The following is a 114,235-nucleotide window of genomic DNA, read 5'->3' as shown; positions in this document are numbered from 1 at the left end:
GCCGTACCGCCACTTCGACCGCGGAACCCAGCTGCCGAAGGATGTCGGACGACTGCCCCTGCTGGCGACGCCCAATCCCGGCCCGACCGACCCGTCGACGAAGACGGCGGTGCGGGTGGTCGCCGGCCTGCCCGCCGACTTGCGCACCAAGATCGCCACCATCCGGGCCGATTCCCCGGTCGACCTGAACTTTGTGCTACACAACGGCAGCACCGTCGTCTGGGGCGATGCGACGCGTCCGGAGGACAAGGCGATCGCCTGGCGGGCGATCGCGACCCGGAAGGGAACCCTCTACAACGTGTCGAGCCCTGATTTCCCGTCGTACCGCTGATCCGACGCCGGGCGGCCGAGGGATCGGACCCGGGCGTTGTCCCTGAACAGGCGTTGTGCGTGTGACAGGAGTGAAATGACGAGAAACTTGGCGACACGCCGCGTCGATGCTGGCCCGGCCCGTGGAGAGTGCCTAGCGTGACCCAGTGAAAGATCAGTACTTGACATAACTCTAAATCTATGGTTCAGGTTTAGAGTTTTCCGAGGAGGGCGAAGCGTCATGACGCCACCGCACAACTACCTGGCCGTGATCAAAGTCGTCGGCATCGGCGGTGGCGGCGTCAATGCCGTCAACCGGATGATCGAACAGGGACTCAAGGGCGTCGAGTTCATCGCCATCAACACCGACGCCCAGGCGTTGCTGATGAGCGATGCCGACGTCAAGCTCGACGTCGGGCGCGACTCGACCCGGGGGTTGGGGGCCGGCGCCGACCCCGAGGTGGGTCGCCGCGCCACCGAGGACAACCGGGACGACATCGAGGAGCTCCTCAAGGGCGCCGACATGGTGTTCGTCACCGCCGGCGAGGGTGGCGGCACCGGCACCGGAGGCGCACCGGTGGTCGCCTCCATCGCCCGCAAGCTCGGCGCCCTCACCGTCGGCGTGGTCACGCGTCCGTTCGCCTTCGAGGGCAAGCGGCGCAGCGGACAGGCCGACGCCGGCATCACCGCCCTGCGGGAGTCCTGCGACACCCTCATCGTCATCCCGAACGACCGACTGCTCCAACTGGGCGACGCGAACGTGAGCCTCATGGACGCGTTCCGCAGCGCCGATGAGGTGCTGCTCAACGGCGTGCAGGGGATCACCGACCTGATCACCACCCCCGGATTGATCAACGTCGACTTCGCCGACGTCAAGGGTGTGATGAGTGATGCGGGCAGCGCGCTCATGGGCATCGGTTCGGCGCGCGGTGAGGACCGCGCCAAGAAGGCCGCCGAGCTGGCCATCAACTCGCCCCTCCTGGAGGCGTCGATGGAAGGGGCGCGCGGCGTCCTCATCTCCATCGCCGGCGGTTCGGATCTGGGACTGTTCGAGATCCACAACGCGGCGACCCAGGTACAGGAGGCCGCCCACGAAGAGGCCAACATCATCTTCGGCACGGTGATCGACGACAACCTTGGCGACGAGGTGCGCGTCACGGTGATCGCGGCCGGGTTCGACGGCGGTGCCCCGCGGCGCCGGACCGAGACCCCGGCGGTCGGTCATACCGGTGTCGCGGCCGGGCAGGCGGGCAAGGTCAACGCCACCGCCGCCGGCGAGTCGATCTTCAGCGGCGGCCTCGATGCCGAGCCCGCGGTGGTGCAGCGGAACGAGGAGCCGCGGCCCAACCCGGTCCGCCTCGACGACGACGATGTCGACGTCCCCGACTTCATGAAGTGATGACCGTCCGACGTGTGGTGACGACTCGCGCCGGTGGGGTCTCGGCGGCGCCGTACGACTCGTTCAATCTGGGCGATCACGTCGGCGACGACCCGAAAGCGGTCGCGGCCAACCGGGCGCGGCTGGCGCGGGGGATCGGCCTGCCCGACGAGCGGGTGGTCTGGATGCAACAGATCCACAGCCCGACCGTCACCGTGGTCGACGGTCCGCAGGCGGGCCCGGTCCCCGCGGCCGACGGTATCGTCACCGCCGTCGAGGGCCTGGCGCTGGCGGTACTCACCGCCGACTGCGTGCCGGTGCTGCTCAGCGATGACGACGCCGGGGTGATCGCGGCGGTGCACGCGGGCCGGGTCGGGGCGCGCGACGGCATCGTCACCGAGGCGCTGCGGGTGATGGCCGGGTTGGGGGCGGATCCGGCGCGGATCAGCGCGCTGCTGGGCCCGGCGGCCTCGGGGCACTTTTATGAGGTTCCCCAGGAGATGGCCGACGACGTCGAGGCGCATCTGCCGGGCAGCCGGTGTCGGACCGACGCCGGAACGCCGGGGTTGGATTTGAGGGCCGGGATCGCGCGGCAGCTGGCTGAGGCCGGCGTCACCTCCGTCGCGGTCGATCCGCGGTGCACCATCGCCGATGAGCAACTGTTCAGCCACCGCCGCGGGGCCCCGACCGGGCGCTTGGCGTCGGTGATCTGGCGGGAGGGCCGCTGATGCAATTGCTCGCGTGTCGCGCCGCGGTCCGGTGGTGCCAGGGGGCTACCGTAAGCAACAACGGTAAATCACTTTGGTCACATAAGAAACAGAAGCCACAAGCGCAACTCGAATCGATTACTGACCAGAATTAAGTACGACAGAGCCGACCAACGGAGAGGCCCGACATGACCACGATGCAGAAGTTCAAGGCGTACTTCGGCATGGTTCCCCCGAGCGAGTACGAGGACGACTACCTCGACGAGGGGACCGGGTCGGTTCGCCGTGTCCGCGATCGCGGCGGCTACGACGACTACTACGGCCAGGACTCCTACCGCGACGCCGACTACGGCGACCCGTACGGCGGCGATGCGTATGGCGAGGATGCCTACGGTGACGATCGGCGCGGCGGCCGGCATTCGGGTCGGTACGGCGCGGAGGCCGAGCCGCGGCGCGAACGGGTCCGGGCGTCGAGCCGATACGACGAGGACGAGCGGGACTTCGCGGCCGTCGGGAACGGCGGCTACGTCTATACCGGGTCGTCGCGTGCCGAGGGCCGGGGCGCTGCCCGCCTCGAGCCGCTGCAGCGCTCGGCCGGCGCCACCCTGCGCGCGGTCGGTGCGGCCGCCGGGCTGCCGGGCGACGCCGACGGGGTGACCGCCGACGGCCAGAAGATCACCACGCTGCGCCCGACGAGCTACAGCGAGGCGCGCACGATTGGCGAGCGGTTCCGCAACGGCAACCCGGTGATCATGGACCTGGTCGACATGAGCAACGCCGACGCCAAGCGACTCGTGGACTTCGCCGCCGGGCTGGCGTTCGCGCTGCGCGGCTCCTTCGACAAGGTCGCCACCAAGGTGTTCTTGCTGGCACCGGCCGATATCGACGTGTCCCCGGAAGACCGCCGGCGCATTGTCGAGACCGGCTTCTACAGTCATTCGTGATCCTCGGTCCCACCCCCCGAGGGTGGCGCGGGATCGGATTTGCGGCAGAGTGGTGACGTGACCGTTTTTCTCACTGTTGTGGCCGCGCTGCTGTGGCTCTACTGGCTCCTCCTGTTGGCGCGGCTCATCCTCGAACTGGTGCAGTCCTTCGCCCGCGATTGGCGTCCGAAGGGCGTCGTCGTCGTGATCGTGGAGACGGTCTTCACGCTCACGGATCCGCCGATCAAGCTCCTCCGCCGTGTCATCCCGCCCATCAATCTGGGATCCGTTCGGCTGGATCTGTCGCTCATGATCGCCTTGATCGTGGTCATCATCGCCCAACAGATCGTTACTTCGCTTGCCGCGAACTGACCGGGGAATTCTGCAGGTAGACGGCTCGGGCGACTATGGTGGGGTAGTGGACCAAGGTCATTGTTAGGCCGCCGTTGTGTCTCGAGACCGTCTCGAGCTGATGCGACCAGTGGTGTAGTTGTGACAGGATTATGCGCTAGTGGCAAAACTGCTTGTTTGTTGATGGAGCGTCGAAAGGGACGTCGAGCAGCGCAGCCACAGCAACGGCCGAAGCGAGATTCGCTTCTGCCACGGACGTAAGGGGAACAAGCCATGCGGCTGACACCGGCTGATGTGCACAATGTCGCGTTCAGCAAACCGCCCATCGGTAAGCGCGGCTACAACGAAGACGAAGTCGACCAGTTCCTCGACTTCGTCGAAGCGGAACTCGCCCGCCTGATCAACGAGAACAACGAATTGTCGGCGCGGGTCGAGGAACTCGAGTCCGAGCTCGCCCATGCCCGCGCCGCCGGCCCGGTCGCCGCGGCCCCCGTGCCGACCCCGGTGCCTGCTCCGGTACCCGCACCCGCCCCGACGACGGCCTTCGCCGCGCCGGAACCGCCGCGGCCCCAGGTTAACGACGACGAGGCGAACTCCCGTGCCGCGCGCGTCCTGGCGCTGGCGCAGGACACCGCCGATCGACTCACCGCGACCGCCCGTACGGAGTCGGAGACGGTTCTCGCCGATGCCCGCAACCGGGCCGACGCCATCGTGGCCGACGCCCAGGCCAAGGCCGACAATGTCCTGGTCGACGCGCGCCAGCGCTCGGAGGCGATCCTGGCCGACGCGCAGACCCGCGCCGAGGCGCAGTTGCGCCAAGCCGCGGAACGCTCCGAGGCCATGGAGGCCGACGCGCAGCGCAAGCACAGCGAGTTCCAGGCGGTGTTCAGTCAGCAGCGCACCCTGCTGGAGGGACGGATCGAGCAGCTCAAGACCTACGAGCGCGAGTACCGAACCCGACTCAAGACCTACCTCGAATCGCAGCTGGAGGAACTGGACCAGCGCGGCAGTGCGGCCCCGGTCGACGGTGGTCGCGAGGCCATCGCCGATTCGGGCGGCTATCCCGGGAACGACTAGGGCTCATCGCCCGATAGGGGGTGCGGACCATGCTTGGAGCCGCCATCGTGGCCGCGATTGCGGCCTTCGGACTGCTGGTCGCCGGATTGGTGACCGGCCAGGTGTGGCTGGCCATCGCCTGTGTCGTCGCCGCGGCGATCGGCTTGGTCCTGCTCCTGGTGGACATCCGCCGGGCCGCGCGCCGCAACCCCGTCGAGGAAGCAGCCCCGACCGGCGCCTTCCTCGGGGAGGACGTCGCCGAGTTCGTCGCCCGCCGAGAGGAGCGCCGCGAAACCGGGGCCTTCGCCGCCGTCGCGGGAACCGGTGCCGTCTCGGGGACGGCCGGCGCCCTGGGCGGATTCCGCGAACCCGAGCCCGATTTCACCGGGCCGCTGCGTCTCGGCTCGCTGGCGGCATCCGGCGAATCCGACCAGCCCGCTGTTTCGCGACCCGCGTATCCGCCGGTATCGCGGCACGCCGCCCAACAGGCCGCCGAGCAATCGGCCCAACCGGGTACCCCCCAACCGGCCCAACCCGGTCAAGCCACCCAACGCCCAGCACCCCAACCCCAAGCCACGCAGCCCACCAACGCCCCGGAACAGCAACCCGCATCCCGGCCGGCTTTCACCTTGCCCACCGTCTCCTCGGCACCCGCGCCGACGCCGCGCCCCGTGCCGGCACCCCAACCCCCGGCACCCCAGCCCGCCCAGCAGCAACCGGCCGCCCCGCAGCCGGGAGCACCCGCCGGGGGACGCCGCCGGGTCGGGGACCTGCACGACTACGTGGCCTCGACCGGGTCCATCCCGCGGGTCGAGGCCAGCGGCGCGATCCCCACGGTCGTCTCCGAGCCGGCGGCGATTCGATGGGAGTCGTCGATTCCGCCATCGGGGCGCGCCCTGGTGTCCGATCAGTCCCGCGAGGCGATGCGCCACGTCAACGACCTTCCGCCGGTTCCCCCGGCACCGCGTCGGCCGCGCCGCGAGGAGCAGCCGCGCGAGCGGCCCATCGATCCGCTGGACCCCAATTGGCGTCCACCGCTGGACTGACTAGACTGTCGATTGCGTTGATCCGGCCATCACCGGGGAGCACTCGGAAGAACGGGACCGGGCCGCACGGCCTCGGACCCCAGTAGAACCGAGCGGGGCGGGCCCGTCACAGCCCGTGTTCGAGTGGCGCTCATCCACCCCGGTCGGGGTGGGCGGGCGCAAGCGGGGTGGTACCGCGACGTCCGGCTGAAGAAGTCGGCGGCGTCCCCGTGCCGATTGACACCGCACGGTCCCCGTGCTGGTTGACACCGCACGGAGGAACCACGTGGCCACGCCCGACCGCCCCTATCCTGTCGTTGACCTGACCGGTGGCACGCCGCGTGCCCCGAAGTTCCCCGACATCGAGGAAACGGTCCTCGACTACTGGGACTCCGATGCCACCTTTGCCGCCTCGATCGAGAACCGGGCCGATGCGCCCGAGTTCGTCTTCTACGACGGCCCGCCGTTCGCCAACGGCCTGCCGCACTACGGGCACCTGCTGACCGGATACGTCAAGGATGTGATCCCGCGGTTCCAGACGATGCTGGGCAAGCGCGTCGAGCGGCGGTTCGGCTGGGACACCCACGGCCTGCCCGCCGAACTGGAGGCCGAGCGCCAACTCGGGATCACCGACAAGTCGCAGATCGAGGAGATGGGCGTTGACAAGTTCAACGAGTACTGCCGCGACTCGGTGCTGCGCTACACCGGCGAATGGCGCACCTACGTCCAGCGGCAGGCGCGCTGGGTCGACTTCGACAACGACTACAAGACGCTCGACCTCGACTTCATGGAGTCGGTTATGTGGGCGTTCAAGTCGCTTCACGACAAGGGGCTGATCTACCAGGGCTACCGGGTGCTGCCGTACAGCTGGTACGAGCAGACGCCGCTGAGCAACCAGGAGGCCAAGCTCGACGACGCCTACCGGATGCGCCAGGACCCGGCACTGACGGTGACGATGCCGCTGCACGCGGACCCCGGCGCGCCGCTGGCGGAGTTGAACGGCGTCAACGCGCTCATCTGGACCACGACCCCGTGGACCCTGCCGTCGAACCTGGCCATCGCGGTGCACCCCGACACCGAGTATTCCCACGTGCGGACCGCCGACGGTGCCGAGTACCTGTTGGCGTCGGCGCTGCTCGGTTCCTATGCGCGCGAACTGGGGGAGGCCGAGGTCATCGGCACCCACCGGGGAGCCGACCTCGCGGGCCTGGGGTACACCCCGCCGTTCCAGTACTTCCGCGGGCATCCCAATTCCCACCGCATCCTGGTGGCCGACTATGTCACCACCGACTCCGGCACCGGCATCGTGCACCTCGCCCCGGCCTTCGGTGAGGAGGACATGGACGTCGCCACCGCCAACGGGATCGAGGTCGTGCAACCGCTCGACCCGGGCGGCCGCTTCACCGACCTGGTGCCCGACTACCAGGGCCAGATGGTGTTCGACGCCAATCCGGCCATCATCGCCGACCTCAAGACCGCGGGCCGGGTCCTGCGGCACGAGACCATCGAGCACTCCTACCCGCACTCCTGGCGGTCGGGCCAACCGTTGATCTACATGGCGGTGCCGTCGTGGTTCGTCGACGTCACGGCGATCAAACCCCGCATGCTCGAACTCAACCAGGAGATCACCTGGTCACCGGCCCACCTGCGCGACGGACAGTTCGGGAAGTGGCTCGAGGGGGCCAAGGACTGGAACATCAGCCGCAACCGCTACTGGGGTGCGCCGATCCCGGTCTGGGTGTCCGACGACCCGGCCCATCCGCGGATCGACGTCTACGGGAGCCTCGACGAGCTCGAGCGGGACTTCGGGGTGCGGCCCACCGACCTGCACCGCCCGGGTATCGACGAGTTGGTCCGGCCCAACCCCGACGACCCGACCGGCACCTCGATGATGCGCCGCGTCCCCGAGGTGCTCGACTGCTGGTTTGAATCCGGCTCGATGCCGTATGCGCAGGTGCACTACCCGTTCGAGAACCGCGACTGGTTCGACGGTGACGCCGCCACCGGCGAGATCGCCCACAACCCCGGCGATTTCATCGTCGAGTACAACGGGCAGACGCGCGGCTGGTTCTACAACCTGCATGTGCTGGCCACGGCGCTGTTCGACCGCCCGGCCTTCCGCAACGTAGCCGCCCACGGCATCGTGCTGGGCAACGACGGCCAGAAGATGAGCAAGTCCAAGCGCAACTACCCCGACGTCAACGAGGTCTTCGACCGCGACGGCTCCGACGCCATGCGCTGGTTCCTGATGGCCTCGCCGATCCTGCGCGGCGGCAACCTCGTCGTCACCGAGCAGGGGATCCGCGAAGGCGTGCGCCAGGCGCTGTTGCCGCTGTGGAACGCCTACAGCTTCCTGCAGCTCTATGCCGAGCGCCGGGCCACGTGGCGGACCGACTCCGACAACCTGCTCGACCGCTACATCCTGGCGAAGCTTTCGCTGACCCGCGACGAGATCACCACCGCGCTGGAGACCTTCGACATTTCCGGGGCCTGCGACTCGTTCCGCGAGTTCTGCGAGTCGCTGACCAACTGGTACGTCCGCCGGTCCCGGTCGCGCTTCTGGTCCGGACAGGATGAGGATGCGGATGCGTTCGACACGCTTTACACCGTCCTCGAGGTCGCGTGCCGGTTGGCCGCACCGCTCCTGCCGCTGACGACCGAGGCCGTCTGGCGGGGCCTGACCGGCGGCCGCTCGGTCCACCTGACCGATTGGCCTCGCGCCGACGAGCTGCCGGCCGACGAGGACCTCGTCGCTGCGATGGACGACGTGCGCGCGGTGTGCTCGGTGACCTCGAGTGTGCGCAAGGCCAACAAGCTGCGGGTGCGCCTGCCGCTGCCGGCGCTGACGATCGCCTCGCCGACGGCCGAGCGGTTGTCGCCGTACACCGACCTCATCGCCGACGAGATGAACGTGAAATCGGTTGCCCTGCACACGGATCCGGCCGAGTTCGGCACCAGCGAGATCGTGGTCAACGCGCGCGCTGCCGGGCCGCGGCTGGGCAAGGACGTGCAGCGGGTGATCAAGGCGGTCAAGGCCGGCGACTGGCAGGTGTCCACCGGTGCCGACGGCACCGAGGTCGTCGTCGCCGACGGCATCGAGCTGCGCGACGGGGAGTACACCCGCAAGCTGGTGGCCACCGCGCCGGATTCGACCGCAGAACTCCCCGGCGGCACCGGGTTGGTGGTGCTCGACACCACCGTCACCCCGGAACTCGAAGCCGAGGGGTGGGCGAAGGACCGCGTCCGCGAGTTGCAGGAGGCGCGCCGCGACCTCGACCTGGACATCACCGACCGGATCGACGTGCGGTTCGTCGTGCCGGCCGCACTCGCCGACCGCGCCCGCGAGCACGCCGGCCTCATCGCCGGCGAGGTGTTGGCGACCGCCTTCACCGTCGACCCGGACGGGGCGCCGGGTGCGGTGGAGCTCGGCGACGGGGTGAGCGCGGACATCCGCAAGGCCTGAGGTGGCCGACCCGCCCGCACCCGGACGCCGATGGGTGCTCCATGTCGACATGGATGCGTTCTTCGCCTCCGTGGAACAGCTGACGCGGCCGACCCTGCGGGGGCGCCCGGTCCTGGTCGGCGGGCGCGGCGGGCGCGGCGTCGTCGCCGGGGCGAGCTACGAGGCCCGGGCCTACGGCGCGCGGTCGGCGATGCCGATGCACCAGGCCAAGCGGCTGGTCGGCGCCCCGGCGGTGGTGGTCCCGCCCCGCGGCGCGGTCTACCGGGCGGCCAGTCAGCGCGTGTTCGACGCCGTGCGCACGGTCATCCCGGTCATCGAGATGCTGTCCTTCGACGAGGCCTTCGGCGAGCCGGCCGACCTGGTGGGGGCGTCGGCGGATACCGCCCGCGCCTTTGCCGAGGACTTGCGGTCCCTGATCCGGGCCCGCACCGGGTTGACCGCGTCGGTCGGCCTGGGCAGCGGCAAGCAGATCGCGAAGATCGCCTCCGGGGCGGCCAAGCCCGACGGGGTGCTGGTGATCGACCCGGCGATCGAGATCGGGTATCTGCACGCACTGCCGGTGCGCAAGCTGTGGGGGATCGGCCCGGTCTCGGGTGAACGTCTCGCCCGGCTGGGGATCGAGACGATCGGCGATTTCGCCGCCCTGGCACCGACGGAGGTGACCTCGGTGTTGGGCGCGAAGGTCGGGCTGGCGCTGCACGAACTCGCCCGCGGCATCGACAACCGGCCGGTGCACGAGCGCGCCGAGGCCAAACAGATCAGTTCGGAGTCGACGATGGCGGTCGACATCGTCGCGCTCGGACCGCTGCGCGAGGAGATCACCCGGGCCGCGGCCGACGCGCACCGCCGGTTGTCCGCCGACGGGCGCCTGGCGCGCACTGTCGTGCTGAAGCTCAAGCGCGCCGACATGTCGGTGCTCACCCGGTCGGCGACGCTCCCGGTGGGGACGACCGACCTGGGCGACCTCACCGCGGCGGCCCAGCGGTTGGCCCTCGATCCGCTGGACATCGGGCCCGTCCGGCTTGTCGGGGTGGGCTATTCCGGGCTGACCGACGCCGAGCAGTTCACACTCTTCGACAGTCCCGTCGAGCAGGCGGCGGCACCGCCTGCCGCACCCGACCTGGAACGCGACGATTTCGACACGGCCTTCGGCGTCGACGAGGATCCCGGTCCGACCACCGGTGCCGATGTGTGGCACGACGAGTACGGGCACGGCTGGGTCCAAGGCACCGGGCACGGCGTGGTCACGGTTCGTTTCGAGACGCGGGTCAGCGGACCCGGCGTGGCGCGCACCTTCCCGCTGCCCGAGCCGGCGCTGCGGGCGGCCGATCCGCTGAATTCGCTGGCGTGGGACGACTGAGATGGGCGACGATGCTCCGATGATCATCCGGCCGGAGGAACCGCGCGATGTGCCCGCGATCGACGCCGTGCACCGCAGCGCGTTCGGCGGACCCGACGGCAGCCCCGACGGCGGCAACGAGGGAGACGGCGAGCCGGGCGAGGTCGGCCTGGTCCACCGGCTGCGAGACGACCGACTCCTCGTCGTGTCGCTGGTCGCCGAGCCGCCAGACGGTGCGGTCGTCGGCCACGTCTGCCTGTCCCGGGGCGATCTTGCCGGAACGCGCGCGTCGGGACTGGGACCACTCGGCGTGCGGCCCGACGTCCAGCGAACCGGCGTGGGCAGCGCACTCATGCACGCGGCGCTGGCGGCCGCGCAGGCCGCGGGTGAGGCGGTCGTGCTTCTCTTGGGCGACCCGGCCTACTACGCCCGCTTCGGCTTCGGGCCGGCGGCGAGCCTCGGGATCTCGCCCGATGTGGCGCAGTGGGCGGGTCCGCACTTCCAGGCGCATCGCCTCGGCGACGGCACCGTGCCGGCGGGCGTCTTCCGCTACGCCGAGCCGTTCTATTCCCTCTAGGCGTCTCTATTCCCTCTAGGCGTCGCCGGCTAGGTGTACTTCCCCGACACGTTGTGAACATCTGAGGTAAGACGAAGACCTCCGGGCAGGATGTGGGTTACCACAACCACCATCTAGCCACGGAGGTCTTCGTGACTCACGCTAACGCACCTTTGACGCCGGAGGGGCGTCGACGTCTTGCTTCACTCGTGGTGGACCAGGGCTGGTCACTGCGGCGCGCTGCCGAACGGTTCCAGTGTTCACCGGCCACAGCCAAGCGGTGGGCCGACCGCTACCGCGCCGGCCAGGTGCTGACCGACCGCAGTTCCCGACCCGCCCGTTCACCGGCCCGGCTGCCCCGCCGCACCGAGCGCCGGATCATCAAACTGCGGTACACGCGCCGGTGGGGCCCGCATCGGATCGCCTATCACCTGGGTATCCCGCGTTCGACGGTCGGCCGGGTCCTCGACCGCTATCAGATGCCGCTGCTGGCCAATATCGACCAGGCCACCGGACTGCCGGTACGCAGACCGAAACCGAAACGGTACGAGGTCGGCCGGCCCGGCCAGCTCGTGCACGTCGACATCAAGAAACAAGGCCGAATCCCCGACGGCGGCGGCTGGCGTGTGCATGGTCGCGGATCGGCCGCCGACCGTACCGCCGGTGTGGCCCGCGACCGGGCAGCACGCTCGGGAGCACCGGGCTCGCGTGGTTACCGCTACCTGCACCACGCCGTCGATGACCACTCCCGGGTGGCGTACTCGGAGATCCTTGATGACGAACGCAAGGAGACCGCGGCCGGCTTCTGGCGGCGGGCGAACGCGTTCTTCGCCGAGCACGGTGTGAGGGTGACCGCAGTGATGACCGACAACGGCGCCTGCTACCGCTCAACGATGTTCGCCCAAGCACTGGCCGACGCCGGGATCAAACACAAGAAGACCAAGCCCTACCGGCCACAGACGAACGGGAAGGTCGAACGCTTCAACCGGACCCTGGCCGCCGAATGGGCCTACGCGAAACCCTATGCCAGCGAAGCCGAACGAGAAGCCGCCTACACCGCATGGCTCCACCACTACAATCACCACCGACCCCACACCGGGATCGGCGGCCAAGTCCCCTCAGCCCGCGTTCACAACCTCACGGGGAAGTACAGCTAGGTGGCGCTCGGGGGACCGGAACGGGAGAAGAAGTCGACGATCTCGTCTCGGGTGGCGCCGGCGGTCCGTAGGGCGATCAGGGCCATGCGCGCCTGCGGTGCGCGCAGCCAGGCGGACATGATCGCACCCGCGGCGACCAGATCGACCGCGCCACCGCCCCCGCCGTAGCGGGCCGCGACCTCGCCGTAGGGGACACGGGTGCTGACGACTACGACGACGCCCTGCTGCACCGCCAGCGACACCTGGGCGGTGATGTCGGGATGGGTGTTGCCCGACCCCGTCGCCGCCAGGACGATTCCGGCGGCGTGCTGGGCGACGGCGGCCGCGATCGTCCCGGGACTCACCCCGGGGTAGAGCGCGATCGTGTCGACCCGGGCGGTCCGGCCGGCGGGCACCGGGAGGTCGATGAGTGGGCGCCCGAGGTCGCCGCGGACCACGTCGTAGGCGCGCAGCGCCTCGGTATTGACCTTGAACAGTCCGCGGATCGGCTGCGGGTCGCCGCCGACGACGACCTGCACCCCGGCGCCGATCGACGCGGGATCGAGGGCGCAGGCGATGGCGGCGACGATGTTGGCCGGACCGTCGGCGTCGGGCCGGTCGCTGGGCAGTTGGGCACCGGTGAACACCACCGGTCGCCGGTCGTGGGCGTAGAGGTCGACGAGGTAGGCGGTCTCCTCCATGGTGTCTGTGCCGTGGGTCACCACGACGCCGGCCACCTCCGGGTCGGCCAGCGCCCCGACGACGGCGGTCGCGATGATGAACTGGTCGCCGGTGCGCAGCGCGGAGGAGTCCCTGGTCATCAGGTCGATGGTGGTGATCTCCGGTCTGGTACCCCCGCCGACCTGGTCCGATGCCGCCCGGGCGAGGTCTACCAGCTCACCGGAGTGCAGCACGGGCACGGCCCCGCCCGCGGTCTGGTGGGAGGCGACGGTGCCGCCGGTGGTGATGAGCGCGATCCGTTTCGACGCCATGGCTACCAGCGTGTGGGAACCAAGCGGCGGGGTCAAGCGTTGACGGCGTGTTGACTTTCGCGATGAGTGGATTCGTGAGTCGCGTCGACTAGCCTCATTGAAGGCTTTGGCATAGTGGTGTGCGGTCCGTGCGCCGACAGAGAAGGAAGTGAAACGTGAGATTCCCGAAGATTGTCGCCGGAATGCTGGCTGCGGGTCTGGCGCTGTCGGTCACCGCCTGTGGCGGCGGTGGCGACGACGACGGCCTGCCGCCGATGTCACCGGTGAGTAGCGAGACCACCACTACCACCACCACCGAGTCGAATGCCGCGGGCAAGTACGACATCAGTGGCGTGACCAACCCGAAGAAGCGTCCCACGGTCAAGACGCTGAACCAGATGCTGGACATGGCGCTGGACCCGAGCGTGCCGAACACGGAGAAGACCAAGCTCGTCGAGGGGTCGGAGAAGGATCCGGACGTCTTCGACAAGCTCGTCCAGGCGCGCAAGGAGAACCCGGACGCCACCTACAAGATCTTCCCGCCGGTCATCCCGGCCGGCCCGAAGAAGGCGACGGTCAAGGTCCAGCTCAAGATCGGCGACAACCCGCCGGTCAAGGCCGAGGCCGGGATCGTCTTCGTCAACGGCCGGTGGAAGCTGGCGAAGAACACCGTCTGCCCGCTGCTGAGCGGCAACAACGTCAAGACGCCGATGTGCCCCGCGACGGCGACCAGCACCAAGCCGCGACCCAAGCCGGCCGGCTGACGGTCCGCGACCACCACAACGGCAACCCGCTATCGGCTCCACTCGAGCTGGTAGCGGGTTTGCTGTAGCAGGGGCCGGGTGGCGTCACCGCCGACCAGTTCCCGGGCCCCGCGCAGGTCGAGCGATCCGCCGATCGGCAGCGCCCGGCGCAGATCGATCCGCGCGGTGCCCTTGCCGAGCGAGGTGTAGCGCGCGATCTGCAGCGCCTTACCCGTGCCGGGAACGGTGTAGACCGATCCGGTGGGCGTCTCGTCGACGGACACGTCGAGGTCGATGACGTCGCCGTCGCGCTTGCGCAGGGTCGCCGTGACGGTCTGGCGCAGCGTCGTCGCCCCCAGCAGGGTCCGCGTCACCCGCCACCGGGCACCGGCGCCCACCGGCTCGGCGGGCAGGGCCACCAGATTCTGCAGCGCGGTGGCCAGGGTGTTCTCCACCACCGCCCGGGCGGTGGTCGGCGCCCCCTCGTTCGGCCACAGCCGCAGCGACGCCGGGACCTGCGAGTCGCGCAGCGTCAGACCGCCGCGCGAACCCGCATCGGCGGCCAATTGCCCGGACAATTCCGGATCGGTGGCCGAGAGGGAGTCGAAGCGCAGCGCCACGTCAGCGTCGTCGGTGCAATGGCGGCGGACGGTGAGGCCGATGGTGATCGCCTGGTCCTCCCGGGACCGGTCGCCCTCGGCGGCCGCGACCCGCGTCAGCACCGTCGTCGTCGCGGACAGGCGGACCTGCTGGGCCGCCGACCGATCCGGCGCCGCGCGCAGCGGCCGGTACGGCGCGGTGCCCGCAGTGATCAACTCGACGGTCGGCTCGGCCAATGGGATGGGACGGACCGACGGGTCGGCGGTCGTCGCCGCGGTCGAGCACGGCCCGTCGTCGGCCGGCCCGTCGTGGCCGCCGCAGGCGACCAGGGCGGCGGCCACCGCGCCGACGAGGGGGATCAGCGCGGCGGCGCGGGGCGGGAACAACGCGGCGCGAGGCGGGAACAACGCGGCGCGGGGCGCGATCGGATTCGGCACGGGCCCCAGCGTATCGGGCGGCGGGGGCCACACCAGTACCCTGGTCGACGTGCAAAAGCGATACGCGACGACCGGCGCGGTACTCGGCGTCGCAGCGGCGGTGTGGGTCTGCGACGTGCTGACCAAGACATGGGCGGTGGCGACGTTGGAAGGCCGCGACCCGGTCTACCTCATCGGCGACTGGGCCCGGTTGTTGGTGCTGCGCAACAGCGGCGCCGCCTTCTCGATGGCCACCGGCTACACCTGGGTACTCACCCTGGTGGCGCTGGGCGTGGTGATCGCGATCGTCCGGTTGTCCTCGCGGCTGCGCTCGGGATGGTGGACGCTCGGGCTGGGTTTGGTGCTGGGCGGGGCGCTGGGCAACCTGACCGACCGGCTGTTCCGCGCGCCGGGCGCGCTGCACGGGCATGTCGTCGACTTCATCGCCATCGGCTGGTGGCCGGTGTTCAACGTCGCCGATTCCGCGGTGGTGTGCGGGGCGGTGCTCCTGGTCATCCTCACCGTCCTCGGGTTCGACTACGACGGCGGCCGCAGTGGCTGGGCCGCGGGCCGTGCGAAGCGCGACGCAGTGGTCGACGAGGCCGGGCTCGACGAGACGGGGGTCGACGAGGCCGGTGACCCGCATGCGTGAATCGCGGACGATGCCGGTGCCCGACGGGGTGGCCCAGATGCGGGTCGACGCCGGGGTGGCGCGCATCCTGGGGATATCGCGGACGGTGGCCGCCGAACTCGCCGCGGCCGGTGACATCACCGTTGACGGGGTGGTGGTCGGCAAGTCCGACAAGCTTCCGGCGGGGGCGATGCTCGACGTGCTGCTGCCGGAGCCGGCGCGCCCGCTGAGCGTCGAACCGACGCCGGTGACGGACCTGACGGTGGTGTACCACGACTCCGACATCATCGTCGTGGACAAGCCGCCGGGGGTCGCGGCCCACCCGTCGCAGGGTTGGACCGGGCCCACGGTCGTCGGTGCGTTGGCCGCCGCCGGATTCCGGATCTCGACCTCGGGGGCGCACGAGCGCCAGGGGGTCGTCCAGCGCCTCGACGTCGGGACCTCGGGGCTGATGGTGGTCGCCGTCTCCGAACACGCGTACACCCTGCTGAAGCGGGCATTCAAGAACCGCGAGGTCGGCAAGCGCTACCACGCGCTGGTCCAGGGGCACGTGGACCCGCCGTCGGGGACGATCGACGCACCGATCGGGCGGCACCCGGGTAGCGACTGGCGGTTCGCGGTGACCGCGCACGGGAAGCCGTCGGTCACCCATTACGACACGCTGGAGATGTTCGCCGCCGCCTCCTTGCTCGACGTCGCCCTGGAGACCGGTCGCACGCACCAGATCCGGGTCCATTTCTCGGCGCTGCACCACCCGTGCTGCGGCGACCCGACCTACGGCGCCGATCCGGTGCTTGCGGCGCGACTCGGCCTGGACCGGCAATGGCTGCACGCCCGGGAGCTGACCTTCGCGCATCCCGCCGACGGCCGCGAGGTGCGGTTCTTCAGCGACTATCCGGCGGATCTGCGGCATGCGCTCGACGTCCTGCGCGATGTGTGAACCCCGCGCCGTCCAGTCACGGCTGTCTCACGCGTCACGACCTGGCGTGGGCACCGGTGTCAATGCCGCCCGGTGTCGGACCCTCGTCCTAAAGTGGACGCCGTGACCGACTCCGGATCCTTCGTCCACCTGCACAACCACACCGAGTACTCGATGCTCGACGGTGCGGCGAAGGTCGGCCCGCTGTTCGCCGAGGCCAAGCGCCTGGGGATGGATGCGATCGGGATGACCGACCACGGCAACATGTTCGGCGCCAGCGAGTTCTACAACGTCGCGGTCCGCAACGAGATCAAGCCGATCATCGGGATCGAGGCCTATATCGCGCCCGAGTCGCGCTTCTCCACCAAGCGCGTCCAGTGGGGGACCCGGGACCAGCGTTCCGACGACGTGGCCGGCAGCGGCGCCTACACCCACATGACGATGGTGGCGGCGAACGCGACCGGGCTGCGCAACCTGTTCAAGCTGTCGTCGCTGGCCTCGATCGAGGGGCAGCTGGGCAAGTGGGCCCGCATGGACGCCGATCTCATCGCCGAGTACTCGGCGGGCATCATCGCCACGACGGGGTGTCCGTCGGGCGAGGTGCAGACCCGGCTGCGCCTCGGGCAGGAGCGCGAGGCGCTGGAGGCCGCCGCCAAGTGGCGCGACATCTTCGGCCCGGACAACTTCTACCTGGAGTTGATGGAGCACGGCATCGAGATCGAGAGCCGGGTGCGCGCCGGACTCCTCGACATCGGGCGACAGCTCGGGATCAAGCCGCTGGCCACCAACGACTGCCACTACGTCACCCAGGCCGACGCCGGCGCGCACGAGGCACTGCTGTGCGTGCAGACCGGTAAGACGCTCTCGGATCCGACCCGGTTCAAGTTCGACGGCGACGGCTACTTCCTGAAGTCGGCCCGCGAGATGCGCGAACTGTGGGATTCGCAGGTGCCCGGGGCCTGTGACTCCACCCTGGAGATCGCCGAGCGGGTCGAGTCGTACGCCGACGTGTTCACCCACCGCGACCGGATGCCGGTGTTCCCGGTGCCGGAGGGCGAGAGCGAGGCGACCTTCCTGCGCAAGGAGGTCCTCACCGGGCTCTCGCAGCGGCGGTTCCCCGGCGGCGACGTGCCCACCGAGTACCTCGAGCGGGCCAACCACGAACTCGACGTCATCATCCAAATGGGTTTCCCCGCCTACTTCCTGGTGGTCGGCGACCTCATCGCCCACGCCCACGAGGTGGGGATCCGCGTGGGCCCGGGCCGTGGATCGGCGGCGGGATCGATCGTGGCGTGGGCCCTGGGCATCACCAACATCGACCCGCTGCCGTACGGCCTGCTGTTCGAGCGGTTCCTCAACCCCGAGCGCGTGTCGATGCCCGATATCGATATCGACTTCGACGATCGGCGCCGCGGTGAAATGGTGCGGTACGCGTCGGACAAGTGGGGCGAGGACAAGGTCGCCCAGGTCATCACGTTCGGCACCATTAAGACCAAGGCGGCGCTCAAGGACTCCGCGCGCGTCCAGTTCGGCCAGCCCGGGTTCGCCATCGCCGACCGGATCACCAAGGCGCTGCCGCCGCCGATCATGGCCAAGGACATCTCGGTGTCGGGAATCACCGACCCCGACCACGAGCGGTTCGGCGAGGCCGCCGAGGTGCGCGCACTCATCGAGACCGACCCCGACGTCAAGAAGATCTACGAGACGGCGCTGGGCCTGGAAGGGCTGATCCGCAACGCGGGCGTGCACGCCTGTGCCGTCATCATGTCGAAGGATCCGCTCACCGACGCCATCCCGGTGTGGAAGCGGGCCCAGGACGGCGCCATCATCACCGGCTGGGACTACCCGTCGTGCGAGGCCATCGGCCTGCTGAAGATGGACTTCCTCGGTCTGCGCAACCTGACGGTCATCAACGACGCCTTGGAGAACATCAAGCTCAACCGGGGCATCGACCTGGACATGGACTCCCTGCCGCTCGACGACCCGGCCACGTTCGACCTGCTGTCCCGCGGACAGACCCTCGGCGTGTTCCAGCTCGACGGCGGGCCGATGCGCGACCTGCTGCGCCGTCTGCGCCCCACGGTTTTCGAGGACATCATCGCCGTCGGCGCCCTCTACCGGCCCGGGCCGATGGGTATGAACGCCCACAACGACTACGCCGACCGCAAGAACGCCCGCCAGGACGTCAAGCCCATCCACCCCGAGCTCGAGGAACCGTTGCGGGAGATCCTCGCGGAGACCTTCGGCCTGATCGTCTACCAAGAGCAGATCATGCAGATCGCCCAGAAGGTGGCCGGGTACACGATGGGTCAGGCCGACAACCTGCGCCGCGCCATGGGTAAGAAGAAGAAGGAAGTCCTCGACGAGGCCTACGACGGATTCGCCGCGGGGATGACCGGCAACGGGTTCTCCTCGGCCGCGATCAAGGCCCTGTGGGACACCGTGCTGCCGTTCGCCGGCTACGCGTTCAACAAGTCGCATGCCGCCGCCTACGGCCTCGTGTCCTATTGGACGGCCTACCTCAAGGCGAACTACCCCGCGGAATACATGGCCGGCCTGCTCACCTCGGTCGGCGACGACAAGGACAAGTCGGCGATCTACCTCGCCGACTGCCGCAAGCTCGGGATCACCGTCCTGCCGCCCGACGTCAACGAGTCACAGCCGAACTTCGCCGCGGTCGGCACCGATATCCGATTCGGGCTGGCGGCGATCCGCAACGTCGGCGCCGGGGTGGTCGACTCGATCATCGCCTCGCGCACGGCAAAGGGGAAGTTCACCAACTTCTCCGACTACCTGGCGAAGATCGACGTCGGTGCCTGCAACAAGAAGGTCACCGAGTCGCTGGTCAAAGCCGGGGCCTTCGACTCGCTCGACCATCCTCGCAAGGGGCTGTTCCTCGTGCACGCCGACGCGGTCGACTCGGTGCTGGGCACCAAGAAGGCCGAGGCGATGGGCCAGTTCGACCTGTTCGGGGATCTCGGCGGCGACGACTCGGCCGCCGAGGTGTTCGCGGTCAAGGTGCCCGACGAAGAGTGGGAGTCCAAGCACAAGCTCGCGCTGGAACGCGAGATGCTCGGGCTGTACGTCTCCGGCCACCCGCTGGCCGGCGTCGAACACGCCATCGCCGCGGAGACCGACACGTCGATCACCAGCCTGCTCGAGGGCGAGGTGGCCGACGGCGCGCAAATCACCATCGGCGGCATCATCTCCAGCGTCAACCGCCGTGTGAACAAGAAGGGCGAGTCGTGGGCCGCGGTCACGATCGAGGACCTCGTCGGTGGGGTGGAGGTCTACTTCTTCCCGCGGGCGTACTCGGCCTTCGGCATGGACATCGCCCAGGACAACATCGTGCTGGTGCGCGCCCAGGTCCGCCGCCGCGACGACGGGCTGATGATCGCGGCCAACGACCTGGCCGTGCCCGACCTGTCCGCGGTGGGTGCCGCCAAGCCGGTGGCCCTCACGATCAGTGCCCGGCTGTGCACCCCCGACCGGGTCACCGACCTCAAACAGGTCCTCAGCCGGCATCCGGGGCCGTCGGACGTCCACGTCACCCTCGTCAGCGAGAACCGGTCCACGGTGCTGCGCCTCAACGAGTCGCTGCGGGTCACCCCGTCGTCGGCCTTGATGGGCGATCTCAAGGCACTGCTGGGACCCTCGTGTCTCGGGGCGTGAGACGATGGGCGTCGTGACCGACGCCCCCGCCGACCAGCCCGCCGACCAGCCGACCACCGCCCCGGAGGGGCCGGTGCTGCCCACGGTCGCCGATATCGCCGCGGCCGCCGAGCGGATCGACGGCGCGGCGATCGTCACGCCGCTGGAGTACTGTCCGCGGCTGTCTGCCCGGTATGGCGTGCAGGTGTACCTCAAGCGCGAGGACCTCCAACCGGTCCGCTCGTACAAGATCCGGGGCGCCTACAACGTGATGGCTCAGTTGAGCCGGGCCGACCTGTCGCGCGGGGTGGTCGCCGCCAGCGCCGGCAACCACGCCCAGGGGGTGGCCTTCGCATGCCGCACCATGGGCGTGCGCGGGCGCATCTACGTCCCCACCACCACGCCCAAGCAGAAGTGCGACCGCATCGAGTGGCACGGCGGCGACTTCGTCGAACTGGTCCGGGCCGGCGACACCTACGACGCGGCGGCGGCGGCCGCCCGCGAGGATGTCGCCTCCTCCGGCGCGGTGTGGATCCACGCGTTCGACGATCCGCGCACGGCCGCGGGCCAGGGCACGATCGCCCGCGAGATCATCGACCAGATGGGGGCCGCGCCGGACCTGATGGTCGTTCCGGTCGGCGGTGGCGGGTGCCTCACCGGCGTCCTGACCTACCTGCGCGCCACCGACCCGTCAACCCGCATCCTGGGCGTCGAGCCGAGCGGCGCGCCGTGCCTGGCCGCAGCCCTGCTGGCCGGGGAGCCGGTCACCCTTCCCGAAATCGATTCCTTCGTCGACGGCGCCGCGGTGCGGCGGACCGGTGCGATGGTGCACGCGGCCATCGCCGCCACCTCGCCGACGGTCGTCGCCCACCCGGACCTCGAGGCGTACCGCGGATTGACCGGTGATCGGGAGCGCGTCGTCGGCCACGACGCCCCACTGGCCGCCGGCGAGGTGCGGATCACCCAGGTCGACGAGGGCGCCATCTGCTCGACGATGCTGGAGCTCTACCAGAACGAGGGGCTCATCGCCGAGCCCGCCGGGGCGTTGGCCGCCACCGCGCTGGCGGACCTGGACTTCGCCGGTTCCGGGCTGACCGAGTCGTCGACGGTCGTCGTGTTGGTGTCGGGCGGGAACAACGACGTCTCTCGCTACGGCGAGATCATCGAGCGGTCACTGGTCCACCGCGGCCTCAAGCATTACTTCCTCGTCGACTTCCCCCAAGAACCGGGCGCGCTGCGCCGATTCCTCGACGAGGTCCTCGGCCCCGACGACGACATCACCCTGTTCGAGTACGTGAAGCGCAACAACCGGGAAATCGGGGCGGCCCTCGTCGGCGTCGAGCTCGGCGCCCCCGAGGGGCTCGGACCGCTGGTCGAGCGGATGGCGAAGTCGCGTCTGCGCTGCCAGCGGCTCGATCCGGACTCGCCGGAGTACCGCTATTTGACGTGACCGAAACCTGACACGGGGTGGTCATGTGACCCAAATCGCAATGTCGGTGACCGGTCACGGTATATTACTCACGAGTCGTGGGGCATCCCGAGCTTGACGGGGTGAAATCGGCCGACAGCTGCACCGGGGAGATGGGTGCGCAACGGACCAGCGAAGGCAGGGGAGTGGTCACAAGTACTCCGGAAACGGGAGCGGCGCCCAAACCAGCGCGTGCCTCGTCGGTGCGGAAGTGGTGGGACGGGCACATCGTTGCCTCGTTCGACACCTTCGGTCGCCAACTGGGCATGTTCGTCGAGGTCTTCCGCACCCTGTTCACCGACATCGCCAAACGCCAGTTCCCGTTCGGGGAGTTCATCCGCCAGTGCGCCTTCATGGCCAGCACCTCGGTGATCCCCACCCTGCTCGTCGCCATTCCGATCGGCGTGATCGTGTCGATCCAGGTGTCCAACATCGCCGGCCAGATCGGCGCGAATGCCTTCTCCGGCGCCGCGACCGGCCTCGGCGTGATCCGCCAGGGCGCCCCACTGGTCACCGCGCTGATCATGGCGGGTGCGATCGGCTCGGCCATCGCCGCCGACCTCGGTTCGCGCACCATCCGCGACGAGATCGACGCGATGAAGGTGATGGGCGTCAACCCGATCCAGCGCCTCATCTCGCCGCGGCTGCTCGCCACGATGGTGGTGAGCTTCCTGCTCTGCGGGTTCGTCTGCTTCGTCGGCTTCATCACCGGATACGTGTTCAACGTCTATATGCAAGGGGGGACGCCGGGTTCCTACACCGGCACCTTTGCCTCGTTCGCGGGACCGGCCGACCTCTGGTTCTCGCTGATCAAAGCGGTGATCTTCGGTGCGATCGTGGCGATCGTCGCGTGTGACCGCGGGTTGACCACCAGCGGTGGTCCGGCCGGCGTGGCGAACTCGGTGAACGCCGCAGTCGTCAACTCGGTGATCCTGCTGTTCACCGTCAACGTCGCGCTGACCCAGATCTTCGCGCTCATCATCCCGGCGAAGGTGGTGTGACGTGACCGCATCCCGGTATACCCCGCCGGCCCTTCGGCCGGTCGAGATCGCCAAGGGCGCCTACCGCGGCCCGCGCGACGTGTTGGCCCGAATGGGCCACCAACTCACCTTCCTGCTCAAGTCCCTCGGGGCGGTGCCGCTGACGTTCAAGCACTACTCCAAAGAGGTGTGGCGGCTCCTCGCCGACATCGCCTGGGGCAACGGCGCGATCGTCGTCGGCGGCGGCACCGTCGGCGTCATGATCATCCTGGGCATCATGGGCGGCGCCACCGTCGGTATCGAGGGCTACACGGCCCTGCACCTGCTGGGCATGGACCCGGTGGTCGGCGCCATCTCCTCGTTCGCGACGACCCGCGAGATCGCACCGCTGCTCGCGGCGACGGCATTCACCGCCCAGGCCGGTTGCCGGTTCACCGCGCAGTTGGGTTCGATGCGGATCAGTGAGGAGATCGACGCACTCGAGTCGATCGCGATCCGCCCGATGCCCTACCTGGTCACCACCCGAATGCTCGCCGCGGTCCTGTCGATCGTGCCGCTGTACGCGGTGGCCCTGTCGGCCAACTACCTCGCCGCACAGATGATGTTCCGCGTGCAGAGCGGCCAGGGCGACGGCACCTACCTGTACTACTTCCAGCAGTTCCTGCTGTCCGGGGACATGGTGAAGTCGTTCCTCAAGGTCGTGGTGTTCGTGCTGCTGACGACCTTCATCCAGTGCTATTACGGGTACTTCGCCAGCGGCGGTCCCGAAGGCGTCGGGGTGGCGGCCGGACACGCCATCCGGCTGGCGATCATCGTCATCGTGTTCGCGAACCTGATCATGACCCTGGTGTTCTGGGGCACGTCGGCCGGCATCAGGATTTCGGGGTAGACCATGCCATTCATCGACACTTCCGGGCGCAACCCCTCCCTGACGAGCTATGTCCTGCGCGGCGTGGCCTTCCTGGTGGCACTCGCGCTCATCTTCACCGTGCTGGGCCTGCGCTACACGGGCTTCTTCGACCGGACGGTCGCGGTCACGGCCAAGCTCCGCGACGTCGGCGACGGTCTGATCAACGCCGCGGATGTCCGGTACAACGGGCTCATCGTCGGCCAGGTCAGTTCGGTCGACGTCGCGGACGCGGGTACCGACGCCGAGGCGCGCCTCGTGCGCATCGACCTCGACCCCCAGCAGGCCAACGGCGTGCCGGGCAACGTCACCGCGCGGACCGTGCCGTCCAACCTGTTCGGCGTCAACTCCGTCGAGCTGATCCCGCCGCCGAGTGGGACCGCCCCGACCAAGATGGTCGCCGGGACGCAGATCATGGCCGACACCAGCAAGGCCACCCTCGCCCTGCAGGACGCGCAGAACCAGTTGCGCGACATCATGCGCGCGGTTCCGCCGGAGCAGTTGTCGGCGGTGCTGGGCACAATCGCCGACGCGATGCGCGGCGGCGGTACCACCTTCGCGATGTTCTCCGAATCCCTGCGCGAGTACTTCGAGCAGCTCAACGCGATGTTCCCGGCCGGCGCACCGCCCGGATTCGACGACTTCAACGCGACCGTGACCGGCCTGTCCCGGTCGGCGCCGCAACTCTTCGACGCCCTCGGCAAGAGCGTGGTCCCCGCCGCGACGATCGCGGAGAACCAGCGCAACATCGCCGCACTGCTCTCCGCCGCCCAGGGCGTGACCGACGAGGCGCAGGCCCTGTTCGCCGCGAACGGCGACACCGGCAAGCACCTGGTCCACGACCTGAGCCGCGTCGTGGGTGCAGCAGTCCTCGAACCCCGGGCGCTGCCCGAAGCGATCGTCGCGCTGAACCGCCTGGCGGCACGGGTGCAGACGGTGTTCACCGGCGTCAACGGCCACGCACGGTTGAACCTGGGAATCAGCTTCGGCGCGTTCATGCTGTACACGCGGCAGAACTGCCCGGTCTACAACGGTGGCAAGTACGGCCAGCTGCGCGGCCCGGGGTGTGTCGGACCGGGGACCGGGACCGGCCCCACCAGTTCCGGCCCGCTGTTGGTCTATCCGCCGAGCATGCGCCGCATGGCGGCGGGTGCGGTGTCGACGGGTGCCGACGTGGGAACGCTGACCCGGATGCTGGGCCGCGCCCCGTCGCCCGCAGAGATCCTGATGCTGGGGCCGCTCGTCGCCTCCACCCGCGTCAAGCCGGATCGCAAGCCGGCCCAACGCACCCCCGCGCAGCGCAAGGCGCCCCACCAGGCACCGGGCCGGAACCAGCCTGACTCCCAGAACCGATCGGAAGGAGGACGATGAGCATCCGCAAGCCGCTGATCGGCTTCTCCCTGTTCGCGATCGTCGCGCTGTTGTTGACCTACACGATTTGGTCGACCCTGATGCGCACCGGTCCACGACACACCCACACCTACACCGCGGTATTCAACGACGCCTCGGGGTTGGCCGACGGTGACGACGTCCGCATGGCCGGCGTCCGCGTCGGCCGCGTCGGTGCGGTCGAGTTGGAGAACGGCAAGGCGCGGGTGGACTTCACCGTCGACACCTCCCAGCAGGTTTACACGGCCACCAAGGCCGCGATCCGCTACCAGAACCTGATCGGTCAGCGATACATCCAGTTGAGTCTCGTCGACGGTGCGCCCCGCACACCGCTGGACAAGGGGTCGCGGCTGCAGCAGCCGTCGGAGGACTCCTTCGACGTGACGCGGTTGCTGGCCGGCTTCCAACCGCTGTTCGACACGCTGACCTCCGAGCAGATCAACGGACTGTCCGAGGGGTTGATCGCGGTCTTCCAGGGTGACAAGGTCTCGCTGACCACCACCGTGGCGCAGATCAGCACCCTCGCCAACGACATGGCCAACCGCGACCAGGTGATCGGTTCGATCGTCACCCACCTGTCCGGGGTGTTGCGCGACCTCGCCCGGCAGGGCAGCCAGATGAGCGACTTGGTGAAGGGGACCGGCGACCTCGTGGCGAGCCTCAACGGCAACTCCGCGGCGTTCGGCCGCGTGGTCGACGAAGTCGGGCGCACCGCCGCCGGCTTCGGCGCCATCCTCGGTCAGACGCAGAGTTCGCTGGACAGCGCGGGCCGTGACGCCACCCGGGCCACGAACCGCCTGATCAAGATCGGCGCCAAACTCGACCGCGCTGCCGTCGAGGTCCCGGTCTTCCTCGGCCACTTCCCGATGGTCATTGGACAGGGCGCCCACCTCAACATCTACGCCTGCGATCTCGACGTCTCCTTCGGCGATGTCCTGCTCCCCCCGGGGATCATGAACAAGATCGGTGGCACGGCTCACTCGGAGGCATGCCGATGAACGTGAAATCCATGTACCGGGAGAAGCCGCAGCTGGTGACCGGGGTGATCGGCGCGCTGGTCCTGGTGCTGATCCTGGTGGCCGTGTTCGTGTTGGCCGGTGCCAACATCGGCAAGCGGGGCTTCGACGCCGATTTCGCCCAGGCGGGCGGCATCCGGCCCGGCGACAAGGTCCGGGTCGCCGGCATCGACGTCGGCGAGGTGACCGGTACCAAACTGGCGCGCGACCACGTCAAGGTGTCGATGAAGATCGACCGCAAGGTCGACGTCCGGTCCAACGGCACCGCCGAGATCAAGATGTCCACGCTGCTGGGCCAGCGCTATGTCGACGTCGTCCTCGGCGATGCGCCGGACAAGCTCGAGGACAACCGGTTCGGCATCGCCAACACCCGGGTGCCCTACGACTTGCAGAAGACGATTGAGGCCGGCACGCCGATTCTCGCCGGTATCAACCCGAACGACCTGACGAACAGTCTGACCCAGTTGAACCGGCAGCTCGCCGGCACGCCGGCGCTGGCCCGACCCGCCATCGACGGCCTCGCCCGCATGTCGGAGGTGATCACCAGCCGCAAGGACCAGCTGAACCAGCTGATCAAGGACACCAAGACGGTGACCGCGGTGGTCGACGACAGCCAGGTCCAGCTCGCGATGATCATCGGACAGGGGCAGCAGTTGGCGACCAAGATCTCGACGCGTGAGGCACTGGTCACCAGGCTGCTCGACGGCTTGGCCGCACTCACCCGCCACGCACAGGCGATCGGGGCCCAGAACGCCGGGCAGTTCGCGCCGATGCTCGCCAACATTCAGACCATCTCGCAGGGCCTGGAGAAGAACCGCGCCAACCTCCGCAAGCTGTTGGAGATCCTGCCGATCACGGCGAGGGCGACGGTGAACATCATGGCCGACGGGCCGTATGCGAACGGTTACCTGCCGTGGGGGCTGTTCCCCGACAACTGGCTGTGCACGGCCCGGGTGGTGGACGGATGCTGACCGCGATGGGCGGGCGCGGCTCGACGCGACTGGCGCGGATCACCGCGGGGACGGCCGTGGCCGTGGCCGCGGTGGTGGGCACCTCGTCGTGCTCGATGCTGCCGAATTCGGTGAACAACGCGCTGGGGCGCTCCATCGAGATCACCGCGTACTTCGACAGCGTGGCCGGCCTGTACCGGGGCAACGACGTGGCGGTGCTGGGCATGCCGGTCGGGCGGATCACCGACATCTCGCCGGAGGGCCGTCGGGTGAAGGTCCGCTTCACCGTCGACAAGTCGGTGCCGATCCCGAAGGACGCCACGGCGGCCATCGTCAACACCTCGATCGTCACCACGCGCCACATCGAGCTGTCCCCGGTGTACGCCGAGGGCGACAAGCTGACCAACGGCGACACCGTCGCGCACACGAAGGCGCCGGTGGAGATCGCCGATCTGTTCGACTCGGTCGACAAGCTGATGCATTCGCTGGCCGGCGACAGCAAGGGCAAGGGGCCGCTGGCGGACTTCCTCGGACTGGCCGACGGGATCACCGATCAGAACGGTCAGCGCTTCGCCGAAGCGGTGACCAAGATGAGCCAGGCCGGAAAGCTCGCCGCCGACAACGGCGACACCCTGGTCGAGGTCATCAAGATGATCAACGACCTGACCTCGAAGCTGGTTGCGAACTACCCGAAGATGCGCTCCTTCTCGTCGGCGGTGACCGACGTGGCCGCGACGCTGGACCGGCAATCCCCGGGATTGCTCGCCGCGATGAGCGACCTCAACGTGATGCTGCGCAACACGACCGAGTTCCTCGCCAACAACTCCGGCACCATCGGGGTGTCGACCGCGAAGCTGGCCGCGCTGGCAGAGAACCTCGGTGACTACTCCCGGCAGGTGGTCGAGGCCATCGACCTGGGTCCGCTGCTGTTCCAGAACCTGTCGAATTCGGTGTCGGAAGAGCAGGGGGCGTGGCGCGCCGGGGTTTTTCTGGACAAGTCGCTGCTGGAGACGCAGATGTTGAACCGGTTCTGCGAATCGATCAACCTGCAGAAGAACGGCTGCCGCACCGGACAGTTGAAGGATTTCGGACCGGATATGGGCATCTTCTCGGCAATCCTGCAAAAGCTCGGGGGTGGGCGCTGATGGCAACCCGCAGACGCACACGCGCGGCGCTGATCGTCGGTGTCACCGCCATGCTGACGCTGTCCGGGTGCAGCAAGCTCCCCGGTCTGACGGTCGAGCAGATCCCGCTCCCGGTTCCCGGCGGCATCGGTGATTCCATCACCGTGCGCACCTCGTTCGACAACGCGCTGAACCTGCCGTCCCGGGCGAAGGTGAAGCTGCGCGGCACCGACGTGGGCGTGGTGGAGAAGATCGAGGCCAAGGACTACCGGGCGGTGGTGACGATGGCCGTGAGCAAGGCCGCCAACATCCCGGTCGGCACCGGCGCCGAATTGCGCCAGGCCACACCGCTGGGCGACGTGTTCGTCGCATTGCAGCCGCCGACTGACGGCAGCGGGGGAGCGCCGGTCGCCGACGGCGGCGACCTGACCGGTCCGACCGGCGCCGCCGCGACGGTGGAGGACCTGCTGGTCACCGCGGCCGCCGCCGTCGACGGCGGGTCGCTGGGCTCGCTGCAGACCATCATCACCGAATTGTCCGCGGCAGTCGGCACCACGCCGGCCGACCACAACGACCTGGTGGGCGTGATCCGCGGCTTCACCACCGCGATCACCCGGTTGAACTCGACGGCCGATCAGGTCGACAAGTCGATGCTGCTGACCAGCAGCCTCACCGCGAAGATCGCGAACGGCCGTCCGCAGTTGCAGGCCGCGATCGCCAAACTGCCGGCGGCGGTCAATGCCGTCAACAGCCAGATGTCGATGATCCTGGCGACGATGGAGAAGACCCACAAGGTCACCGCCGCCACGACCGACTTCCTCAACACCAACCAGCAGAACGCCATCGACCTGGTGAGTTCGCTGTCGGTGGCGCTGGCGGGGCTGAACGAGGCGACCAACACCCTCGGGCCGCTCGTGGACAACCTGCACCTGCTGTTGCCGAAGTGGGCCAAGTCGACCAAGACCTCGGCGGCCTCGGTCGCCACCCGCGTCTACTACCTGACGCCGGGCACGGGATTCGACGCGGCGTCGCGGTTCCCCGAGCTGAAGGACCTGGACATGGGCTCCAAGGCGCTGCAGCAGACGCTGACCCGCCTGCTCGCCATGCTCACCGGGACGAAGGGGTGCTGCGGATGATCGCCTGGGGTAAGAAGCACTCGGTTCTCGTCGGCAACGTCGCGTTGGTGCTCGTCATGCTGGTCGGTCTCGCGTACCTGAGCTTCGGTTCGCTGGGTTGGCGGCCGTTCAACGACACTTACTCGTTGACGATCGCCTTCAAGAACTCCGGCGGAATCCAGACCACCTCCGACGTCAACCTGCGCGGTGCCCGCATCGGTGCCATCGAGAACATCCAGGTCCACCCCGACGACGTCGAGGTGAAGGTCCGCATCGACGGCAGGGTGAAGATCAACCGGAACACGCTGGTGCGCGCCAGTGGGCTGTCTGCGGTCGGCGAGCAGTTCGTCGACTTCCGGCCGCCGACCTCCGAGGGGCCGTACCTGCGCAACGGCGATCGCATCGACAGCCGTCAGACGTCCTACGCGGTGCCGTTCCCGAAGATGCTGGAGACGACGCTCGACGTGGTCAAGCAGATCGACCCGAAGCGCCTCGCCTCGACCGTGGAGCAACTCGACATCGCGTTGGGCCGCGGGCGCGACGGCAACGACCTGCGGGTCCTGCTCGACTCGGCCGGCACGATCTTCGCCGACCTCTACAAGGTGTTGCCGCAGACGCAGAACCTGATCGGCAACATCGGCGAGATCCTTAACACGACCAGCGGGATCCAGCCGGACCTGCAGCGGTTGGTGTCGGGTGGCAGCTCGATCATCAACTCCGCGATGGCCGCGGACAAGGAGTTGCGGACCCTGCTGGGCAACGGTGCGAACCAGGTCAGCAGCCTGACCGGCTCGCTCAACGAGATCCGCGACCCGGTCACCGAGGTCCTCAAGCAGTTCCGCGAGGTGGCCCGCCAGGGTTCGCTGCGCGCGCCGGCGATCGCCGCCCTGCTGCCGGCCATCCGCGATGCGAGTGGCAAGTCGATGGCGATGTTCCACCACGGCGCGTGGTGGACCATGGGCTCGCTGTTCCCGCGCCCGTCGTGCACCTACCCGGTGACGCCGACCCGGCCGACGAAGATCCAGGAACTGACGATCCCGTTGAACCTGTACTGTGTCACCGAGAATCCGGATCTGCAGATCCGCGGCTCTGCCAATGCGCCGCGTCCCCCCGGGGACGACACGGCCGGTCCGCCGCCGAATTTCGATCCGAACGCGCGAACCGTGCCGCTCGACCGCTAGGTCTCGCGGTTGTTCGACGACTTGAAGAAGGATGAATGGCGAAGTCTGCCCAGCCCGATGATGACCGTGACGACGAGGTCACCGAGTCGGATGATCTGTCGACGGTGAAGCGCAAGGCGCGCACGGAGCCGCCTTCCCTGGCGAAGAAGTCCGCGCCGGCCCGGGATACCTCGGGCGACGGTGACTCCGGCGCTGGTGGCCCGGTGTCGGAGGACTCCGACGGTGGCAGCGATGCGGAAGACTCCTCCGGTGCCGTCAAGGCGGCCGCCCGCGCGTCCGACGGCGGAAAGACCTTCTCGGTCACCGTCAATGCCGCGAGCCTGCGCAAGGCGGCGTTGGCGCTCGGAGCCGTGGTCGTCGTGGCCGCCCTGGCGTTCTGCGGGTGGCAGTGGCATTCGGCGAATCAGAAGCTGCGGGCCTTCGACGAGGTGAAGGCCGCGGCCAGCCGCTTCATCGTGACGAGCATCGAATACACCAGCTCGGACAAGGTCGACCAGGCCAAGGACGCCCAAGGGCCGCTCGTCACCGGGAAGATGCGCGACGAACTGAGCCAGGACCGATCCGAGGCGACCAAGGCGATGCGGTCCGAGGGCATCAAGGCCACCGCAAAGGTCGACTCCGCGGCCGTGGAGAGCATCAGCGGTGACGAGGCCACGACGCTGATGATCGTGACCGCGACCGGCACGTCGAACCTCTCGCCGACTCCGCAGAAGCGCACGGTGGCGCTTCGCCTGCACTTGAGGCGCGAAGACGGCAAGTGGCTGGTCTCGGAGTCCAAGGGCGTCGGCGACTTCAGTCCCACCGGCGTGAATCCCCAGCCCGGCACTCCGGGCGCCCCCGCGCCGGCACCCGCGCCGAACTAGCGGCTCGTCAGCGGCGCTCGAGAACCGCGAAAGCCTGGCCGTCGAGCAAGGCGTCGACCGCCGCCTCGCCGGTGAATCGGCGGTGGGCGAGACGGTCGTGCCACGTCCCCGGTGGAAGCGGGAGGCTGGTGCTCTGCTGGAGCTGCTCGGTGAAGCTGTAGGTGAAGCGCGCGCATACGACGATGACGCGCGGGTCGGCGTCGGCCGACGGCCCTCGCCCGAAGGCCAGTATCCGTTCGACCCCGTCGCGCTGCGCGGTCAGCGGGAAATAGGCCGACCCGGGGCCGAAGGCATCGGGGTGGCGCCGCCGAACCGACAGGGCATGGATGATGGCCCGGGCCTTGGGGTGGTTGAGGCTCTGCTCGTAGTCGACGGGCCGGCGGTTGTCCGGGTCGGTCAGCGAGTCGGTCCACCACTGGGTGCCCTGGTAGATGTCGCCGACGCCCGGGCACAACAGACTGACCACCTTGTGCGCGGTGGCGTCGTCGCGCCACGCGTCGAAGGTCAGGTCGACCAGCTCGACGAGGGGGGAGCTGACGTCGGGGCCGGTGACGGTGTCGACCCACTCGGTCAACCGCGCTTCGAAGGCCGCGTCCGGGTCCGACCACGACGAGTCCTGTCCGGACTCGCGGACCGCTTTGACCGCGTAGCCGCGCATCCGTTCGCGCCACTGCTCGTCGGGGGCGACGGCACCCTCGTCGTCGACCGGCCAGGCGCCAAAGATGTTCTGCAGCACGAACATGCCGATCACGGGTTCGGGGAACGGGGCCGACCGGGTGATCTGTGCGACGGCCAGCGCCCAGCGCTGGGGCACCTGCGACAGCATGCTGATTCGGCGGCGCACGTCCTCGCTGCGCTTGGTGTCGTGCGTCGTCACGGCGGTCAGCGCCAGGGGGTGGCGCGCGGCCCGCTCGGCATTGGCGGCATGGAACCGCGTCAGGCTCGGTAGTCCGAGCCACGCCTGGCAGCCCAACTCGTTGAGCGAGACCAGCCGCGGATTCCGGTAGAACAAGGTGTTCTCCACGGCGGTGGTGTACACCGAGGCGCAGAGTTGGCCCAGTTGGGCGGCGGCCGCCGGGGTGGCCTCGAAAGCGTCGAGGACCAATGGAATCGACTCGCGCATAAGCGGATTGCCGTCGGCGACCACATCGCCGATCTCGCGGATCAGTCCGGACTCGAGGTGGTGGTCGGGGCGGGTGACGGGCATCAGTGCGATCATCTCGGCGGTGGCGTCGCACAGCTCGGCGATGGCCGGCGCGTCCTCGCCGATCGCGGCGGAGAGGGTCACCGCCATCCTGGCGTGCTCGGCCGAATAGTGGCGGGCCAACGCATCGCGCTTGAGCTTCTGCTGCTCCAGCAGGGTCCAGGTGGCGTCGCCGTTGATGCCGGTGGTCATCTCCGACAATTCGGACAGCTCGCGCAGGCCGGCGTGCGAGGTGAAGGACATGCCGAGAACCGCCAGCTGCTCGTAGCCGGTGGTCCCGTCGCAGGCGAAGTCGGGGCTGAGCCGTTCGAGCGGGGCGAGCATCTTCTCGACGTAGACGAGGCGGTCGGGGCCGAGGTCGGTGCGCAGCCGTCGCAGGTAGTCGGCGGGATAGGCGATGCCGTCCAGGTTGTCCACGCGCACCCCGTCGACCAGGTCGTCGGCGACGAGGTCGCGCAACCAGCCGTGGGTGGCGTCGTACACCTCGGCGACGTCGAGCCGCAGCGCCGCGAGGTCGGTGACATCGGTGAAGCGGCGGTACCCGTAGCGCCCGCTCGCGTGGGGGACCAGGCGGTAGTGCTGCCGGTCGGCGACCTCGGCGGCGGTGGCGCCGGGCCCGGCGGTGCCGTCCGCGGTGGGAAAGACGCGGTCGTGGTAGACGAGGTTGCCGTCGTCGTCGAGGCGCACCGCCTCGATGCCGTCCGCACCGAGCACCGGTAGCTCGATGATCCCGTCGGGGGTGGGGAGCAGGTCGAACCAGGAGGCGTAGGGGGAGTCGAGTCCGTGGCGCAGAATGTCGGCCCACCACGGATTCGAGGCCGGGTCGGCGATGCCGACGTGGTGCGGGACGATGTCGAGGATCAGACCGAGGCCGCGCCTGGCCGCCGACGCGCGGAGCCGGGCGAATTCGTCGAAGCCGCCGAGTTCGGGGTTGATCCGGGCGGGCGGGGCCCAGTCGTATCCGTGCGTCGATCCCGGCATGGCGGCGAGGATCGGCGAGAGGTACAGATGGCTCACGCCGAGGGCCACGATGGGCTTGAGCACGCGACGCAGCTCGGCGAAGCCGAAGTCAGGGCTCAGTTGGACGCGGTAGGTCGCAACGGGCGCAACGTTTTTCGCCACAATGCCAACCTTACCGGTCAGGTTCGACGGATCCAGTCGATCTGTTCGCCGAGCTGGCGGCCGAGTTCGTCGACGAGGCTGCGGACGTAGGTCGCCGACAGGTGGTGGTAGTCCTTGTAAACCACGATGTTGCCCACGATCGCCGGGCAGATCACCGGCTCACAGACCCCGGCGGTCATGTCGATCCGGTGGAACAGCGGGTGGGCCTGCGCGAAGGGGATCGACGGGTCGTCGGGCATGAGGGCCGAGGCCCGCACGGTGCCGCAGCTGATGGCGTCGCCGCCCTGCGACAGGCATTGCGGCGTGACGAAACCCTCGCCGTGGCGGTCCCGCGGCCACGGGGTGTCGCGCATGCCGATCACCGGGATGCCGGCATCCATGAAAGCGGTGAAGATCGGCTTGTACGCGTCGGGCATCCAGTCGCCCGGCTGGCGGTCGCGGGGCCGCGTCGACGTCGTCATGACGGCGTCGGGGCGGTCGGCGATGATCGCCTTCACCACGCGCTGGCCCCAGTCGTAGCACTCCGGGTACGGGTTGTCGGTACCGGACTTCTTCGGGACGCGCTCGGTCGTCAGTGCGCAGCCCATCTTGAGGTAGGTCTTGACCTTGAAGCCGTACTGCTTGCCGAGGATGTTCATCGCGGTGATCCACATCTCGGCATGCGACCCGCCGGCCAGCGCGATGGTGCGCTTGGCCTTCTTGTCGCCGTAGACGCCGACGTGGATCTCGTTGTCGAGGAAGTTCGACATGAATCCGTCGGTGCTCGTCTCGGGGAAGTCGAATTCCGCGACATTCGGCGCGGGACGCGGCGGCCGATCGGGCACCGGCCAGCCGTTCAGCAGGGCGCGCGCACCGGGGTAGTCGTGCGGATCCAGGGTGGTGGTGTCGACCTTCTGCGACATGACGTGCCAGGTCCAGACGCGGTTGCCCACGCCGATGCCGACGACACCGAGGATCAGCAACACGGTGAGCACGCTGCCGTAGGACAGCGACAAGCGGCGGCGATTGCTCTCGCGTCGATCGTGGTGGGCGGTGACCTCGACCACTTCGTCGGGTTTGCGCCACAGCGGTACCGGTCGCCGGGAGTGGCGGACCGGGTCTTCGATGAAGCGTTTGCACAGCCAGGCCAGCAGGACCGAGACGGTCAGGATCGCCGTTCCCTCCACGATGCTGGCGTGGTTCTTGTCGCGCCACGCGAGGTAGAAGATCAGCAGCGGCCAGTGGATCAGGTACAGGGAGTAGGCGATATTGCCCAGCCAGATCCCCTGCGGCGTGGCGAGGACCCGCGACACGATCGGCTGCGGCGCAACCGTCCCGTCGGGCCGCGGGCGTGAGAGGGCGGTGGCCCCGACCCAGATCAGTGCGACGGTGGAACCGACGGGGACCAGGGCGAGCGGTCCCGGATACTCCTTGACGCCGTCGATCCACCAGCCGCAGGAAAGGATCAGGCCCAGCGCCGCCAGCCCCACGATGTTGCGGATCCAGTTCGGCACCCGGGTGCGCGGCATCCACACCGCGAGCAGGCCGCCGGCCAGCGGCTCCCACAGGCGGGAAAAGGTGTCGTAGTAGTTGAACGGCTGGTCGACGCCGTGGCGCATCCACGCCCAGTAGAAGGACAGGGCGGCGAGGCCCAGGACCATCACGCCGACGATGGCGCGGATGCTGCGCTCGGTGCCCAGCCGGGCCAACGGCTTGGCGGCGAGCTTGAGCAGCGCGGCGACGATCAGCGCGAGGATCAGCATGCCGAGGAAGAACTGCCCCTGCATCGACATCGACCAGATGTGCTGGAGCGGGCTGTTGGTGGCGCTGGCGGCCAGGTAGTCCTGCGAGTTCTTGGCGAGGAACCAGTTTTGGTAATACAGCGCGGACGCCACGATCTCGCGGCCGATTTCGATCCACCGCGCCTGGGGGATGGCGTTGGTGGTGACGGTGAGGATCGCGACGCCGATGAGCATCGTGTACAGCGCGGGCAGGAGGCGCTTGAGGAGCCGTTTGAGCCGCGGCCACGGGTTGATCGTGTCGCGGTAGCCGATGATCGGGGATTGGGCGGCGATGGCGTGCCGCAGCAGCGACCCGATGAAGAAGTAACCGGAGAGCGTGAGGAAGACGTCGACGCCGCCGGATACACGGCCGAACCACACGTGGAAGCAGGCCACCAACAGAATCGCGACGCCGCGCAGACCGTCGAGGTCCCAGCGGTATGCCGGGGCGGCTTTACTGTCGGCGACCGGGGCGGACGGGCTGCCGCTGATTGTCTTGCCGGGGTCGACCACGATGTGGGAATTTACCACGGGCAACCTGAGAGAAGACTCAGGCCAGAGCGCTTGCCGGGGCGTTTCGTCGGGGTTGTGCCGATACGTCGGACCGGGACCCCGCGGCGGCCTGCCGGGCGCCGGCGAGCACGATCGCCAGGGCGTCGGCGAACTCCTCGTCGTAGTCCCTCGTCGTCGGGTTGGTCACCCCCAACCGCGTCATCTGCCGTCGGGTCTGTTCCTCGATGGTCAGGCCGATGACGAGCTGGGCGATCGCCGTCACCAAGCCGCGCCGCTCGCGCTCGGGCAGGTCGGCGGCGCGCGCCGCCGCGGTGAGGTGGTCCAGCACCGCCATCGACGACAGGCCGCTCGACCAGCTCGACGAGACGAGTTCGGCGCTGTCGGGGACGGCGCACAGGCAGGCGCGCATGGATCGGGCCAGGGCCTCGATCCGCTCATCCCAGGGAAGGTCGGCGTCCGGTGGGACGACGCCGGCCAGGATGTCGTCGCCGAGCGCGGCGAGCAGCGTCTGCTTGTCCGGGTAGTGCCAGTAGAGGGCGTTGGGGGAAACGCCCAGCTCGGTGGCGAGGCGGCGCATCGACAGGTCGGCGAGGCTGTGCTGGGCCAAGATGGCGCGCGCGGCCGCCAGTACGTCGCTCCGGTTGATCGCCACGGGTTCACCGTAGCGGGTGCCCGTTATCCCGGTCACACCGGCCCTGTACGGTGTACAGGACGCGTCACCAGCGGACGAACGATTCAGCGCAGAACGACAACCGACCGGTCGAGGAGGATCGAGCCCATGGCCTCACCCATCGCCCCGTCCTTGGCGCAGATCGACGCCGACCACGTGTGGCACCCGTACGGCGCGCTGCCCGCGGCGGTTCCCTCGCTGCTGGTGCACTCCGCCGACGGCGTGTACTTGGAGACCGAGGCCGGGCGCCTGGTCGACGGGATGAGTTCCTGGTGGGCGGCGATCCACGGTTACCGCCACCCGGTTCTCGACCGTGCCGCCACCGAGCAACTCGGCGCGATGAGCCACGTCATGTTCGGCGGCCTGACCCATCGGCCGGCGGTCGACCTCGCCGCACGGCTCGTCGAGATCACCCCGCCGGGATTGGAGAAGGTGTTCTTCTCCGACTCCGGTTCGGTCTCCATCGAGGTCGCCGTCAAGATGGCGCTGCAGTACTGGCGCGGGCGCGGCGCACCGGAGCGGACCCGCCTGCTCACCTGGCGCGGCGGCTACCACGGGGACACCTTCACCCCGATGAGCGTCTGCGACCCCGAGGGCGGCATGCACGCGATGTGGACCGACGTGCTGGCCCACCAGGTCTTCGTCGACGCGCCGCCGGCGCAGTTCGACGAGGAGTACGCCCGCACCCTGCGCGGGGCCATCGCCGAGCACGCCCACGAGCTCGCCGCGGTCATCGTCGAACCGGTCGTGCAGGGCGCCGGCGGGATGCGGTTCCACGACCCGCGCTACCTGACCGTGTTGCGGGAGGCCTGCGACGCGGCCGACGTCCTGCTCGTCTTCGACGAGATCGCCACCGGGTTCGGCCGGACCGGCGAGTTGTTCGCCGCGGACCATGCCGGTGTGGCACCGGACATCATGTGTCTCGGCAAAGCGCTGACCGGCGGGTACCTCACCCTTGCCGCAACGCTGTGCACCCCGACGATCGCCGAGACGATCAGCGCCGGGGAGGCCGGCGGGCTTGCGCACGGCCCCACCTTCATGGCCAATCCGCTGGCCTGCGCCGTGGCGCTGGCGTCGACCAACCTGCTCCTCGACGGGCCCTGGCGCGAGCGGGTCGCCGCGATCGGCGCCGGGTTGCGCGCCGGGTTGGCGCCCCTGGCCGGCCTCGACAGGGTCCGCGACGTGCGGGTGTTCGGTGCGATCGGCGTGGTCCAGCTCGACGCCCCGGTCGACATGGCCGCCGCGACCGAGGCCGCCATCGCGGCCGGTGTCTGGCTGCGCCCGTTCCGCGATTTGGTCTACACGATGCCGCCCTACATCAGCACCGACGACGACGTCGCGACGATCTGCCGCGGTATCGGGGCGGTGGTCCGGGCATGAGCGCACTCGACTGGCTCGAGACCGCCGCGGCCGAACGCGAGCGCGCCGGATTGCACCGCGATCCGATCGTTCGCCGCCCCGACGCCGACCTGCTGAACCTCGCCTCCAACGACTATCTGGGCCTGTCGGCCGATCCGCGGGTCGTCGACGGCGCCCGGGCCGCCTTGACGGCCTTCGGGGCGGGATCGACCGCGTCGCGCCTGGTCGTCGGCACGACGAGTCTGCACATCGATTTCGAGGATGACCTCGCCGACTTCACCGGCTTCGCCGCCGGACTGTGCTTCTCGTCGGGCTATTTGGCCAACGTCGGGGCGATCAGCTCGCTCGTGGGCCGGGGCGACCTCATCGTCAGCGACGCCGGCGCCCACGCGTCGCTGATCGACGGATGTCGGTTGTCGCGCGCCGAGGTGGTCGTCGTCGACCGGGGCGACGTCGCCGCGGTGGACGCGGCGCTGGCGGGGGCCGCGGGCCGGCGCGCGCTGGTCGTCACCGACTCGGTCTACAGCATCGACGGCGAGGTCGCGCCGGTCGCCGAGTTGTACGCGGTGGCGCGGGCGCGGGGGGCGGCCCTGCTCGTCGACGAGGCGCACGCCCTCGGGGTGCGCGGCCCCGGCGGCGCCGGGGTGATCGCCGAGGCCGGGCTGTCCGGGGCGCCGGACCTCGTCATGACCACGGTGATGTCCAAATCGCTGGGCACCCAGGGCGGCGTGGTGCTGGGCAGCCGGTCGTTGCGCACCCATCTCATCGATACGGCTCGGCCCTTCATCTTCGACACCGGCCTGAACCCGGCGGCGGTGGGCGGCGCCCACGCGGCGCTGCGCATCCTGCGCCACGACCCCGGCCTGCCCGACCGGGTCCGGGCCAACGCGGCGATGATCGCGCGCGAGTGCGGCGGCGAGGAGCCGCGCGCGGCGGTGGTCTCCCTCATCGTCGGCGATCCGCATCGCGCGGTGGACTGGGCCGCCCGCTGCCGCGCCGACGGCGTACTCGTCGGCTGCTTCCGCCCCCCGTCGGTTCCCGCCGGGACGTCGCGGCTGCGCATCACCGCGCGGGCCGACCTCGACGAGTCGGCGATCGAGCGGGTCGCCGCCGTCGTCAACCGCCACCGCCAGGAGGTGACCGCATGATCCTCGCCGTGACCGGGACCTCCACCGACGTCGGGAAGACGGTGGCCACCGCCGCCCTCGTCGCCCGGGCGCGATCCCGCGGCGCGCAGCGCATCGCCGTGGTCAAACCGGCCCAGACCGGTATTGCCCCGACCGAGCCGGGCGACCTCGCCCATGTCCAACGGCTGGCCGGACCGGTCACCGTCGTGGAATGCGCCCGCTATCCCGAACCGCTTGCGCCCGACGTCGCCGCGGCCCGCGCCGGCCTCGCGCCGCTGAGCCGGGACCGGGTGGCCGCCGCGATTGCCGAGGCGGCCGCCGCCCACGACGTGACCATCGTCGAGGGCGCCGGCGGAGTCCTGGTGCGGCTCGCCGCGCACGGCGGCGACGCCGGACCGCTGACGATCCTCGACGTCGCCGCCGATGCGGGCGCGCCGATCGTCGTGGTCTGCTCGCCCGCGCTGGGCGCGCTCAACCACGCCGAACTGACCGTCGCCGCGATCCGGGCCCGCGGGTTGACCCCCGCCGGACTGGTCGTCGGGTCGTGGCCCGTCGTGCCGGATCTGGCGATGCGCTGCAACGCCGACGACTTGCCGCGCGTCACCGGGGTGCCGCTGATCGGTACGCTGCCCGAAGGCGTCGGCGCGATGACCCGCGACCGGTTCGTTGAATCCGCCCCCGGGTGGTTCGACCCGAACTGGTCGCCCACCCCTCCCACCGACCGATCCGGCGGACAATCCCGCCGGCCACACGAAGGAGTCCGATCGTGACCTCAGCGTCCACCACCACCGAAGCAGTCGACACGGGGGCGGCCGACATTCTGGCCATCGCCCGCGAGCAGGTCCTCGAGGGCGGCCAGGGGCTGTCGCAGGACCAGGTGCTGACCGTCCTGCAGCTGCCCGACGAGCGGCTCGAAGAGCTGCTGGCCCTCGCCCACGACGTGCGGATGCGCTGGTGCGGGCCGGAGGTCGAGGTCGAGGGCATCATCTCGCTGAAGACCGGCGGCTGCCCCGAGGACTGCCACTTCTGCTCGCAGTCGGGCTTGTTCGCGTCGCCGGTGCGCAGTGCGTGGATCGACATCCCGTCGCTGGTGGAGGCGGCCAAGCAGACCGCCAAGACCGGTGCCACCGAGTTCTGCATCGTCGCGGCCGTGCGCGGTCCGGACAAGCGCCTGATGAGCCAGGTCGCGGCCGGCATCGAGGCCATCCGCAACGAGGTGGACATCCAGATCGCCTGCAGCCTCGGCATGCTCACGCAGGAGCAGGTCGACGAGCTCGCCGCGATGGGCGTGCACCGCTACAACCACAACCTGGAGACCGCCCGCTCACACTTTCCCAACGTCGTCACCACCCACTCGTGGGAGGAGCGCTGGGGCACCCTGCGCATGGTGCGCGACGCCGGTATGGAGGTCTGCTGCGGCGGCATCCTCGGGATGGGCGAGAGCCTCGAGCAGCGTGCCGAGTTCGCCGCGAACCTGGCCGAGCTGGAACCCGACGAGGTGCCGCTGAACTTCCTCAACCCACGTCCGGGGACGCCGTTCGGCGATCTCGAGGTGCTCCCGGCGAGCGAGGCCCTCAAGGCCGTCGCCGCCTTCCGTCTGGCCTTGCCGCGCACCATCCTGCGGTTCGCCGGCGGCCGCGAGATCACCCTGGGCGATCTCGGCGCCCAGCAGGGCATCCTGGGCGGCATCAACGCCGTCATCGTCGGCAACTACCTGACCACGCTGGGACGTCCGGCCGAGGCCGACCTGGACCTGCTGGACAACCTGTCGATGCCGATCAAAGCGCTCAACGACACGCTCTGACCCGGTGACAGCAGACATTCCGGGGCCGTTGACCGCCCCGCACCGATTTGGGGTGTACACCGGAATCGAGACCGAGCTCCAGGACGACGCCGCGATCCCGACGACCGCCCGTCTGGGTCTGGAGCCGCCGCGCTACTGCGGGCAGTGTGGGCGCCGTATGGTCGTTCAGGTGCGCCCGGACGGCTGGTGGGCGCGCTGCTCGCGACACGGCGAGGTGGATTCGACGGAACTGGAGCAGCGATGAGTGAACCGGTGATGCTCGCCCCCGGGCCCGACGGGCTGCCGGTGGTGCGGGGCGGGCGGGCGACCGGTTGGCGGGCGAATGTCCTCGTTCCCGCGCAGCTGATCGTGTTCCTCGTCGGCGTCGTCGTGGTGAGTCTGATCGGTGCGGTGGTGTGGGCCTACACGGCGCCGATGCCGACCGGGATCGTCATCCGGCCGGGCACGGGCAGTGTCCCGTCGGAGCAGTTGAGCCGCTACTTCGACGGAATCGGCTGGTTTTGCCTGGGCCTGCTGGTGATCGGCGTCGTCGCCGGGCTGGCGTTCTGGTGGGTGGCCCGCTCGTGGCGCGGGCCGATCGGGGCGATCGCCCTGCTGGCGACGACGGTGGTGGCCTCCGGGCTCGCCATCGAAGTGGCGCAGAGCGCGCTGCGGATCCGCCTGCCCGACCCGACCACGCTGCCGCAGGGGACGACCTTCGCCCATGGGCCGAAACTGTGGATGGCCGCGCCGGCCGAGGGTGCCGTCGGCGCGCCGGGCATCCTGCTCATCCTGATGCCGGTGATGGCGCTGCTGGTGTACCTGTTCCACGTGCTGCTGGCCTCCGATCCGGCCCTGGGGGCCGACGCCGCGGTCCCCGGCGAGCTCGTCGTCGAGGGTGGTTCGGAGTCGGTGTAGCCGACCCCGCCCGACAGGTCACATCGGGGGACGCAGCGTGGCGAACTCGTCGGTCACGCGCAGCGAGGACTCGGTGAAGCGGTACAGCGCCGGCGGGCGTCCGCCGCCGCGGGTGCGCCGGACGCCGCCGGTGGCGGTGATCACCGCGCGCCGCGAGAGGATGCGCAACAGGTTCGTGGTGTCCACCGGATAGCCCAGTGCGGCGCCGTAGATCTCCGACAACTCGGACATCGGGAACTCGTCGGGGGCCAGGGCGAACGCGATGTTCGTATAGGAGAGTTTGCCGGCGAGGCGGTGGCGGGCCGCGGCGACGATGGCGGCGTGGTCGGCGACCAGCGGGGGAGCGGCGTTGACGTCGTGCCACCGGGCGCGGTGCGCCCGCGTCTGCGGCCGGACCAGGGCGAGGTAGGTCGAGGCCACGGTGCGGGGTCCCGGTACCCGGTGCGGGGCGGAGAACACCTCCAACTGCTCGATGTGCGCCACCTCGGTGACCCCGGCCCGGTCGCGCAGTCCGGTCAGGGCGGTGTCGGCCAGCTCGGCGTCGCCGGTGATCGGCCCGCCTGGCAATGCCCACACCTCGTCGTCGGCGGTCGGTACCAGCAGCACCTGCAGGTGGGGCGCCGCGCCGGGGTCGCCGCTGCCGACTCGCAGTGCGGCCGCGCGGACCTCGAGGCGCACGGCGGCGGGCGAGTCGTCGGGGGAGGTCACGAGCCGATCATAGGGGGCGCCCGCGCGGAGCCCGGCGTGGCGCGCGGGAATGGTCGGCCGACGGTGGGTGTTACGATCAACGAGGTTTTCGACTTGGAGTCGAAAACACCTGAATCGCCCAGCCCGGTGGCGAAGGAGGACAGTCACATGAGCATTACCGCAGACTTCACGAGCACCCTCACGTGGACCGAGGGTCCCGAGGGGTACACCGGAGTCGAGCCCACCCAGGAGTGGGCCGACGAGGTGCACCGCCTGGCCAAGGCGCGCAACGCCACGATCTTGGCCCACAACTACCAGCTGCCGTCGATCCAGGACATCGCCCATCACACCGGCGACTCGCTGGCCCTCTCGCGGATCGCGGCCGAAGCCGACGCCGACGAGATCATCTTCTGCGGCGTCCACTTCATGGCCGAGACCGCGAAGATCCTCAGCCCGGACAAGCGGGTCATGATCCCCGACGCCCGGGCCGGGTGCTCGCTGGCCGACTCGATCACCGCCGAGGACCTGCGGGCGTGGAAGGCCGAGTTCCCCGACGCGGTGGTCGTCTCCTACGTCAACACCACCGCCGAGGTGAAGGGACTCACCGACATCTGCTGTACGTCGAGCAACGCCGTCGACGTCGTCGCGTCGATCGACCCCGACCGCGACGTGCTGTTCCTGCCCGACCAGTTCCTCGGTGCGCACGTCAAGCGCGAGACCGGCCGCGACAACATCCACATCTGGGCCGGGGAATGCCACGTGCACGCCGGCATCAACGGCGACGAACTCGCCGACCAGGCGTCGGCGCACCCGGATGCCGACCTGTTCATCCACCCGGAGTGCGGCTGTGCGACCTCGGCCCTCTACCTGGCCGGTGAGGGTGCCGTGCCGGAGGAGAAGGTGAAGATCCTGTCCACCGGCGGCATGCTCGACGCCGCCCGGGAGACCAAGGCCTCCCAGGTACTCGTCGCCACCGAGATCGGCATGCTGCACCAGTTGCGGCGCGCGGCTCCCGACGTCGACTTCCAGCCGGTCAACGGCCGGGCGTCGTGCCCCTACATGAAGATGATCACCCCGGCCGCGCTGCTGCGCTGCCTGGTCACGGGCAGCGACGAGGTCGACGTCGAGCCGGCCGTCGCCGAGCGGGCGCGCGCGAGCGTGGAGAAGATGATCTCGATCGGCAACCCCGGCTCGGGCGAATGACCGGATCGGCCGACCTCGTCACCGACGAGGTGCGGGCGCTCATCGCGCTCGCGCTCGACGAGGACCTGCGCTACGGGCCCGACATCACCACGATGGCGACGGTGCCGGCCGACGCGGTCGCCGACGCGGCCATCGTCAGCCGGGCCCACGGCGTCGTGGCCGGCGTGCCGGTGGCACGGGCGGTGTTCGACGCGGTGATCGGCGCCGGGCGCTACGAGGTTGCCACCGAGTTGGCCGACGGGACCCGGGTCGCCCCCGGGGACACGGTGCTGGCGCTGCGCGCCCCGACGCGCGAGCTGTTGACCGCCGAGCGCACCGCGTTGAACCTGCTGTGCCACCTGTCCGGCATCGCCACCGCCACCGCCGCATGGGTGGACGCGGTCGACGGGACCAAGGCCGAGATTCGGGACTCGCGCAAGACGCTGCCGGGCCTGCGGTCGTTGCAGAAGGCGGCGGTCCGCGCCGGCGGGGGAGTCAACCACCGGATGGGCCTGGGCGACGAGGCGCTCATCAAGGACAACCACGTCGCCGCCGTCGGATCGGTGGCCGCCGCGCTGCAGGCGGTGCGCGCGACCGCACCCGATATCCCCGTGGAGGTCGAGGTCGACTCGCTCGACCAGCTCGACGAGGTGCTGGCCCTGGCGCCGAGCCTGGTCCTGCTCGACAACTTCCCCCTGTGGGCCACCCAGATGGCGGTCTCGCGCCGCGATGCCCGCTCGCCGTCGACGAAACTCGAAAGCTCGGGCGGCCTGACCCTCGAGGTCGCCGCGGACTACGCGAAGACCGGTGTCGACTACCTCGCGGTGGGGGCGCTGACCCATTCGGTCGCCGTGCTCGACCTCGGCTTGGACATGTAGCGGCGAAGACGTGCGCGGGTCGGGGAGTCCGGCCGGGATAACCCGGCCTGGGGAATTCGGCCTGGGGAATTCGGCCTGGGGAATTCGGCTCGGTCGCCGGGGCGGGCGCGTACGTTGGCGGACATGACCGACTATGTGACTCAGAACCCGACCACCGGCGTCGTCGAGCAAACCTTCGACACCATGAGCGACGCCGACGTCCAGGACGTCCTGGCCCGGTCGTCGGAGGCCTATCAGCAGTGGCGGCGCAGTTCCGTCGATGACCGCGTGGCGATGCTGCGCGCGACGGCGCAGGCCTACCGCGACCGTGCCGACGAGCTCGCGGCATTGGTGAGCAAGGAGATGGGCAAGCCGTTGGCCCAGGCCAAGGGGGAGCTCGCGCTCACCGCGATGATCTACGACTGGTATGCCGAGCACGGTCCGGTACTCCTGGAAACCGAGCAACTCGATCCGCAGGGCGCGGCCGAGTCGACGGTGACCCGGGAGCCGATCGGGCCGATCCTCGGGATCATGCCGTGGAACTTCCCGTACTACCAGGTGGCCCGCTTCGCGGCGCCGAACCTGCTGCTGGGCAACACCATCATCCTCAAGCATGCGCCGATCTGTGCCGCGAGTTCCGCGGTGATGGCCGAGATCGCCCACGCCGCCGGGGTGCCGGCCGACGCCTACCTCAACGTCTACGCGAGCAACGAGCAGGCGGCCGACATGATCGGGGACCGTCGGGTGCAGGGCGTGTCGTTGACCGGCAGCGGCCGGGCCGGGGCCGCGGTGGCGCAGACCGCCGCCCGGCATCTGAAGAAGTCGGTCCTCGAATTGGGCGGCTCGGATGCCTTCATCCTGCTCGACAGCCCCGACGTCGGCGCCGCTGCCGCCGGTGCGGCCGCTGGCCGGATGATGAACTGCGGCCAGGCGTGCAACTCGCCGAAGCGGTTCATCGTGCACGAGGAGGTCTACGACGACTTCGTGGCGAATCTGACCGCGGCGGTGTCCGCGATGGCGGTCGGCGATCCCGCCGATCCCGCCACCCGGGTAGGTCCGCTGTCGTCGATCGCCGCGCGCGACCACGTCGTCGAGCAGGTCGCCGATGCCGTCGCGGCGGGGGCGGTGCTGCACACCGGCGGCCAGGCGCTCGACGGTCCGGGCGCGTTCATGGCGCCGGCGGTGCTGACCGGGGTCACCCCGGAGATGGCGGCCTACCGCGAGGAGATCTTCGGTCCGGTGGCAGTGGTGTACTCCTTCGCCGACGTCGACGAGGCGGTTCAGCTGGCCAACGACGTCGACTACGGCCTGTCCGGGTCGGTGTGGAGCAGCGATGTCGTGAAGGCCGGTGAGGTCGCCGACCGTCTCGATGTCGGGATGGCGATGATCAACGAGCACGGCACGTCGCTGCCCGGTCTGCCGTTCGGGGGTGTGAAGGCCTCCGGTTATGGCCGGGAGCTGGGTCCGTGGGGCCTGGGCGAGTTCGCGAACGTCCGCCTGCGCCGGGTCGCGAAGAGTTCCTAGCTCCCGCCCTCCGCCGACTGGGCCCTCATTTCCGTCGACTGGGCCCTCATTCCTGCCGAGTGGGCCCTCATTCCTGCCGAGTGGGCCCTCATTCCTGCCGAGTGGGCCCTCATTCCTGCCGAGTGGGCCCTCATTCCTGCCGAGTGGGCCCTCATTCCTGCCGACTGGGCCCTCATTCCTGCCGACTGGGCCCGAGGGCTTGTCGCCACACAAGTTCCTCGGGCGCCCAGGAAGCGGGCGGAGGGCCCAGTCGATGAAAAGTAGGGCCCAGTCGGCGAAAAGTAGGGCCCAGTCGGCGAAAAGTAGGGCCCAGTCGGCGGAAGGAGGGCCCAGTCGGCGGTGGCGCGGGTCACATCGGGGTGACACCCGGGCGGACGTGGCGAAAACCGTTTCCGTCGACCGCATATCCTGATAGGAGCCCATCCATCGAACCAGGAGTCTTGATGCTCTCGCGCACCGACCTCCGCGGCACCACGCCCACCGCAGCCCAGCTGCGCCGGGCCCTGCCGCGCGGAGGCACCGACGTCAACGCCGTGCTGAGCACGGTCTCGCCGGTCGTCGAGGAGATCAAGACCCATGGCGCCACGGCAGCCCTCGACTACGGCGAAAAATTCGACAAGGTCCGCCCGGCATCGGTCCGTGTTCCCGCCGCGGTCATCGCCGACGCGCTGGCGAACCTGGACCCCGCCGTCGCCGCCGCGTTGCGCGAGTCGATCGCGCGGGCGCGGGCGGTCCACGCCGACCAGCGCCGCGCGACGGTGACCACGCAGGTCGCCCCGGGCGGCACCGTCGCGGAGAAGTGGATCCCGGTCCGCCGCGTCGGCCTCTACGTGCCCGGTGGCAACGCGGTCTACCCGTCGAGCGTCGTGATGAACGTGGTCCCGGCGCAGGAGGCGGGCGTGCCCTCGCTCGTCGTCGCCTCACCGCCCCAGGCCGGTTTCGGCGGCTGGCCCCACCCGACGATCCTGGCCGCCTGCGCGCTGCTGGGCGTCGACGAGGTGTGGGCGGTCGGCGGTGCCCAGGCGGTTGCGCTGCTCGCCTACGGCGGCCAAGACGTCGACCCCGCGGGCGGGCCGGGCGCCGAGCTCGACCCGGTCGACCTCATCACCGGCCCCGGCAACATCTATGTCACCGCGGCCAAGCGGTTGGTACGCGGTGCCGTCGGCATCGACTCGGAGGCCGGTCCGACCGAGATCGCGATCCTCGCCGACGACTCGGCCGATCCCGCGAACATTGCCGCCGACCTCATCAGCCAGGCCGAGCACGACGTCCTCGCCGCATCGGTGCTGGTCACCGACAGCGAGGCGTTGGCCGATGCCGTCGACGAGCAGGTGGTTCTGCAGGCCGCCTCGACCAAGCACGCCGACCGCGTCGCGCAGGCGTTGGGCGGTGCCCAATCGGGGATCGTCCTGGTCGACGACCTCGAGGCGGGGCTGCGCGTCGTCGACGAGTACGCCGCCGAGCACCTGGAGATCCAGACCCGCGACGCCGCCGCGGTGGCCGACCGGGTCCGCAGCGCCGGCGCGATCTTCGTCGGGCCGTTCTCGCCGGTGAGCCTCGGCGACTACTGCGCCGGGTCCAATCACGTGTTGCCGACGTCGGGCTCGGCCCGGTTCGCCTCGGGGCTCTCGGTGCAGACCTTCCTCAAGGGCGTGCACGTCATCGACTACGACGAGGACGCGCTGCGCGCGGTGGCCGAGAAGGTCGTGACCCTGGCCGACGCCGAGGACCTCCCGGCGCACGGTGATGCGGTCAAGCAGCGCTTCGCCTCGCTGCGGGACCCGTCGTGACCCCCGTGTCCGGGGCACACGTCGGGGCCGGTGCGACGCTCGCCGACCTGCCGCTGCGCGACAATCTGCGCGGCAAGCAGCCGTACGGCGCGCCGCAGCTCGACGTACCGGTGCAGCTCAACACCAATGAGAATCCGCACCCGCCGTCGCAGGCGCTCATCGACGACGTCGCCGAGTCGGTCCGCGCCGCGGCCGCGCAGCTTCACCGCTACCCGGACCGCGACGCGGTCGCGCTGCGCGCCGATCTCGCGCAGTACCTGTCCGAGACGACCGGTGTGGAGTTGGACACCGCCAACATCTGGGCGGCCAACGGGTCCAACGAGATCCTGCAGCAGCTGCTGCAGGCCTTCGGCGGACCCGGGCGCACCGCGTTGGGCTTCGTCCCGTCCTACTCGATGCACCCGATCATCTCCGACGGCACCGATACGACGTGGCTCGCGGCCAAGCGGGCGGCCGACTTCTCGCTCGACCTCGACTACGCGTTGGGCGAGATCGCCCGACTGGCCCCCGACGTGGTGTTCCTGACGTCGCCGAACAACCCCACCGGGGCCGCCATCCCCAACGAGGACCTGGCGGCGATCGTCGACGCCGCGCCGGGGATCGTCATCGTCGACGAGGCGTACGGCGAGTTCAGCGACCAGCCGAGTGCGGTGGCCCTCATCGACCGCTATCCGGCCAAGGTGGTGGTGTCGCGCACCATGAGCAAGGCCTTCGCCTTCGCCGGCGGCCGACTCGGCTACCTGGCCGCGTCGCCGGCGGTGGTCGACGCAGTGCTCCTGGTGCGGCTGCCGTACCACCTGTCGGTCCAGACGCAGGCCGCCGCGCGCGCCGCTCTGCGGCACCGCGACGACACCCTCGCCGGGGTGGCCAGCATCGTCGCCGAGCGCGAGCGGGTGGTGGCCCGGTTGACGGCCCTCGGCTACGCCGTCGCCCCGTCGGACGCGAACTTCGTCCTCTTCGGCGAATTCGCCGATCCGGCGGCGAGCTGGCAGCGTTACCTCGACGACGGCGTGTTGATCCGTGATCCGGGGATCGACGGGCGCCTGCGTGTCACCATCGGATTGGATACCGAGAACGACGCATTTCTGCGGGTCAGCGAGAAGTTGGCCCCGACCGACCTAGTGAGGCTCTGATGAGCGACCAAGCCCCGCGCACCGCCCGGGTGGAGCGTACGACGCGCGAGTCGTCGATCGTTGTCGAGTTGAACCTCGACGGCACCGGCCAGACGCAGATCGCCACCGGCGTGCCGTTCTACGACCACATGCTGACCGCCTTCGGACAGCACGGAAGCTTCGACCTCACCGTCGATGCGCGCGGCGACATCGAGATCGAGGCACACCACACGGTGGAGGACACCGCCATCGTGCTGGGGCAGGCGTTTGCCCAGGCCCTCGGGGACAAGAAGGGCATCCGCCGGTTCGGTGATGCCTGGATCCCGATGGACGAGACACTGGCGCACGCGGCCGTCGACGTGTCGGGCCGCCCGTACTTCGTGCACACCGGCGAGCCCGACCACCTGCTGACCGCGGTGATCCCGGGTGCGGCCCAGGGCGGGAAGGCCGGTGCCCCGTATTCGACGGTCATCAACCGCCACGTGTTCGAGTCGTTGGCGCTCAACGCGCGCATCGCCCTGCACGTGCGGGTGGAGTATGGCCGCGACCAGCACCACATCACCGAGGCGGAGTACAAGGCTGTCGCCCGCGCGTTGCGGGCGGCCTGCGAGCCGGATCCGCGGGTCAGCGGCGTCCCGTCGACGAAGGGCAGTCTGTGAGCCAACCGTCGGTGACCATCCTGGACTACGGATCGGGCAACCTGCGCTCGGCCCAGCGCGCCCTCGAACACGTCGGCGCCCGTGTCACCGTGACGTCGGACAAGGCGGCTGCGGCCGACTGCGACGGACTCGTCGTCCCCGGTGTCGGGGCGTACGCGGCCTGTATGGCCGGGTTCACCGCGGTGGGCGGCCCGCAGATCGTCGGCCGGCGGTTGGCCGGCGGGAGACCGGTCCTGGGGATCTGCGTCGGGATGCAGATCATGTTCAGCTCCGGCGTCGAGTTCGGCGTGCAGACCGACGGCTGCGACGAGTGGCCGGGCACGGTCACCCGCCTCGACGCGCCGGTGCTGCCGCACATGGGCTGGAACACCGTCGAGTCGGCACCGGATTCGGTGCTGTTCGACGGTGTCGGCGCCGACGAGCGGTTCTACTTCGTGCACTCCTACGCCGCGCAGACCTGGGAACTCGAATCGGACGAATCGTCGCCTATCGCGGCGGCGAAGCTGACGTGGGCCACCCACGGTTCGCGGTTCCTGGCCGCGGTCGAGAATGGTGCGCTCAGCGCCACCCAGTTCCACCCGGAGAAATCCGGCGACGTCGGATTGCACCTGCTCGACAACTGGTGTGGAGGACTGTCATGAGCGGTTCCGGCTTCTCGTTCGTCCGGCTGGCCCTGGCCTCGCTGGGTTCCGGTTTCGCCGTGCTCGTCGTGTCGCTGCCGGTGATCTGGGCCGCCTCCCAGGTCCATCCGTGGCTCGCCCTTGCGGTGACGGTCCTGGCCCTGGTCGCGATGATCGCGGCCATCGGCTTCGTCGCCAACCGGGTCGTCGACAAGGCGGCCGAGCAGCTGCGCGAGGCCAAACGCACCCGTCCGAACCCGGGCACCCCCTCCGACCGTTAGGAAAACCGCCACCCATGGCCACCGTTCTGGAACTGCTGCCCGCCGTCGACGTCGCCGACGGCCAGGCCGTCCGCCTGCTGCGCGGCGCGGCCGGTACCGAGACCTCGTACGGGTCGCCGCGCGAGGCGGCCCTGGCCTGGCAGCGCGACGGCGCGGAATGGGTGCACATGGTCGATCTCGATGCGGCCTTCGGCCGGGGCGACAACCGTGCGCTGCTGGCGGACGTGATCGCCGAGCTCGACGTCGCGGTGGAGTTGTCCGGCGGCATTCGTGACGACGCGTCGTTGGCGGCCGCCCTGGCCACCGGCTGCGCCCGGGTGAACCTGGGCACCGCCGCGATCGAGAACCCGACGTGGTGTGCCGAGGCGATCGCCGAGTACGGCGACAAGATCGCCGTCGGGCTCGACGTCACCGCCGACGGGGAGTCGTGGAAGCTGCGGGGCCGCGGCTGGGTCACCGAGGGCGGCGACCTGTGGGAAACCTTGAGCCGGCTCGACGCCGACGGCTGCGCCCGGTACGTCGTCACCGACGTCTCCAAGGACGGCACGCTGAGCGGGCCGAACCTGGATCTGTTGCGACAGGTCGCCCAGCGCACCGCGTCGCCGGTCGTCGCCTCCGGCGGGATCTCCGAACTGGCCGACCTCACCGCCATCGCCGGACTGTGCGACCTGGGGGTGGAGGGGGCGATCATCGGCAAGGCGCTCTACGCCGGCCGGTTCACTCTGCCCGAGGCCCTGGCGGCGGTGCGCGAGGAGCTCTGATGGCTGACCCGACCACCCTCGACCTGGCTGCGCTGGCGCACACGGCCAGCACGATCCTCGATGCGGCGACCCCGCGGTTCACCGCCGACCGGGGCGCGCCGGGCGTGGTCCGCAAGGGCGACCGCGACTTCGCCACCCAGGTCGACCTCGACCTCGAGCGGTTCATCTGCGGCGAACTCACCGCCCAAACGGGACTGCCGTGCCACGGCGAGGAATTCGGCGGCCCGCCCGTCGACGACGGGTTGGTCTGGGTCGTCGACCCGGTCGACGGGACGTTCAACTACTCCACCGGTTCGCCGATGACCGGCATGCTCGTCGGGCTGTGCGCCGACGGCGAGCCGGTCCTCGGCCTGACCTGGCTCCCGCTGTTGGACCTGCGCTATGTGGGCCACCTCGACGGCGGGGTGCGCTGCAACGGCCGGCTGCTCGACCCGCTGGGGCCGGTTCCGCTGCGCGAATCGGTCATCGGATTCGGCGCCTTCAACGAACGGTCCCGGGGCCACTACCCGGGCCGGCGGCGCATCGAGGTGCTCTCCGCCCTGTCGGGCCGGGCGTCGCGGTTGCGGATGTCGGGAAGCATTGGCGTCGATCTGGCGTTCACCGCGGCGGGCACCTACAGCGGTGCGATCAGCTTCGGCCGACACGCCTGGGACAACGTGGCCGGCGCGGCCCTGGTCCGTGCCGCCGGCGGCGTGGTCACCGACGTCGCCGGCAAGCCGTATCGCGCCTCGTCGCCGTCGATCGTCGCGGCGGCCCGCGGCGTCCACGGCGAACTGATCGACCTGATCAACACGGTGACCGGACAGGACTGGGAGAGCTGATGAGTGTGGCGGTACGCGTGATCCCCTGCCTCGACGTCGACGACGGCCGGGTGGTCAAGGGGGTGAACTTCGAGAATCTGCGCGACGCCGGCGACCCGGTCGAGCTGGCCGCCCGGTACAACGCCGAGGGCGCCGACGAGTTGACCTTCCTCGACGTGACCGCGTCGAGTTCGGGTCGGGCCACCATGGTCGACGTGGTCAAGCGCACCGCCGACGAGATCTTCATCCCGCTCACCGTCGGCGGCGGGATCCGCGAGGTCACCGACGTCGACGTCATGCTCCGGGCCGGCGCGGACAAGGTCAGCGTCAACACCGCCGCGATCGCGCGGCCCGAGGTGCTCAGCGAGATGAGCCGCCGGTTCGGGTCGCAGTGCATCGTCCTGTCGGTCGACGCGCGCACCGTTCCGGCCGGCCAGCAACCCACCGCGTCGGGGTGGGAGGTCACCACCCACGGCGGCCGCCGCGGCACGGGCATCGACGCGCTGGAATGGGCGCGCCGCGGCCAAGACCTGGGCGTGGGGGAGATCCTGCTCAATTCGATGGATGCCGACGGGACCAAGGCCGGTTTCGACCTGGCGATGCTCACCGCGGTGCGCGCCGTCGTCGATGTCCCGGTGATCGCCAGTGGCGGTGCGGGTGGCGCCGCCGACTTCGCGCCCGCGGTACGGGCCGGCGCCGACGCGGTGCTGGCGGCCTCGGTGTTCCACTTCGGCGAACTCACCATCGGCGAGGTGAAGCGGGCGATGGCCGACGAAGGCATCACCGTGCGCACCGCCGGAATGGAGGTGAGCGCATGAGCACCCCCGACGGACCGGACGCGTTGGACCCGGCGATCGCGGATCGCCTCAAGCGCAACGCCGACGGCCTGGTGGCCGCGGTGGCGCAGGAGGAGGGCACCGGTATCGTCCTGATGCAGGCCTGGATGGACGACGTCGCGCTGGCGCGGACGCTGGCGACCGGCGCCGCGACCTACTATTCGCGGTCGCGCCAGCAGTACTGGGTCAAGGGCGAGACCAGCGGACACACCCAGCGGGTGAAGTCGGTGCGCCTGGACTGCGACGGCGACACGGTGCTGCTCGTCGTGGAACAGACCGGTCCGGCCTGCCACACCGGCAACCACAGCTGTTTCGACACCGCCGAACTCTTCCACCCCGACGCGCAGCAGTCCGCAGCGCAGAAATGAGGCTGCGATGCCGCTGATCCAGATCTCCCAGACCCCGGGACTCTCCGACGCGATCAAGCGCGAGACGATTGCCGCGGTCACCGAGGCGTACGCCAAGGCGACGGGGAAGAACCCGGATTCGGTCTGGGTCACCATCACCGAGGTACCGCGCAGCCAGTGGGGCGTCGGGGGCGAGCCGCTCGGATGACCGGACACGCCCATCTCACGACGACGACCCTCGAACAGTTCCGCGACCTGGCCGTCGACCACCGCGTCGTCCCGGTCACCCGCCGGGTCCTCGCCGACGCGGAGACGCCGCTGTCGACGTACGCGAAACTGGCCGGCGACCGCCCGGGCACGTTTCTGCTCGAGTCGGCCGACAACGGACAGTCGTGGTCGCGCTGGTCCTTCATCGGGGCCGGGGCGCCGGCCGCGCTGACCGTGGTCGACGGCGAGGCCGCCTGGTGGGGCACCGCCCCGGCCGGGGCGCCCAGCGGTGGCGATCCGTTGGCGGCGCTCGCGGCGTCGCTGGAGTTGCTGGCCACCGACCCGTTGCCCGACATGCCGCCGTTGACCGGCGGGTTCGTCGGGTTCATGGCCTACGACCTGGTCCGGCGCCTCGAGCGGCTGCCGGAGTCCACCGTCGACGATCTGGGCCTGCCCGACCTGTTCCTGATGCTGGCCACCGACCTCGCCGCCGTCGACCACCACGAGGGCACGATCACGCTGATCGCCAACGCGGTCAACTGGAACGGCAGCGACGAGAATGTCGACGAGGCCTACGCCGACGCCGTTTCCCGCCTGGACCGGATGACCGCGGCGCTGGCCGCGCCGGCCCCCTCCACGGTGGCGGTGTACGACCGGCTGGAGCCGGTCTTCACCGCGCAGCGCGACCTGGCGGAGTTCAGCGAGGTCGTCACCACGCTGGTCGGCGACATCGAGGCCGGCGAGGCCTTCCAGGTGGTCCCGTCGGTGCGCTTCGAGATGGATACCGAGGCCGACCCGCTCGACGTGTACCGCGTGTTGCGCGCGTCCAACCCGAGTCCCTACATGTATCTGCTGCGCATCCCCGAATCGGTCGGCACCGGCGGTCACCCGGTCGCGATCGTGGGCAGTTCCCCCGAGGCGCTGGTGACCGTCTCCGACGGCGTGGCGACGACGCACCCGATCGCCGGCACGCGGTGGCGGGGCAAGAGCGACGAGGAGGACATCCTGCTCGGCAAGGACCTCCTCGGCGACGAGAAGGAGCGGGCCGAGCACCTGATGCTCGTCGACCTGTCGCGCAACGATCTCGGCCGGGTCTGCGAGCCCGGCTCGGTGAAGGTCAGCGACTACAGCCACATCGAGCGCTACAGCCACGTGATGCACCTGGTCTCGACCGTGTCGGGGCGACTGCGCGACGACCAGACCGCCCTCGACGCGGTGGCGGCGTGTTTCCCCGCCGGGACGCTCTCGGGCGCCCCGAAGGTGCGCGCGATGGAACTCATCGAGGAGCACGAGATCACCCGCCGCGGGCTCTACGGTGGGGTGGTGGGCTACCTCGACTTCGCCGGTGACGCCGACACCGCCATCGCCATCCGCACGGCGCTGCTCGCCGACGGCAAGGCCTACGTGCAGGCCGGTGCCGGGGTGGTGGCCGACTCCGATCCCGCCTACGAGTACCGCGAGGCGCGCAACAAGGCGACGGCGGTCCTCAACGCGGTCGCGGCCGCGGCCACCATGACGAGGCTGGGGGAGAAGGCGCAGGAGGAATGACCGTCGACGAGGACGGCGAGCCCACCGCGTCGCCGAACCGGATCCGAGAGAAGGCGATGGCCTCGGTGGCCCTCGCCGCCGGCGCATTGGTGCTGTGGGTCGCCTCGCGGGTGACCTGGGCCCGGGTCGACGCCGAGGACGGACTCTCGCCGATGCGCAGCTTCACCGTCCACGGATCGGACTGGAGCCCGTGGCTGACCCCGGCGGCGCTGGTCCTGCTCGCCGCCGTCGCCGTCGTGTGGGCGCTGCGCGGGATCGCCCTGCGCATCGTGGCCGTGGTGCTCGGCATCGGGGCCATCGTCATTGCGATTCCGGCGGTCTCACTGATGACCACGTCGGTCGACAGCGACTACGCGGCCCGCGCGATCGATCTGCCACCCCGGTTCCGGGTGTTGCTGACGACGGTGAACGACTGGGCGCCGGCGATCGTGCTCGTCGCGGTCGCCCTCATCGCGGTCGGCGCCGCGTTGGCGATGCGAGCCGCACGGGGAGCCGGGATGTCGTCGAAGTACCGTTCCCCGGCCGCGCGCCGGGAAGAACTCGAGCGCAAGGTGTTCGACGACTACGAACGCCGCAAGCGGGCCCAGGCGCAGGGTTCTGGAACGGTCACCGCATCGGAGCAGCGTGACGGTGCATCGTCGGATGCGGGGACCAGCGAGCGCCTGCTGTGGGACAGCCTCGACACCGGCGTCGACCCCACCGAGTGAAACCGAGCACACCCCACCCGGGCGCGGGTGTGTCGCCACTCGCGGCTACCCTGTGAGATACCAACAAGTCGGGCGCGCCGGAGGATTCGCCGAACCCGACCGCGACGCGAACGGGGCCCGCCGCGCGGGCAACGCCGAGGAGGTGAGACGCCATGGCAGAGCAGACCGTGCTCGAGTCGATCATCGAGGGCGTCAAAGCCGACGTTGCCGTCCGTGAGGCGGCCATCGACTACCAAGCCATCAAGAGGGCCTCGGAGCAGGCCGCGCCGCCGCGCGATGCCATGGCCGCCCTGCGCCAGCCCGGCATCGGGGTCATCGCCGAGGTGAAGCGGGCGAGCCCGTCCCGCGGCGAGCTGGCCGACATCGCCGATCCGGCCGACCTGGCCCGCATCTACGCCGAGGGCGGGGCGCGGATCATCAGCGTGCTCACCGAGGAGCGGCGCTTCCGCGGTTCGCTCGCCGATCTGGACGCGGTGCGCGCCGCCGTCGACCTGCCGATCCTGCGCAAGGACTTCATCGTCGGGCCCTACCAGATCCACGAGGCCCGGGCGCACGGCGCCGACGTGATCCTGCTGATCGTCGCCGCGCTCGAGCAGAACGTCCTCGAGGCCCTGCTGGACCGCACCGAGTCGCTGGGCATGACCGCCCTCGTCGAGGCGCATACCGAGGAAGAGGCTGATCGGGCGCTGCAGGCCGGCGCGAAAGTTGTCGGCATCAACGCGCGAAACCTGAAAACCCTTGAGGTGGACCGGGATTCCTTCGCCCGCATCGCCCCCGGATTGCCCACCGAGGTGATCAAGATCGCCGAGTCTGGTGTCCGTGGCACCGCCGACCTGCTCGCCTACGCGGGGGCCGGCGCAGACGCGGTCCTCGTCGGCGAGGGCCTGGTCACCAGCGGCGACCCGCGCACGGCGCTGGCCGAACTCGTCACCGCGGGCACGCACCCGTCGTGCCCCAAGCCCGTCCGATAGCCATGGCGCAATCAGACGCGACCGGCGCACGGGCGTACCCGCCGGCCAGCGCGGGCATCGTCAACCGCACCTCCGTGGAGCCCGATGCGGGCGGCCACTTCGGCGTGTACGGCGGTCGCCACATGCCCGAGGCGTTGATGGCGGTCGTCGACGAGGTCACCGTGACCTACGAGAAGATGCGCAGCGACGAGGAGTACCTGACCGAGCTCGACCGGCTGCAGCGCGACTACACGGGGCGTCCGTCGCCGCTATACGAGGCGGCCCGGCTGCGCGAGGCGGCCGGCGGTGCCCGGCTGTTCCTCAAGCGTGAGGACCTCAACCACACCGGCTCACACAAGATCAACAACGTGTTGGGCCAGGCGTTGCTGGCCAAGCGGATGGGCAAGACCCGGGTCATCGCCGAGACCGGCGCCGGTCAGCACGGTGTCGCCACGGCTACGGCCTGCGCGCTGCTCGGCTTGGAGTGCCTGATCTACATGGGCCGCGTCGACACCGAGCGCCAAGCACTCAACGTCGCCCGGATGCGCCTGCTGGGCGCCGACGTGGTGGCCGTGGAAACCGGCTCGGCGACCCTCAAGGACGCGATCAACGAGGCCATGCGCGACTGGGTCACCAACGCGCACAACACCTACTACTGCTTCGGCACCGCGGCCGGTCCGCACCCGTTCCCGATGATGGTCCGCGACTTGCAGCGCGTCGTCGGACTGGAGGCGCGGGCCCAGATCCTCGAGCAGGTCGGCCGGTTGCCCGACGCGGTGACCGCCTGCGTCGGCGGCGGTTCCAACGCGATCGGGATCTTCCACCCCTTCATCGACGACGAGGGGGTGCGCCTGGTCGGCTTCGAAGCCGCCGGGGACGGTGTGGAAACCGGTCGGCACGCGGCCACCTTCGCCGGCGGTTCGCCCGGAGCCTTCCAGGGCGCTTACTCCTACCTCCTGCAGGACGAGGACGGGCAGACCATCGAGTCGCACTCGATCTCGGCCGGGCTGGACTACCCGGGGGTGGGTCCCGAACACGCCTACCTCAAGGACGTCGGCCGAGCCGAATACCGGCCGGTCACCGATGTCGAGGCGATGGATGCGCTGAGCCTGCTCTCGCGCCGCGAGGGGATCATCCCGGCCATCGAGTCGGCACACGCGGTGGCCGGCGCGCTCAAGCTCGGGGCCGAACTGGGCGACGGTGCGATCGTCGTGGTGAACCTCTCCGGCCGCGGCGACAAAGACGTGGACACCGCGGCGAAATGGTTCGGGTTGTTCGACAAGCCGCCGTCAGAATTCGAGTACGCCGCACAACAGGCCCAACGGGAGAAGGAGAGCGGTCGATGAGCAAGCCCGCCCCCGCCTCTCGGCTGGGCGAGACTTTCGCCGCTTGCCGCGCCGAGGACCGTGCCGCCCTCATCGGCTATCTCCCGGTGGGCTATCCGACGGTGGCCGGCTCCCTCGACACCATGACGACGATGGTCGAGTCGGGTTGCGACATCGTCGAGATCGGCATTCCCTATTCGGACCCGGTGATGGACGGCCCGACGATCGCCAAGGCGACACAGCGCGCACTGGCCGCCGGTACCCGCGTCCGCGACGTTTTCGCCGCCGCCGAGATGGTGGCGAAGGCCGGTGGCAAGCCCGTCGTGATGGTCTATTGGAACCTCGTCCTGCGCTACGGCGTCGACGCCTTTGCCCGCGACCTGGCCGCGGCCGGCGGCCTCGGAATCATCACCCCCAACCTCATCCCGGATGAGGGGGCGGAGTGGGAGGCGGCCTCCGATGCGCACGACCTCGACCGGATCTACCTGGTCGCCCCGTCGTCGACGCCGGAACGCCTGGCGATGACGCTGGACCACTGCCGCGGATTCGTCTACGCCTCGTCGACGATGGGCGTCACCGGCGCGCGCGACACCGTCTCGAACCTGGCGCCGGAGCTGTGCGCCCGGGTGCGCGAGTACTCCGAGATCCCGATCGGCGTGGGGCTCGGCGTGCGCAGCGGCGCCCAGGCCGCGGAGATCGCGCAGTACGCCGACGGTGTGATCGTCGGGTCGGCGATCGTGTCGGCGGTCGACGAGGGGCCCGCCGCCGTGGCGGCACTGGTCGGCGAACTCGCCGATGGTGCGCGCGGGAAGTCCTGACCCCGGCCGTCCGTTAGTGTTGACCGCGTGAATTCCGCGCAGGTCCTCGCCTACATCCCGAGCCCGTCGCAGGGCGTCTGGCATCTGGGTCCCATCCCGATCCGCGCCTATGCGCTCTGCATTGTCGCCGGCATCCTCGTCGCCCTCTGGTGGGGGTCGCGCCGCTGGATCGCGCGCGGTGGTCAGCCCGGCGAGGTGCTCGACGTCGCGCTGTTCGCCGTGCCCTTCGGATTGATCGGTGGCCGGGCCTACCACGTGCTCACCGACTGGCGGTACTACTTCACCGACCTCGGGCAGACCCTCAATCCGCCGCGGAGCGCGATGGACGCGTTCAAGATCTGGGACGGCGGTCTGGGCATCTGGGGTGCGGTGGCCCTCGGTGCGGTGGGCGCCTGGATCGGCTGCAAGGTCTACGGGATCAGGTTGCCGGCGTTCGGCGACGCGATCGCGCCGGCGATCCTGCTGGCCCAAGCGATCGGCCGATTCGGCAACTACTTCAACCAGGAGGTCTACGGGCGGGCCACCGACCTGCCGTGGGGGCTGGAGATCTTCCAGCGGGTTCCGGACAACCTGACCGGGGTGTCGACCGGGGTCCGGACGGCCATTGTGCACCCGACGTTCCTGTATGAGGCGTTGTGGAACGTCTTGTTCGTCCTGGTGCTCGTCGCCGTGGACCGCTACTACCGGGTCGGCCACGGGCGCCTGTTCGCGCTCTACGTGATGGGGTACTGCTTCGGCCGGTTCTTCGTCGAGCTGGTGCGTGACGACCCCGCTTCGGAGCCTTTCGGCATGGGTATCCGGGTGAACTCGATCGTCGCGGTCGTGGTGTTCGGTTGCGCGTTGGCCTACTTCCTCGCCGCCCCGCGCGGTCGGGAACTGGGGCTGTCGATGTACCGCCCGAAGCGGGCCGCGGAGCTGGAGGCGGAGGGCAAGGTCGGCTATATCGATCCGTGGGCCGACGACGACGCCGACGACGCCTCCGATGTCGACGCCTCCGAGGTCGACGCCACCGACGAAACCGACGAAACCGACGCCCCCGATTCGCCGAGTGGGCCCTCAATCTCGTCGAGTGGGCCCTCGATCTCGTCGAGTGGGCCCTCGATCTCGTCGACTGGGCCCGACGACGAGCTCCGCGTGGTCAGCGCGACGCGGGAAATTGACGCACCGGCGGCGGAGATCTTCGCCCTGATCGCCGATCCGGCGCAGCAACCGCGGTTCGACGGCAACGAGAACCTGGCGGAGGCGGAGGACGGCCAGCGGGTCAGCGCCGTCGGCGACGTCTTCCAGATGACCAACACCAGCGGTCGGGTGCGGGAGAACACCATTGTCGAGTTCGAGACCGACCGGCTCATTGCGTGGAAGCCCTCGGAGGTGGGCGGCCCGCAGCCGGGTCACCTGTGGCGCTGGGAGCTCGAACCGCTCGACGACCGGGTCACCCTCGTGACCCACACCTACGACTGGACCGGTCTCGACCCCGACGACGCCAAGCGCAACGAGCGCGCCCGCGCCACGACGGCCGAGTCGTTGCTCGCGTCGCTCGACCGGATGGCGGCACTCTTCGGGGCGGACGAGACCGAGGAGGCCGACGAGTTCGTCCAGGTTGCCGACGCTGATGACGCCGACGCTGATGAGGCTGGCGCTGACGAGGCTGGCGCTGATGACGCCGTCGCCGATGCGGAGGACGAGGCGCCGAACATCGTGCGGCGCAGCGAGGCAGCCGAGACTGCGGACACCGACGACGACGATGATGTCGCGGCGGAGGAACCCGAATCCGAGGCTGACGAGGAAGCCGAGTCGGAAGGTGACGACGACGCCGAATCGGAAGCGGAAGCCGAGGAGGACGCCGAAGCCGATGCCGACGCGGACGACGATGCAGACGCGGACGACGCGGCCGACGCAGACGAGGACCCGGACAACGCCTGACGGGGCTTGTGCAGTGCTTTTCATGACGTTCGCGTGAACGCTTTGTGACGGGCCGCCGCCAGGGCCTGCCAGCGGTGGCGGTGGATCGGGCGCCCACTACGCTGGTGCAGGTGAACCGTCGAACAAAGATTGTCTGCACCATGGGTCCCGCCACCGCTTCCGTCGAGCGGATTCAGGCGTTGATCGAGGCCGGCATGGACGTGGCGCGGCTGAACTTCAGCCACGGCACCCATGACGACCACGCCACGATGTACGGCAACGTGCGCGACGCGGCGGTGGCCAGCGGCAAGGCGGTCGGCGTGCTGGCGGACTTGCAGGGACCCAAGATCCGGTTGGGCAAGTTCGGCGGCGACGGCAAGGCGAACTGGGAGACCGGCGACACCGTCCGGATCACCGTCGACGACATCGTCGGTGAGGACAAGCGCGTGGGAACGACCTACACCCAGCTCGCCCGGGATGCCCGGGTCGGCGACCGGCTCCTCGTCGACGACGGCAAGGTCGGCCTGGTGGTGACCGACATCGAGGACACCGACGTCGTGTGCACCGTCACCGAGGGTGGGCCGGTGAGCAACAACAAGGGCCTGTCGGTCCCCGGGATGAACGTCTCGGTCCCCGCGCTGTCGGAGAAGGACATCGCGGACTTGGAGTTTGCGTTGGGCCTCGGTGCCGACCTCGTCGCGCTCTCCTTCGTGCGCTCCCCGTCGGACATCGAGTTGGTCCACGAGGTGATGGACCGGGTGGGGCGCCGGGTCCCGGTGATCGCCAAGCTGGAAAAGCCCGAGGCGGTTGAGAATCTCGAGGCCATCGTCTTGGCCTTTGACGCCATCATGGTCGCCCGTGGCGACCTGGGCGTCGAGGTCCCGCTCGAAGAGGTTCCGCTGGTGCAGAAGCGCGCCATCCAGATGGCCCGGGAGAACGCCAAGCCGGTCATCGTCGCCACCCAGATGCTCGACTCGATGATCGAGAACTCCCGTCCGACGCGCGCCGAGGCCTCCGACGTCGCCAATGCCGTGCTCGACGGTGCCGACGCGGTGATGCTCTCCGGCGAGACGTCGGTCGGCAAGTACGCGGTCCAGTCGGTGGCGACGATGAACCGCATCTGTCAGGCGGTCGAGAGCGGTTCGCGTTCGGTGCCGCCGCTCGACCACTTGCCGCGCACCCGGCGCGGCGTCATCTCCTATGCGGCCCGCGACATCGGCGAGCGGTTGTCGGCGAAGGCGCTGGTCGCCTTCACCCAATCGGGCGACACCGTGCGACGACTGGCCCGGTTGCACTCGCCGCTGCCGCTCCTGGCGTTCACCCCGATCCCGGAGATCCGCAACCAGTTGGCCTTGAGCTGGGGCACCGAGTCCTTCATCGTCGACCGGATCGGCAACACCGACGAGATGATCGACGAGGTCGACCGAATCCTGCTGGACAGCGGGCGGATGACCGCGGGCGACACCGTCGTGATCGTCGCCGGGGCTCCTCCGGGGATCGTCGGGTCGACCAACTTCATCCACGTCCACCGCATCGGCGAGCAGGACCACTAGGCGGCGGTGCCGCGGGGCGAGGGTGTCGCCGGCCGCGTCGCGATGCGGCCGATCGGGCGGATTCAGCCCGCGACGATGAAGATCGCCCGGGTGGCGACGTCGCCGAGGGTGACCGAGGGTTCGCCGCCGTCGACGGCGACCGTCATGGTGCCGGCGAAGGGCCGCTTGCCCGCCACCCGCACCCGGCGGTCCAGGGCGATGCCGACTTCGTCGAAGTAGCGCAGCATCGCCGGGTCGGTGTCGGAGATGCGGGCGATGACGCCGGACTCGCCGTCGTCGAGGTCGGCGAGCAGGCAGACGTCCGGGCTGGCGATATCGCCGTCGGGGGAGGGGATCGGGTCGCCGTGCGGGTCGCGCCGCGGGTAGCCGAGTTTGGCGTCGATCCGCTCCATGAGCCGGTCGCTCACCGCGTGTTCGAGCACTTCGGCCTCGTCGTGAACCTCGTCCCACCCGTAGCCCAGTTCGGAGACCAGGTAGGTCTCCAACAGCCGGTGGCGGCGCACCATGCCGATCGCCGCCAGTCGGCCGGCCTCGGTGAGGGTGATGGCGCCGTACTTCTCGTGCTCGAGCAACCCCTGTTCGGCGAGCTTGCGGATCCCCTCCGACGCGGTCGACGGGGAGATTTCCAGTTTCTCGGCGATCATCGAGGTGGTCACCTTGACGTCGTCCCACTCCCGGGCGGCCCAGATGACCTTGAGGTAGTCCTGGGCGACCGAGGTCAGTTCGGACCGTTCGTTCCCGCGTGGCATGGCGTTCAGTCTAGTGATGCCGCGCCGTCGGTTCCGCAGACACGGCGGCGGGTAAGGTGAGCGGCGTGTTGCGATGGCGAGGTCTCGATGACATACCTGCCGACTGGGGGCGATGCGTCGTCACCATCGGCGTATTCGACGGTGTTCACCGGGGACATGCGCAGTTGATCAAAGCGGCGACGACGGCGGCCGCCGCTCGCGGCCTGCCCTCGGTCCTGATGACGTTCGACCCGCACCCGGCCGAGGTGGTGCGGCCGGGTACGCACCCGCCGCAGTTGACGACGCTGACGCGCCGGGCCGAACTCGCCGAGCAGATGGGGATCGACGTGTTCTGCGTGATGCCGTTCACGCCCGCGCTGGCCGCCCGGTCCCCGAAGGACTTCGCGCACAGCATTTTGGTCGAGACGCTGCACGCCGCCGACGTCGTCGTCGGGGACAACTTCACCTTCGGCCACAAGGCCGCGGGAAACGTGGAGAAGCTGCGCGACTTCGGGGAGCGTTTCGGGTTCGAAGTCCAGGCGGTGTCGTTGTTCGGCGAGCACGCGGTGACCTTCTCATCGACGTACATCCGCTCGTGTGTGGCCGCCGGCGACGTGGCTTCGGCCGCGGAGGCGCTCGGCCGCCCGCATCGCGTGGAGGGCGTGGTGGTGCGCGGCGACGGCCGAGGGCGGGAACTGGGCTTCCCGACGGCCAACGTCGCCCCGCCGATGCATGCGGCGATCCCCGCCGACGGGGTGTACGCGTGCTGGTTCACCGTGATCGGACCCGGCGCGACCCTGGGGCAGGTCGAGCACGGCAAACGCTACGAGGCCGCCGTCTCGGTGGGGACCAACCCCACCTTCTCCGGCCGGGCGCGCACCGTCGAGGCCTTCGTCCTCGACACCGAGGCCGACCTCTACGGCCAGTACGTCGCGGTCGACTTTGTCGACCGCATCCGTCCGATGACCCGGTTCGACTCGATCGACGAGTTGGTGAAGGCGATTGCCGAGGACGTCGACCAGACGCGGGTCATCCTCGCCAAGCAGGTGGGGTAGCCGAGGGTGTCGGGGGCTCGTCTGACGCAGGTGATCTGCGGTGTGGTGGCGATCGTGTCCGGTCTTGCGGTGATCGGCCTCAGCGCGGTTCCGTGGCTGGATCTCTCCGAGCTCGGGATGGCGGTGATCAAGCCCAGCGGAATCGGTTGGTATTACGGCGGTGCCAGTCGGTTGACTGTCTCAGTCGGGCTCGGCTGGGCGACCATTCTGTTCGGGTTGGTGGCGGTTCTCGCCGGGGTACTGGCGTTGACCGGGCGGCACCTCGGCGCCGCATTGGTCACCGGTGCCGGCGTTGCGACGCTCGTCGCATCGGCGGGTGCCGCGGTCTTCCGTGGCAGTCTGGTCATGAATTTTCATCAGTTGGGAGTCGAGTCGCAGATTTCCAGCTTCGTCGCGCTGACCCCGGCGCTGCCCCTGCTGATCATCGCCGGCACCGTGATGGTGGGGGTGGGGCTGGCCGAAGCGCTCTCCGACGGTTCCGGCCGGCGCCCGGTGCCCGCACTCGCCGTGGCGGCGGCCGTCGGGGTCGTGCTTGCCGTCGTCGCGATCGTCGTCGTGTGGTGGTCGTTCAGCCAGCCTGGCGTCCAGGTGGGCGGGTGAGCACCGCGCGGCAATCACCGAGCGTGACCCTGCCGACTATCGAAACCGCCGCGCTGACACAGCGCCGCGTCATGCCAGCGACGGTGGCGATGTTCTTCCTCGCCGGCCTGCTGACCTTCATCGTCGCCGGGATGATCGCCGGCTTCACCGGGCACAGCGACGTGCCCGGCGGACTGCTCGTCGGGATCGCCGTTGCCGGCGGGCTGGTGGGGGCGGGCGGCAGCTACTGGACGTCCTACCGCATCGATCAGCGCATCCTCGCCGACACGACCTTGACGGTGAGCCCCGACGGGTTGGTTCACTCCGACGGGGCGTGCATCATCGCGATGCGGTGGTCGGCGATCCGGCGAATCGGCGAGCACAATCGATCCATGAAGCCCGAACTCGTCGAGGGCCTCCCGTGGCAGCTCGGTGTTCCGTTGAACGCCGCTCGGATCGCAGCGCGCAACACCCCGATGCTGGCGCTTGTCGGCGAGGTCACGATGTCACCCATCCCCGGCGGGTATCGGAGGCTGCAGCGATTGCACGACCGCAACCTCCGCGGCCTGGGCGCCCGGTTGAGCGAGGGGGTGCCCTTGCTCATCGACGACGGGGTCGTCTTCCCCGGCTGCTTCGAGGAGCACTGGCAGACCGGAGTCATCGGGTCGTGGTTGGCGTACTACCGCCGACTTGAACAGTGCGGGGCCGTACGCCTGACCCGTCGGTCTACTGGCCCTTCGTGTAGGGCGACGTCGGCCCGGGAGGCGGGGGCGAGGTCTGCGGCGGGGCAAAAGGCGAGGGGTTTGCCGACGGGGGCGGGGTTGCCGGTTGCTGGGCGGTCGCCCCGAACGGTTGCACGCCAGGAGGTTGAGCCCCGAATGGTCCGGGCGTGGGTTGCCCGGGGAACGGTTGACCGGGCTGCCCGGGCAGCGGCTGGCCGTAGGGTGGGCCCGACCGGGCCTGCGGCGTCAGGTTTCCGGGTGCGGGCTTCTTGTCCGAGGTGGCCAGCGACGCCACCGCCACACCCGCGGCGCCCAGGATCACGAGCGCTCCGAAGCCGATCATGAAATACCCGCCGCGGCGATCGGAACTCAACTGCTGGTCGAAGTCCTTGCGCCCGCCCTTCGACGAGACGCAGTGATCCCCCTGGCTCATGGTGCGACCACCACACGTCGGAGTGGTCTTAGAGGTTTCCCCGACGCCGATCACGACGAGGAAGATTCCGAAGACGAGGCCGAGGACGAGGTACAGGAGAGCTTTCACGGGGCCATGCTAGCGCCCGCGCCGCGGGCGCGTCGGACGAAGGCCCGTTGATCCCGTCCGGGGATTTGGGGCGCGACCTGCGGCGCTGGTAGATTGTCTGCTCGGTGCTGCTGCAGTCCGTGGCGGCGCACCACCCGGCGGATGGTTCCGGCGGGATTCACTGGACACGGCACTGGAATACAAAGGAGCGCAGCCATGTCGCTGACCGCTGACGAGAAGAAGACCATTCTGGCCGAGTACGGCCTGCACGAGACCGACACCGGGTCGCCGGAGGCCCAGGTCGCGCTGTTGACCAAGCGCATCCAGGACCTCACCGAGCACCTGAAGGAGCACAAGCACGACCACCACAGCCGCCGCGGCCTGTTGCTGCTGGTCGGCCGTCGCCGTCGTCTGCTCAAGTACGTCGCCAAGGTCGACGTCGAGCGCTACCGCTCGCTGATCGAGCGCCTCGGCCTGCGCCGCTAGGCTTTCAGTTCACACTAGGCTTTCAGTTCACACGGACCGGCCGCATCCCCGAAAGGTGGTGCAGCCGGTCCGTTTTTGCGTGGGCGGGTCAGGGACCGACCAGCAGAAATGCGTTGCCTTCATCACCACGCCAACTGAAGAATGGCCGCATGCCGTCAACAACAATCGACGTTCGCAAACGGTGGTCTGACGACGACGTGGTCGCCATCATCGACGCGGTTCACGCCGCGCTCGTGGCAGCCTTTCATATTCCCGAGAACGACAAGCACGTTCGATTGGTCGAACATCTCCCGCACCGTCTCGCGTATCCACCGTCGCTCGCCCAACCCGACTTGATGACGCTGGTCACGATTGACTGCTTCGCCGGCCGTTCGGTAGACGCGAAGCGGATCCTGTATCGGGAGATCGTCCGGCGCTTGTCGGCATGCGGCATCCCTGCCGACCACATCACCATCACCGTGCGCGATGTGCCGATGGAGAATTGGGGTATTCGCGGCGGTCAAGCCGGGTGCGATGTCAACGTCGGGTTCGACGTCAACGTGTAGGTGTCGTCAGCGCCAGCCGAGCTCGGGTGCGACGTGGGTCAGAATCGACTCGATGACGTGGGCGTTGTAGTCGACGCCGAGTTGGTTGGGCACCGTCAGGAGCAGGGTGTCGGCGGCGGCGATGGCCTCGTCTTGGCGGAGCTGTTCGACGAGGACGTCGGGTTCGGCGGCGTAGGTGCGACCGAAGGTCGAGCGGATGTTGTCGATGATGCCGACGTGGTCGTCGTCGGGCCGGCCGCCGAAGTAGGCGCGGTCCGTGTCGTTGACCAGGGCGAAGATGCTGCGGCTCACCGATACCCGGGGTTCGCGCTCGTGTCCGGCCTCGGTCCAGGCGTCGCGGTAGCGCTGAATCTGTTCGGCCTGCAATTGGTGGAAGGGCACGCCGGTCGCCTCGGTCAACAGGGTGGAACTCATCAGGTTCATGCCCTGCTCGGCGGTCCACTCTGCGGTGGCGCGGCTGCCCGCACCCCACCAGATCCGATCGCGCAGCCCCGCGGAGTGGGGTTCGAGTCGGAGTAGACCAGGGGGATTGGGGAACATCGGTTGCGGATTTGGCCGGGCGAATCCCTCGCCCTCGAGCACTTTGAGGAACACGTCGGTGTGTTGGCGGGCCATATCGGCGTCGCTCTCGTCGTCGCCCGGGACGTAGCCGAAGTACTTGTAGCCGTCGATGACCTGCTCGGGGGAGCCTCGGCTGACGCCCAACTGTAGGCGCCCCCCGGCGATGAGGTCGGCCGCTCCCGCGTCTTCGGCCATGTAGAGGGGGTTCTCGTAGCGCATGTCGATGACGCCGGTGCCGATTTCGATGGTGCTCGTCTTGGCGCCGATCGCCGAGAGCAGGGGGAAGGGCGAGGCGAGTTGGCGGGCGAAGTGGTGGACGCGGAAGTAGGCGCCGTCCGCGCCGAGCTCCTCGGCGGCCACCGCCAAGTCGATCGACTGCAGCAGTGCGTCCGATGCGGTGCGGACCTGCGAGCCAGGGGCGGCCGACCAGTGTCCGAAGGACAAGAATCCAATCTTCTTCATACTCCACTTAACCGGACTGAGGTCCGGTTATATTCCTCGATTGGCGGGTTGTGTGGTCGGCGTCCACCTTCGTTCCTTCGAACAGGCATGCGAGTTCTGTGGTATCATGGCAGGTGAGAGGCGGTGAAATCCGATGAACGACCTTGACCTTCCGAGTCTTGATTCGCCGGGTTTTGATCTGCCCGAGTCGCCGGTGGAGTTGGTGGCGTTGCTGGGTGCGACGGTGCAGCGGTTGGGGTCGGCGGTGTGGGCCGCGGAGACCGAGGATGATTTGCTGGTCGCCGCCCGTGGTCTCGAGTCGGCTCGTCGTGCCCAGCTTGGGGTGGATGCGCAGTTGTTCACCGAGATCAGCGACCGCAGCGCGTATGCCCGGGATGGATTCACCCATCCGATTCTGTGGTTGGCCAAGGGGCTGCGGTTGGGGCGCAGCGAGGCCAAGCGGCGTGCCCGGCGGGCGGAGAAGATTGCCCGGCTGACCGGGATGACCGGTGAGACGATGGCGCCGAAGTTTCCGGCGACCGCGGCGGCGGTGGCCGCCGGAACGATCTCGGGTGCCCATGTCGACGAGATCGCCGACGTGATGCGCCGGGTGCCTTGTGTCGTGCCGGAAGACGTGGTCGCCCGTGTTGAGGAAGACCTGGCCGCGATGGCGACGACGCTGACCCCGCAAGAACTGCGCAAGGCGGGAATCGCCTTGTTGAACTATCTGGACCCCGACGGGGCGTTGTCGGAGGAACGGGATCGCAGTCGGAATCGGAGCCTGTCGATCGGGGCGCAGGACATCCGGTTGATGTCGAAGCTGACCGCGAACCTCACGCCGACGGTGCGGGCGAAGTTCGAGTTGATCCTGGCGAACTGGGCCGCGCCGGGAATGAACAATCCCGACGATGACCCCTCGCTGCGGCTGACCGGTTCGGCCGCCGACCTCGACACCGCCGATGAGGTGGTTGCCGAGCGGGTGGCGCAGGCGCGGCGGCGTGATCATCGCAGTCCCGAGCAGCGCAATCATGACGCCTTGGAGGCGATGTGTGATTTCATCACCAGCCGCGGTGGTTTGGGCATGGGGAAGAAGATTCCCGGACAGTTCATTGTGACTGCGAGCATCGCGGATTTGAAGGCCGGCTGCGGTACCGCCCTGACCTCGACGGGAACACTGATCCCGGTCGGCGAGCTGGTCGAGGTGGCCGCCCGGTTGGATCCGTCGCTGGTGGTGTTTCGCGATCACACCCGCGAGGTCCTCTACTACGGACGGGCGCGGCGGTCGGCGACATTCGCCCAGCGTTGCGCGTTGTTCGCCCGTGACCGAGGTGATTCCCATCCCGATTCGGATACCCCGTTCATCTATACGCAGGCCCACCATCTGCCCGATTGGGCCAAGGGCGGGCAAACCGACATCGACAAACTCACCGCAACCAGCGGCCGCAACAACCGGGCCGTCGGCGACCAGCCGCGCCAGTGGGAGACGGTCTACCGGACCAGCGGCCCCCACACCGGCTGCGTCGGCTGGCGGCTGCGTGACCATCCCGGCCCGCCGGGAGTGTTGCGCGTCAACGGCGCCCATCACCCCGACGATCTGGCCCGCGACACCATCCGCCGGATCCGCGGCAGCCGGGGCAAAGGGTCCGCCCACGCCGACCCGCCCACCGATACCGCTGCCTCGCCGATCGAAACCCGGTACTGCAGCCGCCTGGGCTACACCGAACTCTGACCACCCGCCGTGCCCATCCGACGCGCCCCGAGCGCTGGGCAGGAGTTTTATCCATTGCGGGTGATAAACTGCACGGCGGAGCATCGCACAATGCCGATGTCACCCCGAACTGCTGGACAGATCGAATCAGATCGGTCCTCGGTAGTGGCCGCCGGAACGAGCGGAATCATCCTCACCTTCCGGCTGCTTCGATCGAAGGCCGTCTGCACCGCATGCGTCGCATGCCCGCCCAGCTAACCGTGGCGATTCTCGTGCATTCTCTGCGCCTGCCTCCCGGCACCGAGCCGCGCTTGCGCGCACCGTCGGTGCCGTTACGCATATCCAACGGCGCCGCTAGAACCGGCGCGCCGAATCGAAGGGAAACACCCCAACACATGTCTGACACCACCGACGTCTACGAAGACGACGTCACCGAAGCAACCGCGATCATCGACAACGGCAGCTTCGGCACCCGCACCATCCGCTTCGAGACGGGCCGCCTGGCCCAGCAGGCCGCCGGCGCCGTCGTGGCCTACCTCGACGAGGAGACCATGATCCTGTCGACGACGTCGGCGTCGAAGGCGCCGAAGGACCACTTCGACTTCTTCCCGCTGACCGTCGACGTCGAGGAGCGGATGTACGCCGCGGGACGTATCCCCGGATCGTTCTTCCGCCGCGAGGGCCGCCCGTCGACCGACGCGATCCTGACCTGCCGCCTCATCGACCGCCCGCTGCGCCCGTCCTTCGTCGACGGCCTGCGCAACGAGATCCAGGTCATCGAGACCATCCTCTCGCTCAACCCGAACGACCTGTACGACGTCGTCGCGATCAACGCCGCCTCCGCGTCGACCCAGATCGCGGGCCTGCCGTTCTCCGGCCCCGTCGGCGGTGTGCGCGTCGCGCTGATCCCGACCGACGAGAACAAGGCCGGCCAGTGGGTCGCCTTCCCGACCGTCGAGCAGCTCGGCGGCGCCGTCTTCGACATGGTCGTCGCCGGTCGCATCACCTCGGGCTCGGGGGACACCGCCGACGTCGCGATCATGATGGTCGAGGCCGAGGCCACCGAGAACGTCCTCGAAATCATCGCCGGTGGCGCGCAGGCGCCGACCGAGGAGATCGTCGCCGAGGGCCTCGAGGCCGCCAAGCCGTTCATCGCCCGGCTGTGCGAGGCGCAGAAGCGCCTGGCCGACGCCGCGTCGAAGGAGACCGGCGAGTTCCCGCTGTTCCCGCCGTACGAGAGCGACGTGTACGAGGCCGTCGAGGCCGCCGGGTCGGACAAGCTCGCCCAGATCCTCACGATCGCCGGCAAGCAGGAGCGCGACAACTCGACCGACGAGCTCAAGGCCGAACTGCTCGAGCAGCTCGGTGCCCAGTTCGAGGGCCGCGAGAAGGAGATCGGCGCCGCGTACCGGTCGCTGACCAAGAAGCTCGTCCGCCAGCGCATCCTGACCGACCACTTCCGCATCGACGGCCGCGGCATCACCGACATCCGTGCGCTGTCGGCCGAGGTCGCGGTCATCCCGCGTGCCCACGGCAGCGCCCTGTTCGAGCGCGGCGAGACCCAGATCATGGGTGTCACCACGCTGGACATGATGAAGATGGCCCAGCAGATCGACTCGCTGGGACCGGAGACCTCCAAGCGCTACATGCACCACTACAACTTCCCGCCGTACTCGACCGGTGAGACCGGCCGCGTCGGCTCGCCCAAGCGCCGCGAGATCGGCCACGGCGCGCTCGCCGAGCGTGCCCTGGTGCCGGTGCTGCCCAGCGTCGAGGAGTTCCCGTACTCGATCCGCCAGGTGTCCGAGGCGTTGGGCTCCAACGGCTCGACCTCGATGGGCTCGGTGTGTGCTTCGACGCTGTCGCTGCTCAACGCCGGCGTGCCGCTGAAGGCGCCGGTTGCCGGCATCGCGATGGGCCTGGTCTCCGACGAGGTCAGCATCGACGGCAAGACCGAGACCCGCTACGTCGCCCTGACCGACATCCTCGGAGCCGAGGACGCCTTCGGCGACATGGACTTCAAGGTCGCCGGCACCAAGGACTTCGTCACCGCGCTGCAGCTCGACACGAAGCTCGACGGCATCCCGTCGAAGGTGCTGGCCGGTGCGCTGAGCCAGGCCCGCGACGCGCGTCTCACCATCCTCGACGTGATGGCCGAGGCCATCGACGAGCCGGATGAGATGAGCCCGTACGCGCCGCGGATCACCACCGTCAAGATCCCGATGGACAAGATCGGCGAGCTGATCGGCCCCAAGGGCAAGACGATCAACGGCATCACCGAGGAGACCGGCGCCAACATCTCGATCGAGGACGACGGCACCGTGTTCGTCGGCGCGACCGACGGCCCGTCGGCCCAGGCCGCGATCGACAAGATCAACGCCATCGCCAACCCGCAGCTGCCGAAGGTCGGCGAGCGCTTCCTGGGCACGGTCGTCAAGACCACCGCCTTCGGTGCCTTCGTCTCGCTGCTGCCGGGTCGCGACGGGCTGGTGCACATCTCCAAGCTGGGCAACGGCAAGCGCATCGACAAGGTCGAGGACGTCGTCAACGTCGGTTCGAAGCTGCGCGTGGAGATCACCGACATCGACGAGCGCGGCAAGATCAGCCTCGTCCCGGTCGCCGACGATGCCTCGTCGGAGCCGGCTGACGCCTGATAGCCCGGGCTTCGGCCCGTACGCGTGAGCAACCTCCGGCCCGCACCACCTCGGTGGTGCGGGCCGGAGTCGTTCTACCTGCCGCAGCCCGGCTATCCGACGACGATGTCACGCCGGGTCATGCGCGCCAGGCCGAATGCGGCACCACCGACGGCGATGGCGACGAGTACGGCCGCTGCGCCCCACGGCATCCAACCGCCGACGTCACCGCTGACCGCGTGGGGACCGTGGCCGAACAGCGCGGCGCTGCGCAGCCAGTCGGGCAGTTTGACCAGGTCGGCGAAGACGGCGACGAATCCGCTCCACGCGACCACGGCCCACACCAGCGCGGGGAGCCGCCGCAGCGACCCGACCGCGGCGGCGGCGAGGCCGACCGCCGCCACCACCCCGGGCAGTTGGGCCAGGGGATAGGCGAGGGCCCATCGGGCGGCCTCGGCGTCGGCGACCGCGAGGGTCACCACCGCCTGGACCGCCGATCCGACAGCGAGGAGCACCGTCGAGCCTGCGGCGGCGAGGAGCAGCCTCGCCATCAGGGGGGCGGTGCGCCGAACCCCGGTGGCCAGCTCGGTGTCGAGGAGGCCGTCCCGCTCGTCGGCGACGGAACCGAGGATCGTCTGCACGCCGTAGACCATGGGAAGCACCGCGATGAAGACATAGCTGAACGAGAAGTACTGGCGCTCCGGGTCCGTCGCCGAGGACAAGTCGTCGAACATCGAACCGGTGGCCGAATCGCTCCCGGCCAGGGTGATGAGCGCGTGGCTCATCCCGCCGAACAGCGCCGCTATTCCGACTACCGGCACACACCACAGGATCAGCGAATCGCGGCCGAGTCGCCACGCCAGCCCCCACGACGAGACCGACGCCAGCCGGTGCGGGCGGTGCGGTGGCGGGGCAAGCAGCCCGGCACCGAATTCGCGGCGGGCATGCAAGGCGAAGGCGGCGGCGAACAGCGCCGCCGCGACGAGCGCCGCGCCCACCAGCGGCGCCGGGTCGTTCGTCGTGTACGGCGCCGCGGCGTCCTTGAGGCCGAACCAGCTGATCGCCCGCAACCAGTGCCAGGGCGTCAGATCCGCGCCGACGCGCGCGGCGAACCCGGTCGCGACCACCGCCCATGCCGCGCGCCGCGTCGACGACGCGTCCCAGAACAGCTCGGACACCACCAGGGTGGTGGCGCCGATGCCGATTCCGGTCAGAGTGACGACCAGGCCGAATACCGTTGCACCGGCAAGGGTCAGCTCGGTGGAGCCGATGGCCTGCAGGGCCAACACGCCTCCCGCGCCGATGCCGAGCAGCGCGCTGGCCGCCACGACCACGGCGGTGACCGCCGCCGTCGGGGTCCACCGGCCCAATCCCGCGGCGGCCACCGTCTCGGATCGGCCCAGATCCTCGTCGACCCGGGTCATCGCCACGACGAGGGTGAGCATCATGACGCTGGTCAACACGATCACATAGGTACCCATCTCCCACTGCGCCAGCTGGCCGAGTGTCCCGGGCCGCGGGAGGTGACCGTAGAGGACCTTGGTCGCGTCGTTGTCGCGGAGACTCTCGACCAGGGGGCCGCGGGAGGCGAGGTCGGGGTAGGTGGTGGCGTAGCTCGGTGCGGTTACCGCGACCAGCGCGATGATCGGCACCATCCAGCACGCGAGCCGCAGGCGATAGCGGCGAAGCGTCAGGCGCAGGAGCGGACCGAGACCGCGCACACCCGAACCGGCGAGAGGGACGGCGGCCGCCGTCGCGGAGTGGGTCGTCATGGCGCCTGCGTCCGGTAGTGGCGCAGGAAGAGCTCCTCCAGACTCGCCGGCGCGCAGGTCACGTCCATGACCCCGTGTGCGGCAAGAATGCCGAGGACGCGGGGAACATCGGCTCGCGGAACATCCCACCCGATTCCATCGGACCCCGATTCCGGTGCCGAGGGGGTCAGGCCGAGCGCGGCGACGTCGTCGATCACGTCGGGAATGCGGGCCCCTCCGACGCGAATCGTCGTCGCGGACAGGTGTCGCAGCGCGTCGAGCGGTGCCGACTCGACCTGCCGGCCGTCCTTGATGATGGTCACGTAGTCACAGAGCCGATCGACCTCGGCGAGGATGTGACTGGACAACAGGACCCCACGCCCGTCCGCGGCCGCCTGCGCCACCAGCGAACCGAACACCCGCTCCATCAGCGGATCGAGGCCCGAGGTCGGCTCGTCGAGGATCAGCAGCTCGGTGGGGGCGGCGAACGCCGCGATGAGCGCGAGTTTCTGTCGGTTGCCTTTGGAATAGGCGCGCACCTTCTTGCCCGGGTCGAAACCGAAGCGCTCGATCAGCTCGGCCTCGACGCCGGGCCGACGGGCACCGCGCAGGCCGGCCAGGGCGTCGAGGACTTCCGCCCCGGTCAGATTCGGCCAGAAGGCGACATCGCCGGCGATGTAGGACAGACGGCGGTTGATGGCGGCCGCGTTGCGGGCCGGATCGGCACCGAGCACGCTGACCGAGCCGGCGTCGGCGCGGTAAAGGCCCAGAAGGGTGCGGATCGTGGTCGACTTCCCGGCGCCGTTCGGCCCGAGGAAGCCGTGCACCTGGCCGGGGGTGACCGCGAGGTCCAGGCCGGCGACGGCGGTGAACCCGCCGAAGCGCTTCACCAGCCCCGTGACATCGATCTGGTTCATCGAGTGCCTCCTGACGCGTTGGGATCGGTCCCGGCCCGGAACCGGTCGAGCCAGTCGGCGACGACGGTCTCCGCGTCGAGCTCGGGGAAGCCGACAGCGGCCAGTCGGCGCAGCAGATCGCCGGCGGTATCGATTTCGTCGACCTCGTCGAATGCCGCGGCCAGATCGGCAACCGCGGGTGGAAGCATCCCGCGCACGGCGAGCACGATGGCCATCGCCCGCTCGGATTCGACGGCCCGGCGGGAGGCCGCGTCGGGCATGCGGTCCACGAGGCGCCGATAGAGGCTGGAGAGTTCGGCAGGCAGCGGCGACACATCCGCGCCGCGCCGCGCACGCTCGATCAACGCGGAGACGCGGGTCCGCTTGGTCTGCAGGATCTCGATGTGTTGATCGATATCGGACAACACATCGGTCAACTCGCCGATGACCGGCGGAATCTCGAGCAGCCCGAGTTGGTGGTAGTGGCGGACCGTGCGGACGGTGGTGTCGGCCAGGTCGGCGACCTCGGAGACCTTCATACCTCCATCGTGCGCCGTGACGTTACGTCACAGTCAGGGGTTGCGCCGGGGCGTACGGTGAGGACATGGGTGCGACGACGGTCATCATCGGCGGCGGGCTTGCGGGAGCAAAGGCCGCCGAGGCATTGCGGGACAAGGGATACGACGGCACGGTGGTGCTGATCGGGGCCGAGGCCCACCTGCCCTATGAGCGGCCGCCCTTGTCCAAGGGGTATCTCGCCGGCTCCGACGACCGCGACTCGGTCTTCGTCCACGACCGGGAGTGGTACGACGACAAGAACGTCGACCTGCGCATCGATGTCACTGCCACGCGAATCGACCGAGAGGCCAAGGCGGTCCACCTGTCCGACGGCACCGCGGTCGACTACGACAAGGTGGTGCTCGCCACCGGCTCGCGGCCGCGGCACTTCCCGGGCGATCCCGATGTCCAATACCTGCGCACCCTCGACGATTCGGAGTTGCTGCGCGAACGCCTCGGCGAGGGAAAGTCGCTGCTCGTCGTCGGCGCCGGCTGGATCGGGCTGGAGGCGGCTGCCGCGGCGCGGACCCTGGGCACCGCGGTCACCGTCGTCGAACCGGAAGACGTGCCGCTGGCCCGGGTGCTCGGTGCGGAGCAGGGGGGCGTGATCGCCGACCTGCACCGCCGCCACGGCGTCGACCTGCGACTCGGGGTGGGGGTCAAGGCCATCGAATCCGGCGCGGTGACCACCGACGACGGCGAGACGCTGCGGGCCGACCCCATCCTGGTGGGCATCGGCGCCGAACCCGAGGTCGCGTTGGCGCGCGAGGCCGGGCTGGCGGTCGGCAACGGGGTCGACGTCGACGCCCGGTTGCGGACCTCCGATCCCGATATCGTCGCCGTCGGCGACATCGCCAACCACGACCATCCGATCTTCGGTCGGATCCGCATCGAGCACTGGGCCAACGCACTCAACCAGCCGGCCGTCGCGGTGGCCAATCTGCTGGGCGGCAACGAAGCCTACACCCGGCTGCCGTACTTCTACACCGACCAGTACGAGTTCGGCATGGAGTACCGCGGCCACGCCGCCGGCGACGACGAGTTGGTGGTGCGCGGCTCGGTCGCCGACTTGGAGTATCTCGCGTTCTGGCTCGCCGACGGTGTCGTCCGGGCCGGGATGAACGTCAACATCTGGGACCAGGGCGACGACATCGCCGCCCTCGTCCAGTCGCAGCGCATCGTCGACCCGGCCCGGCTCGCCGACGCGTCGATACCGCTCGCCGACGTCTAGATCGCGGGGCGGGGGTAGGGCTCAGCCGACGGTGATCGGGCCGGTGGTGCCGGTGAACGACCGCAGCGACCCCGACGCCGACTTCGCGTCGCCGAAATAGCGGATGCGGTAGACGCCCGACGCGCCGCGGGGGATGCGCCAGGTGATGGTGATCGTCGACGCCGACGGGCTGGCGCCCGGGCGCTCCCACTTCAGCTCCGTCGACTCGTGGTCGTCGTCGTAGGCGGTGGTCCACCCGGTGGCCGTGCGCTTCTCGACGGCGAAATACCCGGCGGTGTGGCGGCCGCGGCGGATCCGGTTGGTGGGGAAGGCGCCGCAGAAGGCCGCGGTGACGGTGTCGCCGCCGTGGGCGCGGCTGCGCGGCGCGGAAACCACCTCGCCGAACCGGCGCCCGGGCATCGGGGTGTCGGCCGGTTGGGTGCCCAACAAATCCGGCTGGGCACCGGAGTGGTCGGCCGGGCGCGGTCCGCGGCCCAGTCGGGTGCCGCGCGCCATCGCGGCGGCCATGGCGTGGAACTCCTGTTGATAGGCGCACAGCGTCCAGCGGCCGAATAGGGTTTCCCCGCCTTCATACTGCTGGGAGACATATTCCTCGGGGGTGGTCACGTACTGGCTGTAGCCGTTGGCGTACCCCTGGACCAGGACGTTGGCCAGCGGAACGTGCAGCGCATCGGCGACGACGCGGCGGATCCGCAACCCGGCCACGATCGTCACCTCGGCGGGCACCGATGCGAGCACCAGGTCGCCGACGCGGAGCAACTGCAGCGGAAGAGTCTGCTCGATCCAGGGGCGCGGCGGCAGGATGCCGAGCGGGAACAGGATCGCCTTGGGGGCCTGGGAGTCGACGATCCACGGACCGGGCGTCGGGGTGGCGCCGGCGCCGAGTGCCATCGCGAGTTCGTTGCGCACCCCCTCGTTGAGGAAGGAGAGCTGGCTGCGGGTGTTCTCCTCTTGGGCGGTGGCGGCCGCGGCCGCACCCATCATGGCCGGCGAGGTCCGCACCGCCTTCCCGTGCGGGGTGAAGTCGCCGGACACGACCACGTTCGAGAGGTCGACGTACCGGGTCGCGGAGTCGACGCCGCCGCGCGACATCGGCCGAGCCGAGCCGAGGGCCTCCTGTGCGGCACGGTCCTGGCGGCGGCCGATGATGACCCGGTTGGCCCGGTGGTCGTGGGTGGGGCCGCCGGGGTGCATCTTGCGCAGCCACAGGTTCGGCGACATGTCGCCGGCGTTGGTCTGCGCGTGGGCGCTGACCAGGCCGGGATCGCGCTGCTCGGCGAGATAGGCGGCGTAGCCCTTGTTGTCGGAGGAGATGAGGAAATTGGCGTCGGTCAACGAGGTGCCGTGAGTGGCGAACCAGGTGATCTCGCCGATCACCCGACCACCCTGGCGCAGGCGCACCGCGGTGACCTGCGGGTCGATACGTTCGGGGAAGTGGCGCTGATCGGCGCGCGGGTTGAGGACGAAGGCCTGGGCGGATCGGTTGGCACTGGCGTTGTGGAGCTCGCCGTGCCCGAGTTCGACGGTGCCCGGGGCGAGGCTGTCGTGCGCCTGGGCGACGGCGTCGAGCAGGCCGGCCAGCTCGGCGGCGAACGAGTTGCGGCGGTGTCCCTTGGCGGCGAGGACATACGCGTAGTCCCACGACGTGCCGCCGCAGGAGTTGTGGTTGTGCGTCGCGTTGATGTTGACGTTGTGGACGTTGTAGGTCGAGCCGTACCGTTTGGCGAGCTCGGCGAGCAGGGTCGAGTGGTGCGAGGTGAACACGCACGCCAGGTCGGCGGTGATGAACAGGACGCGGCGGCCCGTCGCGGCGTCGGCGATGATGAACGCCCGGGCCCAGGTGCGCTGCAACAGCCCGTTGGCGACCTGGTCCATGTCGGAGTAGCCCATCATGCCCTGACCGGCGATCGCCCCGGTCAGATCACCCTTGCCGGCGCCGACGAGGTAGCCGCCGGGCTCGGCCGCCGCGGTGCCCGCGGTACCCGCGACCCCCGCCAGACCCGCGCCGACCGCGGTGGCGGCCGACGCCTGTAGGAATCCGCGCCGTGAGATTGCGGTCATGACACCCCCGAGTGGTTCGTTTCGCATTGAGACGAAGGGTATCCGGACGGTGTTTCCGTCCTGTCACAGCCCGCCGGATAGGGTTTCGGTGTGGCTACCGGAACCCCTGCGACGACGGCGTTGCGCGCGGCCGGCGTGCCGTTTGAGATCCACGCCTACGTCCATGACCCGCGGGCGAAGTCCTTCGGTTTGGAGGCGGCCGAGGCGTTGGGCGTGGCGGCTGAGCGGGTGTTCAAGACACTGCTCGTCGACGTCGACGGCGAGTTGTGCGTCGGGATCGTGCCGGTAACCACCGAGCTCGACCTCAAGGCGGTGGCGGCGGCGCTCGGCGGGAAGCGGGCACGGATGGCCGAGGCGGCGGCGGCACAACGGGCCACCGGCTACGTTCTCGGCGGGATCTCGCCGATCGGGCAGAAGCATGCGCACCGCACGGTGCTCGACGAGACCGCCGACCTGTGGGACACCGTGTTCGTCTCCGGGGGCCGTCGCGGTCTGGACGTCGAAATCGCCCCCGACGACCTCGTCGCGCTGACCGGGGCGCGTCGGGCCGCGATCGGTTAGCCGCCCAGCTGGGCGCGGGTGACCTGGGACAGGCCCTCGTTCACGTCGTGGCGTGCCAGTTATGGGCGGATTGCGCGCACGACGGGTGGAATCGGCGACGCCGGTTGGCAATTGTGGTGCCGCATCGGCCTTGTCGGGGCCGCGATACCGATACGCTCGAGCCCATGAACGTGGACGAGTACATGAGCCATGACGCAACCGGGTTGGCGGAGTTGGTGGCGGCCAAGGAGGTGACGCCGGCCGAGCTGTTGGACCTGGCGCGCAAACGCGCCCAGCAGGTCAACGGGAAGCTCAACGCGATCGTCATCAACGTCGACATCGAGGCCGACGCGCAGGTCGCCGGTGATCTCTCCGGCCCGTTTGCCGGGGTGCCCTTTCTCATCAAAGACTTGCACCAGGAATACAAGGGCTATCCGACGACTTCCGGCTCGCGGGCGCTGCGGGACTTCGTCGCCGCCGAGAACGCCTTGATCACCGACCGCTTCCTCGAGGCGGGCCTGGTCGTCTTCGGTAAGACCAACACCCCGGAACTGGGGTCCAAGGGGATCACCGAGTCGACGCTGTGGGGGCCGTGCCGCAACCCGTGGGACACCTCCCGCACCCCGGGCGGATCGTCGGGCGGGTCGGCGTCGGCAGTCGCGGCCGGGGTCGTCCCCGCCGCCGGGGCCAACGACGGCGGCGGTTCGATCCGCATTCCAGCGGGTTGCACCGGGTTGGTCGGGCTGAAGATGACCCGCGGTTTGGCGCCGTACGGCCCACAGACCGGTGAGCCGTTGTTTGGGTTGGCCACCGACGGTGTGGTGTCGCGGACGGTGCGCGACACCGCCGGACTGCTCGACGCCGTCATCGGCCGCAACCGGGCGGCGGACTTCCAGGCGGCACTGCCGTCCCGCAAGTTCGCCGAGGTCATCAAGAAGCAGCCGCGCAAGCTCAAGATCGGCTACTCGGCACGCTCGTCGATCATCGAGCGGCCCGACCCGGAGGCGGTCAACGCGGTGACGAGCACCGCCGAACTGCTCGCCGACCTCGGCCACAAGGTCGAAGAGGTCCGGCCGCCCTACGACGACAAGGCGTTGGCCGAAACGTTCTTGACCATCTGGTTCGCCCAGCTCGAGGGTCAGATCGCCGAGATCAAGGCGACCACCGGTGCCAAGGACGGCGACTTCGAGCCGGACACCCTGGCCGTCGCGGAGATCGGGCGGGCCAACGGGGTGGCCGCACTGATGCGGGCATTGCACAAGGTCACCGAGTACACGCAGCAGATGGAGGCGTTTTACGCCGACTACGACTTCTTCCTCACCCCGACGATGTCGCGCCCGCCGATCCCGATCGGCCAACTCGACACCCCGGCCCCACTGCAGGTGGCCGCTCGGGTGGTGCACCGGGTCCACGCCGGCAAGGCACTCGTGCGCACCGGGGTGATCGACCAGATGATCAACGAGAACCTCGGCTGGGTCCCCTACACCCAGCTGGCCAACATGACCGGGCGTCCGGCGATCACCGTCCCCGTCTATTGGACCGACGCCGGGCTGCCGCTCGGCGTGCAGTTCAACGGCACGCTCGGTTCCGACGGCACCCTCTTGCAACTGGCGGCCCAGATGGAGGAGGCGGCGCCCTGGATCCAGCGCTTCCCGGCGGAGCCGAAGCACCACCTCGCGTCCTGAGCGGCCGCCGCACCGGCCGGCGACCGGCGGTCACTAGACTCGATACGACCAGTGACTTCAGGAGAGGGTGACAGTGGCGGACAACATTCGCGTCGGGGTACTCGGCAGCAGGGGCAAGGTGGGGCAGGCCATCGTCGCCGGGGTCGAGGCGGCGCCGGACACCGACTTCACCGTCGGCGTCGACAAGGACGATTCGCTGTCGGCCTTCGTCGACTCCGATACCGCCGTTGTGGTGGACTTCACCCATCCCGACGTCGTGATGGGCAACCTGGAGTTCTTGGTGGCCAACGGGATTCACGCCGTCGTCGGCACCACGGGCTTCACCGCCGAGCGGATCGCGCAGGTGCGCGAATGGGTGGCGGCCAAGCCGGGCGTCGGGGTGCTGATCGCCCCCAACTTCGCCATCGGCGCCATCCTGTCGATGCACTTCGCGCAGCAGGCCGCCCGGTTCTTCACCTCCGCGGAGGTCATCGAACTGCACCACCCGGCCAAGGCGGACGCCCCGTCGGGTACCGCGGGCCGGACCGCGGAGCTCATCGCCGCGGCCCGCGCCGAAGCCGGCCTGGCGCCGATGCCGGATGCGACCTCGACCGGCCTGGACGGCGCGCGCGGCGCCCTCGTCGGCGATGTGCACGTCCACTCGGTGCGGCTCGCCGGCCTGGTGGCCCACCAGGAGGTGCTGTTCGGCACCCAGGGGGAGACGCTGACCATCCGCCACGACTCGATGGACCGGACCTCGTTCGTGCCCGGTGTGCTGCTGGGGGTGCGCGAGATCGGCGGCCATCCGGGCCTGACCGTCGGGCTCGACCAGTTCATGAACCTGTAGGAGAACGCCATGAGCGCCGACGCGGACAAGCGCAGCGCGCTGCCGACCCTGCTGATGATCGGCTTCCTCGTCATCGGCCTGATCATGTACATGGCCATCCTCGGATGGCGCGGGGTGCAGCTCATCGCGGCTGGGACCCCCGTCGGCGTCGGGGTGGGCCTGGGCGTGCTGATCCTGCCCGTCCTCGGGGCGTGGATGATCTATTCGACGCTGTCGGCCGGACTCTGGCACCAGCGCCTCGGCGCGGCGGCCGACGCACTGGGGCGGGACCTCGACGTGTCGTCGCTGCCCCGGCGCCCCTCCGGTCGCCTGGAGCGCGCCGCGGCCGACGAGCTGTTCGAGCAGGTCCGTGCCGAATGGGAGGCCGATCCCGACGATTGGTGCAACACGTACCGGATCGCCCGCGCCTACGACTACGCCGGAGACCGCACGCGGGCACGGGAGATGATGAAGGCCGCCATCACCCAATACCGGGCGGGCGCGGACGAGAAGGCCGGGTAGTCGGCGTGCTCGGCCACACCGAGGCCATCGATGAGGCGGTGCTGCTGTGGACGGGAGTCCTCGAGCGGGTCGGGGCCGCGGATCTGGGCGCCCCGTCCGGCTGCGCCGACTGGAGCAACCGCGAACTGGTCAACCACCTCGTCGGCGGCGGCGACCGCTACGCCATCCTGCTACGCGGCGGCGGCGAGGCGGAGGTGGCCGCCACCCGCAGCACCGACTATCTCGTCGACGGTGATCCCGTCGCGCCGTTCTGGTTGTTCCAGAACGCTTTTCGCGATGCGATGGCCACGGCCGACCTCGACGTCGAGGTCGAGCATCGTGCCGGTTGGCGGCCCGGGCGGCAGCTGGTCGCGATGCGCGTGATGGAACTCGCGCTGCACGCATACGACCTGGCGCAGGGGATCGGGGCCACGTGGGAGCCGTCGGACGGGCTGGTCGAGTACCTGCTCGTCGAGGCCGTTCCGATCCTCGACGAGTTCCGGGGGTGGGGCATGGTCGATGCCGTCGGTGAGGCGGCGTCGCAACGTCCGGTCGACCGGCTGCTGGCCCTGGCCGGCCGGCACTAGGGTCGGGGCAAGACCGCGGAAGGAGCCGTCGTGAAACGACTGTTGATCGTGCACCACACCCCGTCGCCGCACTGCCAGGAGATGTTCGAGGCGGTGGTGGCCGGCGCGACCGATCCCGATATCGAGGGGGTCGAGGTGGTGCGTCGCGCCGCCCTGTCGGTCTCGTCCACCGACTTCCTCGAGGCCGACGGTTATGTGCTGGGCACCCCGGCGAACCTCGGCTACATCAGCGGTGCCCTCAAGCACGCCTTCGACTGCTCTTACTACCAAATCCTCGACTCGACGCGGGGACGCCCGTTCGGCTTGTACCTGCACGGCAACGAGGGCACCGAGGGCGCGGAGAACGCCGTAGACCGGATCACCGCCGGTCTGGGCTGGGAGAAGGCCGCCGCCTACGTGGTCGCGTCGAACAAACCGGACAAGGCCGCGGTGCAGGCGTGCTGGGAACTCGGCGCGACCGTGGCCGCCGGGCTCATGGCGGACTGAACCAGACCGGGCGGGAACGCTTGTGCGGTCGATGGTGACCACATACTGGTCACAATCGACCGCACAAGCACGGGGCTTAGGCGCGGCGGCGGAAATCGACCGGTAGGCCGTCGGCCGGCGTGGGGCCGGTGCCGTAGGTCAGTTGGAGTCGGTAGTCCTCGGGCACCGACCACTCGAAGCGCTGCAGCATCTGGTGCATGATCGCCTTGATCTCCATGCCGGCGAAGTAGAGGCCGATGCACTTGTGCGCGCCGCCGCCGAACGGCGACCAGGCGAAGCGGTGCACCTTGTCCTCGCGGCGTTCGGGGGAGAAGCGCTCCGGGTCCCACTTGGTGGGTTCGGGCCACCACTCGTCGAGCAGCATCGTCGCCCACGGGTGGATGGCCACAAGCGTGCCCTTGGGGATGTACTTGCCGAGGATGTCGGTGTCGCGGATCGCCATCCGGAACAGCATCCCGACGGGGGCGTTCATGCGCAGCGTCTCTTTGAGCGCCAGGTCGAGACTGGGTAGCTTGTCGATGTCCTCGTAGTCGATGGAGGCCTTGCCCAGCGCCAGCGATTCGGCGCGCAGGCGGTCCTGCCACTCGGGGTTGCGGCCGAGGAAGTAGGTGAGCATCGACAAGGCGATCGTGCTGGTGTCGTGGGCCGCCATCATCACGAAGATCATGTGGTTGACGACGTCCTCGTCGGTGAAGGTCTCCCCGTCGTCGCTCTCGGTGTGACACAGGACGGTGAACAGGTCGTCGCCGGTGCCGACCCGCCGCGCCGCGATCTCGGAGCGGAAGTACTCCTGCAGCGCCTCGCGACCCCGCAGGCCCCGCGCCCAGGTGCCGACCTTGATGTCGGCCCGGATCAGCGCCTGTCCACCGCGCACCGCGGCCTCGAACGACGACTCGAGCCGGTGGGCCTCCTTCTCGGTGACCGCGGCGCCCATGAACACCTCGGTGGCCAGAGTCAGTGCCAGGTCCTTGACCCGGGAGTAGACCGGGAAACCGGTACCGACGTCCCAGTTCGCCAGGATCTTGTCGATGTGCGGGGTCATGATCCCGAGGTAGCCGCGCAACCGGGCTGGCGCGAACGCCTGCTGCATGATGCGCCGGTGGTGCATGTGCTCTTCGAAGTCCATGAGCATGATCCCGCGGTGGAAGAACGGGCCGATCATCGGCTCCCAGCCCTGCTCGGAGGAGAACGCCTTCTCTTTGTTCATCCACGCGGCCTCGACCTCGGCCGGGCCGATGAGGGTCACCAGGTTCATGCCGATACTGCGGCCCCAGGAGATGCCGCCGTAGCGCTCATAGCGCTCCATCGACACCTTGAGCGGGTCGTCAAGCATCTCGAAGGCGCTGCCCAGGTACGGCATCCCGGCCTCGCCCATCACCGGTTCGAGTCCCGAACCCGCCGGCGGCTGCGCGAGTGGTGCGGTTCGGCTGGGATAGGCGGAACTGGCCTGGGCCAGTGCGGATCGGATCTTCTTCTTCGCGTCGGACTGGACGTTCTTCAGATTCGGCATCGTCGGCCTCCCCGTGGGCTGGGACCCGATCCATAGGGAATGAAACGGATCAAGACTTCTGTCTCAATACCGAGGGTACGGAGTCCGGGCACCGAAGTCAGCCGTTTCGGCGATCGCGCGGTTCATTGCCCACGCCGCGCCTGCCGCCCGCATCGGGCGGTGCTGGCTAGACTCGGGCCATGAGCGCGTCCATCCCCACGCCGTACGAGGACCTGTTGCGCCACGTGATGGACAACGGCACCCCCAAATCCGACCGCACCGGCACCGGCACCCGCAGTGTCTTCGGGCACCAATTGCGCTACGACCTCAACGAGGGCTTTCCGCTCATCACCACCAAGAAGGTCCACCTGAAATCGATCATCTATGAGCTCCTGTGGTTCCTGCGCGGGGATTCCAACGTGCGCTGGCTGCAGGAGCGGGGGGTCACGATCTGGGACGAGTGGGCCGACGCGGACGGCGACCTCGGCCCGGTCTACGGGGTGCAGTGGCGCTCGTGGCCCACCCCGTCGGGCGAACACGTCGACCAGATCGCCGGGGCCATCGATATGCTCAAGGCCAACCCGGATTCGCGCCGCAACATCGTCTCGGCGTGGAACGTCGGCGAGATCCCGCAGATGGCCCTCCCGCCGTGTCATGCGTTCTTCCAGTTCTACGTCGCCGACGGCAAGCTGAGCTGCCAGCTGTACCAGCGCAGCGCGGACCTGTTCCTCGGCGTGCCGTTCAACATCGCCTCCTACGCGCTGCTGACGCACATGGTGGCGCAGCAGGCCGGGCTCGGGCTCGGTGACTTCGTGTGGACCGGCGGCGACTGCCACATTTACGACAACCACGTCGACCAGGTTGCCGAACAACTGTCGCGCGACCCCTTCCCGTACCCGAAACTGCAGCTGCGGCAGCGGGATTCGATCGACGCCTATGAGTTCGACGACATCGTCGTCGTCGACTACCAGTCCCATCCGGCGATCAAGGCGCCGGTGGCGGTGTGACCCACGGCTGGGTGACGATGCCCACCCGGGTCCAACTGGTGTGGGCACAGGGCCGCGACGGCGCGATCGGCCGGGACAACACCATCCCGTGGCGGGTGCCCGAAGACATGGCTCGCTTCAAGGAGCTGACGATCGGCTACCCGGTGATCATGGGCCGTAAGACCTGGGATTCACTGCCGCCGAAGTTCCGCCCGCTGCCGGACCGGCGCAACATCGTCCTCACCCGCGACGACGCGTGGGCCGCAGAGGGCGCGGTGCGGGCGCGGACCCTCGACGAGGCGCTCGTGCTCGCGCAGGGCGAACCGGTGTCGGTGATCGGCGGGGCCGAGGTCTACCGGGCGGCGATGGACCGTGCCACCGAGTTGCGGGTCACCGAGATCGACGTCGAGGTTCCCGGCGCCGACGCCTTCGCGCCGCCGATCGGCCCGGGTTGGGAGGCCTTCTACACCGGCGACTGGCTCGTCTCGAGGTCCGGGGACCGCTACCGCTTCGTGAACTACCGGCCCGCACGGTAGCAGCATTCTGCGCGCAAAATGCTGACCCGAGATGCGGTGAGGATCTAGCCTCGTCCCATATCGAAAACCGAAGCGAGGAGCGGGGTATGACCATTCTGCGCGGATTTGCCCCCTGGATCGTCTACGCCGTGATCGCCGGGATCAACGACGACTCCTGGCGGTGGGGCGCCGTTGCCGCGGTGGTGCTGGGCCTGGTCCTCATCCTCGACGACCGGCGGCACGGGATCACCCCCGACGCACAGATCCTCGAAATCAATGCCATCGTGTTCTTCGTGATCATCGGCGCGATCGGATTCATCGCCCCCGGTGTGCACCTCCACGAATACGACAGCACCCTGGCCTTCGGCTGGTTGGCATTGACCGCGTGGGGTTCGATGCTGATCGGCAAGCCCTTCACCGAGGGCATCGCCAAGCGCGAGGTTCCCAAGGAGTACTGGGGCTCAGAGAAGTTCCGCCGGATCAACCGGGTGATCACCGCGGTGTGGGCGGCGGCCTTCACGGTGACCGCCATCGCGGTGTGGGGGATCTACCGCCGCAATCTGGGCGACGCCGCCGACGGCATCGCCCAGGCGATCGGCTTCATCGTCCCGATCAGCTTCACGAACTGGTACAAGAGCCGCTCGGCCGGCACCGGGGAACACGCACCGGCGGCGTGACGGGGGGCGACCGACCGAGCGAGTGGCGGCACAGCAGTCCCGCGGCTCGCTGTGGCTGGCGACCAAGTGCCAGTACCGCAGGTTCCTACCCGACCTGACGACGTCCCGACGACAGCGAACGAACGGGGCCGGGCGGCTTGGTGCCCGCGGGGGCGGGATGACAGAGTAGACGGCGGTCTCGGGCAGGAACGGCCTGCCGGTGCACAGAAGAGGACTGATGACGGTGGCGGTTTCGGCGGACGGAAAGTCGTATTCGCTGGTGATGTTCGACCTCGACGACACGCTCGCGGCGTCGAAGAGCCCGTTGAGCGACGACATGGTCGACCTGATGCGGCGCCTCCTGCGCGAGGCGTCGGTCTGCATCATCTCCGGCGGTAACGAGACCCAGTTCCGCAACCAGGTCCTCGGGCGCCTCGGCGCCGTCGACGGGCTGGCCGACCTGCACTTGATGCCCACGTGTGGCACCCAGTACATGCGGTTCGCCGACGGTGACTGGGAGACCGTCTACAAAGAAGACCTCACCGAAGACCAGACGCGGCGCGCGCTGGACGTGGTGGAGACCGGCGCCCGCGAGCTGGGCCTGTGGGAATCACAGACCTGGGGGGACATCCTCGAGGACCGGGGGAGCCAGGTCACGTTCAGCGCGTTGGGGCAGCAGGCGCCCGTTGAGGCGAAGGCCGCCTGGGACCCCGACGGCCGCAAGAAGGAGGCGCTGCGCGCGTACGCCGCCGAGCGGTTGCCGGACCTCGAGGTGCGCAGCGGCGGGTCGACGTCGGTCGACATCACCCGCAAGGGGATCGACAAGGCCTACGGCGCGCGGCGATTGATGGACCTGCTGGGCCTGACGACCCGGGACATCTTGTTCTTCGGCGACCGGCTCGACGAGGGCGGCAACGACCGACCGGTGGCCGACCTGGGCATCGACTCGGTAGCTGTGCACGGGCATGAGGACACCGCGGCGCGATTGCGCGCCATCCTCGGTTAGGCCATTGCTCAGGCGGTGCGCAGCCGCTCGCGCAAGGTGGTGATCTCCGCCTCGCTCAGGCGCAGTCCCTTGCGCAGGTAGCCGTGGAAGCTGCCGTAGTACTGCGTGGCCGCGGCGAACGAGGCGTTCAGCCACTCGATCCGGACACCCTGCAGGGGATCTGCGGGAGAGGTGTGTCGGAACTTGTTCGACGCCAGGTAGTCGCGGTTGACCGTGGCCCGGTCGACGCCGGCGATGGTGAGGAGCATGGCGGCCGTCCACCCGGTGCGGTCCTTGCCCGCCGAGCAGTGGAACAGCGCGGCTTTGCCCTGGCCCAGGGTCGCCGACACCAGGCGCAGGGTGCGGGCGAACTCGGCCCGGGCGTGCGGGTCGGTGACGAACATCCGGTAGCCGGCATTGAGGTCGAGCGCTCCGATGAAGGCGTTCCCGAAGATGTCGGCGTCGTGGTGGACGGCCCGCGGCAGCGGCCGGTCCGGCTGCAGTTGGCGTTCGGGGGCGGTGCGCAGGTCGACGACGGTGGCGACCTGGCGGGCGGCCAGCACGCGCACGTCGCTGGTGGTGAGTTTCGACAGGTTGTCGCTGCGGATCGCGCGCAGCGTGACCGGGTGTCCGTCGGTGGTGCGGTAGGTCGCGAACACCCGGGTGTTTTCGGTGCCCTGCAGCGGGATCAGACGCGGGTCGACGGCGACCCGGTGCGCGGCGGTCGCGGGGGACGGGGCCGCGGCGGCGGGTCCGACCAACGGGACGGTCAGTGCGGCGGCCAGGATCGAGGTGGTCAGCATCGTGGACGTGAGGATTCGGCGGGGGAGCGTGGGAGCCATGGTGTGACGATAACCGGCCGCGGCCGGGTCACGGCTAGTCTGGGTTCGATCAGATTCGAGAACAGAAGGCAGCCCACGGTGTCTGAGATCGTCCCGCTCAAGGTGCAACTCGTCGCATCGACGCAGTTCACCGTCCCCGAGGTCCCCTGGACCACCGACGCGGACGGCGCCGAGGCGCTGATCGAGTTCGCCGGCCGCGCCTGCTACGAGAGCTGGGACAAGCCGAATCCGCGGACCGCGACGAACGCCGGCTACCTGCGCCACGTCTTGGAGGTCGGGCACACCTCGCTCTTCGAGCATGCGACGGCGACGTTCTACATCACCGGGATCTCGCGGTCGTGCACCCACGAGTTGATCCGCCACCGGCACTTCTCCTATTCGCAGCTGTCGCAGCGGTTCGTCCCCGAGCACGACGCGAGCGTCGTCGCCCCACCGGCGATCCACGGCGACGAAGAACTGGAGCGGCTCTTCGCCGACGCCACCGACGCGGCTCGCGAGGCCTACACCGAGCTGCTCACCCGGCTGGAGGCGAAGTTCGCCGACGTCCCCAACGCGATCCTGCGGCGCAAGCAGGCGCGGCAGGCGGCGCGCTCGGTCCTGCCGAATGCGACGGAGACGAAAATCGTCGTCACCGGCAACTATCGGGCCTGGCGCCACTTCATCGGGATGCGCGCCACCGAGCACGCCGACGTCGAGATCCGCCAGCTCGCGGTCGAGTGTCTGAGACAGCTGTCACAGCTGGCCCCGACCGTGTTCGGGGACTTCGAGATTTCCGCACTGCCCGACGGCAGCGAGGTGGCCACCTCCCCGTACGTTCTCGAGGGGTGAACGGGTACCCTAACCGACTATGAGCGCAGGTGAGATTTCGACGTCCGAGCGTGCCTTTGGCACGATCGGCGTCGCCATGGTGACCCCGTTTGCCCCCGACGGTTCACTCGACCTCGACAAGGCCGCCGAGCTCGCGGTTCACCTCGCCGACAAGGGTGTCGACAGCCTCGTCCTCGCCGGCACCACCGGCGAGTCGCCGACGACTCAGCCCGAAGAGAAGCTCGAGGTCCTCGGTGCGGTCCGCGACGCGGTGGGCGACCGGGTGCGCCTCATCGCCGGGGTGGGCACCTATGACACCGCCGAGAGCGTCGTCTTCGCCCAGAACGCGGCCGAGGCCGGCGCGCACGGACTGCTCGTCGTCACCCCGTACTACTCCAAGCCGCCGCAGGCCGGCCTGCTGGCGCACTTCACCGCCGTCGCCGACGGCACCGACCTGCCGGTGATGGTCTACGACATCCCGCCGCGCTCGGTCGTCCCGGTCGCCGACGACACCATGCGGCGCCTCGCCGAGCACCCCAACATCGTTGCGGTGAAGGATGCCAAGGGCGACCTCGCCGCCGGTGCGGCGATGATCGCCGACACCGGGTTGGACTATTACTCCGGCGACGACGGGGTGAACCTCCCGTGGTTCGCCGTCGGCGCGGTCGGGTGTGTCAGCGTGATCGGCCACGTCGTGCCGGACCGCCTGCGCGACATGCACATCGCGGTCGGCAACGGCGACTTGGCCAAGGCGCGCGACCTCAACGTGTCGATGGTTCCGCTGTACCGCGCGATGGCGCGACTCGGCGGGGTGACGATGGTCAAGGCGTCGCTGCGGATCTTGGGCCTCGACGTCGGCGACCCCCGACTGCCGCAGGTCGCCGCCGACGGACCGCAGATCGAGGCGCTGATCGCCGATCTGCGCGAGGCAGGGGTGCTGGTATGACCGAACAGTCCGGGCGCCCCCCGCGTCGTCGCAGCGCCAGCCGCAAGGCCGGTCCACCCGTCGAACAGCCGGCCCCAGCGCCGAAGGGCGCGCCCCCTGTCGAGCCGCGGACCGCCGAGCGGACCGGCCCGGCCAACGCCCCTGCTGCGGCGACGAGCGGGAGCGGAGACGGCTCCGGCAAGCGTCCCAAGCGCAAGAAGAAGCCGAAGAACTCGCCGTCGGGCACCGCGCCGGCGGTCGCCCTGCCGGTCGACCGGCTCGGCCTGCCGCCGAAGCTGCCCGCCTCGGGGCTGCGCGTCGTGGCGCTGGGCGGCATCGGCGAGATCGGCCGCAACATGACGGTCTTCGAGTACGGCGGCGACCTGCTGATCGTGGACTGCGGGGTGCTGTTCCCCGAGGATGCCCAGCCCGGCGTCGACCTGATCCTGCCCGACTTCCGCTACATCGAGGACCGCATCGACGACGTCGCGGCGATCATCCTCACCCACGGGCATGAGGACCACATCGGGGCGGTGCCCTTCTTGCTGCGGCTGCGCGGCGACATCCCCGTCGTCGGGTCGAAGTTCACCCTGGCGCTCGTCGAGGCCAAGTGTCGCGAGCACCGGCAGCGACCCAAGCTCATCGAGGTCACCGAGGGCCAGACGACCCGCCACGGCGCCTTCGACTGCGAGTACTTCGCGGTCAACCACTCGATCCCCGACGCGATCGCGGTGGCCATCCGCACCCCGGCGGGGCTGGTGCTGCACACCGGGGACATCAAGCTCGACCAGCTTCCGCTCGACGGTCGTCTCACCGATCTCGCCGGGTTCAGCCGACTCGGCGACGAGGGCGTCGACCTGTTCCTGGTGGACTCCACCAACGCCGAGGTGCCGGGCTTCGTCACCCCCGAGCGCGAGATCGGCGCGGTCCTCGACCAGGTCATCGGCAAGGCGCGACAGCGCGTCATCGTCGCCTCCTTCGCCAGCCACGTCCACCGGATCCAACAGATCGTCGACGTGGCGCACGCCCACAACCGTCGGGTCGCCTTCGTCGGGCGGTCGATGGTGCGCAATATGCAGATCGCCCAGGACCTCGGCTACCTGTCGGTGCCCGACGGCGTGGTCGTCGACCTCGACACCGCCGCATCGTTACCCGACGACAGGCTGGTCCTGATCTCGACCGGTTCGCAGGGCGAGCCGCTCTCGGCGCTGTCGCGGATGGCGCGGGGCGAGCACCGCCAGATCAACATCCGCGAGAACGACCTCGTCGTCTTGGCGTCCTCCCTGATCCCGGGTAACGAGAACTCGGTGTTCGCGGTGGTCAACGGGTTGGTGCGGCGCGGGGCGAAGGTGGTCACGCAGCAGAACGCCAAGGTGCACGTCTCCGGACACGCCTCGGCCGGCGAATTGCTGTACCTGTACAACGCGGTGCGGCCGACCAATGCGATGCCGGTCCACGGCGAGTGGCGCCACCTGCGGGCCAACGCGGCGCTGGCCGAGGCGACCGGTGTCGCCCCCGAACGGATCGTCCTCGCCGAGGACGGTGTCGTGGTGGACATGGTCGACGGACTGGCGAGCATCGTCGGGCGGGTGCCGGTCGGACACGTTTACGTCGACGGCCTGTCGGTCGGCGACGTCGGCGAGTCGACGCTGTCGGAGCGGTTGGTGCTGGGGGAGGGCGGCTTCATCGCGATCACCGTCGCCGTGGATGCCACGACGGGCAAACCGGTGGCGGTCCCCGAGGTCTCCGGCCGCGGCTTCTCCGACGACCCCGATGCGCTCAAGGAAGCGGCCGAGGTGGTCAACGGCTCGCTCGAGGTTTTGGCCTCGGAGGGCATCAACGACGCCCACGCGGTGGCCCAGACCATCCGACGCGCAGTCGGGCGCTGGGTGGCCGAAACGTATCGCCGGCGCCCGATGATCGTCCCGACCGTGCTCGAGGTCAATAGCTAACCGTTCCTCCCGCACCGATTCGCATATCCCGACGCGATTTCGTCGGGATATGTGTATTGCTGCGGGAGGAAGGCACTAGGCGACAACGCCGCGCGCGCTCAGCACCGTCGCCAGCCGGGGAATCATCGCGTTGGACCGCAGGTCGGACCAGGTTGACCGGTCGACGGACAGTCCGAGCCCACGCAGGCGGTCTTCCCGGATCTTCTCCCGGATGACGACCCGGGACGCGTCTTCTCCGGCGCGCCGGAGCTTGCCGTACTTCACCTCGCCGTCGAACTCGTGGACGACCCTGCCGTCCCAATCGAAGTCGACGAAGTACTGGTTGCCCTCCACCAGATAGCCGCGTTGCAGAGTCGGTTCGGGGAGTCCGGCGGTGATCATCTGCGCGCGGCACCACGACTCACCCGGGTTCTCGGCCAAGGCATTGCCGGCCGCGATCGCCCGCCGCGCCACTCCGATGCCCCTGCGGCGTTGGCGTTCCAGGATCTCGCGCATCAGGTCCCGGTCCGCCCCGGCCCGCAGGGCCGAATCGACGACGGTCAGCGCGGCCGGGAAGCGGCTCCCGCAGGCCAGGTCGACCGCGGTGCGTTCGAGAGTCGTCACCGCGACACCGTCGACGATGGCGACCTCGTCGGAGGGCAGCCACCCCGAGTGGGTGTGGCGGAGGTTGCGGATGTCCCCGGATTTGGTGCCCGACGTGAAGTGCACGCGCCGGAAGTCGCCGTGCAGGAGGGCCAGGCGGTGGATGACCGCCGCCGACTGGTGGCTCAACACGCCGTCGACCGACTCCGGCTTACCGGCGACGGCGAGCGCGACCCGACGGTGCTGTTCGTCGGGATAGGCATTGGGCATCGTCGGGGCGAAACAGCCGGGGGCGATCCGCACGAGGTCTTCACCCGACGAACTCGCCTGGCGCAGGTCGCGATCGGTCAGGCCGTGTGCCAGGGCGTCGGAGCGGTAGATGATTCCGTGGGGGTCCGGGGCGGGAAGGTCCATGCCTGCTTAGACGCACCCGGCGGAGAAGCGGTTCCCCGGCGGGTTCGCGGGCCGGTTCGTGGGCCGGTTCGCGGCTCCTCCCGCATCAATTCGCATATCCCGACGAAATACCGTCGGGAAACGCGAAACGGTGCGGGACGAAGGCGGGAAGTCACGAATCCGACACGTCTGCGGCGTTATCCGTGTGGCTTGTGTGACTGTAGTGACGGGTGCCGTTAAGCTTTCTCTCATGGCTTCGAAGGCACCCAGTCGATCTGGCGCGCGCTCGTCCGGTACCCGCAGCGCATCCGGCAAGACCCAGAAACCGCGGTCCACTGCGGCCCGGTCCGGCGCGGCGCCGCGCAAGGGTGCCCAGCCGGCGAAAAAGGGTGCAACCGCGAAGCGCGGCGGGTCGCAGGCCGCGAACCGCGGATCCGGTGGCGCCAACCGCCGCCCGAACGCCCGCGCGTCGCACGCGTCGGCGGATCTGCACCGCCCGACCGCCAGCATGCGCGTCGGCACCTCGATCGCCTCGGTCTGGGGTCTGTTGGCACGCGGGGTCGGCTCGGTCGCGCGCATCGGCAGCAGTTACGAGAACCACGACGACGACCTCGACGTGTACGGCGAGCAGCGCGAAATCGCACCCGATCAGCGCCGCGATTCGATCGCGCTGATCCTGCTCGTGGTGGCGGCCGGACTCATCGCCTTCGTGTGGTTCGGCGCCCTCGAACCGGTCGGGCCGTTCTTCGACACCCTGGTGCGCGCGGCGATCGGCATCGGCGCCCTGGTCGTACCGGTGGTGCTGTTCCTCGGCGCCATGGTGCTGATGCGCCATCCGGCGGATCGGGTGCGCCGTCCGCGGATCGTCGTCGGCGTATTGCTGCTCACCCTCGCGGTGCTGGGCCTGGTCCATCTGATCGCCGGTCAGCCAACCGACGTCGACGGCCGCGGGAAGGCCGGCGGATTCTTCGGGTTCGCCGCCGGTACACCGCTGACCAGCGGGGTCACCGTCTGGCTCGCCGTTCCGATTCTGGTGCTGGTGGGCCTGTCGGGCGCGGTGATGATCAGCCGCCATTCGGCCCGCGACATCGTCGGGCTGGCCCGCGGCTACCTCGGCATCGGCGCCAACGTCGGCAACTACGGCGTCGTCGGCGCCGACGACTTCGCCGACGAGGGCTACGACGACGACTACGACGATGACGTCGCCGAGTACGACGACTACGACGATGCCGACGACTACGACGACTACGACGCCGATGACGGCTATGACGGGTACGACTCCGAGCAGCCCGTCGCGGTCCCGTCGTCGTGGGACAAGCCGGCCCCGTGGGACGACGATCTCGACGCCGCTGACGACGACCTCGGGTATGACGCGGTCCCGCGCACCCAGGCATCGCAACGCCGCACCCCCACGCCGTATGACAACTACCCGCCCGACGGCACCGCCGGCGCGGTGGCCGCAGCCTCGCCCTACGGTTCCCTCGACGACGCCGGCTTCGCCTCGGCGCCGACCGCGCCCCTCGGCGAGGAGGTGACCGAGCCGATCGGGCCGATCCCGGCACCGCCGGCCCCGGTCGCGGCATCGCCGGCGGCGGCGCCCACCCGGGCGGCCCCGCGCAAGCGCGTCTACCGCCTGCCCCCGGCGAAGCTGCTGATCGACGGGGACCCGCCGAAGCGCGGCAGCCGCGCCAACGACGAGATGATCGAGCGGATCACCGGCGTGTTGACCCAGTTCAAGATCGACGCCAGGGTCACCGGGTACACCCGCGGCCCGACGGTCACGCGCTACGAGGTGGAACTCGGCCCGGGTGTGAAGGTGGAGAAGATCACCGCGCTGCAGCGCAACATCGCCTATGCCGCGGCCACCGACAACGTCCGCCTGCTCGCCCCCATCCCGGGCAAGTCGGCGGTGGGCATCGAGGTGCCCAATGCCGATCGGGAGATGGTCCGACTCGCCGACGTCCTCAAGGCGCCGAGCACCCGGAAAGACAAGAACCCCCTGGTGATCGGGTTGGGCAAGGACATCGAGGGCGATTTCGTCACCGCGGACCTCGCCAAGATGCCGCACCTGCTGGTCGCCGGTTCCACCGGCTCGGGCAAGTCGAGCTTCGTCAACTCGATGCTGGTCTCGCTGCTGGCGCGGTCCACCCCCGACGACGTCCGGCTCATCCTCATCGACCCGAAGATGGTCGAGCTCACGCCGTACGAGGGCATTCCGCACCTGTTGACCGAGATCATCATCAACCCGAAGAAGGCGGCCGCCGCGCTGGCCTGGCTCGTGGAGGAGATGGAGCAGCGCTACCAGGACATGAAGGCCAGCCGGGTGCGCCACATCAACGACTTCAACGACAAGGTCCGATCCGGCGCGATCACCACCCCGCCGGGCAGTGAACGCGTCTACAAGCCGTACCCCTACATCGTCGCGATCGTCGACGAGTTGGCCGACCTGATGATGACCGCGCCGCGCGACGTCGAGGACGCGATCGTCCGCATCACGCAGAAGGCCCGCGCCGCCGGCATCCACCTGGTGCTCGCCACCCAGCGGCCGTCGGTCGACGTGGTCACCGGGTTGATCAAGACCAACGTGCCGTCCCGGTTGGCCTTCGCGACGTCGTCGTTGACCGACTCTCGGGTCATCCTGGACCAGCCGGGCGCGGAGAAGCTCATCGGTATGGGTGACGGCCTCTTCCTGCCCATGGGGGCGAGCAAGCCGGTCCGCCTGCAGGGCGCGTACATCACCGACGAGGAGATCAGCGCCGTCGTCGAGTTCACCAAGGAACAGGCGCAGCCGGACTTCGTCGACGGCATCACCGAGACCAAGGTGGGCGACAAGAAGGAGATCGACGCCGACATCGGCGGCGACCTCGACGACCTGCTGCAGGCAATCGAGCTGGTGGTGAGCAGCCAGTTCGGCTCCACGTCGATGCTGCAGCGCAAGCTGCGGGTCGGCTTCGCCAAGGCCGGACGACTGATGGACCTGATGGAGACCCGCGGCATCGTCGGGCCGTCGGAGGGTTCCAAGGCCCGCGAGGTCCTGGTGAAGCCGGAAGACCTGGCCGGGGTGATCGCCTCGATCGGCGGCGGCGACGACGCCTGAGCTGTCGCTCGGTTAGACTGGGCGTCACGATCAGGAGGGGAGTATCCCCGCCGACGGCGCTCTCGTCAGTACGGTGCCGCGGACACGGCGTGCCGATCATGCCGCGACCGCCCCACCCGGGACGCCGGTCCGCCGCGGTGTGGTCACCGCGCGGATGGGAGAGACCTCCAGCATCGCTTCCGTTGTGTTGCGCGCTGGAGGTTTGTCCATGGAAATCACGTTGCTCACCTGGGGCCTCACCCTTGCGGTGATCCTGGGCCTGTTCGTCTTCGACTTCTTCGCCCACGTGCGGGTCCCGCACGAGCCGACCCTGCGCGAATCCGGCTTCTGGTCGGCGGTCTACATCGGCATCGCCATCGTCTTCGGCATCTTCGTGTGGTGGCGGTGGGGAGGCGGCTTCGCCGGCGAGTATTTCGCCGGCTACGTCACCGAAAAGGCATTGTCGGTCGACAACCTGTTCGTCTTCGTCGTCATCATGGCGAAATTCGCCGTCCCTCGCGTCTACCAGCAGAAGGTCCTCCTCCTGGGTATCGTGATGGCCCTGGTCATGCGCGGTGTGTTCATCGGCCTGGGCGCCGCGGCGATCGCCCGCTACAGCTGGGTGTTCTACCTGTTCGGCGTGATCCTGATCCTCACCGCGATCAACATGCTGCGCGACAGTGACGAACCTGCCAAGGAGGGCCGGATCGAGCGGTTCGCCAAACGTCATCTGCGCACCTCGGAGGGCTACGACGGCGACAGGATGTTCACCCGCGTCGACGGTCGGGCGATGGCGACCCCGCTTCTGCTGGTGCTGATCGTCATCGGATTCACCGACCTGCTGTTCGCCTTCGATTCGATCCCGGCGATCTACGGTCTGACCCAGGAGCCCTACCTGGTCTTCACGGCGAACGCCTTTGCCCTGATGGGCCTGCGGCAGCTGTTCTTCCTCATCGGCGGCTTGCTCGACCGCCTGGTGTTCCTCGCCTACGGACTGTCCTTCATCCTCGCGTTCATCGGGGTGAAGCTCGTCCTGCACGCGTTGCACGAGAACAGCCTGGGCTTCATCAACGGTGGCGAGCCGGTGGGCGTCCCGGAGATCTCCACCGGGCTGTCGTTGGCGGTGATCGGTACGACGCTGGTCGTGACGACGGTGGCGAGCCTGCTCCACTCGGCCCGGCGAGACCGGCGCGAGGCGCGCTGACCGGCTTACACCGCGGCGGATCGACGCGGGTGCGTCAGGCCGTCAAGACGGCGGCAAGTCGTGGCGCTCGTCGAGGACGGCGAGCATCCGGGTGTTGCCCAGGGTGTTGGGCTTGACGTAGGAGAGGTCGAGGAACTCCGCCACACCGGTGTCGTAGGACCGGCACATCTCGTCGTACACCTCGCGGGTCACCGGGGTGCCCTCGATCTCGCTGAAACCGTGGCGGCTGAAGAACTCCGTCTCGAAGGTGAGCACGAAGACGTGGTGCAGTTCGAGCAGTCGCGCCTGGGCCATGAGCCGCGCGACGATCAGGTGGCCCACGCCGTGACCGGAGTACGCCGGGTCGACCGCGACGGTGCGGACCTCGCCGAGGTCGGACCACAGCACGTGCAGTGCACCGCACCCGACGACGGTCGGGCCGGTCGACTCCGCGTCGTCGGCGGACTCGGGCAGTTCGGCCACCCAGAACTCCTGGACCGCCTCGTAGAGCGTGACCAGGTTCTTCTCCAGCAGGATCTTTCCCGCGTAGACGTCGATCAGCCGCTTGATCTGCGGTACGTCCGACGTCCGGGCGCGTCGCACGACCGGAACGGGTCGGTCGGGGCGCGCCGTGGTCGAAGAACCGGTCATGGATGAACAGCGTAGCGGCGGTGGGCGCGGCGCATCCAACGCCCGGACGCGAGGAATGGCGACCGGCCCGGCTAGGCTTAAGCGGTGGAGACTTGCGAGGACGGCTCGGCGGCCCAGGAGCGCGCGCCGCGGGCAGCGTCCGCGGCGGCCGGGCACGCGCCGTCGGTGTGGAATATCGCGAACCTTCTGACCGTGCTCCGGTTGCTGCTGGTGCCGGTGTTCGTCGTGGTCCTGTTCGTCGAGCACGGCGAATCGACCCTCTGGCGGTGGGTGGCGTTCCTGGTCTTCGTCGGCGCGGCGATCACCGACCAGGTGGACGGCCGGTTGGCCCGCAGGTACGACCTGGTGACCGACTTCGGCAAGATCGCCGACCCGATCGCGGACAAGGCACTCATCGGCGCGGCCCTCGTCGGGCTGTCGATGCTGGAGGTCTTGCCGTGGTGGGTGACCATCGTCATCATCGTCCGCGAGGTGGGGGTGACCCTGTTGCGGTTCTGGGTGTTGCGCCACGGCGTCATCCCGGCCAGCCGCGGCGGCAAACTCAAGACCATGCTGCAGGCGATCGCGATCGGGTTGTATTTGATCCCGCTGCCGTCGCCGTGGGTCTGGTCGGCCCACATCGTGATGGCCGCGGCCGTGGTGGTGACCGTGGTGACCGGCGTCGACTACGTCTACCAGGCGCTGAACCTGCGCCGTCGGGCCACCGCGGCGGCCGATGACTGATCCACTCGTCGACGGCAGCTCGGCGCGCGAGCTCATTGCGGCACTGGTCGAGCGCGGCCAGACGGTCGCGGTGTCCGAGTCGTTGACCGCGGGTCTGCTCGGCGCGGCGCTGGCCGGGGTCCCCGGGGCCAGTGCGGCCCTGCGCGGCGGCGTCATCGTCTACGCCACCGACCTCAAGGCCACGTTCGGCGGGGTGAACCCGCAGACCTTGGCGGCCGACGGGCCGGTGGCGGCCAGCACGGCCGGCCAGCTGGCCCTGGCGGTCGCGCGGAATGCCGACGCCGATTGGGGTGTTTCCCTCACCGGGGTCGCCGGTCCCGACTCGCAGGACGGGCACGCCCCGGGCACGGTCTTCTGCGGCGTCGCGCGGCGGCGGGTCATCTCCGACGAGATCTCGACGCACGCATGGCAGCTGAGCGGCGATCGGTGGGAAATTCGACTAACCTCGGCGAAGCGGGCGATACAGGAACTGTTGACCGCGATCCGTGCGCATGCGTGACGACCCAGACGCGTGACGACCCGGACGTGTGACGAAGGAGGCGTGATGGCGGAGCAAAACGTGCTTCTACGAGAGGTGCTGGGCGCCGGCCTGCGCCAGGCCCGCACCGGCCAGCAACGGACGCTGCGTGAGATCTCAACGGCGGCCCGGGTCTCGCTCGGCTACCTGTCGGAGGTCGAGCGCGGTCAGAAGGAGGCGTCGAGCGAGCTGCTCGCCGCCATCTGCGACGCGCTGGACATCGAACTCGCCGACCTCCTCATCGACGCCGGAACGGCGCTGCGCCCGGAGGCGCCCGTCGCCGTCCCCGTCGTCGTTGCCCCCGCCGACCAACGGGAGACCGCGCATTCCGACCGGCTCGCTGCCGCGTAGCGGTTCACACGTTAGATTTGACTCATCCGCGCACGCCGAGCGCCGCGCGGTCGCACCTCGAGACGAAAGAGAAACGATGGCCAACCCGTTCGTGAAGCTGTGGAACTACCTGAGGGCTTGGGGCAACGCCACGATCGACGAGAAGGCGGATCCCAAGATCCAGATCCAGCAGGCCATCGAGGACGCCCAGCGCCAACACCAGGCGCTGTCGCAGCAGGCCGCCGCGGTGATCGGCAACCAGCGCCAGCTCGAGATGAAGCTCAACCGGCAACTCGAGGACGTCGAGCGGTTGCAGGCCAACGTCAAGCAGGCGCTGACGCTGTCCGACCAGGCCACCGCCGCCGGTGACACCGCCAAGGCCACCGAGTACACCAACGCGGCTGAGGCCTTCGCCGCGCAGTTGGTCACCGCGGAGCAGTCCGTGGAAGACCTCAAGACGCTGCACGACCAGTCGCTGCATGCCGCGGCCGAGGCGAAGACCGCCGTGGAGCGCAACGCGATGGTGTTGCAGCAGAAGCTGGCCGAACGGTCCAAGCTGCTCACCCAGCTGGAGCAGGCCAAGATGCAGGAGCAGGTCAGCGCCTCGTTGCAGCAGATGAGCGAGCTGACCGTGCCGGGCAACACCCCGAGCCTGGACCAGGTGCGCGAGAAGATCGAGCAGCGCTACGCCAACGCGCTCGGTTCGGCGGAACTGGCCCGCAACTCGGTGTCGGGCCGGATGGCCGAGGTGGAGGCTTCGAGCACCCAATTGGCCGGCCACGCGCGACTGGAACAGATCCGGGCCAGCATGGGCGAGCTGCCCAAGGGAGAGTCCGCCTCGGCACCGTCGCTGGAGAAGAAGCCGCAGGCCAAGCCCGCGCAGGACTGACCACCCCGGTGCGGGTGGCCCTCGTGGTCGGCGACGAGGCCGGTCACGCCTTCCCGGCATTCGGCCTGGCCGGCCGGCTCGTCGAGGCGGGCCATCAGGCGACCGTCTTCACCGGCAAACGGTGGGCGCACGTCGACCTCGGCTCCGCGTCGAGCGCCGAACTCCCCGGCTTGGCGGCCGCGGACGACGATGACGACGACGACGCCGGCGCGAAACTCAGCACCCGGGCCGCCCGAATGGCGGTCCTGCTCGAACCGCACCTCGCCACGCGATACGACGTCGTCGTCAGCGACGTGATCACCCGGGCCGGGGGCTGGGCCGCCGAACTGGCCGGTCTGCCCTGGTGCGAGCTGTCGCCGCATCCGCTCTACGAACAGTCGCGCGGCCTGCCGCCGATCGGGATGGGGCTGGCCGCGGGGCGCGGCACGCTCGGGCGGTGGCGCGATCGGGCGCTGCGCGCGATGAGTGCGCGGGCCGTCGCGGCCGGCGAGCGCCAGCGCGACGAGGCGCGGGCGGCGATCGGACTGCTCGGCCCGCCCCGGCCGACGGCCAAGCTGATTGCAACGTGGCCGGCGTTGGAGGTGTACCGGCCCGATTGGCCGGCGCAGGCCCATCTGATCGGTCCGCTGCTGTGGGAGCCGACGCAGACGCGGTTCGACGTCCCGCAGACCGATGACCCGCTCGTCGTCGTCGCCCCGTCGACCGCGGCGACCGGCCAGGGGTCACTGGCCGACGCGGCTTTGCGGGCCTTGGGCGCAGACTCCCTCGGCCGCCGGGTCCGGGTGGTCCTCTCCGGCCTGGGCGTGCCCACCGCGGCGCAGTGCCGGCAGGGTGCGGGTGCGGGGATCGCCGAGCTGGTCACGGGTACCGGGCGCCAGGACGAGGTCTTGACGGGCGCGGCGGTCGCGGTATGCGGCGCCGGGCACGGGATGCTCGCCAAGGCGCTGGGGGCGGGTGTGCCGGTCGTGATGGTCCCCGGTGGCGGCGACCAACGGGAACTGGCCGCCCGGGTCGCCCGGCTGGGGGCCGGGATCGACGTCGGCGCACCGGATCCCGCCGCGATTGCCGCAGCCGTGCGCCGGGTACTGGGAGAAGGGGATTTTGCCGCCGCGGCACGCCGGGTCGCCGAATCCGGGGCGCGCACCGTGGACCCGGTGGCGGTGGTGGCCCGCGCCGCGGTCGGCGGGGTGTCGTAGGGTCGGCGGTATGCGCCTGACGGACTTCACCGAGCTCATGAACGAGCAGTTTGGCGAGCAGACCGCCGCATCGATGCTGGTCGACCACGTATTGGTCGATCTCGGTGGGCGGACCGGGGCGCAAGCCATCGAGGAGGGGGTCGACCCCCGTGACGTCTGGCGGGCGATGTGCCGCGACTTTGACGTCCCCCGCGCCAACTGGTGAGAATCCCCGCGGCGTGTCGGTGGCGAACAGACGTTCGATTCGCGTGTAATCTCGGGGGTGGAACCGAACACCGCCCACCGCGCGTCCAAGTGGTCGAGGGGTCATGTCAGACCCCGCAGATACCGTGACGCACGACCAACACGACAACCCCACAGACCACCGGCAAGGGCATCGGCCCGCGGGACACAAGGAGACATCATGGCCGCCGCTTCGCAAGATCGTGAGAAGGCACTCGACCTGGCACTGGCCCAGATCGACAAGAACTTTGGCAAGGGCTCGGTCATGCGGCTGGGCGAGGAGACCCGGCAGCCCATCGAGGTCATCCCCACCGGCTCGGTGGCACTGGACATCGCACTGGGTATCGGCGGTCTGCCGCGCGGCCGCGTGGTGGAGATCTACGGTCCGGAGTCGTCGGGCAAGACCACCGTCGCCCTGCACGCGGTGGCCAACGCGCAGGCCCAGGGCGGGATTGCAGCGTTCATCGACGCCGAGCACGCCCTGGACCCGGATTACGCGGCGAAGCTGGGCGTCGACACCGACGCCCTCCTGGTGTCCCAACCCGATACCGGGGAGCAGGCACTGGAGATCGCCGACATGCTGATCCGCTCGGGGGCGCTCGACATCCTGGTGATCGACTCGGTGGCGGCACTGGTGCCGCGCGCGGAGATCGAGGGCGAGATGGGCGACAGCCACGTCGGCCTGCAGGCCCGGCTGATGAGTCAGGCGCTGCGCAAGATGACGTCGGCGCTGAGCAACTCCAACACCACCGCGATCTTCATCAACCAGCTCCGCGAGAAGATCGGCGTCATGTTCGGCTCGCCGGAGACGACGACCGGCGGCAAGGCGCTGAAGTTCTACTCGTCGGTGCGGTTGGACGTGCGCCGGATCGAGACCCTGAAGGACGGGACCGACGCGGTCGGCAACCGGACCCGCGTGAAGGTCGTGAAGAACAAGGTGGCCCCGCCGTTCAAGCAGGCCGAGTTCGACATCCTCTACGGTCAGGGGATCTCGCGCGAGGGTTCGTTGATCGACCTCGGTGTCAACGAGGGCTTCATCCGCAAGTCGGGTTCGTGGTTCACCTATGAGGGCGACCAGCTGGGGCAGGGCAAGGAGAACGCCCGCAACTTCCTCAAGGAGAACCCGGACATCGCCGACGAGATCGAGAAGAAGATCAAGGACAAGCTCGGTGTCGGGGTCGCGGCCGGCGAGGAGCTCGATCCGGACGCGATGGCTCCGGTGCCCGTCGAGTTCTAAGGGCAGCCGGTGTCGTCGGAGGACGAAGCCCCCGGAACCCGCGCGGATCGGTCCGCCGGCGACCCCGAATCGGGGCGGCGGGCGTCCGCGTGGGATGCCGCACTGCGGCTGCTGGGCGTTCGGGCCCGCAGCCGCAGTGAGATGCTCGACCGGTTGACCCGCCGTGGCTTCAGTGCCGACGAGGTCGAGGCGGTCATGGCTCGGCTGGACAAACACGCCCTCCTCGACGACGAGGCATTCGCCCGCGAGTGGGTTCATTCCCGGGGGGAGTACTCCCGTCGGGGGAGTGTCGGGTTGCGACACGAGCTGCGGGCCAAGGGGATTGACGAGGCGGTGGTCGCGGCGGTGCTCACCGACGTCGATCCCGACGACGAGTACCGCCGGGCGCGGGAACTGGTCGAGCGCAAACTCGCCACCAGTACCGCGGATCTGTCCGAGCGCACCGTTCGGGACTCGCTGATGCGCCGGTTGAGCGGCATGCTGATCCGGCGGGGGTTCCCCCAGGGCATCGCCTACGACGTGGTGCGCGAACAACTCCGCGAGCACTCGCAGCGCGGCTGAGCCGGCGGACTAATCGGCTGCTTCCACCGCATCGAGTTCGACCGCGGCCACGGCGCCGCGTTTGCCGCGGCCGCTGCGGAGTCGCCGTTCGAGACGGGTGGCCAGCGCGGTGAGCGAGAAGTTGATCGCGATCATCACGAGGGCGACGACGATCAGCGCGGGGAGGTAGTTCCCGTAGAAGGACGCGGACATGATGCCGGACCGGACGACCTCGACGTAGCCGATGATGTAGCCGAGCGCGCTGTCCTTGAGGGCGATCACCATCTGGGAGACGAGCGCCGGCAGCATCGCGGTGATCGCCTGGGGGAGTAGCACGATGCGCATCAGCTGCGATTTCCGCAGGCCCAGCGCGACGCCCGCCTCTGCTTGGCCTCGCGGCAACGAGTTGATCCCGGATCGGAGGATCTCGGCGATCACCGTCCCGTTGTACAGCGTGAGACCGGTGACGACGGCGGCGAAGGCCAACCGGGAGGGCGGCACGAGCCCGTACTGCGCGTAGAGGTAGTAGGTGAACAAGATGAGGAGCAGGACCGGGATCGCGCGGAAGCCCTCGGTGAACGCCCCGCAGAACAGCCGCACGGCGCGGTGGTCGGACATCCGCCCGATGCCCAGCAGTGCCCCGAGCACGAGCGCGGCCGCGATCGAGACGGCGGCCGCGGTGATCGTCCCCCACAGTCCGGGCAGGATGTAGGTCGTCCAGGTCGACGCCGTGATGAATGGGCGCCACATGGCGCCGGCGAGTTGGCCGCGGTCGGCGAGGCGGGCCACGACCCAGGCGGCGACGAGGGCCATCACCAGGAGGAAGGCGACGGCGATCACGGCGTTGCGGACCCGTGCCCGCGGCCCCGGTGCGTCGTAGAGGACGGTCGCCTGCGCGCTCATCGTTTCACCGCGAATCGGTTGGCCAACCAGCCGAAGACAAAGCCCTCGGTCAGGGTGATGATCATGAACCCGACGGCGATGATGGCGAAGATCGCGAGGACGAGGTTCGCATGGTTCTCGATCTGGGTCTTCATGAGTAGCGCGGCTTCACTGACGCCGATGACCGAGGCGATGGTGGTGTTCTTGGTGAGTGCGATGAGGACGCTGCCCATCGGGAGGATCACCGAACGCATCGCCTGGGGCAACACGATGCCGCCGAACACCTGGGTGAAGCCGAGGCCCAGCGAGCGGGCCGCCTCCGCCTGGCCGATCGGCACGGTGTTGAACCCGGCGCGCAGCGTTTCGCTGACGAAGGTGGCCGTGTAGAGCACGAAGGCGAGCACGGCGAGTCGGAAATTGTTGTCCGCCACGAAATGTGGGCCGTGCGGGGCGAGCGCGACACCGAGGTTCGTGTAGAGGCCCAGCGAACAGAACAGCACGATCAGCGTCAGCGGGGTGTTGCGGACGATGGTGATGTATCCGGTGGCGAACCAGCGCATCACCGGCACGGGGGACACCCGCATGCCGGCCAGGATCACCCCCCACACCAGGGCGCCCACCGCCGAGAGCACGGTCAGTTTCAGGGTCATGGCGAAGGCGGGCCACAACACCGGGGCCATATCCGCCCACAGCGCGCTCACCGCTTCATCCCCGGCGGGCACGGAGTCGAGGTGGACTCGAGGAACGACAGGTCGCCGGGAGCGGGGAGGAACCCGAAGCGCGATCCGGGGGCGGCGGCCCGCGCGGCCATGGCATCGACCATCTCGTTGCCGACGGCCGAGCGCAGTGCTTCCTCCCAGGCCGAGGGCCGGCCGGGGCGCGGCGCGATCATGGCGCGCAGCGCCTCGTTGACGGCGTCCACCGACTGCGGTTGGCCCTTGGCCAGCCCGATCCCGTACCGCTCGGTGGAGAACGGGCGACCCTGGGGGATGAACTGCCCCTTGGGGCTGCAGGCGTCGCGGTCGTAGACCATCGACAGCACCCGCATGCCGTACTGGGGGAAGAAGTGGGCGTAGCCGGCCAGGATCACCTCGTCGGTGGTCAGGGCGTCGACTTTGTTGTTGCGCAGTGCCTCGACGCACGACGAGTAGGAGTCGAACTCTTGGAGTTGGACCCCGGGCAGCTCGCGTTTGACGTTCTGCGCCGGGGTCGACCCGGTCACCGAGCACAGGATGCGCTCGGGATTGTCGAGGTCGGCGAGGGCCTTCACCGCGGAGTTGCCGCCGCTTACCAGCAGTCCCTGGTAGTTGATCAGGTACGGCCCGGCGAAGTCGACCTTCGCCAGACGGCTGGTGGTGATCGAATAGGTTGCGGCGATCATGTCGACCTCGCCGTAGCTGATCAGCGCCTCGCGCTGCGCCGAGGGGGTCTCGCGCCAGGTGATGCGCGGGTGGGGGACGCGGAGGCGGTCGGCGATGTGGTTGACCACGAAGCGCGAGACCGAGGGATCGAAGCCGACGACGTCGTCGCGGGTCGGGTCGCGCAACCCCAGGCCCGGCTGGTCGAATTTGGCGCCGAGGATGACGTGGCCCGAGCGGATCGAGTCGAGCAGGTTGCGCGGGTTGCTCCCGCAGGCGGTGAGCACCCCGAGGCACGAGGCGAGGACGGCCAGGGCCACCAGGGTGCGTCGCAGTGCGCCGGCCATCAGTGGTCCAGGATCTTCGACAGGAAGTCGCGTGCGCGGTCGCTGTCGGGCGAGGTGAAGAAGGTGTCGGGATCGGCGTCTTCGACGATCGCGCCGTCGGCCATGAAGATCACGCGGTCGGCGGCTTTGCGCGCGAAGCCCATCTCATGGGTCACGACGACCATCGTCATGCCCTCGTGCGCGAGGGAGACCATGACGTCGAGGACCTCGTTCACCATCTCCGGATCGAGCGCCGACGTCGGCTCGTCGAACAACATGACCCGCGGCTCCATCGCCAGCGATCGGGCGATAGCCACGCGCTGCTGCTGGCCGCCCGACAGTTGGGCGGGGTACTTGTCGCGCTGTGCCGCGACCCCGACCCGCTCGAGCAGTTCCATCGCCTTCGCCTCGGCCTGCGCCTTCGACTTCTTGCGCACCTTGATCGGGGCGAGGGTCACGTTTTCCAGGATCGTCTTGTGGGCGAACAGGTTGAACGATTGGAAGACCATGCCCACCTCGGCACGCAACGCGGCGAGGTCGCGGCCCTCCTCGGGGAGGAGGTGCCCGTCGAGGTAGATCTCACCGCTGTCGATCGGCTCGAGGCGGTTGATCGTCCGGCAGAGGGTGGACTTGCCCGAGCCGGATGGACCCAGCAGCACGACGACCTGCCCGGCCGGGATGTCGAGGTTGATGTCGCGCAGCACGTGGAGGTCGCCGAAATGCTTGTCGACGTGCTGGAGGGAGACCATCGGCGGTGCGCTGGCGTTCCGAGAGGCCGCTGATGTCATAACCGATCACCTTAGTACCCGATCGGCGACACGGCAGTGCGTGTCGGGTTTGTCGACCGCACTATCCTTGGTGGAGTGAGTATCGAGAGTTCGCCGGTTGGTGGCGCCCCCGCCGGGCAGCCGCGCTATGAGGTGCGCACCTTCGGGTGTCAGATGAACGTGCACGACTCCGAGCGGATCTCCGGCCTCCTCGAGCAGGCCGGGTATGTGGCGGCCGCCGAGGGCGACGAGCCCGACCTGGTCGTGTTCAACACGTGCGCGGTGCGGGAGAACGCCGACAACAAGCTCTATGGGAACCTCTCCCATCTCGCGCCGGTGAAGCGGCGCAAGCCCGGGATGCAGATTGCCGTGGGCGGCTGCCTCGCCCAGAAGGACCGGTCGGCCGTGCTGGACCGGGCACCGTGGGTCGACGTGGTGTTTGGCACGCACAACATCGGGTCGCTGCCGGCGCTGCTGGACCGCGCCCGGCACAACGACGAGGCCCAGGTCGAGATCCTCGAGTCGCTGGACCGCTTCCCGTCGACGTTGCCGGCCCGTCGCGACTCGGCATATTCCGGATGGGTCTCGGTCTCGGTGGGCTGTAACAACACCTGCACGTTCTGCATCGTCCCGTCCCTGCGCGGCAAGGAGACCGACCGCCGGCCCGCCGACATCCTCGCCGAGGTGCAGGCGCTGGTCGACCAGGGCGTGTTGGAGGTGACCCTGCTCGGCCAGAACGTCAACGCCTACGGGATGTCCTTCGCCGACCCGGATCAGCCCCGCAACCGCGGCGCCTTCGCCGATCTGTTGCGCGCCTGCGGCACGATCGACGGGTTGGAACGGGTGCGGTTCACCTCGCCGCATCCGGCGGAGTTCACCGACGACGTCATCGAGGCGATGGCGCAGACCCCCAATGTCTGTCCCCAGCTGCACATGCCGTTGCAGTCGGGCTCGGATCGGGTGCTGCGGGCGATGCGGCGGTCCTACCGCCAGTCGAAGTACCTCGGGATCCTCGATCGGGTCCGGGCGGCGATGCCGCACGCGGCCATCACGACCGACATCATCGTCGGGTTCCCGGGTGAGACCGAGGAAGACTTCCAGGCGACGCTCGACGTCGTCGAGGCCGCTCGGTTCAGCTCGGCCTTCACGTTCCAGTACTCGCCCCGCCCGGGTACCCCGGCGGCCACGATGCCCGACCAGGTGCCGCCAGAGGTGGTCACCGAGCGCTACCAGCGGCTCGTCGCACTGCAGGAGAAGGTCTGCCTCGCCGAGAACGAGACGCTCGTCGGCACCGAGGTCGAGCTGCTCGTCACCGCGGACTCCAGCCGTAAGAGTGCCGAACACGACCGGTTGACCGGTCGGGCCCGCGACGGTCGTCTTGTCCACTTTGTGCCCGGCGCCGGGAACGCAGTGAGCGGGCCGATTCGACCCGGCGCCGGGAACGTAGTGAGCGGGCCGATTCGACCCGGCGCCGGGAACGCAGTGAGCGGGCCGATCAGACCCGGCGATGTGGTGACGACGACGATCACGGCGGCGGCGCCGCACCATCTCATGGCCGACGGGGGAGTGACCACGATCCGCCACACGCGGGCCGGGGATGCCCATGAGGCGAATCTGCGGCCGACCACGGCGTCGCCGGGGGTGGGTCTGGGTCTGCCGACCATCGGCGCCCGACCGTTGGAACCGGCGACCACCGGTTGTTCTTCGGGGAGTTGCAACTAATGACGGGATTTGACGTGACTGACGATTCGACGCCTGGGTTCGACCAGTTCAAGGACGATCTGCGCAAGGCGGAGCGCAAAGTGGCCGGGGAGATCGACCCAGGTGCCCGCGCCGTGGTGGTGGCCGTGGCCGTCTTGGTGGCGGCGGTGTCGCTGGCCTTGCCGCACACCGGATCGGTCAAGGGGTTCGACGTGTTGAGCTACACGGCGGGCGCGCAGGAGGCCGACGTCGCAATCACCTCGCGGATCTTCGTGTACATGGTGCTCATCTTCGGCGTGTTGGCCTCGACGTTGGCGTTGGTGACCCGCCGCTGGGTGCTGGCGTGGGTCGCCCTGTGCGGCTGCATGGTGTCGGTGGTGGCCGGAATGCTGGCCTGGTGGACGCGGACGACCCCGGGAGTGAACGCCCCGATGGGCCCGGACGGCAAACTCTTGGCCCCGACGGGCGGGATCGGCATCGGGCTCATCCTGGGGTTGGTGGCCATGGTGGTGCTGTCATTCCACTGGGCCCGCGTCGTGTGGTCGCGCAACGTCTACCAGTTGGCGCTGGAGGCGCAGCGGCGAGAGGCGGCGGCCGCCGAAGAGGACCGGATGCGCGATCTCACGCAGCGGCGCACCGACACCGACCGCTCCGACACCGACTAACCCCGCCGACTGGGCCCTCGATCTCGCCGACTGGGCCCTCTTTTTCGCCGACTGGGCCCTCGGTCAGCGGTCTGAAACGGCGCTCTCCGCCGCCTTGGCCCATTCGCGCCACTGGTCGGCCTGTTCGCGCAGCTTCTTCGCGTCGGAGGTCTTTCCGCGTTCTTCGGCCTTGCGGGCCTGTTCCTCGAGGGCGGCGACCTTCTCGGCGAATTGGGCGGCGCGTGCCGCCACCTCGGGGTCCTCGCGGCGCCAGCTCGCGTCCTCGGCCTCGCGGATCCGGCGCTCCAACGCGCGTAGGCGCCCGTCCAGCGGTCCCATCTGGGCCCGTGGCACCTTCCCCAACTCATCCCAGCGTTCCTGCAGCGAGCGGAGCGCGCGTCGGGCGGCCGTCAGATCGGCGGCGGGGTCGATGGTCGCCTCCGCCTCGTCGAGCAGCTTCGCCTTTGCCTCCGCGTTGGCGGTGAATTCCTCGTCGCGCTGCGTGGATTCGGCATTGCGCGCCGCGAAGAACACGTCTTGTGCGGCCTTGAACCGGTGCCACAGTGCGTCGTCGACGTCGCGTGGCGCGCGTCCGGCGGCCTTCCACTCGGCCATCAGTTCGCGGAATCGACCCGACGTCGGCCCCCAGTCGGTCGACGACGAGAGCTCCTCGGCCTGGGCGATGAGCTCTTCCTTGCGGTCCTTCGCCGCCGACCGGTCGCGGTCCAGTTCGGCGAAGTGGGCGCCGCGGCGCCGGTTGAACTTGTCGCGGGCCCGCGAGTAGCGCTTCCACAGGACGTCGTCGGTCTTGCGGTCGATGCCCTTGATCTCGCGCCACTCGTCCAGGATGGCGCGGATCCGGTCGCCGGCGGCTTTCCACTGGGTGGCGTCGTTGGCCAATTCTTCGGCTTCGACGGCAAGGGCGGTCTTGCGTGCCACGGCTTCCTCGCGGTCATGTGCCCGCTGTGCTTTGACCTCTTCGGCCACGTCCTCGGCCGTCGCGGTGATGGCCTTCAGGCGGGTCTCCAAGGCCGCGACGTCGCCGATGACGTGCGCGGTGGGCAGCGCGTCCAGCAGGTGCTGTGCCGCGGTGCGGGTCTTGCGCGGATCTCCCGAGCGCGCCGCCAGCCGCTCCTCAAGGATCTCGACCTCGGTGGCCAGATCCTCGAACCGTCGGGCAAAGTGCGCCAGACCCTCGTCCGGGCTGCCGGCCTGCCACTGTCCGACCTCTCGCTCGCCCTCGGCGGTTGTCAACCAGACGGTGCCGGTCTCGTCGACCCGGCCGTAGCGATGGGGGTCGCCGGCATGGGTGGGCTGATGTGTGATCGGGGCATTGGTCACCGGCTTCGCGCCGGGATGGGGGCCCGGCCGCGGCCCGGGCTTGGGGCCGGGTTTCGGTGCCGCTGGATCACCGCTCGTCGTCGGTGGCGAAGTCGAAGGGGTGGAGTCGGAGGTGGTCATCGGATCCTCACGTTGTCTGCCGCGCGTCACGGCTGCCAGGTTCTGGTTTCGCGGCACCGGGGTCGGGCCGTTGGGCTCCATTCAAGCAGGTCGACTAGCGTCGTGGGTTGTGTTGATTTCGGCGGTTTTCCTCCCGGGCGCTCCAGCGCTGGTGCCCGAGGTGTCCGGTCCGGGGGTCGGCGAGCTCGAACCGATCCGCTCCGCGGTTGCCCAGGCGGTCGCCGAACAGGCCGCCCTCAGCGGTTCTTGGTGGGCCGTGGGGTCCGACGACGCCCCGGCGCCGGCGCCGGCCGCGGAGAGCGCGGTGCCGGCCACTGGGTCCTTCGGCGGCTTCGGGGTGGACCGGCGTGTCGCCCTCGTCGATGACCCCGGGGCACCCGTCGGGCACCTGCCGACGGCGATGCTCGTGGCCGGGTGGGTGCGCGAACTCGCGACTCGGCGCCCGGCGGTCACCCCGGTCGTGGTGACGCCCGGAGCCGATGGTGACCAGTGCTCGCGGCGCGGTGCACAACTTGCCGCCGAGATTGCCGCGGCCCCCGGTGATGCCGCCCTGCTCGTCGTCGGCGACGGCGCCATCCACCTGTCCGAGCGCGCGCCGGGCGGTGGGCGCGAACCGGCGGCCGTCGAACTCCAAGAGCAGATCGACGCGGCTCTGGCCTCCGGTGATCCGGCGGCACTGCGGGCGCTGCCGGTCGAATCCTGTGACCGGTGGGGGGCCTCGGGTTGGGCGCCGTGGCAGGTTGCGGCGGCCTGCGCCCCCGGTCCCGCGACCGTGCGCGTCGGCTACTCCGGTGCGCCCTTCGGGGTCGGCTACAACGTCGTGACCTGGCGGTTCAGGTGAGTCCTCGGACCCCGATCATCGTCGTGGGCCCGACGGCGAGCGGGAAGTCGGATCTGGCGCTCGACTTGGCCGAACGGCTCGACGGGGAAATCGTCAACGCCGACGCGATGCAGCAGTACCGCGGGATGGACATCGGCACGGCCAAGGTCCCCGTCGAGCAGCGCCGCGAGATCACCCACCACCAGATCGACGTGCTGGACGTGACCGAAACCGCCACCGTGGCGCGGTATCAGCGCGGTGCCATCGCCGACGTGGACGCGGTGCGGTCGCGCGAGCGCACGCCGGTCATCGTCGGCGGATCGATGATGTACTACCAGGCCCTCGTCGATGAATGGGAGCTGCCGCCCACCGACGCCGCGGTCCGGGAGCGCTACGAACGACAGCTCGTGCAGTCGGGGACGCAGGCGCTCCACCGGCGCCTGGCGGAGGTCGACCCGGCCGCGGCACGGATCATCCTCGACACCGACGGGCGCCGGATCGTGCGCGCGCTCGAGGTCGTCGAGCTGACCGGCCGGCCGTTCGCCGCCTCCCAACCGACCATCGGCGACCCCCGCTGGGGCGCGGTGATCGTCGGGGTGGACCGCGACACCGAACTCCTCGACGAGCGGATCGCCGCCCGGACCGACCAGATGTTTGCCGCCGGACTCGTCGACGAAGTCGGCGGCCTGCTCGATGCGGGCCTGCGCGAGGGGCAGACGGCGATTCGGGCCATCGGCTACGCGCAGGTCGTGGCCCATCTCGATGGCGAGTACGACCTCGCACACGCACGGGAACTGACCTTCGTGGGCACGCGCCGCTATGTCCGGCGCCAGCGCTCGTGGTTCCGCCGCGACCCGCGGATCCGCTGGTTCGACGGCGGTTCGGCGGACCTCGTCGACGAGGTCACCGCCCACTGGGCGGCTGCCGGGGCGCCGGTAGACTGACCTGGTGACCAGTGCGACGTCGCAACCGCGGGCTTTCTGGAAGGGCCACGGGACGCAGAACGACTTCATCATCGTCGACGATCCGGGAGCGTTGCTGCCCCTGGAACCGGCGACGGTGGCCGCGCTGTGCGACCGCCAGCGCGGGATCGGTGCCGACGGATTGTTGCGCGTCGCCCGTGCCGGGACGCTCGTCGACGCCGGTGTGCTCACCGGGCTGGGCGAGGGGATCGCGGCGGACGACCTGTTCATGGACTACCGCAATGCCGACGGCTCGATCGCCGAGATGTGCGGCAACGGGGTCCGCGTCTTCGCCCACTACTGCCGGGTCGCCGGCCTGGTCGACACCGACGAATTCGTGGTCGGGTCCCGCGCGGGCGCGCGACCGGTCCGGATCCACTCGATCAGCGACACCGATGCCGACGTCAGCGTGGCGATGGGCCCGGCCCGGCGCGGGGTCACCTCCTCGGCGACGATCGACGGCCGGGTGTACCGGGGCCTCGCGGTCGACCTGGGTAATCCGCACCTCGCCTGTGTGGTGCCCGGCCTCACCCACGGAGAGCTCGGGGCCATCGACTTTTCCGGTGGCGTTCAATTCGACGCCGGAGTCTTCCCCGAGGGCGTCAACGTGGAACTGCTGACCGAACCCGTCGACGACGGCGCCGCCCTGATCGCATCGATGCGGGTCATCGAGCGCGGCGTGGGTGAAACGCGCAGTTGTGGGACCGGTCTGGTCGCCTCGGCGAGCGCGCTGCTGGCGTCGGTGGGCCGCGACGAGGGGCTGCTGCGGATCACGGTTCCCGGCGGTCGGGTCGAGGTGGCCATCGCCGACGGCGGCCGGTCCTCGACGCTGCGCGGGCCGTCCCGGCTCGTCGCGCGGGGCGAATTGTTCGACGGGGCGCTGCGCTGAGCCTCGTCGGGCCGGCCCGAAAACCCAGGTGCGCCCGTCGGGGCGCCGGTGCGATCATTGAAGGCCTATGACTGAACACGAATCCCGATCGGCCGCCCCGACCACCGGCGAACTGGCACTCGACGACCGCGCATCCCTGCAGCGCGTGGCGGGGCTGTCCACCGAGCTCACCGACGTCACCGAGGTCGAGTACCGCCAGCTACGCCTCGAACGCGTGGTGTTGGTCGGCGTCTGGACGTCGGGGACGGCCGCACAGGCACAGGCGAATATGGCGGAGTTGGCGGCGCTGGCCGAAACGGCGGGGTCGCAGGTCCTCGACGCCGTGATCCAGCGGCGCAGCAGCCCCGACGCGGCGACCTACATCGGTTCGGGTAAGGCCGGCGAACTCCACGACTTGGTCGTCGCGACGGGCGCCGACACCGTGATCGCCGACGGCGAGCTGACACCGGCGCAGTTGACCGCGCTGGAGAAGATCGTGAAGGTCAAGGTCATCGACCGGACCGCGCTGATTCTGGACATCTTCGCCCAACACGCCACCAGCCGTGAGGGCAAGGCGCAGGT

Annotated in this window: 109 protein-coding genes (2 of these 109 only partly in view); 87 read left to right on the top strand and 22 right to left on the bottom strand. The window is 69.5% G+C overall.

The window, feature by feature from the left end:
- The 11 genes from nbrcactino_RS11515 to nbrcactino_RS11465 all read left to right on the top strand — a co-directional run.
- Positions 1-331 carry the 3' portion of a cell division protein FtsQ/DivIB gene (locus nbrcactino_RS11515; protein WP_161927479.1) on the top strand. The gene continues 359 nt to the left of window position 1, outside the view, so only the last 331 of its 690 coding nucleotides appear in the window; its start codon lies beyond the left edge, outside the window; it ends in the stop codon at positions 329-331.
- 219 nt (positions 332-550) lie between these two features.
- Positions 551-1,708 (top strand): cell division protein FtsZ, encoded by a 1,158-nt coding sequence (gene ftsZ / locus nbrcactino_RS11510; RefSeq protein ID WP_161927478.1) that lies wholly within the window; start codon positions 551-553, stop codon positions 1,706-1,708.
- Positions 1,708-2,415, top strand: a complete 708-nt coding sequence (pgeF, locus tag nbrcactino_RS11505) for a peptidoglycan editing factor PgeF (RefSeq protein ID WP_161927477.1) — start codon at positions 1,708-1,710, stop codon at positions 2,413-2,415. The genes ftsZ and pgeF overlap by 1 nt, the downstream gene beginning before the upstream one ends.
- Positions 2,416-2,582: 167 nt before the next feature.
- Positions 2,583-3,338: a cell division protein SepF gene (locus nbrcactino_RS11500; RefSeq protein WP_161927476.1), complete on the top strand. Its 756-nt coding sequence runs from the start codon at positions 2,583-2,585 to the stop codon at positions 3,336-3,338.
- Positions 3,339-3,395: 57 nt separating this feature from the next.
- The gene (locus nbrcactino_RS11495; protein ID WP_161927475.1) at positions 3,396-3,689 is read left to right on the top strand and encodes a YggT family protein; all 294 of its coding nucleotides are present in this window, start codon (positions 3,396-3,398) and stop codon (positions 3,687-3,689) included.
- A 252-nt stretch (positions 3,690-3,941) separates the two neighbouring features.
- The gene (gene wag31, locus nbrcactino_RS11490; RefSeq protein ID WP_161927474.1) at positions 3,942-4,745 is read left to right on the top strand and encodes a DivIVA-like cell division protein Wag31; all 804 of its coding nucleotides are present in this window, start codon (positions 3,942-3,944) and stop codon (positions 4,743-4,745) included.
- A 29-nt stretch (positions 4,746-4,774) separates the two neighbouring features.
- Entirely contained in the window at positions 4,775-5,770 is a 996-nt protein-coding gene (locus tag nbrcactino_RS11485; RefSeq protein WP_161927473.1) for a hypothetical protein, read from the top strand.
- 265 nt (positions 5,771-6,035) lie between these two features.
- Positions 6,036-9,212: an isoleucine--tRNA ligase gene (gene ileS, locus nbrcactino_RS11480; protein WP_161927472.1), complete on the top strand. Its 3,177-nt coding sequence runs from the start codon at positions 6,036-6,038 to the stop codon at positions 9,210-9,212.
- 49 nt (positions 9,213-9,261) lie between these two features.
- Positions 9,262-10,572, top strand: coding sequence for a DNA polymerase IV (locus nbrcactino_RS11475; RefSeq protein ID WP_161927471.1), 1,311 nt, complete (start codon positions 9,262-9,264; stop codon positions 10,570-10,572).
- Between the two features lies 1 nt (position 10,573).
- A complete protein-coding gene (locus nbrcactino_RS11470; RefSeq protein WP_228460785.1) occupies positions 10,574-11,128 on the top strand; it encodes a GNAT family N-acetyltransferase in 555 nt (184 codons plus the stop codon).
- Between the two features lie 131 nt (positions 11,129-11,259).
- Positions 11,260-12,264, top strand: a complete 1,005-nt coding sequence (locus nbrcactino_RS11465) for an IS481 family transposase (protein WP_161927470.1) — start codon at positions 11,260-11,262, stop codon at positions 12,262-12,264.
- Here the strand turns inward: nbrcactino_RS11465 and nbrcactino_RS11460 are convergent.
- The gene (locus nbrcactino_RS11460) at positions 12,261-13,235 is read right to left on the bottom strand and encodes an asparaginase domain-containing protein (protein ID WP_161927469.1); all 975 of its coding nucleotides are present in this window, start codon (positions 13,233-13,235) and stop codon (positions 12,261-12,263) included. The genes nbrcactino_RS11465 and nbrcactino_RS11460 overlap by 4 nt on opposite strands.
- A 155-nt stretch (positions 13,236-13,390) precedes the next feature.
- Between nbrcactino_RS11460 and nbrcactino_RS11455 the strand changes: the two genes are divergently transcribed.
- A complete protein-coding gene (locus nbrcactino_RS11455) occupies positions 13,391-13,978 on the top strand; it encodes a WKL family lipoprotein (RefSeq protein WP_161927468.1) in 588 nt (195 codons plus the stop codon).
- Positions 13,979-14,007: 29 nt separating this feature from the next.
- Here the strand turns inward: nbrcactino_RS11455 and nbrcactino_RS11450 are convergent, their stop codons facing one another.
- Positions 14,008-14,994: a hypothetical protein gene (locus tag nbrcactino_RS11450; RefSeq protein ID WP_161927467.1), complete on the bottom strand. Its 987-nt coding sequence runs from the start codon at positions 14,992-14,994 to the stop codon at positions 14,008-14,010.
- Between the two features lie 49 nt (positions 14,995-15,043).
- Here nbrcactino_RS11450 and lspA point away from each other — a divergent pair, with 49 nt between their 5' ends.
- The 13 genes from lspA (at position 15,044) to nbrcactino_RS11385 (ending at position 31,167) form a co-directional block, all read left to right on the top strand.
- Positions 15,044-15,625 carry a signal peptidase II gene (gene lspA / locus nbrcactino_RS11445; protein ID WP_161927466.1) on the top strand — a complete coding sequence of 194 codons (582 nt, stop codon included), beginning with the start codon at positions 15,044-15,046 and terminating at the stop codon, positions 15,623-15,625.
- Positions 15,618-16,544, top strand: a complete 927-nt coding sequence (locus nbrcactino_RS11440) for an RluA family pseudouridine synthase (RefSeq protein ID WP_161927465.1) — start codon at positions 15,618-15,620, stop codon at positions 16,542-16,544. Before lspA ends, nbrcactino_RS11440 begins: the two co-directional genes overlap by 8 nt.
- Before the next feature lie 102 nt (positions 16,545-16,646).
- Complete coding sequence (gene dnaE / locus nbrcactino_RS11435; RefSeq protein ID WP_161927464.1) at positions 16,647-20,195, top strand: DNA polymerase III subunit alpha; 3,549 nt, start codon at positions 16,647-16,649, stop codon at positions 20,193-20,195.
- A 4-nt stretch (positions 20,196-20,199) separates the two neighbouring features.
- On the top strand, positions 20,200-21,624 hold the full coding sequence (gene ilvA, locus nbrcactino_RS11430) for a threonine ammonia-lyase IlvA (RefSeq protein WP_161927463.1): 1,425 nt from the start codon (positions 20,200-20,202) through the stop codon (positions 21,622-21,624).
- A gap of 131 nt (positions 21,625-21,755) precedes the next feature.
- The gene (locus tag nbrcactino_RS11425; RefSeq protein WP_161927731.1) at positions 21,756-22,643 is read left to right on the top strand and encodes an MlaE family ABC transporter permease; all 888 of its coding nucleotides are present in this window, start codon (positions 21,756-21,758) and stop codon (positions 22,641-22,643) included.
- 1 nt (position 22,644) lies between these two features.
- Positions 22,645-23,511 carry an MlaE family ABC transporter permease gene (locus nbrcactino_RS11420; protein ID WP_161927462.1) on the top strand — a complete coding sequence of 289 codons (867 nt, stop codon included), beginning with the start codon at positions 22,645-22,647 and terminating at the stop codon, positions 23,509-23,511.
- 3 nt (positions 23,512-23,514) lie between these two features.
- Positions 23,515-24,900 carry an MlaD family protein gene (locus tag nbrcactino_RS11415; protein WP_161927461.1) on the top strand — a complete coding sequence of 462 codons (1,386 nt, stop codon included), beginning with the start codon at positions 23,515-23,517 and terminating at the stop codon, positions 24,898-24,900.
- Positions 24,882-25,916, top strand: coding sequence for an MlaD family protein (locus tag nbrcactino_RS11410; protein ID WP_161927730.1), 1,035 nt, complete (start codon positions 24,882-24,884; stop codon positions 25,914-25,916). The genes nbrcactino_RS11415 and nbrcactino_RS11410 overlap by 19 nt, the downstream gene beginning before the upstream one ends.
- Positions 25,907-26,905, top strand: coding sequence for an MCE family protein (locus nbrcactino_RS11405; RefSeq protein WP_371864538.1), 999 nt, complete (start codon positions 25,907-25,909; stop codon positions 26,903-26,905). Before nbrcactino_RS11410 ends, nbrcactino_RS11405 begins: the two co-directional genes overlap by 10 nt.
- Entirely contained in the window at positions 26,899-28,029 is a 1,131-nt protein-coding gene (locus nbrcactino_RS11400; RefSeq protein ID WP_161927459.1) for an MCE family protein, read from the top strand. Before nbrcactino_RS11405 ends, nbrcactino_RS11400 begins: the two co-directional genes overlap by 7 nt.
- Positions 28,029-29,144 (top strand): MlaD family protein, encoded by a 1,116-nt coding sequence (locus nbrcactino_RS11395; protein ID WP_161927458.1) that lies wholly within the window; start codon positions 28,029-28,031, stop codon positions 29,142-29,144. Before nbrcactino_RS11400 ends, nbrcactino_RS11395 begins: the two co-directional genes overlap by 1 nt.
- Positions 29,141-30,304 (top strand): MlaD family protein, encoded by a 1,164-nt coding sequence (locus nbrcactino_RS11390; protein ID WP_371864536.1) that lies wholly within the window; start codon positions 29,141-29,143, stop codon positions 30,302-30,304. Before nbrcactino_RS11395 ends, nbrcactino_RS11390 begins: the two co-directional genes overlap by 4 nt.
- A 35-nt stretch (positions 30,305-30,339) precedes the next feature.
- Positions 30,340-31,167, top strand: a complete 828-nt coding sequence (locus nbrcactino_RS11385) for an Rv1363c family protein (RefSeq protein ID WP_161927456.1) — start codon at positions 30,340-30,342, stop codon at positions 31,165-31,167.
- A gap of 7 nt (positions 31,168-31,174) precedes the next feature.
- On the opposite strand, the gene treY is transcribed toward nbrcactino_RS11385, so the two are convergent.
- From treY to nbrcactino_RS11370, 3 genes are read right to left on the bottom strand one after another with little or no spacing between them, the layout of a single operon-like run.
- Positions 31,175-33,493, bottom strand: coding sequence for a malto-oligosyltrehalose synthase (treY, locus tag nbrcactino_RS11380; protein WP_161927455.1), 2,319 nt, complete (start codon positions 33,491-33,493; stop codon positions 31,175-31,177).
- Between the two features lie 17 nt (positions 33,494-33,510).
- On the bottom strand, positions 33,511-35,766 hold the full coding sequence (locus nbrcactino_RS11375; RefSeq protein ID WP_371864535.1) for an acyltransferase family protein: 2,256 nt from the start codon (positions 35,764-35,766) through the stop codon (positions 33,511-33,513).
- A 37-nt stretch (positions 35,767-35,803) separates the two neighbouring features.
- The gene (locus tag nbrcactino_RS11370) at positions 35,804-36,418 is read right to left on the bottom strand and encodes a TetR/AcrR family transcriptional regulator (RefSeq protein ID WP_161927454.1); all 615 of its coding nucleotides are present in this window, start codon (positions 36,416-36,418) and stop codon (positions 35,804-35,806) included.
- Between the two features lie 126 nt (positions 36,419-36,544).
- Between nbrcactino_RS11370 and nbrcactino_RS11365 the strand changes: the two genes are divergently transcribed.
- Genes nbrcactino_RS11365 through nbrcactino_RS11340 form a run of 6 tightly spaced genes read left to right on the top strand, consistent with a single transcriptional unit; the run spans position 36,545 to position 41,623 of the window.
- Positions 36,545-37,816 (top strand): adenosylmethionine--8-amino-7-oxononanoate transaminase, encoded by a 1,272-nt coding sequence (locus nbrcactino_RS11365; protein ID WP_161927453.1) that lies wholly within the window; start codon positions 36,545-36,547, stop codon positions 37,814-37,816.
- The gene (locus nbrcactino_RS11360; RefSeq protein ID WP_161927452.1) at positions 37,813-38,943 is read left to right on the top strand and encodes an 8-amino-7-oxononanoate synthase; all 1,131 of its coding nucleotides are present in this window, start codon (positions 37,813-37,815) and stop codon (positions 38,941-38,943) included. The genes nbrcactino_RS11365 and nbrcactino_RS11360 overlap by 4 nt, the downstream gene beginning before the upstream one ends.
- Positions 38,940-39,692: a dethiobiotin synthase gene (gene bioD / locus nbrcactino_RS11355; protein ID WP_161927451.1), complete on the top strand. Its 753-nt coding sequence runs from the start codon at positions 38,940-38,942 to the stop codon at positions 39,690-39,692. Before nbrcactino_RS11360 ends, bioD begins: the two co-directional genes overlap by 4 nt.
- The gene (gene bioB / locus nbrcactino_RS11350; RefSeq protein ID WP_186343342.1) at positions 39,689-40,726 is read left to right on the top strand and encodes a biotin synthase BioB; all 1,038 of its coding nucleotides are present in this window, start codon (positions 39,689-39,691) and stop codon (positions 40,724-40,726) included. The genes bioD and bioB overlap by 4 nt, the downstream gene beginning before the upstream one ends.
- Before the next feature lie 4 nt (positions 40,727-40,730).
- A complete protein-coding gene (gene bsaP / locus nbrcactino_RS11345; RefSeq protein ID WP_161927450.1) occupies positions 40,731-40,970 on the top strand; it encodes a biotin synthase auxiliary protein BsaP in 240 nt (79 codons plus the stop codon).
- Positions 40,967-41,623 (top strand): DUF2567 domain-containing protein, encoded by a 657-nt coding sequence (locus tag nbrcactino_RS11340; protein WP_161927449.1) that lies wholly within the window; start codon positions 40,967-40,969, stop codon positions 41,621-41,623. The genes bsaP and nbrcactino_RS11340 overlap by 4 nt, the downstream gene beginning before the upstream one ends.
- A gap of 18 nt (positions 41,624-41,641) precedes the next feature.
- On the opposite strand, the gene nbrcactino_RS11335 is transcribed toward nbrcactino_RS11340, so the two are convergent.
- Positions 41,642-42,331: an NUDIX hydrolase gene (locus nbrcactino_RS11335; protein ID WP_161927448.1), complete on the bottom strand. Its 690-nt coding sequence runs from the start codon at positions 42,329-42,331 to the stop codon at positions 41,642-41,644.
- 147 nt (positions 42,332-42,478) lie between these two features.
- On the opposite strand from nbrcactino_RS11335, the gene nadA reads away from it, so the two are divergent.
- From nadA to pyk, 20 genes are all read left to right on the top strand, one after another.
- Positions 42,479-43,513 (top strand): quinolinate synthase NadA, encoded by a 1,035-nt coding sequence (gene nadA / locus nbrcactino_RS11330; protein WP_161927447.1) that lies wholly within the window; start codon positions 42,479-42,481, stop codon positions 43,511-43,513.
- A complete protein-coding gene (gene nadC / locus nbrcactino_RS11325) occupies positions 43,510-44,370 on the top strand; it encodes a carboxylating nicotinate-nucleotide diphosphorylase (protein ID WP_161927446.1) in 861 nt (286 codons plus the stop codon). Before nadA ends, nadC begins: the two co-directional genes overlap by 4 nt.
- 123 nt (positions 44,371-44,493) lie before the next feature.
- The gene (locus nbrcactino_RS11320) at positions 44,494-45,873 is read left to right on the top strand and encodes an NAD-dependent succinate-semialdehyde dehydrogenase (protein ID WP_161927445.1); all 1,380 of its coding nucleotides are present in this window, start codon (positions 44,494-44,496) and stop codon (positions 45,871-45,873) included.
- Between the two features lie 443 nt (positions 45,874-46,316).
- On the top strand, positions 46,317-47,663 hold the full coding sequence (gene hisD, locus nbrcactino_RS11315) for a histidinol dehydrogenase (RefSeq protein ID WP_161927444.1): 1,347 nt from the start codon (positions 46,317-46,319) through the stop codon (positions 47,661-47,663).
- Positions 47,660-48,796 carry a histidinol-phosphate transaminase gene (locus tag nbrcactino_RS11310; protein ID WP_161927443.1) on the top strand — a complete coding sequence of 379 codons (1,137 nt, stop codon included), beginning with the start codon at positions 47,660-47,662 and terminating at the stop codon, positions 48,794-48,796. Before hisD ends, nbrcactino_RS11310 begins: the two co-directional genes overlap by 4 nt.
- Positions 48,796-49,434: an imidazoleglycerol-phosphate dehydratase HisB gene (gene hisB / locus nbrcactino_RS11305; protein ID WP_161927442.1), complete on the top strand. Its 639-nt coding sequence runs from the start codon at positions 48,796-48,798 to the stop codon at positions 49,432-49,434. The genes nbrcactino_RS11310 and hisB overlap by 1 nt, the downstream gene beginning before the upstream one ends.
- The gene (gene hisH / locus nbrcactino_RS11300) at positions 49,431-50,075 is read left to right on the top strand and encodes an imidazole glycerol phosphate synthase subunit HisH (protein WP_161927441.1); all 645 of its coding nucleotides are present in this window, start codon (positions 49,431-49,433) and stop codon (positions 50,073-50,075) included. The genes hisB and hisH overlap by 4 nt, the downstream gene beginning before the upstream one ends.
- Positions 50,072-50,335, top strand: coding sequence for a hypothetical protein (locus nbrcactino_RS11295; protein WP_161927440.1), 264 nt, complete (start codon positions 50,072-50,074; stop codon positions 50,333-50,335). Before hisH ends, nbrcactino_RS11295 begins: the two co-directional genes overlap by 4 nt.
- A gap of 14 nt (positions 50,336-50,349) precedes the next feature.
- Positions 50,350-51,096 carry a bifunctional 1-(5-phosphoribosyl)-5-((5-phosphoribosylamino)methylideneamino)imidazole-4-carboxamide isomerase/phosphoribosylanthranilate isomerase PriA gene (gene priA, locus nbrcactino_RS11290; RefSeq protein WP_161927439.1) on the top strand — a complete coding sequence of 249 codons (747 nt, stop codon included), beginning with the start codon at positions 50,350-50,352 and terminating at the stop codon, positions 51,094-51,096.
- Complete coding sequence (locus nbrcactino_RS11285) at positions 51,096-51,917, top strand: inositol monophosphatase family protein (protein ID WP_161927438.1); 822 nt, start codon at positions 51,096-51,098, stop codon at positions 51,915-51,917. Before priA ends, nbrcactino_RS11285 begins: the two co-directional genes overlap by 1 nt.
- On the top strand, positions 51,917-52,714 hold the full coding sequence (gene hisF / locus nbrcactino_RS11280; protein ID WP_161927437.1) for an imidazole glycerol phosphate synthase subunit HisF: 798 nt from the start codon (positions 51,917-51,919) through the stop codon (positions 52,712-52,714). Before nbrcactino_RS11285 ends, hisF begins: the two co-directional genes overlap by 1 nt.
- Entirely contained in the window at positions 52,711-53,100 is a 390-nt protein-coding gene (gene hisI, locus nbrcactino_RS11275; protein ID WP_161927436.1) for a phosphoribosyl-AMP cyclohydrolase, read from the top strand. Before hisF ends, hisI begins: the two co-directional genes overlap by 4 nt.
- A gap of 7 nt (positions 53,101-53,107) precedes the next feature.
- A complete protein-coding gene (locus nbrcactino_RS11270) occupies positions 53,108-53,287 on the top strand; it encodes a tautomerase family protein (protein ID WP_161927435.1) in 180 nt (59 codons plus the stop codon).
- Entirely contained in the window at positions 53,284-54,834 is a 1,551-nt protein-coding gene (locus nbrcactino_RS11265; protein WP_161927434.1) for an anthranilate synthase component I, read from the top strand. Before nbrcactino_RS11270 ends, nbrcactino_RS11265 begins: the two co-directional genes overlap by 4 nt.
- Entirely contained in the window at positions 54,831-55,541 is a 711-nt protein-coding gene (locus nbrcactino_RS11260; RefSeq protein WP_161927433.1) for a Trp biosynthesis-associated membrane protein, read from the top strand. The genes nbrcactino_RS11265 and nbrcactino_RS11260 overlap by 4 nt, the downstream gene beginning before the upstream one ends.
- Positions 55,542-55,693: 152 nt before the next feature.
- Positions 55,694-56,512 (top strand): indole-3-glycerol phosphate synthase TrpC, encoded by an 819-nt coding sequence (gene trpC, locus nbrcactino_RS11255; protein WP_161927432.1) that lies wholly within the window; start codon positions 55,694-55,696, stop codon positions 56,510-56,512.
- A gap of 2 nt (positions 56,513-56,514) precedes the next feature.
- The gene (gene trpB / locus nbrcactino_RS11250; protein ID WP_161927431.1) at positions 56,515-57,837 is read left to right on the top strand and encodes a tryptophan synthase subunit beta; all 1,323 of its coding nucleotides are present in this window, start codon (positions 56,515-56,517) and stop codon (positions 57,835-57,837) included.
- The gene (gene trpA, locus nbrcactino_RS11245) at positions 57,834-58,634 is read left to right on the top strand and encodes a tryptophan synthase subunit alpha (RefSeq protein ID WP_161927430.1); all 801 of its coding nucleotides are present in this window, start codon (positions 57,834-57,836) and stop codon (positions 58,632-58,634) included. Before trpB ends, trpA begins: the two co-directional genes overlap by 4 nt.
- Before the next feature lie 27 nt (positions 58,635-58,661).
- The gene (gene lgt, locus nbrcactino_RS11240) at positions 58,662-60,557 is read left to right on the top strand and encodes a prolipoprotein diacylglyceryl transferase (RefSeq protein WP_161927429.1); all 1,896 of its coding nucleotides are present in this window, start codon (positions 58,662-58,664) and stop codon (positions 60,555-60,557) included.
- A 110-nt stretch (positions 60,558-60,667) separates the two neighbouring features.
- Positions 60,668-62,089 (top strand): pyruvate kinase, encoded by a 1,422-nt coding sequence (gene pyk / locus nbrcactino_RS11235; RefSeq protein ID WP_161927428.1) that lies wholly within the window; start codon positions 60,668-60,670, stop codon positions 62,087-62,089.
- A 62-nt stretch (positions 62,090-62,151) separates the two neighbouring features.
- On the opposite strand, the gene nbrcactino_RS11230 is transcribed toward pyk, so the two are convergent.
- Entirely contained in the window at positions 62,152-62,838 is a 687-nt protein-coding gene (locus tag nbrcactino_RS11230) for a metal-dependent transcriptional regulator (protein ID WP_161927427.1), read from the bottom strand.
- A gap of 65 nt (positions 62,839-62,903) precedes the next feature.
- On the opposite strand from nbrcactino_RS11230, the gene nbrcactino_RS11225 reads away from it, so the two are divergent.
- Both nbrcactino_RS11225 and nbrcactino_RS11220 read left to right on the top strand, forming a co-directional pair.
- Positions 62,904-63,872 carry a bifunctional riboflavin kinase/FAD synthetase gene (locus tag nbrcactino_RS11225; RefSeq protein ID WP_161927426.1) on the top strand — a complete coding sequence of 323 codons (969 nt, stop codon included), beginning with the start codon at positions 62,904-62,906 and terminating at the stop codon, positions 63,870-63,872.
- 6 nt (positions 63,873-63,878) lie between these two features.
- Positions 63,879-64,472, top strand: a complete 594-nt coding sequence (locus tag nbrcactino_RS11220; protein WP_161927425.1) for a hypothetical protein — start codon at positions 63,879-63,881, stop codon at positions 64,470-64,472.
- A 705-nt stretch (positions 64,473-65,177) separates the two neighbouring features.
- Here nbrcactino_RS11220 and nbrcactino_RS18020 read toward each other — a convergent pair.
- A complete protein-coding gene (locus nbrcactino_RS18020; protein ID WP_186343341.1) occupies positions 65,178-65,714 on the bottom strand; it encodes a hypothetical protein in 537 nt (178 codons plus the stop codon).
- A 195-nt stretch (positions 65,715-65,909) separates the two neighbouring features.
- Between nbrcactino_RS18020 and rpsO the strand changes: the two genes are divergently transcribed.
- The gene (gene rpsO / locus nbrcactino_RS11215; protein ID WP_161927424.1) at positions 65,910-66,179 is read left to right on the top strand and encodes a 30S ribosomal protein S15; all 270 of its coding nucleotides are present in this window, start codon (positions 65,910-65,912) and stop codon (positions 66,177-66,179) included.
- A 149-nt stretch (positions 66,180-66,328) separates the two neighbouring features.
- Complete coding sequence (locus nbrcactino_RS11210; protein ID WP_161927423.1) at positions 66,329-66,724, top strand: tautomerase family protein; 396 nt, start codon at positions 66,329-66,331, stop codon at positions 66,722-66,724.
- Positions 66,725-66,730: 6 nt separating this feature from the next.
- Here nbrcactino_RS11210 and nbrcactino_RS11205 read toward each other — a convergent pair whose 3' ends face one another.
- Positions 66,731-67,747: an LLM class flavin-dependent oxidoreductase gene (locus nbrcactino_RS11205; protein ID WP_161927422.1), complete on the bottom strand. Its 1,017-nt coding sequence runs from the start codon at positions 67,745-67,747 to the stop codon at positions 66,731-66,733.
- 133 nt (positions 67,748-67,880) lie between these two features.
- On the opposite strand from nbrcactino_RS11205, the gene nbrcactino_RS11200 reads away from it, so the two are divergent.
- Together nbrcactino_RS11200 and nbrcactino_RS11195 are read left to right on the top strand one after the other, a co-directional pair.
- On the top strand, positions 67,881-69,455 hold the full coding sequence (locus tag nbrcactino_RS11200) for a DUF222 domain-containing protein (protein ID WP_161927421.1): 1,575 nt from the start codon (positions 67,881-67,883) through the stop codon (positions 69,453-69,455).
- A gap of 374 nt (positions 69,456-69,829) precedes the next feature.
- Positions 69,830-72,088 carry a polyribonucleotide nucleotidyltransferase gene (locus nbrcactino_RS11195; protein ID WP_161927420.1) on the top strand — a complete coding sequence of 753 codons (2,259 nt, stop codon included), beginning with the start codon at positions 69,830-69,832 and terminating at the stop codon, positions 72,086-72,088.
- Between the two features lie 92 nt (positions 72,089-72,180).
- Here the strand turns inward: nbrcactino_RS11195 and nbrcactino_RS11190 are convergent, their stop codons facing one another.
- The 3 genes from nbrcactino_RS11190 to nbrcactino_RS11180 are packed head-to-tail and all read right to left on the bottom strand — an operon-like array spanning position 72,181 to position 75,253.
- Positions 72,181-73,839 carry an efflux permease Rv1217c-related protein gene (locus tag nbrcactino_RS11190; RefSeq protein ID WP_161927419.1) on the bottom strand — a complete coding sequence of 553 codons (1,659 nt, stop codon included), beginning with the start codon at positions 73,837-73,839 and terminating at the stop codon, positions 72,181-72,183.
- Positions 73,836-74,735, bottom strand: coding sequence for an ABC transporter ATP-binding protein (locus tag nbrcactino_RS11185; protein ID WP_161927418.1), 900 nt, complete (start codon positions 74,733-74,735; stop codon positions 73,836-73,838). Before nbrcactino_RS11185 ends, nbrcactino_RS11190 begins: the two co-directional genes overlap by 4 nt.
- Positions 74,732-75,253, bottom strand: coding sequence for a MerR family DNA-binding transcriptional regulator (locus nbrcactino_RS11180; protein ID WP_161927417.1), 522 nt, complete (start codon positions 75,251-75,253; stop codon positions 74,732-74,734). The genes nbrcactino_RS11185 and nbrcactino_RS11180 overlap by 4 nt, the downstream gene beginning before the upstream one ends.
- A gap of 65 nt (positions 75,254-75,318) precedes the next feature.
- Between nbrcactino_RS11180 and nbrcactino_RS11175 the strand changes: the two genes are divergently transcribed.
- Positions 75,319-76,503, top strand: a complete 1,185-nt coding sequence (locus tag nbrcactino_RS11175) for an NAD(P)/FAD-dependent oxidoreductase (protein ID WP_161927416.1) — start codon at positions 75,319-75,321, stop codon at positions 76,501-76,503.
- A 21-nt stretch (positions 76,504-76,524) separates the two neighbouring features.
- Here the strand turns inward: nbrcactino_RS11175 and nbrcactino_RS11170 are convergent, their stop codons facing one another.
- Positions 76,525-78,564, bottom strand: coding sequence for a neutral/alkaline non-lysosomal ceramidase N-terminal domain-containing protein (locus nbrcactino_RS11170; protein WP_161927415.1), 2,040 nt, complete (start codon positions 78,562-78,564; stop codon positions 76,525-76,527).
- 90 nt (positions 78,565-78,654) lie between these two features.
- Here nbrcactino_RS11170 and ybaK point away from each other — a divergent pair, with 90 nt between their 5' ends.
- From ybaK to nbrcactino_RS11140, 6 genes are all read left to right on the top strand, one after another.
- Positions 78,655-79,125 carry a Cys-tRNA(Pro) deacylase gene (ybaK, locus tag nbrcactino_RS11165; RefSeq protein WP_161927414.1) on the top strand — a complete coding sequence of 157 codons (471 nt, stop codon included), beginning with the start codon at positions 78,655-78,657 and terminating at the stop codon, positions 79,123-79,125.
- 164 nt (positions 79,126-79,289) lie between these two features.
- Positions 79,290-80,789: an amidase gene (locus tag nbrcactino_RS11160; protein WP_161927413.1), complete on the top strand. Its 1,500-nt coding sequence runs from the start codon at positions 79,290-79,292 to the stop codon at positions 80,787-80,789.
- A gap of 73 nt (positions 80,790-80,862) precedes the next feature.
- On the top strand, positions 80,863-81,615 hold the full coding sequence (gene dapB, locus nbrcactino_RS11155; RefSeq protein ID WP_161927412.1) for a 4-hydroxy-tetrahydrodipicolinate reductase: 753 nt from the start codon (positions 80,863-80,865) through the stop codon (positions 81,613-81,615).
- A 9-nt stretch (positions 81,616-81,624) separates the two neighbouring features.
- A complete protein-coding gene (locus nbrcactino_RS11150) occupies positions 81,625-82,116 on the top strand; it encodes a hypothetical protein (RefSeq protein ID WP_161927411.1) in 492 nt (163 codons plus the stop codon).
- A gap of 5 nt (positions 82,117-82,121) precedes the next feature.
- A complete protein-coding gene (locus nbrcactino_RS11145) occupies positions 82,122-82,682 on the top strand; it encodes a TIGR03086 family metal-binding protein (protein ID WP_161927410.1) in 561 nt (186 codons plus the stop codon).
- A 30-nt stretch (positions 82,683-82,712) separates the two neighbouring features.
- A complete protein-coding gene (locus tag nbrcactino_RS11140; RefSeq protein WP_161927409.1) occupies positions 82,713-83,168 on the top strand; it encodes a flavodoxin family protein in 456 nt (151 codons plus the stop codon).
- A gap of 76 nt (positions 83,169-83,244) precedes the next feature.
- Here nbrcactino_RS11140 and nbrcactino_RS11135 read toward each other — a convergent pair whose 3' ends face one another.
- Positions 83,245-84,678 (bottom strand): cytochrome P450, encoded by a 1,434-nt coding sequence (locus tag nbrcactino_RS11135; protein WP_161927408.1) that lies wholly within the window; start codon positions 84,676-84,678, stop codon positions 83,245-83,247.
- Positions 84,679-84,857: 179 nt separating this feature from the next.
- On the opposite strand from nbrcactino_RS11135, the gene nbrcactino_RS11130 reads away from it, so the two are divergent.
- The 4 genes from nbrcactino_RS11130 (at position 84,858) to nbrcactino_RS11115 (ending at position 87,820) form a co-directional block, all read left to right on the top strand.
- A complete protein-coding gene (locus nbrcactino_RS11130; RefSeq protein ID WP_161927407.1) occupies positions 84,858-85,664 on the top strand; it encodes a thymidylate synthase in 807 nt (268 codons plus the stop codon).
- A gap of 17 nt (positions 85,665-85,681) precedes the next feature.
- On the top strand, positions 85,682-86,179 hold the full coding sequence (locus tag nbrcactino_RS11125; protein WP_161927727.1) for a dihydrofolate reductase: 498 nt from the start codon (positions 85,682-85,684) through the stop codon (positions 86,177-86,179).
- 86 nt (positions 86,180-86,265) lie between these two features.
- Positions 86,266-86,835, top strand: coding sequence for a DUF3159 domain-containing protein (locus nbrcactino_RS11120; RefSeq protein WP_161927406.1), 570 nt, complete (start codon positions 86,266-86,268; stop codon positions 86,833-86,835).
- Between the two features lie 217 nt (positions 86,836-87,052).
- Positions 87,053-87,820, top strand: a complete 768-nt coding sequence (locus nbrcactino_RS11115; protein WP_161927405.1) for an HAD-IIB family hydrolase — start codon at positions 87,053-87,055, stop codon at positions 87,818-87,820.
- Positions 87,821-87,828: 8 nt separating this feature from the next.
- Here the strand turns inward: nbrcactino_RS11115 and nbrcactino_RS11110 are convergent, their stop codons facing one another.
- Positions 87,829-88,641: a tyrosine-protein phosphatase gene (locus nbrcactino_RS11110; protein WP_228460783.1), complete on the bottom strand. Its 813-nt coding sequence runs from the start codon at positions 88,639-88,641 to the stop codon at positions 87,829-87,831.
- A 78-nt stretch (positions 88,642-88,719) separates the two neighbouring features.
- Here nbrcactino_RS11110 and thyX point away from each other — a divergent pair, with 78 nt between their 5' ends.
- The 3 genes from thyX to nbrcactino_RS11095 are packed head-to-tail and all read left to right on the top strand — an operon-like array spanning position 88,720 to position 92,325.
- The gene (gene thyX / locus nbrcactino_RS11105) at positions 88,720-89,469 is read left to right on the top strand and encodes an FAD-dependent thymidylate synthase (protein WP_161927404.1); all 750 of its coding nucleotides are present in this window, start codon (positions 88,720-88,722) and stop codon (positions 89,467-89,469) included.
- A gap of 19 nt (positions 89,470-89,488) precedes the next feature.
- A complete protein-coding gene (gene dapA, locus nbrcactino_RS11100; protein WP_161927403.1) occupies positions 89,489-90,394 on the top strand; it encodes a 4-hydroxy-tetrahydrodipicolinate synthase in 906 nt (301 codons plus the stop codon).
- Complete coding sequence (locus nbrcactino_RS11095; protein ID WP_161927402.1) at positions 90,391-92,325, top strand: ribonuclease J; 1,935 nt, start codon at positions 90,391-90,393, stop codon at positions 92,323-92,325. The genes dapA and nbrcactino_RS11095 overlap by 4 nt, the downstream gene beginning before the upstream one ends.
- A gap of 75 nt (positions 92,326-92,400) precedes the next feature.
- Here the strand turns inward: nbrcactino_RS11095 and nbrcactino_RS11090 are convergent, their stop codons facing one another.
- Positions 92,401-93,321 carry a type IV toxin-antitoxin system AbiEi family antitoxin domain-containing protein gene (locus nbrcactino_RS11090; RefSeq protein ID WP_161927401.1) on the bottom strand — a complete coding sequence of 307 codons (921 nt, stop codon included), beginning with the start codon at positions 93,319-93,321 and terminating at the stop codon, positions 92,401-92,403.
- A gap of 229 nt (positions 93,322-93,550) precedes the next feature.
- Here nbrcactino_RS11090 and nbrcactino_RS11085 point away from each other — a divergent pair, with 229 nt between their 5' ends.
- Entirely contained in the window at positions 93,551-96,397 is a 2,847-nt protein-coding gene (locus nbrcactino_RS11085; protein WP_161927400.1) for a DNA translocase FtsK, read from the top strand.
- A 208-nt stretch (positions 96,398-96,605) separates the two neighbouring features.
- A complete protein-coding gene (locus nbrcactino_RS11080; RefSeq protein ID WP_161927399.1) occupies positions 96,606-97,580 on the top strand; it encodes a TerC family protein in 975 nt (324 codons plus the stop codon).
- 42 nt (positions 97,581-97,622) lie between these two features.
- Here nbrcactino_RS11080 and nbrcactino_RS11075 read toward each other — a convergent pair whose 3' ends face one another.
- Positions 97,623-98,210: an amino-acid N-acetyltransferase gene (locus tag nbrcactino_RS11075; RefSeq protein ID WP_161927398.1), complete on the bottom strand. Its 588-nt coding sequence runs from the start codon at positions 98,208-98,210 to the stop codon at positions 97,623-97,625.
- 84 nt (positions 98,211-98,294) lie between these two features.
- On the opposite strand from nbrcactino_RS11075, the gene pgsA reads away from it, so the two are divergent.
- From pgsA to nbrcactino_RS11035, 8 genes are all read left to right on the top strand, one after another.
- Entirely contained in the window at positions 98,295-98,933 is a 639-nt protein-coding gene (pgsA, locus tag nbrcactino_RS11070; protein ID WP_161927397.1) for a CDP-diacylglycerol--glycerol-3-phosphate 3-phosphatidyltransferase, read from the top strand.
- On the top strand, positions 98,926-99,432 hold the full coding sequence (locus nbrcactino_RS11065; protein WP_161927396.1) for a CinA family protein: 507 nt from the start codon (positions 98,926-98,928) through the stop codon (positions 99,430-99,432). Before pgsA ends, nbrcactino_RS11065 begins: the two co-directional genes overlap by 8 nt.
- Before the next feature lie 45 nt (positions 99,433-99,477).
- The gene (locus nbrcactino_RS11060) at positions 99,478-99,801 is read left to right on the top strand and encodes a helix-turn-helix domain-containing protein (protein WP_161927395.1); all 324 of its coding nucleotides are present in this window, start codon (positions 99,478-99,480) and stop codon (positions 99,799-99,801) included.
- A 76-nt stretch (positions 99,802-99,877) separates the two neighbouring features.
- Positions 99,878-100,669 carry a PspA/IM30 family protein gene (locus tag nbrcactino_RS11055; protein ID WP_161927394.1) on the top strand — a complete coding sequence of 264 codons (792 nt, stop codon included), beginning with the start codon at positions 99,878-99,880 and terminating at the stop codon, positions 100,667-100,669.
- Positions 100,670-100,677: 8 nt separating this feature from the next.
- Positions 100,678-101,865 carry a glycosyltransferase gene (locus tag nbrcactino_RS11050; RefSeq protein WP_161927393.1) on the top strand — a complete coding sequence of 396 codons (1,188 nt, stop codon included), beginning with the start codon at positions 100,678-100,680 and terminating at the stop codon, positions 101,863-101,865.
- 10 nt (positions 101,866-101,875) lie between these two features.
- Positions 101,876-102,070 (top strand): DUF3046 domain-containing protein, encoded by a 195-nt coding sequence (locus tag nbrcactino_RS11045; RefSeq protein WP_161927392.1) that lies wholly within the window; start codon positions 101,876-101,878, stop codon positions 102,068-102,070.
- A 198-nt stretch (positions 102,071-102,268) separates the two neighbouring features.
- Positions 102,269-103,324, top strand: a complete 1,056-nt coding sequence (gene recA, locus nbrcactino_RS11040) for a recombinase RecA (RefSeq protein WP_161927391.1) — start codon at positions 102,269-102,271, stop codon at positions 103,322-103,324.
- 9 nt (positions 103,325-103,333) lie between these two features.
- On the top strand, positions 103,334-103,885 hold the full coding sequence (locus tag nbrcactino_RS11035; RefSeq protein ID WP_161927390.1) for a regulatory protein RecX: 552 nt from the start codon (positions 103,334-103,336) through the stop codon (positions 103,883-103,885).
- 9 nt (positions 103,886-103,894) lie between these two features.
- Here the strand turns inward: nbrcactino_RS11035 and nbrcactino_RS11030 are convergent, their stop codons facing one another.
- From nbrcactino_RS11030 to nbrcactino_RS11015, 4 genes are read right to left on the bottom strand one after another with little or no spacing between them, the layout of a single operon-like run.
- The gene (locus nbrcactino_RS11030; protein ID WP_161927389.1) at positions 103,895-104,767 is read right to left on the bottom strand and encodes an amino acid ABC transporter permease; all 873 of its coding nucleotides are present in this window, start codon (positions 104,765-104,767) and stop codon (positions 103,895-103,897) included.
- Positions 104,764-105,447 carry an amino acid ABC transporter permease gene (locus nbrcactino_RS11025; RefSeq protein WP_161927388.1) on the bottom strand — a complete coding sequence of 228 codons (684 nt, stop codon included), beginning with the start codon at positions 105,445-105,447 and terminating at the stop codon, positions 104,764-104,766. Before nbrcactino_RS11025 ends, nbrcactino_RS11030 begins: the two co-directional genes overlap by 4 nt.
- The gene (locus tag nbrcactino_RS11020) at positions 105,444-106,451 is read right to left on the bottom strand and encodes a transporter substrate-binding domain-containing protein (RefSeq protein ID WP_161927387.1); all 1,008 of its coding nucleotides are present in this window, start codon (positions 106,449-106,451) and stop codon (positions 105,444-105,446) included. Before nbrcactino_RS11020 ends, nbrcactino_RS11025 begins: the two co-directional genes overlap by 4 nt.
- Entirely contained in the window at positions 106,451-107,179 is a 729-nt protein-coding gene (locus nbrcactino_RS11015; protein ID WP_186343373.1) for an amino acid ABC transporter ATP-binding protein, read from the bottom strand. The genes nbrcactino_RS11020 and nbrcactino_RS11015 overlap by 1 nt, the downstream gene beginning before the upstream one ends.
- 192 nt (positions 107,180-107,371) lie before the next feature.
- Here nbrcactino_RS11015 and miaB point away from each other — a divergent pair, with 192 nt between their 5' ends.
- Both miaB and nbrcactino_RS11005 read left to right on the top strand, forming a co-directional pair.
- Positions 107,372-108,919 (top strand): tRNA (N6-isopentenyl adenosine(37)-C2)-methylthiotransferase MiaB, encoded by a 1,548-nt coding sequence (miaB, locus tag nbrcactino_RS11010; protein ID WP_371864570.1) that lies wholly within the window; start codon positions 107,372-107,374, stop codon positions 108,917-108,919.
- Positions 108,919-109,563: an Rv2732c family membrane protein gene (locus tag nbrcactino_RS11005; protein ID WP_161927385.1), complete on the top strand. Its 645-nt coding sequence runs from the start codon at positions 108,919-108,921 to the stop codon at positions 109,561-109,563. Before miaB ends, nbrcactino_RS11005 begins: the two co-directional genes overlap by 1 nt.
- Positions 109,564-109,626: 63 nt before the next feature.
- Here nbrcactino_RS11005 and nbrcactino_RS11000 read toward each other — a convergent pair whose 3' ends face one another.
- The gene (locus tag nbrcactino_RS11000) at positions 109,627-111,003 is read right to left on the bottom strand and encodes a DUF349 domain-containing protein (RefSeq protein WP_161927384.1); all 1,377 of its coding nucleotides are present in this window, start codon (positions 111,001-111,003) and stop codon (positions 109,627-109,629) included.
- 109 nt (positions 111,004-111,112) lie between these two features.
- On the opposite strand from nbrcactino_RS11000, the gene nbrcactino_RS10995 reads away from it, so the two are divergent.
- From nbrcactino_RS10995 to hflX, 4 genes are all read left to right on the top strand, one after another.
- Positions 111,113-111,844, top strand: a complete 732-nt coding sequence (locus nbrcactino_RS10995; RefSeq protein ID WP_161927383.1) for a class III extradiol ring-cleavage dioxygenase family protein — start codon at positions 111,113-111,115, stop codon at positions 111,842-111,844.
- The gene (gene miaA, locus nbrcactino_RS10990; protein WP_161927382.1) at positions 111,841-112,767 is read left to right on the top strand and encodes a tRNA (adenosine(37)-N6)-dimethylallyltransferase MiaA; all 927 of its coding nucleotides are present in this window, start codon (positions 111,841-111,843) and stop codon (positions 112,765-112,767) included. The genes nbrcactino_RS10995 and miaA overlap by 4 nt, the downstream gene beginning before the upstream one ends.
- Before the next feature lie 4 nt (positions 112,768-112,771).
- Entirely contained in the window at positions 112,772-113,674 is a 903-nt protein-coding gene (gene dapF / locus nbrcactino_RS10985) for a diaminopimelate epimerase (protein ID WP_161927381.1), read from the top strand.
- A 67-nt stretch (positions 113,675-113,741) separates the two neighbouring features.
- A protein-coding gene (hflX, locus tag nbrcactino_RS10980) for a GTPase HflX (protein ID WP_228460780.1) crosses the window boundary here: on the top strand, positions 113,742-114,235 show its beginning. It continues 928 nt past the right edge of the window; only the first 494 of its 1,422 coding nucleotides appear in the window; the start codon lies at positions 113,742-113,744; its stop codon lies beyond the right edge, outside the window.

Source organism: Gordonia crocea, from assembly GCF_009932435.1.
Classification (GTDB): domain Bacteria; phylum Actinomycetota; class Actinomycetes; order Mycobacteriales; family Mycobacteriaceae; genus Gordonia; species Gordonia crocea.
This window is presented reverse-complemented; position numbering and strand designations above follow the sequence as displayed.

Bases quoted from the DNA above. Each gene is read 5' to 3' on its own strand.
- trpC (WP_161927432.1), top strand. From the start codon at position 55,694: ATGGCAGAGCAGACCGTGCTCGAGTCGATCATCGAGGGCGTCAAAGCC.
- nbrcactino_RS11130 (WP_161927407.1), top strand. From the start codon at position 84,858: ATGAGCGCGTCCATCCCCACGCCGTACGAGGACCTGTTGCGCCACGTG.
- nbrcactino_RS11265 (WP_161927434.1), top strand. From the start codon at position 53,284: ATGACCGGACACGCCCATCTCACGACGACGACCCTCGAACAGTTCCGC.
- nadC (WP_161927446.1), top strand. From the start codon at position 43,510: ATGACCGGATCGGCCGACCTCGTCACCGACGAGGTGCGGGCGCTCATC.
- nbrcactino_RS11200 (WP_161927421.1), top strand. From the start codon at position 67,881: ATGAACGACCTTGACCTTCCGAGTCTTGATTCGCCGGGTTTTGATCTG.
- nbrcactino_RS11440 (WP_161927465.1), top strand. From the start codon at position 15,618: ATGCGTGAATCGCGGACGATGCCGGTGCCCGACGGGGTGGCCCAGATG.
- nbrcactino_RS11195 (WP_161927420.1), top strand. From the start codon at position 69,830: ATGTCTGACACCACCGACGTCTACGAAGACGACGTCACCGAAGCAACC.
- nbrcactino_RS11015 (WP_186343373.1), bottom strand. From the start codon at position 107,179: ATGGTCTCCCTCCAGCACGTCGACAAGCATTTCGGCGACCTCCACGTG.
- miaB (WP_371864570.1), top strand. From the start codon at position 107,372: ATGAACGTGCACGACTCCGAGCGGATCTCCGGCCTCCTCGAGCAGGCC.
- nbrcactino_RS11060 (WP_161927395.1), top strand. From the start codon at position 99,478: ATGGCGGAGCAAAACGTGCTTCTACGAGAGGTGCTGGGCGCCGGCCTG.
- nbrcactino_RS11160 (WP_161927413.1), top strand. From the start codon at position 79,290: ATGAACGTGGACGAGTACATGAGCCATGACGCAACCGGGTTGGCGGAG.
- trpA (WP_161927430.1), top strand. From the start codon at position 57,834: ATGAGCAAGCCCGCCCCCGCCTCTCGGCTGGGCGAGACTTTCGCCGCT.
- nbrcactino_RS11400 (WP_161927459.1), top strand. From the start codon at position 26,899: ATGCTGACCGCGATGGGCGGGCGCGGCTCGACGCGACTGGCGCGGATC.
- nbrcactino_RS11110 (WP_228460783.1), bottom strand. From the start codon at position 88,641: ATGGCTCCCACGCTCCCCCGCCGAATCCTCACGTCCACGATGCTGACC.
- hisI (WP_161927436.1), top strand. From the start codon at position 52,711: ATGAGCACCCCCGACGGACCGGACGCGTTGGACCCGGCGATCGCGGAT.
- nbrcactino_RS11090 (WP_161927401.1), bottom strand. From the start codon at position 93,321: ATGGACCTTCCCGCCCCGGACCCCCACGGAATCATCTACCGCTCCGAC.
- pgeF (WP_161927477.1), top strand. From the start codon at position 1,708: ATGACCGTCCGACGTGTGGTGACGACTCGCGCCGGTGGGGTCTCGGCG.
- hisB (WP_161927442.1), top strand. From the start codon at position 48,796: ATGAGCGACCAAGCCCCGCGCACCGCCCGGGTGGAGCGTACGACGCGC.
- nbrcactino_RS11470 (WP_228460785.1), top strand. From the start codon at position 10,574: ATGGGCGACGATGCTCCGATGATCATCCGGCCGGAGGAACCGCGCGAT.
- nbrcactino_RS11080 (WP_161927399.1), top strand. From the start codon at position 96,606: ATGGAAATCACGTTGCTCACCTGGGGCCTCACCCTTGCGGTGATCCTG.
- nbrcactino_RS11260 (WP_161927433.1), top strand. From the start codon at position 54,831: ATGACCGTCGACGAGGACGGCGAGCCCACCGCGTCGCCGAACCGGATC.
- nbrcactino_RS11475 (WP_161927471.1), top strand. From the start codon at position 9,262: ATGGATGCGTTCTTCGCCTCCGTGGAACAGCTGACGCGGCCGACCCTG.
- nbrcactino_RS11170 (WP_161927415.1), bottom strand. From the start codon at position 78,564: ATGACCGCAATCTCACGGCGCGGATTCCTACAGGCGTCGGCCGCCACC.
- nbrcactino_RS11020 (WP_161927387.1), bottom strand. From the start codon at position 106,451: ATGGCCGGCGCACTGCGACGCACCCTGGTGGCCCTGGCCGTCCTCGCC.
- dapA (WP_161927403.1), top strand. From the start codon at position 89,489: ATGAGCGCAGGTGAGATTTCGACGTCCGAGCGTGCCTTTGGCACGATC.
- nbrcactino_RS11270 (WP_161927435.1), top strand. From the start codon at position 53,108: ATGCCGCTGATCCAGATCTCCCAGACCCCGGGACTCTCCGACGCGATC.
- nbrcactino_RS11360 (WP_161927452.1), top strand. From the start codon at position 37,813: ATGAGCGCACTCGACTGGCTCGAGACCGCCGCGGCCGAACGCGAGCGC.
- nbrcactino_RS11320 (WP_161927445.1), top strand. From the start codon at position 44,494: ATGACCGACTATGTGACTCAGAACCCGACCACCGGCGTCGTCGAGCAA.
- priA (WP_161927439.1), top strand. From the start codon at position 50,350: ATGGCCACCGTTCTGGAACTGCTGCCCGCCGTCGACGTCGCCGACGGC.
- nbrcactino_RS11030 (WP_161927389.1), bottom strand. From the start codon at position 104,767: ATGAGCGCGCAGGCGACCGTCCTCTACGACGCACCGGGGCCGCGGGCA.
- nbrcactino_RS11210 (WP_161927423.1), top strand. From the start codon at position 66,329: ATGCCGTCAACAACAATCGACGTTCGCAAACGGTGGTCTGACGACGAC.
- nbrcactino_RS11120 (WP_161927406.1), top strand. From the start codon at position 86,266: ATGACCATTCTGCGCGGATTTGCCCCCTGGATCGTCTACGCCGTGATC.
- recA (WP_161927391.1), top strand. From the start codon at position 102,269: ATGGCCGCCGCTTCGCAAGATCGTGAGAAGGCACTCGACCTGGCACTG.
- nbrcactino_RS11390 (WP_371864536.1), top strand. From the start codon at position 29,141: ATGATCGCCTGGGGTAAGAAGCACTCGGTTCTCGTCGGCAACGTCGCG.
- hisD (WP_161927444.1), top strand. From the start codon at position 46,317: ATGCTCTCGCGCACCGACCTCCGCGGCACCACGCCCACCGCAGCCCAG.
- nbrcactino_RS11415 (WP_161927461.1), top strand. From the start codon at position 23,515: ATGCCATTCATCGACACTTCCGGGCGCAACCCCTCCCTGACGAGCTAT.
- nadA (WP_161927447.1), top strand. From the start codon at position 42,479: ATGAGCATTACCGCAGACTTCACGAGCACCCTCACGTGGACCGAGGGT.
- nbrcactino_RS11405 (WP_371864538.1), top strand. From the start codon at position 25,907: ATGCCGATGAACGTGAAATCCATGTACCGGGAGAAGCCGCAGCTGGTG.
- nbrcactino_RS11115 (WP_161927405.1), top strand. From the start codon at position 87,053: ATGACGGTGGCGGTTTCGGCGGACGGAAAGTCGTATTCGCTGGTGATG.
- wag31 (WP_161927474.1), top strand. From the start codon at position 3,942: ATGCGGCTGACACCGGCTGATGTGCACAATGTCGCGTTCAGCAAACCG.
- nbrcactino_RS11185 (WP_161927418.1), bottom strand. From the start codon at position 74,735: ATGAACCAGATCGATGTCACGGGGCTGGTGAAGCGCTTCGGCGGGTTC.
- nbrcactino_RS11175 (WP_161927416.1), top strand. From the start codon at position 75,319: ATGGGTGCGACGACGGTCATCATCGGCGGCGGGCTTGCGGGAGCAAAG.
- nbrcactino_RS11230 (WP_161927427.1), bottom strand. From the start codon at position 62,838: ATGCCACGCGGGAACGAACGGTCCGAACTGACCTCGGTCGCCCAGGAC.
- nbrcactino_RS11365 (WP_161927453.1), top strand. From the start codon at position 36,545: ATGGCCTCACCCATCGCCCCGTCCTTGGCGCAGATCGACGCCGACCAC.
- nbrcactino_RS11485 (WP_161927473.1), top strand. From the start codon at position 4,775: ATGCTTGGAGCCGCCATCGTGGCCGCGATTGCGGCCTTCGGACTGCTG.
- bioD (WP_161927451.1), top strand. From the start codon at position 38,940: ATGATCCTCGCCGTGACCGGGACCTCCACCGACGTCGGGAAGACGGTG.
- nbrcactino_RS11135 (WP_161927408.1), bottom strand. From the start codon at position 84,678: ATGCCGAATCTGAAGAACGTCCAGTCCGACGCGAAGAAGAAGATCCGA.
- ilvA (WP_161927463.1), top strand. From the start codon at position 20,200: ATGGGCGTCGTGACCGACGCCCCCGCCGACCAGCCCGCCGACCAGCCG.
- nbrcactino_RS11065 (WP_161927396.1), top strand. From the start codon at position 98,926: ATGACTGATCCACTCGTCGACGGCAGCTCGGCGCGCGAGCTCATTGCG.
- nbrcactino_RS11285 (WP_161927438.1), top strand. From the start codon at position 51,096: ATGGCTGACCCGACCACCCTCGACCTGGCTGCGCTGGCGCACACGGCC.
- trpB (WP_161927431.1), top strand. From the start codon at position 56,515: ATGGCGCAATCAGACGCGACCGGCGCACGGGCGTACCCGCCGGCCAGC.
- nbrcactino_RS11095 (WP_161927402.1), top strand. From the start codon at position 90,391: ATGACCGAACAGTCCGGGCGCCCCCCGCGTCGTCGCAGCGCCAGCCGC.
- nbrcactino_RS11055 (WP_161927394.1), top strand. From the start codon at position 99,878: ATGGCCAACCCGTTCGTGAAGCTGTGGAACTACCTGAGGGCTTGGGGC.
- nbrcactino_RS11005 (WP_161927385.1), top strand. From the start codon at position 108,919: ATGACGGGATTTGACGTGACTGACGATTCGACGCCTGGGTTCGACCAG.
- nbrcactino_RS11425 (WP_161927731.1), top strand. From the start codon at position 21,756: ATGGGTGCGCAACGGACCAGCGAAGGCAGGGGAGTGGTCACAAGTACT.
- nbrcactino_RS11295 (WP_161927440.1), top strand. From the start codon at position 50,072: ATGAGCGGTTCCGGCTTCTCGTTCGTCCGGCTGGCCCTGGCCTCGCTG.
- ftsZ (WP_161927478.1), top strand. From the start codon at position 551: ATGACGCCACCGCACAACTACCTGGCCGTGATCAAAGTCGTCGGCATC.
- nbrcactino_RS11075 (WP_161927398.1), bottom strand. From the start codon at position 98,210: ATGACCGGTTCTTCGACCACGGCGCGCCCCGACCGACCCGTTCCGGTC.
- nbrcactino_RS11150 (WP_161927411.1), top strand. From the start codon at position 81,625: ATGAGCGCCGACGCGGACAAGCGCAGCGCGCTGCCGACCCTGCTGATG.
- nbrcactino_RS11045 (WP_161927392.1), top strand. From the start codon at position 101,876: ATGCGCCTGACGGACTTCACCGAGCTCATGAACGAGCAGTTTGGCGAG.
- nbrcactino_RS11395 (WP_161927458.1), top strand. From the start codon at position 28,029: ATGGCAACCCGCAGACGCACACGCGCGGCGCTGATCGTCGGTGTCACC.
- nbrcactino_RS11085 (WP_161927400.1), top strand. From the start codon at position 93,551: ATGGCTTCGAAGGCACCCAGTCGATCTGGCGCGCGCTCGTCCGGTACC.
- nbrcactino_RS11385 (WP_161927456.1), top strand. From the start codon at position 30,340: ATGGCGAAGTCTGCCCAGCCCGATGATGACCGTGACGACGAGGTCACC.
- nbrcactino_RS11460 (WP_161927469.1), bottom strand. From the start codon at position 13,235: ATGGCGTCGAAACGGATCGCGCTCATCACCACCGGCGGCACCGTCGCC.
- nbrcactino_RS11190 (WP_161927419.1), bottom strand. From the start codon at position 73,839: ATGACGACCCACTCCGCGACGGCGGCCGCCGTCCCTCTCGCCGGTTCG.
- nbrcactino_RS11500 (WP_161927476.1), top strand. From the start codon at position 2,583: ATGACCACGATGCAGAAGTTCAAGGCGTACTTCGGCATGGTTCCCCCG.
- rpsO (WP_161927424.1), top strand. From the start codon at position 65,910: ATGTCGCTGACCGCTGACGAGAAGAAGACCATTCTGGCCGAGTACGGC.
- nbrcactino_RS11205 (WP_161927422.1), bottom strand. From the start codon at position 67,747: ATGAAGAAGATTGGATTCTTGTCCTTCGGACACTGGTCGGCCGCCCCT.
- hisF (WP_161927437.1), top strand. From the start codon at position 51,917: ATGAGTGTGGCGGTACGCGTGATCCCCTGCCTCGACGTCGACGACGGC.
- nbrcactino_RS11000 (WP_161927384.1), bottom strand. From the start codon at position 111,003: ATGACCACCTCCGACTCCACCCCTTCGACTTCGCCACCGACGACGAGC.
- nbrcactino_RS11180 (WP_161927417.1), bottom strand. From the start codon at position 75,253: ATGAAGGTCTCCGAGGTCGCCGACCTGGCCGACACCACCGTCCGCACG.
- nbrcactino_RS11125 (WP_161927727.1), top strand. From the start codon at position 85,682: ATGCCCACCCGGGTCCAACTGGTGTGGGCACAGGGCCGCGACGGCGCG.
- nbrcactino_RS11340 (WP_161927449.1), top strand. From the start codon at position 40,967: ATGAGTGAACCGGTGATGCTCGCCCCCGGGCCCGACGGGCTGCCGGTG.